Genomic DNA, 112,768 nt, shown 5'->3' with positions numbered 1-112,768 from the left:
TGGGCGCCGACCTCAGCCCGGCACCCACGAGCACGCCCACCGAGACACCCACCGACGCCGTCGGGCTGCCCCGGTCGGTCACCGACTACGCCGACGCCATGATCCGGGCCTGGGGCAAGGACGACCCGAGCGCCTGGGACTACTCGACCGACGAGGTCATGCGCACCCTGTACGACGACTGGGGCACCGGCGGCCCGCGCTGGGCTCGAGTCTCGAGCACCGCGTCGACGGTCACCTACCGCAACAAGGGCGGGGGCACCCTGGTGCTCACGCTCGACGGCGGTCGGGTCGCCGACGGGCTGACCGACGCGATCACCGGTGCCGCCTTCTCCTGACCTCCGCAGGGGATGGCGAAGGGGGTGGCACCGGCCGGTGCCACCCCCTTCGCCATCACGTCCGGTGGATCACAGACGCCAGCAGGAGTTGACCTGGTTGCGCCCGGCGAAGCGGTCCTCGAAGAAGAGCATGGACTTCGCCACGTGCGGCACCATCCCGCCGACGTGGGTCGGGGTCAGGCCGGCGTTGAAGGTCACGCGGGTGCCCTTGTCGCACCAGTCGCTACCGAGTTGCTTGCCCACCGCGTAGGGGATCGTGTCGTCCAGGATGGCGTGGTTGATCTGCACCGGCGCGTTGGGCTTGAGGCGACCGATGCGCTGACGCTCCACGGCAGCCCGGAAGGGCTGATCGTCGAGCAAGGCAGAGAGCTTCTTGCCACTCGTCGTGTACGTGCCCGAGTCCTTGAAGGCGTAGTTGAAGAGGTCGAAGACGCAGTCGTTCTCGACCTGCGAGGCCAACTCCTTGCCCGCGGCGTTGAGGTGCGGGTTGGGGTCGATCCCCTCGGACTGGGCCACCCCGAGGAGGGCGAAGGTCGCGAAGGCGAAGTAGAGCGAGCCGTCGATGTTCTTGCCGACCTTGCCCAGGTCGGCCGGGGGCGCACCGATGGCCGAGCCCTTGATGTTCAGCTCGGGTGCGTAGCTGCCGGCCAGCTCCGCGGCCGCACCGGCCGCGCCGCCACCCTGCGAGTAGCCCATGAGGCCGATCGGGTTGCTGGCCGTGATGCCGCTGCCCTTGAGGTTCTTGGTGGCGCGCGCCATGTCGAGCACGGCGCGGCCCTGGGCCTCACGGACCATGTAGGTGTGGGTGCCGGCGGTGCCGAGCCCCTGGTAGTCGGTGATCGAGACGGCGTACCCGCGGGCGACCGCGGGGGTGATCTCGATGCCCTCGTAGTCGACGAGGCTCTCCATCTGCCGCGACGGGGCGCAGGAGTCGCCCATGCCCTGCGTCCCGGGGGCGTAGGAGATCAGCGGGCGGGCGGAGGAGGAGCCGCGGTAGGTGGTCTTGGGCACGAAGACGGTGCCGGTCACCGCGATCGGGCGGCCCTGGCCGTCGGTCGAGGAGTACATGACCCGCGTGGCGGTGACCACGCTCGAGGACAGCCCCAGCGGGTCGAGCAGGAGCGGGGCGGGCTCGCTGCGGATGAGCGTCCCGGGCGTCGAGGGGATGGTGGCGGGCGGCTCGTAGAAGGCCGGGCGCGTCGGCTCCGGCGTGTTGGTGAGGGTGCGCGCGCCCAGGGTGCCCGGGACGTCCCGGTGGTCGGCGGAGGCGGTCCCGGCCAGCGGAAGGGTGACGGCGACGGCGAGGGCCGCGGCCGCGACGGCGCGCTTGGTCATGGAGGTCATGCAGGTCCTGTCTGTCAGGGAGGGTGCGGTCCTCCGGACAGGTGTGGTGCCCCCTGGCGGACGACGTCGTCGGTGTGGCGGTGGGTCTCTTGGTTACCTACCGGTCAGTTACTGGCAAGGGGCGATGATGTGGCCATGACCTCCGTCGTCCTCGCCTCCGCCTCACCCGCTCGTCTGGCACTGCTGCGTGCGTGCGGGCTCGACCCGCAGGTCGTCGTGAGCCACGTCGACGAGCCGGCCGTCGAGGCGGCAGCCCGCCAACGCGACCCCCACGTCTCCCCCGGCACGCTGGCGCAGCTGCTGGCCGAGGCGAAGGGAGAGTCCGTCGCCTCTCGCGTGCCCGCCGGGACCGACCTCGTCATCGCCTGCGACTCCGTCCTCGAGCTCGACGGGCGGGTCCACGGCAAGCCCGGCACGGCCGAGGTCGCCCGCGAGCGCTGGTCGGCGATGCGCGGCCGGACCGGTGTGCTGCACACCGGTCACCACGTGGTCCACCTGCCCACCGGCAGGAGCGCCGGCGCCCCGGCGAGTGCACGGGTGCACTTCGCCGGGGCGTCGGATGCGGAGATCGACGGCTACGTCGCGACCGGTGAGCCGCTGCACGTCGCGGGCGGCTTCACGCTCGACGGACTGGGCGCCCCCTTCGTCGACGGGATCGAGGGGCACCCGAGCACGGTCATCGGGCTGTGCCTGCCGCTGCTGCGCCGCCTGCTCGCCGACCTCGGGGTCGACTGGTGGACGGTGGCGTCGGCTCAGTCGCGCGGGTAGGCGACCGCCGCCCGGGCGTCGACGATGCCGCGACCGTAGAGCGCGCTGAAGCCGCCGCGGGTGCCGAAGAGCGGGTGCCGCGAGGTCGAGAGGATCGCCTGCTCGACGTTGTCGAGGCTGCGGCCCTGGCCGAAGAGGATCGCGGCCACACCGGCGACGTGCGGCGTCGCCATCGACGTGCCGGCGAAGGCGGCGTAGTCCTTGCCCTCGCCGCACTCGTCGGTGCCGGTGCCCCGCGGGACGGTGGAGATGATGTCGTCGGAGCAGGGCCCGCCGAGGAGTCGCCCGGAGCCACCGGGACCCGCGACGCCCTTGCCCCGGAAGGTGACCGGCAGCTCGGAGAAGTAGGACTTCAGCTCGTTGCGGTCCGTGGCACCGACGCAGATCGAGTCGCTGCTGAAGGCGGGGTCGTTGCACAGCAGCGTCGAGGTGTTGCCGGCAGCGGCGACCGTGAGCGTGCCCTTGTCGCGGGCGTACTGGATCGCGTCCTTCATCGTCGTGTCGAGACCGAAGATGGAGAAGATCTGGGTGCCGGGCAGGCCGCCGAGGCTGAGGTTGATGACGTCGGCGCCGTGGTCGGCGGCGTAGCGGATGCCCTCGGCGATGTCCTCGTTGGTCCCGGAGCCGTCCTCGAGGACCTTGATCGGCATGACCTTGGCGTCGGGGGCCACGCCGGCGACCCCGATGCCGTTGTCGGCGCTGCCGACGATGGTCCCGGCGACGTGGGTGCCGTGGACGTCGGGCTCCTGGCCCACACCGTCCTGGCCCTTCCAACCACCGTCGCCGCAGGAACCCTTGACCTCGCCGCACACGAAGTCGGCACCGGGCACGAGGCGGCCGGCGAGGTCGGGGTGACCGAGGTCGACACCGGTGTCGACGACCGCGACGACGACGCCCTCACCGCGGTTCGAGGACCAGGCCTGCTCGGCCCTGACCTGGTCGAGACCCCACAGGTCGGAGCGGAGCGGGTCGTTGGTGGCGGCTCCGGCGGAGCCGGCCGAGGCGACGAGGCCGATCGCGCAGGCGACGGCCGCGACGGATGAGGTCCAGCACTTCTTCATGGGGCGTCCTTCGTCAGGGGGAACGCTGGTTACCCAACGGTAACGACGAAGTCGGGATCGTGCAGCGCGTGCACGGTGGGACGACCGTCACGCACACCTCGCCCACCCCGCGTTTTCCGGGTGACCCGGAAAACCTCCCCTTCGCAAGAGTTTGAAACCCTTGCGAAGGGGAGGTTTCTCGGGTGACCCGAGAATCGTCGCGGGTCAGACGGGCGGGATCCCGCGCCGGCGCTCCGAGAAGGTCCGGTCGCGGCCGCGGGCGTGCCGCAGGCGCGCGAGCAGCTCGTCGCGCAGCTGCTCGGGCTCGATGACCTGGTCGAGCACCAGGTCGGCGGCCAGTCGCTCGAGGTCGACGTCCTCCTCGTACTCGGCCCGACGGGCGGCGATGAAGTCGTCGCGGGCGGCCTCCCCTTCGTCGGCCTCGATCTGCGCGATCTTGTTGGCGTACACCGCGTTGACCGCTGCCTCGGGGCCCATGACGGCGATGCGGGCGGTGGGCAGCGCGATCGTCGCGTCGGGGGCGAAGCCCGGCCCGCCCATCGCGTAGAGGCCGGCACCGTAGGCCTTGCGGACGATGACGCAGAACTGCGGGACGGTGGCCGACGCCACGGCCGAGACCATCTTGGCGCCGTGCCGGATGATGCCGCCGCGCTCGACCTCGGAGCCGATCATGAAGCCGGGGACGTCGGCGAGGTAGATCAGCGGGATCGAGTAGGCGTCGCACAGCCAGATGAAGCGCGCCGCCTTGTCGGCGCTGTCGGTGAAGAGCACGCCGCCCTTGGCCATCGAGTTGTTGGCGACGATGCCGATGGTCTCGCCGGCCATGCGGCCGAGGCCGACGACCAGCTCCGGCGCGAAGAGCTCCTTGACCTCGAAGAAGGAGTCGTCGTCGACGAGGCCGTCGATGACGTCGTGGATGTCGAAGGGCTGCGACTCGCGCTCGGGGATCGTCGCGGCCGTCAGGGGTGCCGCGGGCGCCTCCGGCTCGTACGAAGGGAGGTCACCGCGCCAGTTGAGCGGGAGGTAGCTCAGCCACAGGCGAGCGGCCTCGATCGCCTCCGCGTCGTCGGCGACGAGCACGTCGCCGACACCACTCACGGTGCAGTGCATGCGCGCACCGCCCATCTCCTCGAGGGAGACCCGCTCGCCGACGACCATCTCGGCCATGCGCGGGCTGCCGAGGTACATCGACGCATTGCCCTCGACCATGATGACGAGGTCGGTGAAGGAGGGGATGTAGGCGCCGCCCGCGGCGCTCGGGCCGAAGAGGCAGCAGATCTGCGGGACCTTGCCCGACAGGGCGACCTGGTTGTGGAAGATGTGGCCGGCCCCGCGACGGCCGGGGAACATCTCGACCTGATCGGTGATCCGCGCGCCCGCGGAGTCGACGAGCCAGAAGACCGGCAGCTCCTCGCGCAGCGCGGTCTCGGTGGCGCGCACGATCTTTTCCACCGTGCGGGCACCCCACGAGCCCGCCTTGACGGTCGGGTCGTTGGCGATGACGATGACCGGCCGCTCGTCGACGAGGCCGCGGCCGGTGACGACGCCGTCGGCCGGCAGACCGGCGGCCAGCGCGTTGGCATAGCGCCCGTCCTCGACGAAGGAGCCCTCGTCGACGAGCAGCGCGATGCGGTCGCGGACATAGAGCTTGCCCTGGGCCTCGAGCTTGGCCGCGGCCTTGTCGGTGGGCCGCTCGGAGGCGTCGTGCGCGGCGCGGATGCGGCGACGGACGTCCTGGACCTTGGGGTCGGTGGGGTAGCTGCTCACGGGGTGACTCCCTCCGTCCGGGCCGGATCAGACCGGCAGGCCGAGGTGGCGGGCGATGACCATGCGCTGCACCTCGGAGGTGCCCTCCCCGATCTCGAGGATCTTGGCGTCGCGGTAGAAGCGGGCGACGGGGTACTCCTCCATGAAACCGTTGCCGCCGAAGACCTGCGTCGCGATGCGCGTGGCGCTCACCGCGGCCTCCGACGTGTAGAGCTTGGCGATCGAGGCGGCGCGGGCGACCTCCTTGACCGAGCGGCGACCGCGGTCGGCCTCGTCCTTGAGCCAGGCCGCCTTGTACGTGAGCAAGCGCGAGGTCTCGGCCATGACGGCGAGGTCGGAGATCTGGAAGCTCACGCCCTGGTTGGCGCCGATCGGCCGGCCGAAGGAGGTGCGGGTCCGGGCGTAGTCGGTGGCCAGCTCGAGCATCCGCTGGGTCAGTCCGGTGGCGAGCGCGGAGATGGCGATCCGGCCGTCGTCGAGGGTCTTGAGGAACTGCCGGAAGCCCTGTCCCTCCTCCCCGACGAGGTGGTCGGCGGGCACGCGGCACCCGTCGAAGCTCAGCCCGTGGGTGTCGGAGATGTGCCAGCCGAGCTTGTCGTAGGGCTCCTCGACGGTGAAGCCGGGGGTGCCGCTCGGGACGATGATCGCCGAGATCTGGGCACGCCCCTCGGCGGTCGTGCCGGTGCGCGCGGTGACGGTGACGAGGGAGGTGATGTCGGTGCCGGAGTTGGTGATGAAGGACTTGGCACCGTTGATGACCCACTCGTCACCGTCGCGGGTGGCCGTGGTGCGGGTGCCACCGGCGTCGGAGCCGGCGTCGGGCTCGGTGAGGCCGAAGCCGGCCAGGGCGCGGCCGGCGACGAGCTCGGGGAGCCAGTGGTCACGCTGCTCGTCGGTGCCGTAGGTGAGGATCGGGTTGATGCCCAGGCCCACTCCGGCGGAGAGCGTGATGCCGATGGACTGGTCGACGCGGCCGAGCTCCTCGATCGCGACGCACAGCGCGGTGAAGTCGGACTGGACGACGCCGTCGACGGTCTCGGCGGAGCCACCCCAGCGCTCCGGGACGACGAGGCCGAAGAGACCGAGGTCGCCCATGCGCTGCACGACCTCGAGGGGCAGGTGGTGGTCCTTGTCCCACTGGGCCACGTGCGGCTCCACCTCGCGCTCGGCGAAGTCGCGCACGCTCGCGCGGAAGTCCTCGTGGTCCTGCGACAGCTCGAACATGCCCGACCTCTCCCGGCACCCCGGGGTCACCGGCAGCACCATTGCTTGACGTTGACGTCAACGTAAAGCATCATCTCGGGTCATGACAAGCCGGACGAAGGGGGCCACTCCCCCGGGCGCGGATGCTCCCGACGAGCACGCGCGGACCTGGACGATCCGCGAGGTCGCCGACGAGTTCGGCATCACCACGCGCACGGTCCGGCACTACGAGGACATCGGCCTCGTCTCGCCCGAGCGGCAGGGCACGACCCGCCTCTTTCACCGACGCGACCGCACGCGGTTGGGCCTGGTGCTGCGCGGCAAGCGGCTGGGCTTCCCCCTCGACGAGATCGCCAAGATCATCGACCTCTACGACGCCCCCCGCGGGCGCCGCAGCCAGCTCGAGTACGTGCTCGGCCAGATCGACGAGCGCCGCGCGGACCTGGAGCAGCGGCGGCGGGACCTCGACGACGCACTCGCCGAGCTCGACACCTTCGAGCAGCGCTGCCGCACCGAGCTCGACGCCCGCTGAGGCAGGGTCGAGGTCAGGAGCGAGCGGCGAGATAGGCGTCGATCTCCGCGGCCGTCGGCGCGGACGTCGGCCCCTTGCGGGTCACCTTGATGGCCCCGGCCACGTTGGCGCGCCGGCACGCATCGGGCCAGGACACCCCCTTCGCCACCTCGGCCAGCAGGACACCCGTGTGGGTGTCACCGGCGCCGTTGGTGTCGACCGGCTTCTCCGGGTAGCCGGGCACGATGCTCGTCACGCCGTCGGCGTGCACCGCGCAGCCCCGGGCCCCGTCACGGACGACGGCCACGGCACCGGGCTTGAGCAGGGCGACGACGGCCTCCGCGGCAGGGCCCATCCCCTGCGCCTCGCCGAAGTCCTCCGACTCCTCGGCGTTGCCGGTCCACACGTCGGTGAGCGCGATGACCCGGGCGCGAAGGGAGGGCTCCAGCTCCGCGAAGACCGCTCCGGGGTCGAGGACGACGAGGACGTCGTCTGGCAGGGACTCCAGCCAGGTCACCAGCGGGTCGCAGGTGCGGCCGACGAGGCTGTAGCCGCTGACGCACACAAGGTCCCCCGCGACCGGCGCACTCGTCGCGAGCGACTCGACGCTGATGTGCCGCTCGGCCTCCTGCGTCGTGACGAAGGTCCGCTCCGCGGAGGGCTCGACCATGACGATGCAGACACCGGTGTCGAGGTCCTCGACGACGGGAGCCGAGAGCGTGACGCCGTCGGCAGTGAGGGTCTCGCGGACGAGGTCGCCGTTCGGGCCGCGACCGTGGGCCCCTGCGTGGACGGCCGCGGCGCCGGAGCGCACGGCGGCGAGCAGGATGGTCGTGGCTCCCCCGGCGTAGCGCGCCACGGAGGTGGCCATCGAGTTGCCGCCGCGACGGGGCAGGTCGGGCACCTCGACGACGACGTCGACGAGGGCCTGTGCGGTGTGGATCACCCTCGGGCTCATGGGGGCACACGCTACCGACGGGCGCGGTCGGGCAGACTGCGAGCATGACGCACACCCCCCGCTTCGCCTCGGTCGACGACGTCACGGCGCGTCTGGCCGAGCACGGCTACCTCGCCTCCGACGAGATCGCGACGACCGTCTACCTCGCCGACCAGCTCGGCAAACCGCTGCTCATCGAGGGGCCTGCCGGTGTCGGCAAGACCGCGCTGTCCGCGGCCGTGTCCGCGGCGACGGACGGCGAGCTCGTGCGCCTGCAGTGCTACGAGGGCGTCGACGAGGCGCGCGCCCTCTACGAGTGGAACCACGCCAAGCAGCTGCTGCGCATCACCGCAGCCGGCGCCCACCACGACTCCGCCGGGGCCGACGAGGCGGACTGGACCTCGGTCAAGGAGGACATCTTCACCGACGAGTTCCTCCTCTCCCGCCCGCTGCTCACCGCGATCCGCAACGAGCACCCGACGGTCCTGCTCATCGACGAGCTCGACAAGGCCGACGTCGAGATCGAGGGTCTCCTGCTCGAGGTGCTCTCCGACTTCCAGGTGACCGTGCCCGAGCTCGGCACGATCAGGGCGAGCCAGACCCCCTTCGTCGTCCTGACCTCCAACGCGACCCGTGAGCTGTCCGAGGCCCTGCGCCGCCGCTGCCTCTACCTGCACATCGACTACCCCGAGGCCGACCTCGAGCTGCGGATCGTGCGTCTGACGGTGCCCGACCTCGACGAGACGCTCGCTGCCTCCGTCGTGCGGCTCGTCGGCGCGCTGCGCGATATGCGGCTGCGCAAGTCGCCCTCGGTCGCCGAGACCATCGACTGGGCCCGCACGCTCGTCAGCCTGGGCACCGACGGCGAGCTGCAGCCGGAGCTCGTGCGCTCGACCCTCGGCGTCGTCCTCAAGCACCGCGAGGACATCGAGCTCGCGGTGCAGACCCTGGACCTGGACCGTGCCCTCGCCTGACCCGCTCGGCGAGCGGCTCGTCGACCTCGCCCGGGCGCTGCGCCGGCACGGCGTGACGGTCGGGACCTCAGAGGTGGCCGACGCCGCCTCTGCCGCAAGGGCGCTCGGCCTCGACGACCGCGAGCGCCTGCGCACCGGACTCGCCGCGACGATGATGCGCCGCTCGGCCGACCGGACGGTCTTCGACCAGCTCTTCGACATCCACTTCCCCCCCGCCGTGGGTCACCGCACCGGTGACGCGGCCGACCTCGCGCCGACCGACACCGCGGGCGCCCGCGAGCGCGCGGCCGCGATCCGCGAGGAGCTCGTCGAGGCCCTGGCCCGCGGCGACGAGCGTGAGCTCGATCGGCTCGCGGCCCGTGCCGTGGCCGAGCTGGGCCGACTGGCCAACGAGTCGTCGACCGGCGGCTGGTCGGCCAACCAGACGATCGAGCGGCTCGCCCCGCAGACCGCGATCGCGGCGGCCCTGCAGCGGGCCCGCGACGCCGGCGACGTCACCGGCGGGTCCGGCGAGGGCTCGGGCGGATCGGGCGAAGGGAGCGGCGGCGCCACCGGCAGCGGCGGCGGGGGCGCGGGCAGCGCCTGGCGGCCCGAGCAACTGAGCGACCGCTACGACCGCGACGAGATCCGCCACCGCGTCGGCGCCTTCCGGCGCAAGGTCGAGACCGAGTCGGCCCGGCGCAACGCCGAGGTCCGCGGACGCGACCGCATCTCGCGCTACGGCGTGCGAGACCCCTTGGAGCGCAAGGACTTCCTGCTCACCGGCAAGACCGAGGCGGCCGAGCTGCACGCGGTCATCGCGCCCCTGTCGCGCAAGCTCGCGGCCAAGCTCGCCGCCCGCCAGCGGCGGCAGTCGCGGGGCACCATCGACATCCGGCGCACGCTGCGCGCGGCGATGTCGACCGGTGGGGTGCCGGTGCGCCCGGCCTACAAGCGCCGCACCCGCAGCCGGGCCGACATCGTCCTGCTGTGCGACATGTCCGGGTCGGTGGCGGGCTTCTCGCGCTTCACGATGCTGCTCCTGCAGTCACTCGCCGGAGTCTTCCGCCGGGTGCGGTTCATCGGCTTCGTCAACACGTGCGACGACATCACCGAGCTGGTCCGCGAGGCGCAGGTCGGCGAGGACATCAGCGAGCGGGTGGCCCGCGAGGCACAGATGACCCGCTGGCACGGGTCGAGCGACTACGGCGCGGCCTTCGAGGACGCCGTCGAGCACCACCTCGACGCCATCGGGCCGCGCTCGACGGTGCTGATCCTGGGTGACGCGCGGACCAACGGCACCGACCCGCGCATCGACCGCCTGCGCATCCTCGTCTCCCAGGCCCGCTACGCCGCCTGGCTCAACCCGGAGGCGGAGCGCATGTGGGACACGGGCGACTCCGTGGCCAGTCGCTACGCCGAGGTCGTCGACATGCACGAGGTGCGCAACATCGAGCAGCTGCGGCAGTTCGTCTCCCGCCTGCCGGTGGGCTGATTCCCCCTTCGTCCACCGCATCTCCCTAGGGAAATCACCACCCCTGCCGTCATCTCCCTAGGGAAATCCGCACTCTCCACCGCATCTCCCTAGGGAAATCACCACCCCTGCCGTCATCTCCCTAGGGAAATCCGCACTCTCCACCGCATCTCCCTAGGGAAATCACCACCCCTGCCGTCATTTCCCTAGGGAAATGCGGGTCCGGGGGCGGGCGGATCTGCAGAGGATCTCCAGATCTCGTCCCGGGGATCCACCGGTGCGGCTGCCTAGCCTGATCCCATGACCGCTCCCGCACCGTGCGTGCTCGTCGTCGAGGACGACCCGACGATCAACCAGACCCTGGCCGACCGCTTCACGGCGGAGGGTTTCGAGGTGGTGCGGGCGCACGACGGCCCGGGGGCGGTCGCCGCCCACGCCGAGCACGACCCCGCGGTCGTCGTGCTCGACCTCATGCTGCCCGGGTTCGACGGACTCGAGGTGTGCCGCCGGATCCAGGCCGACCGCCCCGTGCCGGTGCTCATGCTCACCGCCCGCGACGACGAGAGCGACATCATCGTCGGGCTCGGGGTCGGCGCCGACGACTACCTCACCAAGCCATTTCGCATGCGCGAGGTCGTCGCCCGGGTCCGGGCCCTGCTGCGCCGCGTCGAGCGCGCCGCCGAGCTCGGGCGCCCCGACGAGACGATCACCCACCACGCCGGGCTCACCCTCGACGAGCGCACCCGGCGGTGCACCGTCGACGGCCACGCCGTGCACCTCACGCCGACGGAGTTCGACCTGCTCGCCCTGCTCGCCCGCGAGCCCGGCGCGGTGCTGCGCCGCGAGCGGATCGTCGCCGACCTGTGGGGCTGGGACGACGGCCTGGGTCGCGGCAGCCTCGACAGCCACGTCAAGTCGCTGCGGGCCAAGGTCGGCAGCCACCGCATCCGCACGGTCCACGGCGTCGGCTACGCCCTCGACGACGGGATCGACCGATGAACCGCTCCGCTCCCCTGCTCGAGCTCACCTCGATCCGCACCCGGCTCGCCGTCCTCGTCGGCGTGAGTGTTGTCGTCGCGGCCGTCGTCGGCACGGTCGGCACCGATGCCGGGGTCCCCCTGTGGATCGGCCTGCCCGCGACGATCGGCCTCGCCCTCGTCGTCACCCGCTGGCTGGCGACCGGCATGACGACCCCGCTCACCCAGATGACCGATGCCGCACGGCGGATGGCGAAGGGGGACTACGGCGCCCGGATCACGACGTCGAGCCAGGACGAGATCGGCGAGCTGGCGCGTGCCTTCGCGAGCATGGCCGCCGAGCTGGAGCAGGGCGAGGAGCACCGGCGGCGTCTCGTCGCCACCGTCGCCCACGAGCTGCGCACGCCCTTGTCGGCCCAGCAGGCCCTGCTCGAAAATCTCGCCGACGGCGTCACCACCCCCGACGAGGCGACCCTGCGCGCCGCCCTCGCCCAGTCAGAGCGCCTCGGCTCGCTCGTCACCGACCTGCTCGACCTCTCCCGGCCCGACGGCAGGGGAATCCCCCTCTCCCCCAGCCGGATCCGCGTCGGTGACCTGCTCGACGACGCCATCGGCGAGACCACCCTCCAGGGCCGGGACGTCGCGCTCGTCGCCGACGTCGAGCCCGGCGACCTCGTCGTCACCGGCGACCGTGCCCGCCTCGCCCAGGTCACCGCCAACCTCCTCGACAACGCGGTGCGGCACAGCCCGAGCGGCGGCACCGTCACCCTCAAGGCCCGCGCCGCCGGCGACGCGTGGACCCTCACCGTCGCCGACGACGGCCCAGGCCTGACCCCGGAGCGGGCGGAGCGGCTCTTCCACCGCTTCGGTCCCGGAGGGGACGAAGGGGGTGGCACCGGCCTCGGCCTGGCCATCGCCGCGTGGGTCGCCTCGATGCACGGCGGCACGATCCGCGCCCTGGGCGCCGACGCGGGGGCCCGGCTCGAGCTCCACCTCCCGCTCACCCCGCCGGCCTTCCCTTCGCCGGCACCGCTCACCACGACCACCACTCAGGAGCCCACGATGACTGCAGGATCCGCGCCCTCCCTTCGAGGCTCGGCCGCGAACGGCCTCGCGCCGGGTCCTGAGGAGGCGCGCCAGCGCCGTCTCGAAGGGCAGGGAACGGGGCTCTCGTTGTTGCGGTGGTGGCCCGAGCGGGTCACGCAGGGGCAGCCGCGGCTGCTGCTCGCCGCCCTCGCCGTCGGCCTGCTCGCCGCTGTCCTGCTGCCGGGCAATGCGATCGGGCTCGGGCTGCTCGTCGTGCTCACCGCCGGTGGTGCCGCCTTGTGGCTCGCCTCGCCCCGCCGGGCGAAGCCGTGGTCGTGGGTCACGGCAGCGCTGGCCCTCCCCCTCGGCCTGACGACGATCCTGCGCGACGACCCGGTGATGAGCTTCTTCGCCGTCGCCGTCGCCGGGGTGCTCGCCGCGACCGCGTGCACCGATGCGCGCACGGTCGGCGGGATCGCCGCGTCGGTCATCGCCTGGCCGCTCTCCGCGCTGCGCGGGCTCCCCCTGCTCGACAGGACGATCCGCGTCCTCGCCCGCCGGGGCAGCGCCTGGTCCATCCTGCGCACGGCCGTCGTGAGCCTCGCCCTGCTGCTCGTCTTCGGCGGGCTGCTCGCCTCCGCCGACGCCGTCCTCGGCTCGTGGACCTCGGCCCTCGTGCCCGACATCAACGACATGGCGATCTTCCGGGTCTTCGTGCTCGTCTTCTTCGCCGGCGTCACGCTCGCCGGTCTCTACCTCGCGATCAACCCGCCGACCGTCGACGGGGCACGCCAGTCGCCGCGCATCCCGGAGCGCGAGTGGCAGGTCCCGCTCGGCGTCGTCATCGCCATCTTCGTCGCCTTCGTCATCGCACAGGCCGCGGCGGTCGTCGGCGGGCACGACTACGTCGTGCGCACCGCGGGCGTGACCTATGCCGAGTCGGCCCGGCAGGGCTTCGGACAGCTCACCGTCGCCACCGCGCTCGCCCTGCTGCTCGTCGCCGGGGTTCGAGCGCTCGGCCGCGCGAGCACCCAGCGCGACCGTCGGGTCATGACCGCCATGAACGCGACCCTGTGCGTCCTCACCCTGCTCGTCGTCGCCTCCGCGCTGCGCCGCATGGCGCTCTACCAGGACGCCTACGGCTACACGACGCTGAGGATCAACGCCGACCTCTTCGAGATCTGGCTCGGGCTCGTCGTCCTCGCGGTGCTCGTCTCCCTCTTCACCCCGACGCGGCGCTGGCTCGGCCGCACGGGCCTCGTCGCGGCCGCCGTGCTCACCATCGTCGGCACCGTCGGCAACACGAATGCCTGGGTCGCCGACCGCAACATCGAGCGGTGGCAGGCCACGGGCAAGATCGACACCTGGTACCTCAGCAGCCTGCCCGCCGACGCCGTGCCGACCATCGAGTCGAGCGCCCTGCCCCCGCACATCAAGCAGTGCGCGCTGTCGATGCACCAGGTGTACGGCGCGGGCGACGAGGACACCCTCGCCGGATGGAACCTCGCCCGGTCCCGCGCCGAGGAGATCCTGCAGCGCTACGACGACCCGACCCAGTGCACCGACTCCCGCGGCTGGTCGAGGTGACGGGCGCCCCCTTCGCCTCCGCAGGGGGTGGGCGAAGGGGGTGTGCGGCGCCACGATGCGGGCGACCCGCCGGGGGTGGCAGGCACGCAGTAGTCTGCGGCCCATGGCCATCAGCAAAGTCCTCATCGCGAACCGCGGCGAGATCGCCGTCCGCATCGCCCGTGCCTGCGCCGACGCCGGCATCGGCTCCGTCGCCGTCTACGCCGAGCCCGACCGTGACGCCCTGCACGTCAAGGTCGCCGACGAGGCGTACGCCCTCGGCGGTCAGACGCCCGCCGACAGCTACCTGCTCCAGGACAAGCTCCTGCAGGTCGCCCGGGACGCCGGCGCCGACGCGGTCCACCCCGGCTACGGCTTCCTCGCGGAGAACGCCGACTTCGCCCAGGCCGTCCTCGACGCCGGCCTGATCTGGATCGGCCCGAGCCCGCAGGCCATCGACGCGCTCGGTGACAAGGCCAAGGCCAAGCACATCGCGGTCAAGGCCAACGCGCCCCTGGCCCCCGGCACCAATGACCCGGTCAAGGACGCCGACGAGGTCGTCGCCCTCGCCGAGGAGTTCGGCCTGCCGATCGCCATCAAGGCCGTCTACGGCGGTGGCGGTCGCGGGCTCAAGGTCGCCTACACGATGGAGGAGATCCCCGAGCTGTACGAGTCGGCCGTCCGCGAGGCCGTCACGGCCTTCGGCCGGGGCGAGTGCCTCGTCGAGAAGTTCCTCGACAAGCCGCGCCACGTCGAGACCCAGTGCCTCGCCGACCAGCACGGCAACGTCGTCGTCGTCTCGACCCGCGACTGCTCGCTCCAGCGCCGCAACCAGAAGCTCGTCGAGGAGGCCCCCGCGCCCTTCCTCACCGAGGAGCAGCACGCCGAGCTCGTCCGCGCCTCCAAGGCGATCCTCAAGGAGGCCGGCTACGTCGGCGCCGGCACCTGCGAGTACCTCGTCGCCCAGGACGGCACGATCTCCTTCCTCGAGGTCAACACCCGCCTGCAGGTCGAGCACCCCGTGACCGAGGAGGTCACCGGCATCGACCTCGTCCGCGAGATGCTGCGCATCGCCGACGGCGAGGAGCTCGGCTACGACGACCCGGTCGCCCGCGGCCACTCCTTCGAGTTCCGCATCAACGGCGAGGACGCCGGGCGCAACTTCATGCCGGCCCCCGGCACCGTGACCAAGATGCGCGTCCCCCAGGGCCCCGGTGTCCGCTGGGACGCCGGCATCGAGGAGGGCGACACCGTCGCCGGTGCCTTCGACTCGATGATCGCCAAGCTCATCGTCACCGGCGCCACCCGCCAGCAGGCGCTCGAGCGCTCCCGCCGCGCCCTCGACGAGCTCGTCGTCGACGGCATGCCGACGGTCGTGCCCTTCCACCAGGCCATCGTCCGCGACCCGGCCTTCGCGCCGGAGGGTGACGCGCCCTTCTCCGTCTACACCCGCTGGATCGAGACCGAGTTCGACAACCAGATCGCGCCCTACGGCGGCGAGGTCGGCGAGGCGGCCGAGGACGACGGCGAGCGGCAGAAGATCACCGTCGAGGTCGGCGGCAAGCGCCTCGAGGTCGTCCTGCCCGGCGGCCTCTCCCTCGGTGGCGGTGGCGGCGCCGCCAAGAAGAAGGCGCCCAAGCGCTCCGGCGGCAGCAGCGGCGGCGCGGCGGCGTCCGGTGACAGCCTCACCGCCCCGATGCAGGGCACGATCGTCAAGGTCGCCGTCGAGGAGGGCCAGGAGGTCGCCGAGGGTGACCTCGTCGTCGTCCTCGAGGCGATGAAGATGGAGCAGCCCATCAACGCGCACAAGGCCGGCACGATCACCGGCCTGCAGGCCGAGGTCGGTGCCACGGTGAGCAACGGCGCGGTCCTCGCCGAGATCAAGGACTGATGACGACTCCTCCCGCGAGCACCGACGCCGCCCCCGGCACGCCCTCCCGGCGTGCCGGGGGCGGCGTCGTCATCGCCGTGCTCGCCCTGTGCGGCACCGTCGTCTCGCTCCAGCAGACGATGGTCCTGCCGCTCGTCCCCGACCTGCCCGACCTCATCGGGACCACCCCCGGCAATGCCTCGTGGATGGTGACCGCGACCCTCGTGGCCGGCGCCGTCGCCACCCCCGTCATCTCCCGCATGGCCGACATGTACGGCAAGCGGCGGATGATCCTCGTGACCCTGGCGATCGTCGCGCTCGGCGCCGCCATCGGGGGTATCGCCCCCTCCCTGCCCTTCCTCATCGTCGCCCGCGCGCTCCAGGGCATGGGCATGGCCCTCGTCCCCGTCGGCATCGCGACGATGCGCGACGAGCTCGACCCGGACCAGGTGCCGCTGGCCGTCGCCCTGATGAGCGCGACCCTGGCCATCGGCGCCGGCGTCGGGCTGCCCCTCGGCGGCTTCCTCGCCCAGACCTACGACTGGCACGTCGTGCTGTGGCTCCCCGGGGTGCTCGCCCTGCTCATGGTCCTGCTCGTGCGCGCGACGGTCGCCGAGTCCACCGTCCGCTCCCCCGGTGCCTTCGACGTGCGCGGGGCGGTCCTGCTGAGCGTCGCCCTCGTCCTGCTGCTCCTCGCCGTGTCGAAGGGAGCGGAGTGGGGCTGGCTCGACACCCGCACCCTCGCCGCCTTCGGCGTCGGCATCGCCCTGCTCGCGGTCTTCGTGCCGCTCGAGCTGCGCATCCCCAACCCGCTCGTCGACATCCGCACCGCCGCCCAGCCGATCGTCGTCTCGGCCAACACGATCTCGCTCTTCATGGGCTTCGGGCTCTTCGTCAACATGCTCGTGTCGACCCAGCTCCTGCAGACACCGGAGGACTCCGGCTACGGCATGGGGCTGGACGGCCTGCACGCCGGTCTGTGGATGGCCCCGTCAGCGGTCGCCTTCGGTCTGCTCGCCCCCTTCGCCGGGTGGGTGACGCGACGCTTCGGCCCGGAGCTGGCGATCGCCGTCGGCGGCTCGATCATGGCCGCGTCGTACCTCGTCCGCGTGCCCCTGAGCGGCTCGATCGGCGCCATCGTCGTCGGCTCCGTCGTCGTCACGGTCGGCACGGCCCTGGCCTACTCCGCGCTGCCGACGCTCATCATGCGCTCGGTGCCCGTGACCGAGACGGCCGCGGCCAACGGGCTCAACACCCTGCTGCGCTCGGTCGGGACCTCGACCGCGAGCGCGGTCACCGCGGCGATCTTCGCCGCCGGGGCCTCCACCGCGACGGGCGGCCACGCCGGCTACGGCTCGATCGCCCTCGTCTATGTCCTCGCCGCGATCGCCTCGGCGATCAGCGCGGCCCTCATCATGCCCTTCCTGCGCCAGCGGGCTGCCGAGGTCGAGGCCCGGCCCCACGTCGAGGAGCAGCGCGCCGACCACGTCGTGCACGGCCGGGTCACCGACGTCGCCGGCGACGCCGTCGGCGGCGCGGTCGTCACCGTCCTCGGCGGCCAGGGGTCCCACGTCGACTGGGCGCACACCGACTCCGCGGGCGACTACTCCGTGGCGACGGGCGGCCCGATCCGGCACCTCTTCGTCGTCACGGCGCCCGGGTGGGCGCCGGCGAGCGGCTACGTCGACCTGGCAGAAGGGCGGCGGGTCCCTCCCTTCGTCCTGCGGGAGCGCACGAGCGTCACGGGCACGGTGACCGCCGTCGACGGCGGACCGGCCGCGGACGTGTCCGTCGTCCTCACCCGTCGCACGGGCGGGTCGGTCGACTGGATGCGCACCGACGCCGACGGACGCTACGACCTCCCGGTGCCCAAGGAGGGCACCTACGTGCTCACGGCCCTGGACCGCGGCACCGGCGACATCACGACCCGCATGCTCACGGTGGGTGGCGGGACGGTCCGCGCCGACCTGCAGCTCACCGCGGGGGCGAGCCCGACCTCAGCCGGGCAGGGCCCCGCCGTCGGTTGACCCCTCCGGCTTCGGCTCGGCCGGGGTCTGGCTCCTCGGCGACTCGGCGGGCGCCTCGTCCTCGGGCTGGGCGTCGCCCTTCGGCTCGGCCTTGTCCTCAGGCAGACCGAGCTTGTCCTCGACGAAGTCGCCCGCCTTGTCGATGATCGACGTGAACTTGCCGCCGGTGCGCTTGTCGACGGCCTCCTGGACCTTGTCGATCGCACCGCGCGCCTGGTCCGGGTGGTCCCGGGCCGCGTCGCGCGCCTTGTCGACGTACTCGCCACCGTTGAACTGCTGCGGGCTGTTGCTCATCCTCGGCTCCTTCGTCGCGGGCCGCGGATCGGCCCCCTGCGACCCTAGCGGCGGGACCGCACCCGCGCGCCCGCCGAGCTCACTCCCCGTGGAGGGGGTGCAGCCGACGAGCCGCCTCCGCGAGAGTGCCCGTCAGCGAGGGGTACACGGTGAAGGTCGAGGCGACCTGGTCGACCGACAGCCGGTTGGTGACTGCGAGGGCCACCGGGAAGATCAGCTCGGAGGCCCGGGGCGCGACGATGACGCCGCCGAGCACCGTGCCCGTCCCGCGGTAGGCGAAGAGCTTGACGAAGCCCTCGGTGATGCCGAGCATCTTGGCCCGCGGGTTGCGCGAGAGCGGCATCATCACGGCCTCGACGTCCGCATTGTCCGCCGCCTCGGCGGCGCTGATGCCGACCGTCGCGATCTCGGGGTCGGTGAAGACGTTGGCGGAGACGCCCGACAGCCGAAGGGGGGTCACCGCGTCTCCCAGAGCGTGCGCCATCGCGGTGCGACCCTGCATCGCGGCCACCGAGGCGAGCGCGAAGACCCCGGTGCAGTCGCCCGCGGCGTAGATGCCGCGCACCGACGTCCGCGAGACGCGGTCGGTGACGATGTGCCCCGACTCGCTGAGCTCGACCCCGACCTCCTCGAGCCCGAGGTCGCGCGTGTTGGGCACCGCACCCACGGCGATGAGCACGTGGCTGCCCTCGACCTCGCGACCGTCTTCGAGCGTGACGACGACGCCGTCGCCGCGGCGCTCGGCCGAGGCCATGCGGGAGCGGTTGAGCACCGTCATGCCCCGGCGACGGAAGACGTCCTCGATGACGGCGGCGGCGTCCTGGTCCTCGCCCGGCAGGACGAGCTCGCGGGAGGAGACGAGGGTGACGTCGGCGCCCAGGCCGAGGTAGGCCTGGGCGAGCTCGGCGCCGGTGACACCCGAGCCGACGACGACGAGCCGCTCCGGCACGTCGGGCAGGGCGTAGATCTGCTGCCAGGTGAGGATCCGCTCGCCGTCGGGCTGCGCGGTCGGCAGCACCCGCGGGGTCGCACCCGTGCTGACGAGCACGACATCGGCCTCGATGTCCTCGCTGCCGGCGTCGGTCTCGACGGTCACCGTGCTCGGCGAGGTGAGCCGCCCCGTGCCGGAGACGACCCGCACCCCGACCTCCTCGAGGCGGGCGGTAATGTCCGCGGACTGCGCCGCCGCGAGGTTGAGCACGCGCGCGTTGATCGCCGCCAGCTCCGCGACGGTCTCGGTCGCGACGTCACCCTCGTGGTCCTCGAGGTGCACCCCGAGCTCGGAGGCCGTCTCGATGCCACCGAGGTAGTCGGCCGTCGCGATGAGGGTCTTGCTCGGGACGCAGTCGGTGAGCACCGCGGCGCCGCCGATGCCGTCCCGGTCGACGACGGTGACCGACGCCCCCAGGTGCGCGGCCACGAGGGCCGCCTCGTAGCCGCCCGGGCCGCCGCCGAGGATCACAACAGAGTTCGTTCGAGTCACGCCTCCCATCCAACCACCCTTGTAGATTGCGCCTGTGACCCAGACCGCTGACACCCAGGCCCCCTTCGCCCTCGCCCGCGACGCGGCGGCCGTCATCGCCGAGCACACCGGCGTCGCGACCCACGACGTCGCCCTCGTCCTCGGCTCCGGCTGGGGACAGACCGCCGACCTCGTCGGCGAGACGCTCGCGACGATCGACCAGGCCGAGGTGCCGGGCTTCACCGCCGCGGCCGTCGCCGGCCACTCCGGGCGGCTGCGCTCCGTCGAGATCGCCGACACCGGCCGGCGGGCGCTGGTCTTCGGCACCCGCACGCACTTCTACGAGGGCCGCGGCGTGCGCGCCGTCGTCCACGCGGTGCGCACCGCGGCCGCGGCCGGGTGCCGCGCGATCGTGCTGACCAACGGCTGCGGCGGGCTGCGGCCCGAGTGGGGCCCGGGCACCCCCGTGCTCATCAGCGACCACATCAACCTCACCGCGACCTCGCCGATCGAGGGCGCCAACTTCGTCGACCTCACCGACCTCTACTCCCCCCGGCTGCGAGAGCTGGCCCGCGAGGTCGACCCCGACCTCGACGAGGGCGTCTACGCGCAGTTCCGCGGCCCGCACTACGAGACCCCCGCGGAGGTGCGCATGGCCGGGGTCCTCGGCGCCGACCTCGTCGGCATGTCGACGACGCTCGAGGCGATCGCCGCGCGCGAGGCCGGCCTCGAGGTCCTCGGGGTCTCGCTCGTCACCAATGCCGCCGCCGGCATCAGCGAGACTCCCCTGGCGCACGACGAGGTCGTCGCCGCCGGCCAGGCCGCCGCCGAGCGCTGCGGCACGCTCCTGGCCAGCATCGTCGCCCGGATCTGAGGCCCCCCATGAGCTACACCTCCCGCCACGCCGCCGACGTCCCCGATGACCTGCTCGTCGCAGCGCGCGAGTGGGCCGCCGACGACCCCGACCGCGTGGCCCGCGACGAGCTGCTGGCGATCGTGGCCGCTGCCGAAGGCGCCGTCCTGAGGCGCGACGAAGGAGCCACGAAGGGGGGTGACCCGGCCGCCATCGCCGACCTCGCCGACCGCTTCACCGGGTTGCTCCAGTTCGGCACCGCCGGCCTGCGCGGCGCCCTCGGCGCCGGCCCCCACCGGATGAACCGCGCCGTCGTCATCCGCGCCGCCGCGGGCCTCGTGGCCCACCTGCAGGAGGCGATCGCTGCTCCCTTCGTCGTCATCGGGCGCGACGCGAGGTACAACTCCGATGCCTTCGCCATCGACACGGCCGCGGTCGTCACCGCCGCCGGCGGGCGGGCGGCGCTGCTGCCGGAGCCGCTGCCGACGCCGGTGCTCGCCTTCGCCATCCGGCACCTCGGCGCCGACGCGGGCGTCATGGTCACCGCGAGCCACAACCCGCCGCAGGACAACGGCTACAAGGTCTACCTCGGCGACGGCAGCCAGATCGTGCCGCCGAGCGACGCCCAGATCGCTGCCCAGATCGACCGGGTCCCGAGCGTCGCATCGGTGCCGCGGGCCGAGTCGGGCTGGGAGGTGCTCGGTGACGAGCTGCTCGAGGCCTACCTCGACGCCGTCTCCGGGGTCGTCGGCCTCGACACGCATCGCGACCTGCGGGTGCTGCACACCTCACTCCACGGCGTCGGCGACACGACGGTGCGCCGGGCCTTCGAGCGGGCCGGCTTCGCTGCCCCCGAGACGGTCGGCTCGCAGGCCGAGCCCGACCCCGACTTCCCGACGGTGACCTTCCCCAACCCCGAGGAGGACGGCGCCCTCGACGCGGCCCTGGCCGCGGCCCGCGAGAGCGGCCCGGACCTCGTCATCGCCAACGACCCCGACGCCGACCGCTGCGCCGTCGCCGTGCCCGACGGCGACGTCGACGGCGGCTGGCGCCTCCTGCGCGGCGACGAGCTCGGCGCGCTCCTCGCCTCGCACCTGATCATGCGCGGCGTGCCCGAAGGCCGCCGGATGGCCAACTCCATCGTCAGCTCGCGGCTACTCGCCGCGATGTGCCGTCTGTCGGGGGTGGCGCACGAGGAAACCCTCACTGGCTTCAAGTGGATCGCCCGCGTCGACGACCTGCACTACGGCTACGAGGAGGCGCTCGGCTACTGCGTCGCCCCCGACCTCGTGCGTGACAAGGACGGCGTCTCCGCGGCGCTGCTCATCGCCGAGCTCGCCGCGATCCTCAAGGCCGAGGGCCGGACCCTGCTCGACGTGCTCGACGACCTGCACCGCCAGCTCGGCGTGCACGCCACCGACGCCTTCTCCATCCGGGTCGAGGACCTCGCCGACATCGGGCGGATCATGGCCCGGCTGCGCGAGACACCGCCCGCCGAGGTCGCCGGCTCTCCCGTCGCGAGCGCCGAGGACCTCTCGGCCGGCGCCGGTGGACTGCCGCCGACCGACGGGCTGCGCTACCTGCTCGACGACGACTCGCGGATCATCGTGCGCCCCTCCGGCACCGAGCCCAAGCTCAAGGTCTACCTCGAGGCGATCGAGCCGGTCGCCGACGACGACCTGGGTCCGGCACGGGACCGGGCCGCGGAGCGGCTCGGTCGGCTGCGCGCGTCGATGCAGTCGCTGACGGCGCTCTAGGGCCTCGAGGCTCGTTCCTCGCACCTCGACCCACGTATTGTTGGCTCTCGTGCCGACGCCAGCCCAGCCCCCTTCGACCGGACGTGTCGTCGTCCTCGCCGGGCCGAGTGGCTCCGGCAAGTCCCGTCTCGCCGCCCGCCTGCACCGTGACCACGGGTGGCCGGTCGTGCGGCTCGACGACTTCTACAAGGACCTCGACGCCCCCGACCTCCCCCGCAGCGAGGAGCTCGGCATGGTCGACTGGGACCACCCCGACAGCTGGGACGAGCCGGCGGCCGTCGCCGCGATGAGCACCCTCCTGGCGACCGGGACGGCGGTGATGCCGATCTACGACATCAGCGTCTCGCGGGCCACGGGCGAGCACACCGTGACGGCGCGACCCGACGACCTCGTCGTCGCGGAGGGCATCTTCGCGGCCGAGGCGATCCCCGCCCTACGCGAGGCCGGGCTGCTCCACTCCGCCTGGTGCATACGCCACCACCGGCTCAAGAACTTCGTGCTGCGGCTGGCCCGCGACCTCAAGGAGCGCCGCAAGCCGCCGCTCACCCTCGTCCGCCGCGGTCTGGTCCTCATGCGGGACGAGCCGCGCGTCGTCGCCCGGCACGTCGAGCTCGGCGCCCGCTGCGCCACCCCCACGCAGGCCGAGCGCCAGCTCGCCGGCGCCTGAGTGCCGTGGGCCCGACGTCGTACCGCACCATCGCCCGTGACGGCGAGGTCGAGCTCGAGGTCAAGCGGTCACGCTTCCGGTGCACCCTCGAGCGAGTCGAGGACGAAGGGAGTGCCCGAGCCGTCGTCGAGCGCCTGCGCAAGCAGCACTGGGACGCCCGGCACCACTGCTCCGCCTTCGTCCTGGGTCCCGACGCGGGGGTGGCCCGCTCCTCCGACGACGGCGAGCCCTCTGGCACGGCCGGAGCCCCGATGCTCGAGGTCCTCACCGGGCACGAGGTGAGCGATGTCGTCGCGGTCGTCACCCGGTGGTTCGGCGGGGTGCTCCTCGGCACCGGCGGTCTCGTGCGCGCCTACGGCGACGCGGTGCGGGCCGGGCTCGACGAGGTCGGTGTGCTGCGCCGTGAGCTCGTCGTCGAGCACGCGCTGACCGTCTCGCACGTCGAGGCCGGGCGGGTCGACAACGAGCTGCGCTCACGAGGCGTGCACGTCGTCGACGCCGACTACGCCGCCGAGGTCACCCTGACGCTCGGGGTCCCGGCCGCAGAAGTCGCCGCCCTCGGCCCCCTCGTGGCCGAGCTGACCGCTGGCTCCGGGCGGCTGCGCGAGGTGGGGTCGCGCTGGGTCGACGCCCTAGGCTGAGGGCATGACCCGCCGTCCCCCCTTCGCCCCCGGCACGACCCTGACCGTCCAGGACGTCGCCGACCTCATCGACCACGCCCTGCTCAAGCCCGAGCTGACGCCCGACGAGGTGGCCACCTCGGTCCGCGAGCTCGCCGCCCAGCGCATCTGGAGCGTGTGCGTGAGGCCGAGCGACGTCGCGCTGGCTGCGCAGGCCATCGCCTCCGGCGAGGGCAGCCCGACCCGGGTGTGCACGGTCATCGGCTTCCCCCACGGCACGACGTCGACCGCGGCCAAGGTCGCCGAGTCCCGCCAGGCCCTCGCCGACGGGGCGACCGAGCTCGACATGGTGCTCAACATCGGCCGACTGCGCGGCGGCGACGTCGCGGCGGTGCGCGACGACATCGCCGCGGTCGTCGAGGTGGGCCACGAGGCCGGAGTCATCGTCAAGGTGATCTTCGAGACCGCGCTGCTCGACGAGCGGGCCAAGATCGACGCCTGCCGGGCGAGCGCCGACGCGGGGGCCGACTTCACCAAGACGTCGACCGGCTTCGCCGGGGGCGGCGCGACCCTGACCGACGTCGCGCTCATGCGGGCCAACACCCCCGACTCCATGGAGGTCAAGGCCTCCGGCGGCGTCCGCGACATCCCCACCCTCCTGGCGATGCTCGCCGAGGGCGTCACCCGCATCGGCACCTCGAGCACCGCGGCGCTGCTCGCCGAGGCAGAGCAGGTCGGCGCGGCCGGTCGGCTCGTCCCGGAGCCGGGTCAGACCGCCGACGCGGGCTCGAGCGGCACCTACTGAGCGGCCGCACCCGGTGAGTCAAAGGCTCACGATCTCGTCCAGACGCTCCCAGAACCGCTCAGGGGTGAGCGATTCAGTGGCCTCGCGTCGGGCACCGTGGCCCAGTCGCCCCCGCAGCATGGGGTCGGCTGAGACGCGCATGAGCGCCGCAGCCATGGCCTGTGGGTCCCCCGGCGGCACCAGGAGGCCCGTCACCCCGTCCACGATGTAGTCGCGCACGCCGTTGACGTCCGACGCGACGACCGCCTTGCCCATCGCCATCGCGTCCAGCAGCACCAGAGGCCCGGCCGGAAGATGCGTGTCCTCCATCGCGACCGCGACACACATGGCGCCCGCGGCGAGCGCCCGGCCCTCGTCCGGCGGAGGCATGTCGATGACTCTCACCCGGCGTGGGACGGCACCCAACGACCGCCCGCCCGGGGCGACAACCGCCGGCAGGTCAGAGATGCCGAGCGCTGCCACGAGAGTCGTCCAGTCACGATGCGCCCACCCGGCCGAGTAGACGTACTCCCCGTGGCGCGCCGACGGCAGAGTCTGCGCCGCCACCGGAAAGTGGACGAACGAGCACACCGACTCCCGAACCCCGTGGCGGGCGGCCAGGGTGTCGACGTCCCCCCGCCTGATGACAGCGAAGCGGTCGATCGCACGGAACATCGACGTGGCCAGCGGGCGCGGGAAGTTCCGCGCGGGCATGAGGACGTCAAAGGCGACGATCGCCACGCGTGGCCTCAGGACCCGCAAAGCCCACGCGAAGAGCGCCAAGTCGCTCCCCATCGTGGCGAGGACGACCACAGCGGCTCCCCGGCTTGCCCGCACGACATCCGCAACGTCCAGAAGTCGCAGCAGAAGGACACGCCATCGCGGCAACCCCCAGTCGCTCCGTCGCTTGTGGACACGGAAGCGCGACACGGCTGGTGGGTCGTGGTGCCAGTTGAAGGACGCCACGACGAGAACGTCCTCGTCGGGTCCGGCGGCCTTTGTCCTACTTGCAGCAGCCACGCTCACCTCAGTGCCGCGTAGGCGGGCTTGATCCGGCCCTCGATGAGCTCCAGACGCTCGTCGAAGGGGAGGAAGGCCGACTTCATCGCATTGGTCGTCACCCAGCGCAGGTCGTCGAGGTCCCAGCCCGCCTCGGTGACCAGGGCGTGCATCTCGCGGGTCATCGACGTGTCGGACATCAGCCGGTTGTCGGTGTTGAGCGTGATCCGGTAGCGCAGCTTGGCCAGCAGGGTGATCGGGTGCGCCGCGATGGACGGCGCAGCCCCGGTCTGGACATTGCTGTGCGGGCACATCTCGAGCGGCACCCGGGTGTCACGGACGAAGGCGGCCAGACGCCCGAGCCGCAGCTGCGAGGGGTCCTCGCGCGCTGCTTCGTTGGCCGCCAGGGGGTCGTCGGTCACCGTCGCGCCGCGGAAGCCGATGTCGTCGACGATGCGCACGCCGTGCCCGAGACGGTCGGCGCCGCACCACTGCAGCGCCTCCCAGATGCTCGGGAGGCCGAAGGCCTCCCCGGCGTGGATCGTGAAGTGCGCATTCTCCCGGCGTAGGTACTCGAAGGCGTCGAGGTGCCGGCTCGGCGGGTACCCGGCCTCGGCGCCCGCGATGTCGAAGCCCGCGACGCCCCGGTCGCGGTAGCGCACGGCCAGCTCGGCGATCTCCCGCGACTTCGCGGCGTGGCGCATCGCGGTGAGCAACGACCGGACGACGATCGGACGGCCCTCGGCGGCGGCCAGCTCCTCCCCTTCGCGGAAGCCGGCGTCGACCTCCTCGACGACCTGCTCGAGCCTCAGCCCACCCTCCAGATGCTGCTCGGGGGCGTAGCGGGACTCGGCGTAGACGACGCCGTCGCGGGCGAGGTCGAGCACCGACTCGCGGGCCACGCGCCGCAGCGCGGGCGCGGTCTGCATGACGCCGACCGTGTGCGCGAAGGTCTCGAGGTAGCGCTCCAGCGACCCGGAGTCCGCGGACTCGCGGAACCACCGCGCCAGCCCCTCGGCGGTCCGGTCGGCACCGCTCACCGGCAGCTCGTGGCCGACCTCGTCGGCGATCTCCAGGACCGTGGCCGGTCGCAGGCCCCCGTCGAGGTGGTCGTGCAGCACGACCTTGGGCAGGGCCCGGATCACCGCCTCGTCCAGACCCGCGGCCGGTCCCGCCTGGTCAGCAGTGCCGGGCATGTCAGGCCTCCCGGGCGGTGATTCGGTCGAGGACGACCTCGCGGGTGGCCGGGGCCTGCTCGCTGATCCGCCAGGCACGCTCGAGGGACTGCTGCGCCCGCGCGAAGCGCTCCGGGGTGTCGGTGTGCAGCGTCATCAGCGGCTGGCCAGCGCTCACCCGCTCGCCCGGGCGGACGTGCAGCTCGACGCCGGCGCCGGCCTGCACCGGGTCCTCCTTGCGCGCCCGCCCGGCACCCAGGCGCCAGGCGGCGACACCGACGGCGAGGGCGTCGACGTGCTCGAGGTAGCCGTCGCTGTCGGCGGTGACCGTCTCGGTCTCGGCGGCGGTCGGCAGGTCGGCATCGGGGTCGCCGCCCTGCGCCGAGATCATCCGGCGCCACACGTCCATCGCCCGCCCGTCGGCCAGCGCGGCGCGCAGCTCGTCGGCACCGACCTCCTGGCCCGCGGCGCGGGTCATCTCGTCGGCCAAGGCCACGGTGAGGTCGACGACGTCCTGCGGGCCGCCGCCGGAGAGGACGTCGACGGACTCGCGCACCTCGAGGGCGTTGCCGGCGGTCAGACCGAGCGGCACGGACATGTCGGTGATGAGCGCGACGGTGTTGACCCCCGCGTCGGTGCCGAGGTCGACCATCGTGCGTGCGAGCTCGCTCGCGTCCTCGCGGGTCTTCATGAAGGCCCCCGACCCGACCTTGACGTCGAGCACGAGGGCCCCGGTGCCCTCGGCGATCTTCTTGCTCATGATCGAGCTGGCGATGAGCGGGATCGCCTCGACGGTGCCGGTGACGTCGCGCAGGGCGTAGAGCTTCTTGTCGGCGGGGGCCAGCCCGGCACCCGCGGCGCAGATGACCGCGCCGACGTCCTCGAGCTGGGCGAGCATCGCGTCGTTGGTCAGGTCGGCCTGCCAGCCGGGGATCGACTCGAGCTTGTCGAGGGTGCCGCCGGTGTGGCCCAGACCGCGGCCCGACAGCTGCGGCACCGCGACGTCGAAGACCGCGACGAGGGGCGCGAGCGGCAGGGTGATCTTGTCGCCGACCCCGCCGGTCGAGTGCTTGTCGGAGGTCGGCCGGCTCAGGCCGGAGAAGTCCATCCGCTCGCCGCTGGCGATCATCGCCGCGGTCCACCGGGCGATCTCGGGGCGGGTCATGCCGTTGAGCAGGATCGCCATCGCGAGCGAGGACATCTGCTCGTCGGCGACGACTCCTCGGGTGTAGGCGTCGATGACCCAGTCGATCTGCTCCGGGGTGAGCTCACCCCGGTCCCGCTTGGTCCGGATGACGTCGACGGCGTCGTGCTGCTCGGTCACGGTGCTCCCTTCGTCAGGTCATCGGCACCGAAGGCCTGGGGCAGGATCTCGGCGAGGCCCCGCTCGCCCTCCGGCGTCTGGATGCGGCACTGCGGGCCGCCGTGCTCCCACAGCAGCTGGCGACAACGACCGCACGGCATGAGCGTCTCACCTCGCGCATCGACGCACCACACGGCGACGAGCCGGCCGCCCCCGGTGCGCACGAGGTCGCTGATCAGCCCGCACTCGGCGCACAGGCCGACGGCGTACGACGCATTTTCGACATTGCACCCGCTCAGCAGGCGCCCGTCGTCGGCGTAGCCGGCCACGCCCACGGGGAAGTTGGAGTAGGGCGCGTAGGCCCGCTCCATCGCCTCGACCGCGGCCTCGCGCAGTCGCTGCCAGTCCGTCGTGGCGGGGCCGGCCACGTCAGTGGCCCTCTCCGCGGCGGTAGACCTTGCCGTTGGCCGCCGGCATGCGCAGACGTTGGCTGGCGAAGGCGAGGACGAGCAGGGTCGTCAGGTGCGGCGCAAACCGGGTGACGTCGCCTGGGACGGTCTCGGTGATCACGAAGATCACGCCGACGGCGACACCGATGGCGACGGCGATGGTGCCCTGGACGTAGCGCTGGCGGCGCAGCACCTGCCACAGGCCGAGACCGACGAGCAGCACCGCGATGAGCAGCAGCAGCGCGTGGATCGCGTCGCCACCACCGCGCAGCTGCAGGGCGTCCATGAAGCCGAAGAGCCCGGAGCCCATGAGCACCCCGCCGGGGCGCCAGTTGCCGAAGATCATCGCCGCGAGACCGATGTAGCCGCGGCCGTCGGTCTGGCTCTCGCGGTAGGCGTTGGACGCGACCATGGCGAGGAAGCCGCCGCCGAGACCGGCGAGTGCGCCGGAGGCCGTCACCGCGACGTACTTGTAGAGGTAGACGTTGACGCCGAGGGTCTCGGCGGCGACCGGCGACTCACCGCACGAGCGGACCCGCAGGCCGAAGGGGGTGCGCCACAGCAGCCACCACGTGCCCACGATGAGCAGCAGGGCGATGACGGTGAGGATCGACAGGTTGGTCGTGGCGGCGCGCAGCAGCGCGGCGAGCTCGGAGACGAAGAACCACCCCTTGTCCTCGACGGACTTCAGCGGGTCGGAGATGCCGGGGATGCCCACCCGCGGGAGCGAAGGGAGTGGCGGCGACTGCACGTCGCTGCCGCCCTCGAGCTCGCCGAAGAAGCGGGCGGCGAGGTAGCTCGCGACGCCCAGGGCGACGATGTTGAGCGCGACACCGGAGACGATGTGGTCGACGCCGAAGGTCACGGTAGCCAGGGCGTGGACGAGCCCGCCGACCGCGCCGCAGACCATGGCACCGACGATGCCCATCCACGGGCCGCCGTGGATCGCGCCGAAGGCGGCCCCCCACGTACCGAGGATCATCATGCCCTCGAGGCCGATGTTGATGACCCCGGCCCGCTCGGACCACAGGCCACCGAGACCCGCGAGGGCGAGGGGCATGGCGAGCGCCAGGGTGGCACCGAGGGTGCCGGAGGAGGAGATGTCGCTGATCCCCGTGACCAGACGGATCGCGGAGAGCGCGACGAGCACGCCGGCGAGGGCGAGCGGCCAGGCCCAGAAGGGAATGCGGCGGGCAGGCGTGGACGGAGCGATCTCGGTCTCGGTGCCGACACTCAGGCTCATGCCGTGGCTCCTTCCGTGGTGACGCTGGCATCGAGCTGGCGGGTGACCTGCTTCTGCTCGAGGCGCCGCTCGAACCGGGCGACGACCTCGTAGGCGATGACGACGGCCAGCAGGATGACGCCCTGGATGATGTAGACGAGCGCCGGGGAGACGCCGGCCTGCAGCTGCAGGCCGTCGCTCGCCTTTTCCAGCCACGACCACAGGAGCGCGGCGAAGGCGATGCCGACCGGGTGGTTGCGACCCAGCAGGGCGATGCCGATGCCGATGAAGCCGACGCCCTCCTGGAAGTTCAGCCCGTAGCTGTGGTCGGCCCCGAAGAAGGCCGGCATGCTGATGAGGCCGGCGACGGCGCCGGAGGCGATCATCGCGATGAGCACCATGCGCGGCACCTTGACACCGCTCGCGACGGCGGCCGACTCGGACTCACCCGTGGCCCGCACGTCGAAGCCGAACCGGGTGCGGTTGATGACGAACCAGTAGGCGATGCCGATCGCGATCGCGAGCACGAGCAGCGTGTAGACCCGGTTGGGTGCGTCGGCGAAGACCGCGAAGCCCTCGAGCTGGCTCGACTCGGGGATCTCCTGCGTGTTGCGGGTGTTGCTCCCCTCGGCGCGCTGGCCCCAGGTCCGCAGCCCCCATCCGACGAGACCGGCGGAGATGGTGTTGAGCATGATCGTCGAGATGACCTCGGAGACTCCGCGGCGGACCTTGAGCCAGCCGGCGATGCCCGCCCAGAAGCCACCGACGAGCATCGCGACGAGCATCGCGAGCACGATGTTGAGCGCCCCGGGCAGCCAGCCCTGACCGGCGATGAGCGCCGCGGCGAAGGCGGCGATCCGGTACTGACCGTCGACGCCGATGTTGAAGAGCTTCATCTTGAAGCCGACGGCGACGGCGACGGCCGCGATGTAGTACGTGATCCCGCTGTTGATGATGTTGACCATCGTGCGCGGGCGCGGCTCGGACAGGAGCGTCGACCACACCTTGCCGACGGGGTCACCGACGAGCACGAGGACGAGCGAGGTCACGACGAAGGCGACGACGATGGCGAGCACGGGTGCGGCCAGCGTCAGCAGGAGGCGACGGAGGCTGAGCTTCATGAGGCGTCCTTCCCGGCGCCGGTCATGGCGCTGCCGAGCTCCTGGCTCGTGACCTTGTCGGGGTCGAACTCCCCGGTGATGCGTCCGCGCAGGATGACCTTGATCGTGTCGGAGAGGCCGATGAGCTCCTCGAGGTCGGCGCTGATGAGCAGCACCGCCAGGCCCTCGCGACGGGCCTCCCGGATGAGGTCCCAGATCGCGGCCTGGGCGCCGACGTCGACGCCACGGGTCGGGTGCGAGGCGATGAGCACCTTGGGTGCATGGCTCATCTCGCGCCCGATGATGAGCTTTTGCTGGTTGCCGCCGGACAGCGAGCCGACGGTGACGTGGATGCCGGGTGTGCGCACGTCGTACTCGGCGACGATCCGCTCGGTGTCCGCGCGCGCGTCCGCCGGGGTGAGGATCCCGCGGCGGGAGGCGGGGGCCTGGGTCTGGTGACCGAGCATCCGGTTTTCCCACAGCGGGGCGTCGAGCAGCAGGCCCTGACGGTGGCGGTCCTCGGGGATGTAGCCGACGCCCGCCTCGCGGATGCGGCGCACGTCCCAGTCGGAGATGTCGGTGCCCTCGAGCTCGATGCGGCCGCTGACCGGCTCGCGCATGCCCATGAGCACCTCGACGAGCTCGGCCTGGCCGTTGCCCTCGACGCCCGCGATGCCGACGACCTCGCCGGCGTGGATGTCGAGCGTGACGTCCTCGAGGGCATTGCGCCCGGTGCCGGCGAGGGTGATCTCCCGGACGGAGAGCACGACGCGGTCGGTGACCGTCGACTCCTCGGTCTCCGGGGTGGGCAGCTCGGACCCGACCATGAGCTCGGCGAGCTGGCGGGCCGTGACATCCTGGGGCAGGACGGTGTCGACGGTGGTGCCACGGCGGATGACGGTGACCCGGTCGGCGACGGACAGCACCTCGTCGAGCTTGTGCGAGATGAAGAGCACCGTGATGCCCTCGCGCTTGAGCTCACGCAGGTTGCCGAAGAGCTCGTCGACCTCCTGCGGCACGAGCACCGCGGTGGGCTCGTCGAGGATGATCGTGCGCGCACCCCGGTAGAGCACCTTGAGGATCTCGACGCGCTGCCGGGCTCCGACGCCGAGATCGGCGACGAGCTCGCGGGGGTCGATCCCGAGGCCGTACTCGTCGGAGATCCGGGTGATCTCGGCGCGGGCCGCGGCACCGATGCCGTGCAGCTTTTCGGCGCCGAGCACGACGTTTTCGGCGACGGTGAGGTTGTCGGCGAGCATGAAGTGCTGGAAGACCATGCCGATGCCGTGCTTGATCGCGTCGGCCGGGCTGTGCAGGGTGACCGGCTCGCCACCGACGGAGATGGTCCCCTCGTCCGGCCGCTGGACCCCGTAGAGGATCTTCATCAGCGTCGACTTGCCGGCACCGTTCTCACCGACGATCGCGTGGACCGTGCCCCGCTCGACGCCGAAGGAGATGTCGCGGTTGGCGACGACGCCCGGGAAGCGCTTGGTGATGCCCTCGACCGCGACCGCGAGGTCACCGGTGGGTGGGCTCGGGGCCGACGGGGGGTCTGGGACGGTCGTGCTCATGGTGCCTCCGTGGGACGTCCGCGGGATGGTGCCGCAGGCGAAGGGTAGCGCTCCCGGACGGGCCGGGGCCCGGTCACACGCAGTGCGTGCGAACGGGCCCCGGGGTGCCGGTCGGCGTCACTTGGACGGGACGGTGATCTTCCCGTCGACGATCTGCTGCTTGTAGTCGTCGAGGTCCTTGGTGATGTCGTCGATCTTGCCGCCGGTGGTGGCGTACGAGACACCGCCGTCCTTGAGGTCGAACTCCTGGAGGCCGGTGAGCGGCTCACCCTCGGTCGAGGCCTTGATGTAGTCGAAGACCGCGACGTTCACGTTCTTGACCATCGAGGTGATGATGACGTCCTGGACGTCCTTCTCCGCGGTCTTGGCCTGGTCGGAGTCGACGCCGATGGCCATCTTCTTGTTGGCCTTGGCCGCCTCGAAGAGACCCGAGCCGGAGCCACCGGCCGCGTGGTAGATGACGTCGGCGCCCTTGTCGTACATGCCCTCGGCGGCGGTCTTGCCCTTCGCCGGGTCGGCGAAGCCCGAGCCGTCCTCGGCCAGGTACTTGGTCTGGATGTCGATCTTGGGGTCGACGGCCTGGGCGCCGGCCTTGAAGCCCGCCTCGAACTTGTTGATCAGGGGCACGTCGGTGCCACCGATGAAGCCGACCTTGCCGCTCTTGGACTTCAGCGCCGCGGCCGCGCCCACGAGGAAGGAGCCCTCGTGCTCGGCGAAGACGAGCTGGGCGACGTTCTTGCCCTCGGAGTCGGCCGAGGCGTCGTCGATGATCGCGAAGGAGACGTCCGGGTTGTCCTTGGCCGCGCCGCCGATCGCCTTGGCGTAGATGTAGCCGACACCGATGATGTTGGTGCAGCCGGCGTCGACGAGCTGGTTGAGGCGGTCCTCGCGGGCCGCGTCGTTCTCGCCCTGGCTGGCCTCGACCTCATCGACCTCGACGCCGAGCTCCTCCTTGGCCTGGTCCAGGCCCTTGGCCGCCGAGTCGTTGAACGACTGGTCGCCGCGGCCACCCACGTCGTACGCGAGGCAGGCCTTGACGTCGGAGCCCTCCCCGGAGGTGGCGTCGCCGCCGGAATCGCTGCCGCCACATGCGGTCAGGGCCAGCGCGGCCACGGACATGATCGATGCGGCCTTCACGGTGTGACGCAAGGCGCTCTCCTTCTCGAGCAGGGGTACTCGGCAGACGTCGGCGCCTACCATCCGAGGGATGCTACGTCCCGGTATGCGATGTGGAGCAGGCCCGTGTGGCCCGTGGGACCAACTGTTATGAGACCGCGACCAGACCGCCACGACGTGGCCGAGGACGCAGGGAGAACCCTCGGTCGATCAGTCGCGCTCGACGCGCGTCCACTCCCCCGCCGCAGCGAGGGTGAGCAGGGTGGCGCCGTTGCGGACCGCGCCCTCGTCGACGACGAGATCACCCTGGTGCAGGTCGAAGGTACGACCGCCGTGGGTGCGCGTGCCGAGGCGGGCCATGGCGCCCTCGGCCTCGTGGAGCATCCACGCGAAGTCCTCTCCCCCGAGGCTGTGCGGGGTGGGGACCGGCCGCATGCCGGCCGCCATCGTCGCGCGGCCGAGCGCCGCCACCGCACCGGGGTCGTTGACGACTGGGGGCACGCCCCGGATGTGCTCGATCGCCGCGTCGACGCCGTAGGGGCGCACGACGTCGTCGACCACTTCGTGCAGGAGCGGGCCGATCTTTTCCCACAGCTCGATGTCGAGCATCCGCAGGGTGCCCTGGGCGACCCCCGTCGACGGGATGACGTTGATCGCCTCGCCGGCGGACACCCGGCCCCAGACGACGACGAGCCCCGACCGTGGGTCGACCCGGCGGCTGAGCACGGCCGGGACGTCGGTGACGACCTTGGCGAGCGCATAGGTGAGGTCCTCGGTGAGGAAGGGCCGCGACGTGTGGCCGCCGCGCCCGCGCAGGGTCACCGTCACCTGGTCGGCCGCCGCGGTGAGCGGCCCCTCGCGCAGACCGATCTCGCCCACGTCGAGCGAGGGGTCGCAGTGCACCGCGTAGACGGTGTCGACCCCCTGCATGACCCCCTCCCTGACGAACTTGAGCGCTCCACCGGGCATCTGCTCCTCGGCGGGCTGGAAGAGCAGGCGGACGGCGACGTGGCGGGCGGCCAGATCGTCGGCGACCTCGGCGAGGGCCAGGCCCGCCCCGAGCAGCGCAGTGGCGTGGACGTCGTGACCGCACGCGTGGCAGGCACCGTCGACGGTGGAGCTCCAGTCGAGGCCGGTGCGCTCGCGCACCGGCAGCGCGTCGATGTCGCCGCGCAGGGCGACCCGACGCCGGGGCTCGCTCGCCCCGAGGTCGACGACGAGCCCGGTCTCGCTCACCGACCGTGGCTCCAGACCCGCTGCCTCGAGACGCTCCCGGAGCCGGGCGGTCGTGCGGTGCTCCTGGAAGGAGAGCTCGGGGTGGGCGTGCAGGTCCCGCCGGAAGGCGACGAGCTCGGGCACGAGTCCGTCGATGACGCGCAGGAGCGTCGGGGCGAGAGGAGCAGTCATGGCGTGGTGACTCTACCGACGCCGCGGTCGGCAGCGGTGCAGGCGCCACGTCGTGAGCGCGCGTGCCTCAGACGAGGTCGGTGCGTCCGGAGGCCTTGAGGGCCTCGACGACGAGCTTGACGTCCTGGGCGCGCTCGCGGCTGGCGACGAGCAGGGCGTCGTCGGTCTCGACGACGACGACGTCCTCGAGGCCGACGACGGCGACCATGCGTCCCGACTCGGAGACCACCAGGCCGCCGGAGTCGACGGCCTGCACCTGCGCCGGGTCACCGACGACGGTCATCGCGCCCTCCCCCTGCGGCAGCAGCCCGGTCAACGACTTGAAGTCGCCGACGTCGTCCCAGTCGAAGTCGCCGGGCACGACGGCCACGAGACCCTCGTCGGCGGCGGGCTCGGCCACGGCGTGGTCGATGGCGATCTTTTCCAGGCCCTCCCAGCGCTCCTCGAGCAGCGCGGGGTCGGCCGCGATCTCGCGCAGCCCGTCGGCCAGCTCGGGGTGCCAGCGGCCCAGCAGGTCCAGCAGGGTCGTGGCCCGCACGACGAACATGCCAGCATTCCACCGGAACTCGCCGGTGGCCAGGTACGACGCGGCCCGGCGGGCGTCGGGCTTCTCGACGAACTGACGCACCCGCGCCGCGCTCGGGTGGGCCCGCAGCCGCGGACCCATCTGGATGTACCCGAAGCCGGTCGAGGGGAAGGTCGGCTCGATGCCGATGGTCACGAGCCGGTCGTCGCGCTGGGCGACGCCGACGGCCTCGGTCACGGCCCGGTCGAAGGCGGCCTGGTCACCGATGACGTGGTCGGCCGCGAAGGACCCGATGATCGCCTCGGGGTCCCGCAGCTCGAGCACGGCCGCGGCCAGCCCGATCGCGGCCATCGAGTCCCGCGGGGAGGGCTCGGCGATGAGCAGGTCCGACGGGAGGTCAGGCACCTGCTCGCGCACCGCGTCGGCGTGCGCGGCCCCGGTGACCACGAGCACCCGCTCGCCGGCCAGGACCCGCAGGCGGTCGACGGTCGCCTGGATGAGGGTGCGGCCGCTGCCGGTCAGGTCGTGCAGGAACTTCGGCGACGAGGCCCGCGAGACCGGCCACAGGCGCGTACCCGCGCCTCCCGCCGGCACCACGGCCCAGAAGCGATCGAGATCAGGCGTCGTCGTCACGGAGGTCCCCCCTCTGGTCGCCGAAGCGCAGGAGGCGCAGCTGCTCGAGCGTCTCCTCCGTGAGCACCCGGTTGGTGCGCTGCAGGTCGGCGATGATGAGCAGAGCGTACGAGAAGAGCGCGCCGACGAGCAGGGCGGTGCCGAAGATCAACGACTGGACGTGCCCGCCGCCGTCACCCATCGCGAGCAGGACGAGGAAGCGCACGAAGGGGATGAGTCCCAGGAGCAGCAGGACCGTCCCGAGCAGGCCGAAGAAGGCGTGCGGCTTGAACATGATGAAGGAGCGCATGATCGCCGAGCCGGACTTGGCCATGTGCTGCCAGATGCTCGTGAAGAGGCGTGACTCGCGCGTCTTCTCGTTGGTGGTCACGGGGATGGAGACGATCGACATCCGCTTGTGCCCCGCCTGGATGATCGTCTCCATGCAGTAGGAGAACTCGGTGACGATGTTCAGCCGCATGAGGGACGCGGCCGAGTAGGCCCGGAAGCCGCTCGCCGCGTCGGGCAGGTCGGTGGCCGCGGCCCGGTTGACCACCGCCGACCCGACGGCCTGCATCCGCCGCTTGAAGGGCGAGAAGTGTGCGATGGTCTGCGTCTGCCGGTCGGCGACGACGACATCGGCCTCGCCGCGCAGGATGGGCTGGACGAGGTCGCCGATGCGCTCCTGGGGGTACTGGTTGTCGCCGTCGGTGTTGACGAGGATGTCGGCGCCGTGGGCGAGGGCGAAGTCGGCGCCGTCACGGAAGGACCGGGCCAGCCCACGGGGGCTGGTGTGCCGGATGATGTGCGTGACGCCGAGCTTGCGCGCGACCTCCGAGGTGCGGTCGCTCGACCCGTCGTCGATGACGAGTGTCTCGATGACGTCGACACCGGGGATCTGCTCGGGGATGGTCGCCAGCACGAGAGGAAGGGTCGTCTCCTCGTTGAGGCAGGGGATCTGGACGATCACCTTCATGGGTCAGGAGCCTTCCGGGACAGCAGGTGGACGAGCAGCCTCAGGCTAGTCGGCGGCGAAGGGAGGTGCCGCACGCCCCGCGGAGCGCGAGCACGACGGGCGAGGTCAAGTCGTCACCTGATGCTCACCGGACACCCACCTCACGGTCACCGGCGAAGGGTGGCGCCGCGCCACATTGGTCAACGTGCGAGTTGCCATTGCGACCGAGTCCTTCCTGCCCAGCCTCAACGGCGTGACCACGAGCGTCTGCCGGGTGGCCGAAAACCTGCGGGAGCAGGGCCACAAGGCGATGATCATCGCCCCGGGTCCGGCACCCTCGACGTACGCCGGGCACGTCGTGCGCACGCTCCCGGCCGTCCCCGTCCGCGGCTTCCGCGCGGGGCTGCCCACGGGTGCCGTCCGCCGGGCGCTGCGCGACTTCCGCCCCGACGTCGTCCACCTCGCCTCCCCCTTCCTCGTCGGAGCCCGGGGGCTGCACAATGCGGCGGCCTTCGACCTGCCGACCGTCGCGATCTACCAGACCGACATGCCCAACTACGTCAAGCAGCACGGGCCCGGGGCCATCGGTCGCGGCGCCTCGTCCCTGACGTGGGAGTGGGTCCGAAGGATCCACGAGCGGGCCGACCTGACGCTCGCCCCGAGCCGGCCGACGCTCGAGGAGCTGCGGGCCCACCGCATCCCGCGCACGGGGCTGTGGGGGCGTGGGGTCGACACCCGGCTCTTCACGCCGGCGTGGAAGGAGGACCCGGAGACCCTCGCGCTCAAGCAGGCGCTGGCGCCGGGCGGCGAGGTCCTGCTCGGGTACGTGGGGCGCCTCGCCCCGGAGAAGGAGCTGCACCGCCTGGCCGAGGTGGCCCAGATCCCCGGGACGCGCCTCGTGCTCGTCGGCGAGGGCCCGAGCCGCAACGAGCTCGGCGCCCGGCTCGCCGAGGCGGTCTCGACGAGCCCCGGCCGCCCCAACCTGCCCCCCGCCTTCCTCGGCCCGCGCACCGGCGAGGACCTCGCCCGCGCCTACGCGACCTTCGACGTCTTCGTGCACACGGGCACCAAGGAGACCTTCGGCCAGACCCTCCAGGAGGCCGCGGCCGCGGGTCTGCCCGTCGTCGCACCCGCGGTGGGCGGCCCCCTCGACCTCGTCGACCACGGTCGCTCCGGCTACCTCTTCGCCCCCGACGTGCGCGGTGATCTGGCCCGCTGGGTCGCCGAGCTCGTCGACTCGCCCGCACTGCGCGAGGCCATGGGCGACCACGGCCCCGCGATGGTGGCGGACCGCTCGTGGAGCAGCCTCACCGAGCAGCTCGTCGGCCACTACGAGGCCGCTGCCTCGGCGCACGCCGCCTGACCGCCGCACCACCCGGGTGGGCCGCACCACCCGGGCGGGCCGGGCTGTCTGGGATGATCACCGGCATGGAACCTCGCTGGCTCGACGACGACGAGATGCGCACCTGGCTGCAGGTCGTGGCCCTGGCCGAGGTCCTGCCGTCGCGTCTTGACACGCAGGTGCGTCAGGACTCGGGCCTGACGCACTTCGAGTACCAGGTGCTCGCGATGCTCTCGGAGGCGCCCGAGCGGACGCTGCGCATGTCGTGGCTGGCCCGACGGACCAATGCGACGCTGCCCCGTCTCTCCCACGTGGTCCGCCGGCTCGAGGAGCGCGGGCTCGTGGCGCGCGAGCGCAGCGGGACCGACGCCCGGGCCACCGACGCGGTCCTGACCGACGCCGGCTGGGAGCAGATCGTGGCCGCAGCCCCGGCTCACGTCACCTATGTCCGCGAGCGGATCCTCGACCGGCTGAGCCGCGACCAGGTGCAGGCGCTCGGCGAGATCGCCGGGGCCCTGCTCGAGAGCCTCGACCCCTCGGGGGACCTCACGATGCGGGCTGCAGACGCTCCCCGCTGAGGATGAACTCGGCCATCGGCCGCCAGACCCCGTCGGCCCCGTGCTCGTACAGGTGGAAGGCGTCGACCTGGTAGACCGCGTCGAGGTCGGAGGCCTCGTCGAAGGCCCGGTCGAGACCGTCGTCGTCGATGGCGTGGGCCACGGTCACGTGGGGGTGGTACGGGAACTCCAGGTCACGGCTGACCGGCCCCCGGCGCACGGCCTGCTCGAGCCGTTCGCACATCGGGATGCCCTGGGCCACCTGGACGAAGACGACCGGGCTCACGGGGCGGAAGGTGCCGGTACCGCGCAGACGCATGGCGAAGGGTCCGTGCTGACGTGCCACCGACGTCAGGTGGGCGGTGAAGCCCTCGAGCTGGGCCGGCGAGATCTCGGTCGGCGGCATGAGGGTGACGTGAGGCGGGATCGCCCGGGCGAAGGGGTCACCGACGTCCTCGCGCAGCTGCTGCAGGCGGGAACTCCACGGCTCGGGCACCGCGATCGACACCCCGTGCACGGCCACCGTCAGCCCCTCGCCGCCAGCAGGCCGACCCGGTCGTAGACGCGGTCACGGGTCGCCGAGGCGACCTCGGCGGCGCGGGCCGCACCCTTGGCGAGGATGCTGTCGAGCTCGGCCGGGTCGGACATCAGCTCGTCCATGCGGCGCTGATAGGGCTTGATGGCGCTGACCACGACGTCGGCGACCTCCTGCTTGAGGGCGCCGTAGCCCTGACCGGCGAAGTGGGTCTCCAGGTCGGCGATCGACGTGCCCGACAGGGCCGAGTGGATCGACAGCAGGTTGGACACCCCCGGCTTGGCGTCGACGTCGTAGCGGATCTCGCCGTCGACGTCGGTGACGGCCGAGCGGATCTTCTTGGCGATGCGCTTGGGGTCGTCGAGCAGGGAGATCAGGCCCTTATCCGTCGACGAGGACTTGCTCATCTTGGCCGTCGGCTCCTGCAGATCCATGATCCGCGCCGACTCCTTGAGGATGTGCGGCTCGGGGACGACGAGCGTGTCGCCGAAGCGCGCGTTGAAGCGCTCGGCGAGGTCGCGGGTGATCTCGAGGTGCTGCCGCTGGTCTTCGCCGACGGGCACCCGGGCCGCGTCGTAGACGAGGATGTCGGCGGCCATGAGGATCGGGTAGGTGAAGAGGCCGACGTTGGCGCCCAGCCCCTTGGCCGTCTTGTCCTTGAACTGCGTCATGCGGCTCGCCTCGCCGAATGCGGTCTGGCAGGACAGCACCCACATCAGCTCGGTGTGCTCGCGCACGTGGCTCTGGCAGAAGATCGCCGAGCGCTCGGGGTCGACGCCGCCGGCGATGTACTGGGCGGCGGTGACGCGGCTGCGACGGGTGACGTCGGCCGGGTCGGTCGGCACGGTGAGCGCGTGCAGGTCGGCGACGAAGTAGTAGGCGTCGAAGTCCTCCTGCAGGCCGACCCAGTTGACGAGCGCCCCGAGGTAGTTGCCGAGGTGGAGGGAGTCGCTCGTGGGCTGCATCCCGGAGAGGATGCGGGGCCGGTCAGGTGCAGGGCTGGTCATGGGGGTCATGATGCCAGCCGGTCCGCGGCGGCTCGCACGCGCTCGACGAATCGCTTGGGAGAGAAGGCCTCCACATGGGCGCGGATGGCCGCGGGGTCCCACGTGCGGCCCCGGTCGGCGACGACGGCGGCCCGGATCGCGGCGGCGGTCGGCTCGTCGAAGAAGGCGCCGTTGACCCCTTCGGCGATGGTGTCGAGGTAGCCGCCGGCACGCAGCGCGAGCGTCGGCCGGCCGAAGGCACCCGCCTCGAGCGGCGTGAGGCCGAAGTCCTCGTGGCTGGCGGCGACGAGCGCCGTGGCGCGCGCATAGGCCCACCGCATCTGGGCGTCGGTGAGGTCGGTCGCGATGCGCACGTTGTCCGGAGCGGTGGCCCGCAGCTCCTCGAGGAGCGGACCTGCCCCGATGACGAGCAGCTTCTCCGGTAGGCCCCGGAAGGCCTCGATGATGCGATCGACGTTCTTGTACGGCAGCAGCCGCGAGACGACGAGGTGGAAGGCGTCCCAGTCGGCGGCCTCGGGCACCGCCTCCTGTTCCCCGGTCGTGTCGACGGCGAAGGGGGGTGGCAGCACCTCGGCATCGATGCCGTAGGCCTCACCGATGCGCTCGCGCACGACGTGGCTGTTGGCGAGGTAGGCGTCGCCGCGGGCAGCGGCGCGGCGGTCCCAGCGGCGAAGGGGGGCACGCAGAGCGAGCAGGGCCAACCCGGTCGGCGAGCGACTCGGGTCGCCGCCGAGATAGCGCTCGCTCTGGTAGAGCCAGCGGGCGGGCGCGTGGCAGTAGACGAGGGTGCGGCCGGTCGCGGGGAACCCGTGGGCCCAGCCGCTGCTGCTCGCGACCACGAGGTCGGCGTCGATGCGCAGTGCGCTCGAGGCGAAGGGCAGGAAGGGCAGCGCCGCGCGGTGGTGGCGTCGCAGCAGGCCGACGCGGTTGAGCGGGCTGACCCTGATGTCGACGTCGCGGAACTCGGGGAAGGTGCTCTCGGGGTCGTAGAGCGTCGTGTGGACGGTCGCGTCGGGGAAGGCCTGCAGCAGGGCGAGGACGACCCGCTCCGCTCCCCCGCGCTGGGTGAGGTAGTCGTGGGCGATCGCGACCCGTGGCCGTTTGTTCCCTGAGGACCCCGTTCCCTCAGGGGGCCGTTCGCGGCCGTCTCGAAGGGCACCCGCCACCTCGCGCCACACGCCCACGATGGTGTCGGTGCTCGGGCCGATACCGAGGTCGGTCCGGGCGCGCTCCCAGCCCGCGGCGCCGCGGCGCTCGGCCTCGTCGGGGTCGTCGAGGGCCGCGCTGATGGCGGCGGCCAGGGCGTCGACGTCACCGGGCGGGACGAGCCAGCCGACGGACGCCGGGCCACCGGTGACGATCTCGGGCACTCCCCCGGCGTCGGTCGCGACGACCGGCACACCGCGGGCCATCGCCTCGGCGACGACCTGGCCGTAGGGCTCGGGCACCGGCGACGCATGGACTGCCACGGTCATCGCGTCGAGCTCGGCGGCCGGGTCGTCGGTGAAGCCGACGAGCTCGACGTGGTCGTCGAGAACCAGCCGGGCGATCTCGCGACGGACCTGCCCTTCGTGCTCCTCGTGGCCGAACATCGGCGAGCCGATGATGCGGAAGGTCACCTCCGGGTGGCGGCGCACGACCTGGGCGGCGGCGCGGACGAGCTCCAGCTGGCCCTTCGTCGGGCTGATCCGGCCGAGGAGGCCGACGACCGGCCGCGCCGGCAGAGGGCGCGGCGTGACCCCGATCTGCGCGGGTACGAGGCCGGGGTGGGCGACGGTGACGTCGACCCCCGGCAGCGTCGCGGCCGTGGCGCGGGAGTTGGCGACGACCCGCTGCGGGCCCCAGGTCGCGACCTGGCGCATGAGCCGCACGATCGGCGCGGGCAGGTAGTCGGGGCTGAGCCGGTCGTGGACGTGCCACACGAGCGGCCGACGGGTGAGGCGGGCTGCCGGTACGCCGAGGAGGTCTGCCTTGAGCGAGGTGGTGTGCACGACGTCGACGTCGAGCTCCCGCAGTCGCGCGGCCAACCGCCGGACGAAGGGGACGGCCCCCACCGCGGAGCGCGCCGCCGTGCGCAACCCCGCTGCCTGCTCACGAGTAGTCGTGCCGATGCCCTCGTCGAGCAGCAGCACCTCGACCGCGTGCCCGCGCTCGCGCAGCCGACCGACCAAGGGGCCGTCGGCGAAGAGGATGACCCTCGCGTCGACGTCGTCACGCTCGGCGAGCGTGTCCATGAGGCGCACGACCGCCAGCTCGACCCCGCCGAGCTGGGCGGTGTGGTCGAGGATCGCGACGTGGACCGGTCGGTGCTTCTCCCCCATGCGGTGGAGTCTATGGACCGGCTCGGACAACCGGAGCGGTCAGGCGCCCCAGGGGAAGAGGCCCGGGTCCGGCGGAAGCGCCGACACCCGGTAGACCAGCCACGACGCCAGCAGCAGGCAGCCCAGGAGCACCACGAGCAGGGCCGCCTGCATGGGCCGGGTCCGCGAGGACCGGGCCACCAGGGCGAGCGCCATGGGGGCCGCGACGGCGACGAGCCGGGGGGCGATCGCCTGCATCGTCCACGCGGCCACGGCATAGACCACCACGACGACGAGGACGCTGGTCAGCGTGAAGACCACCGCCGGGTCCTGTGCACCCCGCTTCCCCTTCGCCCTGCGCGCCAGCGCCGTCACCGCGAGGACGAGACCGCACACCGTGAGCACGAGCGCCGCGGCCTTGACCGAGACCGGTGCTTCGAAGGCATTGCGGTAGTACTCGGTCGGGACGAATGCGTAGGAGACGATGGACCGCCCCCACCCGAGGACCGACCCGATGCCCTCGTAGGCCAGTGGGTCGAAGGAGACCCCGGTCAGCTCGACCGCTGCGGCGCCGGTGAGATCGCCGTAGAGGACCAGATTCCGCACGAACCACCACCCACTCACCACGGCTGTCCCGACTGCGGCGGCCACGGCGTCCAGCACCCGTGGGCGAAGGGAGCGTCGCCGATCCAGCAGCACTGCCACCACGAACCCGACCAGCAGCGCGCCCGCGAAGACCTTGACGAGGACCGCGAGCCCCACCAGCGCTCCCACGACGAGCGACCTGCGGGTCCCGCCCCGGCGGAGCGCAGGCAGTGCCACGAGCGCAGCGACCGCGGCAACGACGAGGCAGAGGTAGTCGTTCTGCACGGAAGCCGCGACCGCCAGCAAGGTGGGATTGAGGACAAGCAGTCCCGAGGCCAGCGCGGCCGAGCCGTCACGCGCCCCCAGATCGCGAGCCAATCGGTAGGTCAGCCACCCGAGCACGGGCACGAGGGCGAGCCCGGCCAGGCGCAGCAACTCGAGTGCGGCGAAGGGGGCGTCTCCAGTCCCCGTCAGCCGGAGCAGGAGTGCCCCGATGACGTAGTAGACGGGGCCCATCTGGGCCTCGTACTCGACTCCGGGTTGCCCGAGCACGGGCAACCGACCTTCAGCGGCGTAGAACGCCACGTTGTCATGGTGCGCGGGCTCGTCATAGGGCAGCCCCGGCGGGACCACTACTGCCAGCGTCCACGCAAGAAGGAGGGCTGCGGCGCAGAGGACGCCGCACCACAAGGAAGGATTGCGAAGACGCACAGGTGGAGTGTGGCATGCGCAGCGCATTGGACGGGGCCCACCAGTCGTCGGGTGCCCTCGGATCGGTCAACGTGAGTTCCTGACCATTTGCATAACGACATCCGGAATGGAAGGGGTTATGACCTCCAGCCCGCTGTGATAGTAGGCATGGGCTATGCTCCACGTGGCACTTCGCCGACACCTTGCCTGGGAGAATGAGCAATGTCGCAGAACTCGTCGAGCACCACCCGCCGTACCGTCGTCAAGGGCGCAGCCTGGGCGGTGCCGACCATCAGCGTCGGGACCTTGGCCCCACGTCTGGCCGCGTCCTTGCGGATCGACCCGGGCATCAATGGCTGGGTCCTCAACAGCCCCCGATCCCAGGGCGGCTGCTCCTACACGCTCGAGGTGAACTCCAACCCCAGCAATGCCGGCAGCACGCCGGATGGGGCTCCCTGGGGGCTCTACCTCTACGACGTCCAGCCCCGTGCGGTCATCACCAACCCCCAGATCACCTACTGGATCATCGGCAACCAGACGGCGACTTGGACCAACCTCACCCCCGGTCACGGCAGCTGCTGGGGCAACCCGACGCGCGGCACCCCGCAGACCAAGAGCGACGGACTGCTGTACACCCCCTACACGTGGATCTACAGCAACTCCCCGTCCTGCGCGCTCAACCCCGCCAACGTCGACGGCAACGGCCGACTGTGGCTCCAGCACTTCCGCTCACGTGCGTCGTTCACCCAGCCGTCGGACCGCTGCAACGACGTGACCTACTGGACGCAGCGGCGGATCACCATCGACCCCTACGGTGCCGGCAACCCGCAGGTGCTCACCTTCGAGCGCCGCAACGGCACCCAGGGGCCCTACTCGGGCAGCGGGGCTCGGATGGCACCGCAGACCGAGCAGAGCACGGGCGCGCCTGCCGTCGCCGTCAGCTGAGCGTCCCTCCTCGCCCTGCGGAGATGCGACCCGGAGCGCCGGGCACTTGGCTCGGTCGCTACTGTGACGCCATGGCGGGGAACCATGCCGGAGGGGCGCGATCGGGAACGCGGGGGCGCAGGCACGGCGGGTGCACTGGCTGACGCTGCCCGCGCGGGTCCCCATGGGCCTGACACGTGTGACTCGACCCCCACACCACAGAGCTGTGGGGGGGGGCGTGGTCCACAATCGCGACACTCCCTCGTGCGAGGAAGACAGTCAGCCCCTTGGTGATGCCCATGCAGCGGCGCGCCGCTCCAGCCACGCAGGTGCCCGACCATAGAGTCGGAGCGCGTTCCCGAGGATCGCCGCGGCCACAACAACGCCACGCCGCACCGCGGCGCGGTGGTCCCCCTTGCGCCACGTCGCGGTTAGGACGGGCAGGACGTGATGTCGCACGAAGCGATATCTCTGCCGCGGCGTCGTACCCACCCGCTCACGTCCGAAGAGGAGTCCGTTGCGTGCGTAATAGAAGAGCCCCAGGTACGAGTAGGCCCCAGCGAAGGAGGCAGACACACGGTGCTGGATCGTGACGCTGGTGTCGACGACCAGCGTGACGCCGCCGGCCGACGCCCGCAAGCTCCAGTCCGAGTCCTCGAAGTTCAGGAAGAAGCGCTCGTCGAAGAGTCCGACGGACCGCCAGGTCTCCTTGGATGCGGTCACGCAACATCCAGCCAGCGTGGTGGTGGGCCTCAGCCCATCGTCACCAGGCGGAAGTGCTGCCAGCTCCGGTTCAGACAGGTGGCGCGCAAGCCCCGTTAGGGGATCGACGGTCCCGCCGGCAAACCAGACGCGACCGGAACCGTCGGCATACACGACGGCGGGACTCACGGCGTTTCCCCGTCGGGCAACATCAGCGAGCTTGCGAAGTGCGCCCGAAGGGGTGATCGTGTCGTTGTTGAGGACCGTGACAGTAGAGGCGCCTCGATCCAAGGCCCATCTCAAGCCGGTATTCATTCCGCCGGCAAAGCCGAGATTCTCCCGATTTTGAAGCGTCTGCACCTGCGGCCAGCGTCGCGACACTGCCTCAAGACACCCGTCGTACGAGCCGTTGTCCACTACGACGACGAGGGCCTCCGGTGAGCCCTCAACCAGCGACTCGACGCATTTCTCGGTGTCCGAGCGACCGTGGAAGTTGAGAACCACAACAGCGTCTTCACTGTCTCCGTCGACAGGCCCGTGTTCCTCCGCCACGGTGACACCTTAGAGGAGACCCGCCCACCCCGTGAGGACCCTTTATGACCCTCAAGGCCACGCTGAAGCGCCATGCACCTGCCCCTGTTCTCCGGGCGGCGGCGTGGCGTCGTGATGTCTGGGGCGACCTTCGGCTTCGATTGCTGACCAGCGTGGGCCGCATCCCCTCGCACCGTGCTCACAAGATCATCTATCGCAGGTACGGAATGCGCCTGCCGACGTCCTCTGCAATTCACTGGCGAGCGGAGTTCTACGCACCGGAGCGCATCGTCATCGGTGAGAACGTGACTATCGGCGACACCTGCTTCCTCGATGGTCGCTCAGGTCCGACGATCGGGGACAGCGTCAATCTCGGAAGCCGAGTGCACATCTACACCCGAGAGCACGACGTCCACTCCCCCACCTTCGCGGAAACAGGCGGGCCAGTGGCCATCGGGGATCACGCATGGGTGGCTAGCCACGCCATCGTCCTGCCCGGCGTCACCATTGGTCAGGGCGCCGTGGTCGCGGCGGGCGCCGTCGTCACCAAGGACGTCGAGCCGTTCACCGTTGTCGGTGGCAACCCCGCGCGACCGATCCGCAAGCGCACCGACGACCTGCGTTACCGATTGGGCTACGCCAAGAGATTCGTCTGACCGGGATCGTCAATCCTGGGGGTCCAGCAACTCGGCCGGCACCGAGACCTTGACCAGCCGGGGCCACAGCCCGTCGGCGAAGGGATGCAGGTTGCGCTGCCACCGCCACGTCCATCGCGACGGCCACCAGCGAGTCACGACGTACACGAGGCCCCTCGCGCCAGAGGCATGGCCCCAAGTGCGCGTCTTCTGCATGATCTGAGCAGGGGTCCGCCCCCACGAGTTGTGGAGAATGACCTGTTCGACGGCGAGACCCTCGACGCGCAGCTCCTCTGGTCCGGGTGGGCGGGCGATCTGCAGTGACTGTTTGTCGCCCTTCACGACATGTCTGATGATCTTGCCCTCGCCGGGGCGCCGAGCGTCGACGAGCGTCGCGTTTGGCCTGACAACCGTGGTTCCGGGGTACTCGACAACAGGTTCACCGGTTGCTCCGCCCACAGCCACGAAGGTCCGGTCGGACAGACGCCGGTAGAGCACCCGAAGCGGCCACTCGATGCCGACCACGTCGTCGGCGACCGTCTGCAGCGAGTCGACGAGAAAGCCAGGATCCGGCACCACCTCGTCATTGTCGATCTGGAGCACCCAGTCGACGCGCCCGCGGAGGGCGTCAAGTCCGGCCTGCCGCTGAGCTGTGTCGGCTCGCATCGGCTGGTCGAGGTCCTCCCAATGTCCATCCACCCGACGTGCAATCCCGCGGACATCTACCTCGGAAATGATGTCCAGACACTGATCCACCGGCAAGGGTCGGCCAGTCCACCCAGTCGCAGGCACCGGGACAACCACCACGAGGTCGTCGAGAAACTCGTAGTAGCGCCGCAGGCTGGAACGCAGCCACACAGGGTCGCCTGGCAACAGGTATGCCCCCAGCCTCGGTCTCATGAGCGGCATCCTGCCAGTTCCGCGTCATACTGACCGGTGGCTCCAGGAGCCCAGCGAGGAGATGACGCATGACGGAGCCGACAGAATCGGTAGGCACGGGCCTCAACAGCGCTCAGCTGCAGGACCGGGCGGTCAAGGGCGTTGCCTGGACGATGATCCACACCATCGTCTCCCTACCCGTTGCCTTCGCGGTCAACCTTCTTCTCGCGCGAGTGCTGGCCCCGGCGGGCTACGGACGTCTGGCCTTCCTCACCACGCTGATCAGCATCGCCAGCAGCATCGTCGCACTAGGCCTTTCCTCAGCGATGATCCAGTTCGGCGCTCGGGCCCATGCCGCTGGCAGAACCAGCGAAGTCCGACACATCCTGTCGGCGTCCCAGGGCTTTCGGCTCCTCGTCGTCGCCCCGATCCTCACGGCCCTCGTCGTCCTCATCGTGGATGTCCCTCTCCCGCTCTTGGTGCTGTCCGTGATCTTCGGCGTCTGGGTACCAGCGGCACTGGACGGCGCGACGATCACGCTCTCGATTGAGAGCAAGAGCGCCGAGGCGGCGAGGATTGCCATGGTCTCCAACGTCCTCGTCCAGGCCGGTGTCGTCAGCGCCGTGCTGTGGGTGGGGACCGCAGACTCTGTCTGGGCGGCGCGCGTGGTGCTGTCCGCAGGCGTGATCGCCATGGCCTTCGTGGCCATCTCGTCTGTCTACCGACACGCCGTCCTGCGCCCACGCCTCCCCAAGGGATTCCCGGCGGGCTTTTGGCGATTCGCCATCCCCACGGGCGTCGCGGCCCTGATCGGCGACCTGGCCCTCTCCCGCACCGAAGTGGTCTTCCTCACCTGGCTCTCCTCCCCTGAGCAGGTGGGGCTCTTCGCCCTCGCCTTCGGCGTCAGCTCACACATCTTCGGCCCCGCTCACGCATTGACAGGACCGTTGATCCCAGCCGTTTCGGGGTTGAAGGAGGTGGGCTCCGCTCAGGTCGCCGAGGCATTCGAGCGTGCACTCCGCTCCGTCTCCGTGGTCATCGCTGTTCTCATGGCCATCGCTCTGCCGGCGCTCGCTGTCCTGGTGCCCCTTCTGTACGGGAGCGAGTACGCGGGTGCCTCTCCCGCCCTTCTAGCGCTCGGACTCGTCGGTGGCGTCGGCGTTCTCACCGGGCCCATCTCGGCCTTTGTCATGGCACGGCTGTCCGCGCGACGCCTGTTGATCGCCAACGCAGCAGCCCTGTGCGTGGACGTCATGTTGGCCATCGCACTGATTCCCTTCTTGGGCATGTGGGGTGCCGTCATGGCAAATGCCGGTGCCGTGCTGGTCCAATTGGGTGTCGTCCTGGAGAGTGAGCGTCGGGAGTTGGACCTCTCACCACGAGAAGTGACCCGCATGCTGGCCCCCGTCCTGACCGCGCCCGTAGCCTGCGGAGTGGCCTGGTTCATAGTCGATTGGCTGCACCTTGGGCCGCTGGTGACAGCCACTCTTGCCAGCTGCGTGTCCGCGCTCGTCCTGTGGATCGGCCTCAAGGTGACCAAGGCAGGACTGCGGCCGCAAGACCGTGAAGCCGTCCTCCGCAGTCTCCCTGGTCGCCTGGTGCCCGCAGCATCCAAAGCTCTGGCCCCGCTGGTGCGGCACGATGATGTCCGCCGTTAACTCAGCGGCGCATCGTCCGGTCCGTAGTGAGCGAACCTCGGGTCAGCAGGGAATGTCCTAGCCAACCACGCTCCCACTCGCTCCTGGACCCTCCGCCGCAACCGCTGTCGAACCGCCGACGTCGGATACCGCGTGCCGACCGGGCCCTTGTGCTCGATGGACGCCGGCAGGTATGTAGCCCGCAACAAGCGCTCGCGTCTCATCCACGAGTCTACGCGCTGCTCGAAGACGGGCACGACGTGCGCCAGTGGGTACCGCCACGACGCTGGGACGGCCCTGCGGTACCCCTGATGCGTAAATCTGCTGCGGCGACACAGGAAAGCCCAGTCGCTGAACCCATACCCGAGGACGAAGTCCTCAAGCTCGTGGGCGGACTGAGCACGAGTTTCGAAACTGTCCCAACTAGGGTTGGCGACAGGGTCACGACCCGGCGAAGAGAGCACAGAAGGGCTGGGGCCCGAAGGACTTCAGTGGTCACGTCGGACGATGCGATCAGGCCTCGCCCCCGAAAGCCGACGCCTCACGACGTCCGAGCGCGTCACCCCGAGCACTCGAACCGGGCGCGTTCATGTTGACTGGACCCATGCGGATCTGGCTCGCCCCGAGTGCTTTCCACCCGTCGCGCGGCGGAGTGGAAGAGCTCACGCTCCAACTGGCACGGGAGTATCAAGGCAGAGGTCACGACGTGACCGTCGTCGTCCACCGTCACCCCGACTCATTGCCTGTCCACGACGAGGTGGAAGGCGTCACCGTCCGCCGCATCCGCATGGACCTACCCGGTCGGCACCCGCTACCTCTCCTCCGATACCCCATCGAGCTCTCTCGCCAACTACGCGAGCTGGACTCGATCGGCCCCAGGCCAGACGTGGTACACGTGCAGTGTCCCGCGAACCAAGTCCTGCCGCTCACCCTCTGGTGTCGCCGCCGCACTCCCCTAGTCGTCACTACGCAGGGCGAGGTGACGATGGACGCAGACGCGGTGTACCAGCACAGCGCGCTGATGCGACTGTCCCTGAGGTTGGGTGGCCGAGCGGCTGCGGCCATCACCGCGTGCTCACGGCGCGCGGGCGACGACGCCGCGTCGGTCTCCCAACGTTTCGTCGGGTGCCCGGTCGTGCCCAACGGTGTGGACCTCGACCAGTGGGAGGTCACGCCCCTGCCCGATGCGCCCGTCTTCGCTGCGTGGGGTCGACACGTGCCGCAGAAGGGTCTCGATCTGCTCATCGAGGCCTTCGCGCGCGTGCGCCACGATCTGCCCGAGGCCACGCTGCGCATCGGGGGCGAGGGCGACGAGACTCCGCGGTTGCGGGCGATGGCCGGCAAGGGCGTCGAGTTCGTAGGCCCTCTGGACCGTGCGGGAGTCCAGGAGCTGCTGGCCGGCGCCCGAGTGGCCGTGGTACCGAGCCGACTCGAGCCCTTCGGCATCGTCGCGGTGGAGGCCATGGCAACCGGTCGGACCGTTGTGTGGAGCACCAACGGCGGACTCGCCGATGCAACGGGGGGCCTGGGGATCGGCGTCGACCCCACCGACGTGGACGCCCTAGCTGCGGCCCTCCGCGCTGCCCACAAGGCGCCGCTGACACCGGACGTGGCCCGGGCACACGCCGAGACGCTGGGGTGGGCTTCCATCGCCGACCAGTACCTCGCTCTGTACTCGGAGGTGACTCGATGAGGCGAGAGGTGACTCTGGCGCGCACCGCGTCCGAGACGGTCATGGGGATGCAGGTCTACGAGCACGCCATCGACAGCCGTGCCGACGTGGCTCTGGCAGCCCTCCCCCGACCGACGCGCCTGCACCGCACCGTCGTCCGCTCGCTGCGGTCTCCCCTCGCGGGCACGCGCCGGCTCCCCTCGGGAGTTCTGCAGAGGATGGGGCCGCGGACACGCCCCGAGGTGGGTCGCTGGCTCTACCCCGGTCGGGGTCCGGTGCACCGCATGGACCTCGCCCTGCCCCCTTCGCCACGCGGGGACATCGTCACCGTGCATGACATCGCCCCCCTGCGCTACCCCGACGAGGGCACCTTCCCACCTGCCGCGCGGGCCGAGCTCCTCCGTGCCGCGGCTGTCATCACCGTCTCGCAGTTCAGCGCGGACGAGATCGCCGAGCACTTCGGCGTCGTCCCCATCGTCATCCCCAACGGCGTCGACCACGCGCGGTTCGCCAACGCACGTCGGCTCTCGTGTGACGAGCTCGACGCGCTTGGCGTGAAGGGGCCGTACGTTCTCGCCGCAGGCGGGGCCTCCCAGCGCAAGAACCTCGAGGGACTTGCGCGAGCCTGGCCGATGATCCGGTCGAGCCGACCGGATCTCACGCTGGTCCTGACGGGCCCGCCCCATCCCAGACGAGACGGACTGTTCGCTCCTCTGGAGGGCGCCATCAGGGTCGGGCGGGTCGCCGACGAGACCCTGCCACGCCTGCTTGCCGGAGCCTCGGCGCTGGTAATGCCCTCCCTCTACGAGGGCTACGGCCTTCCGGCGGTCGAGGGCATGGCCGCCGGGGTACCAGTCGTCGCCACGGACGCCAGCGCGCTGCCCGAGGTCCTCGGCGAGACGGGCGTGCTCGTCGGCCGCGCACCGGAGTCGCTCGCCGAGGGTGTCATCTGGGCGGTCGACGGCGGGCCCGAGATCCGGGCGAAGGTACAGGCCGCCAGAGCTCGCTCACTCGGGATGTCGTGGGAGCGTGCCGCGGCACGCCACGCACAGGTGTGGGACGACGTCATCTCGAGAACCACTGCCCAGCGGTAGTTCTCTGACCTTTCGCGCGGCTCACATCGGGTGCCACGAACCGCTGCATGCCCGCCGACCAGGTCACCGGAGAGCGAACCCAGTAGCCACGCGGGATGGCCTGCCCCGGTGTCTATGCCGAACCGCCGGGCAGTCCGGCGAAGTAATCGATCGTGCGCTCCAGGCCGTCCCGCAGCTGGTGTCGCGGCGCCCAGCCGAGCAGGTCGTTGGCTCGGGTGATGTCCGGCCGACGGCGCGCCGGGTCGTCGTGGGGCAGGGGACGATGCTCGATCGCCGAGGAGCTCCCGGTGAGCTCGAGGACGAGCTCGGCGAGCTCGATCATCGTGAACTCGACGGGGTTGCCGATGTTGATCGGTCCGCTGACCTCGTGGTCGGTCGCCATCAGCGCCAGGAGGCCGTCGACCATGTCGTCGACGTAGCAGAAGGAGCGGGTCTGGCTGCCGTCGCCGTAGATCGTGAGCGGCTCACCGGCGAGGGCCTGGACGATGAAGTTGGAGACCACGCGGCCGTCGTCCGGCTGCATGCGCGGGCCATAGGTGTTGAAGATGCGCGCGACCTTGATCGCGAGGTCGTGCTGGCGGCGGTAGTCGAAGAAGAGCGTCTCCGCGCAGCGCTTGCCCTCGTCGTAGCAGGAGCGGATGCCGACGGGGTTGACGTTGCCCCAGTAGTCCTCGGTCTGCGGGTGCACCTGCGGGTCGCCGTAGACCTCCGAGGTCGACGACAGCAGGATCTTCGCCTTGGTCCGCTTGGCCAGGCCGAGCATATTGATCGAGCCGTGCACGCTCGTCTTCGTGGTCTGGACAGGGTCGCGCTGGTAGAAGATCGGGCTCGCCGGGCAGGCGAGGTGGTAGATCTCGTCGACCTCGACGTAGAGCGGGAAGGTCACGTCGTGCCGCATGACCTCGATGTTGGGGTGGTCGAGCAGGTGCGTGAGGTTGCGGCGGGTGCTCGAGTAGTAGTTGTCGACGACGAGCACCTCGTGCCCCTGGTCGAGGAGCCGCTCGGTGATGTGCGAGCCGATGAACCCCGCACCGCCCGTCACCATCATCCGCCGAGGCGCCCGGCTCTCCCCATGTGGTGCCTTCACGCGCAGCCATCCTTCCCAGTGAGCCCCGCCCTGCCCTCGGTGGACCGGTCGTGGGCGTCGTCAGAGTATCCGCTGGCCCGCCGGCTCGTGGCCGCTCGAAGCGTGTTGGCCACGACACCCACGAGGAGCGCCGAGCCAAGCACGTCGCTGGGTCGGTGGGCATGACCGACGACGTTGCCGAGCGCGGCGACGCCGACCGCCGCGCACAGCAGCCGGGGCAGCCACACCGGGCGTGGCAGCCAGAGCCACCACACGGCCACCAGCAGAGCGAACGTCGCGGACGCATGGGTCGACGGGAAGGTGTTGGTGAGGTAGCCGAGCTCGCGCCCGTGGAGCGGGCGGGGCAGGGCCTGCTTCAGCAGCAGACTCAGACCGGTGCTCGCGCCGACGAGCACGCCGACCCGCAGCACCTGCCACGGGTCACAACGCACCCGCAGTGTGCCGAGGACCAGCACCAGCACGACGAGCCCGACGGGCAGAACTCGCCTCCCCAGGAGATGCCAGGGCTGCGCCAGAGGCCCGGGCCCCAGCAGCTGGACGAGGCCCAGCAACCACTCGTCGAACTCCTGGCCGGTCGGGCTGACGACGAGCAGGAGGTACAGCGCCGCCCATGCGGATGCCCACCACAGCGGTCGCCGCACCGCGCTGACGGTCGACGCCCGCAGGGGCGCCGGTGGGTCAGATCTGGGCGTACGACCAGGTCCCGTCCGAGTCCTCATCCGCAGACGTATCGCCCTGTTCCTCCTGCGAGGCATCGGGAGCATCGGCGTCCGGCGTGGTCGTGGGCCGGGTGGCGTCTGCCGAAGGGGAGGTCACGGGCTCGGTGGGCACGGTCCCCGGCTCAGGGTCAGGCGTCGGGACAGGTGCGTCGGTCATGATAGGGCCTTTCAGTCGGGACTCGCGCGCGGCGTAGGCTGTCAGAGCGAGATCGGGCCGCGCGTGAAGGAGATCGTCTGACCGTCGACCTGCACGGTGCGCCAGGAGTACACCTGGATGTTGGGACAGGAGGACACGTTGATCGTCGCGGTGAAGTTGGGTCGGTCGACGGCCCGGTGATGGTCGTCGATGACACCGTTAAGGTCGTAGAACTCCCAGTTGCCCGTGTAGAAGGTCGAATACGCGGTGTAGCCGGAGCGCGCAGGCGCGGTCGAGTCCACGGCCGGGATCGACCACGTGGTGCCCCCGCTGCCGACCCGGCTGAAGGCGATGGTCCCGAGAGAGTTCGGGTAGTAGATCGTCACGCGCGCATTGGCGATGCTCGTGGAGCTATTGGTGTTGTAGACCCACAGCCCGCGGGAGTTGCTGTCCGGCGGGTTGGCAGTGCCCCCACCCGTGCCGTTGATTGTCAGGGTGAGTCGGCTGTTCTCGCAGCCCTTGCCGACGGTGACCCAGCCCTGCAGGCCCGGAGGCCTGGAGGCGGCCATCGCCGGCGCCGCACTGCCGATGGCGATCGTCGGCGCCGCCCACGCGGCTCCCGCCACGACCGACCGACGACGCACTTAGTTGTTGCTCTGCCTCATGTTCACTTCCCGCTTGTCACAGGGCATCCACACCGACCCCATCGACTTCGCCCTTGTTGGTCTGGATGCTAGCGCACTTCATCCTGCAGACTTTTCGTGGGATGATCCCGCGCCCTAACCGTCAGCGGTCCGAGGCTCAGGCCCGGGCCCGCTCCGAGGCCCGACGTTCCTTGGCCCGGCGGCGCCCCCGGCGCTTGTCCTGGGCGATCGCCTGCTCGTAGGTGTGGTAGCCGTAGCGGTACTCACCGCCCTTGCCCTGGACGAAGTTGCGCGCGAATCCAGAGACCCTCGCGCCGACGGTGTCCAGCTGCTTGAGAGCCGCGACGAGGTCCTTCTTCTTCGTCCGGTCGATGCCCACGACCATGAGCAGGCCGCCGGTGAGCCGCTCGATGACGACGGCGTCGATGACCGGGACCACCGGAGGTGAGTCGATGAGGACGAAGTCGTACTCGTCGACGAGGGAGGTGAGCAGCGCCTCCATCGGCGCCGAACCGAGCAGCTCGCTCGGATTGGGGGGCACCTGGCCGGCCGGCAGCACGTCCATGCCCGCGCTCCCCCACGATTGGATGACATCCTGCACCCGGGCATCACCCAGCAGCACGGTCGTCAGGCCGACGCTGCCCTCCATGCCCAGGGCCTTGGCCACCGACGGGCTGCGCAGGTCGGCGTCGACGAGCAGGGTGCGCCGGCCGGAGTCGGCCATCGCCAGGGCCAGGTTGACCGCCGTCGTCGTCTTGCCCTCGCCCGGCATGGCCGAGGTGACGACGAAGGAGTGGCGCCCGGTCGTGACGTCGACGAACATCAGGTTGGTCCGCAGACGCCGGATCGCCTCGGCGTGACGCCCGTGCGGGTCGTCTTCGACGCTCACCAGACTCTTCGACGACCGCTCCAACGGCAGGCCGGCCAGCATTGGCGCGGTGGAGTGCGGGCGAATGTCCTCTTCGCCGCGCACCTTGGTGTCGAGGGCGTGCCTGACGAAGGCGAGGCCGAGACCGAGGACGAGACCGGCGAGCAGCCCCAGACCGATGTTGCGGACCGGGTCGGGAGACACGGGCCGGGACGGAGCGGACGCCGGCTGGATCGGGGTCGAGACGACCTCCTGCCCCGAGGACTTGAGCAGGGTGGAGAACTCCCCCGCCACCTTGCCGAGCTGCGGACCGACCTCGTTGGCCACGGCCGCCGCCTCCTCACCGTCAGCGGCACGGGCCGTGATGTTGAGGATCGAGGTCGCGCCGCTGGTCTCCGCGCTCACGGTGATCGGGTGCCCTGGCTCGAGCCCGAGCTCCTCGCGCAGTGGGTCGAGAACGGCCGGCGTGTCGAGGATGGACACATAGGTGTCGAGGTCCTCGGCAGTCAGGACGAAGACACCACCCTCGGACTTGCCGCTCGTCTGCTCCGCGCTCAGGTAGATGCGCGCCCGGGCCTCGTAGACGGGGGTCGTCGTGAGGGTCACGGCGATCGCCGCGACGACGGCCAGCCCGACACACACGAGGATGAGCCGCCATCTCTGCCGGATGACACCCAACAACTCGCTCAGCTGCACAGCCAACTCCCGCCCGACGTCCGTCGCGGCACCCCCGTGATGCCCCGGAGGTAGGGTCCGTGTGACGCCCCCACCACTGCGAGGAGTGTATAAGGTGCGCATCCTGCGGATCTCCCACAGCGGTGTCGTGGATGCGTGGCGCGAGCGTGAGCGGGTCGCCCGCCGCATGGGTCACGACGTCACCTCGGTGACCGCCGCCGTCTGGGACGAAGGGGGGCGCGACGTCCCCCTCGAGCCCCGTCCGGACGAGGACGTGATCGGCGTGCGCACCCTGGGCCGCCACCCGGCTCTCTTCGTCTACGACCCGCTACCCCTGTGGCGGCTGCTGGGGCAGCGCTGGGACGTCATCGACCTCCACGAGGAGCCCTTCGCCCTCGCGACGGCAGAGGTGCTCCTGCTGCGTGCGCTGCGGCGGGTCGCCACTCCCTTCTGCCTCTACTCGGCGCAAAACATCGACAAGCGCTACCCGCCCCCCTTCCGCTGGCTGGAGCGGTGGGCCCTGCGCCACGCCACGGCCGTGAGCGTGTGCAATGCCGAAGCCGGCGAGATCGTCGCCCGCAAGGGGCTCACCGGCAGGGCCGTCCTCATCGGGCTCGGCGTCGACCCCGAGCACTTCGCCCCGGGGCCGGAGCGCCCCCCTTCGTCCGACGGCGCCGTCACGGTGGGCTACGTCGGCCGGCTGGCCCCGCACAAGGGGGTAGACGTGCTGCTCGAGGCCGTGGCCGCCGAGCCTCGCCTCCACCTCGTCGTCGCCGGCGCCGGGCCGCAGACGTCGCAGCTGCAGGCTCGGGCGCGGCAGCCCGACCTGGCGGCCCGGGTCGAACTCATCGGCTCCGTGGACAAGGTCGACCTACCCGACCTCTACCGCAGCCTCGACGTCCTCGCGGTGCCGTCCCTCACGACCGCTGGTTGGGTGGAGCAGTTCGGGCGGGTGGCCGTCGAGGCGATGGCCTGCGGCACACCCGTCGTGGCCAGCGACAGCGGCGCGCTGCCCGACGTGGTCCGCGGTGCCGGACTGCTCGTGCCGCCGGGCGACGTGACCGCCCTCGCCGAGGCGCTGGCGCGTGCTGGCACCGACGAGCGCCTTTCGGCCACAATGCGATGCGAGGGGATCGCGCGAGCGCGCGAGTTCAGCTGGGATCGCATCGGGGAGACCTACGTGGAGCTGTACGAGAGCATGGGCACACGCGGCCCGTCCACGCCCACGTCGCCGCCAGAGGTCGTCGTCGTCGCCTACCACCACGCGCAGCTGCTCCGGCGGAGCCTGGCGCCACTCACCCACCTGCCGGTCACCGTCGTCGACAACTCCTCCCACCCTCAGGTGCGGGCCGTCTGCGCCGAGCTCGGCGTGCGCTACCTCGACCCCGGGCGCAACGGCGGCTTCGCCGCCGGCGTCAACCACGCACTGGCCGACCGGCTCGCACCCGACGCCGACGTCCTCCTCCTCAACCCCGACGCCGTCATCGACGCCGACGGGGTGCGCCGCCTGCACCGAGCGCTGCGGACCGAGCCGGACCTGGCGAGCGTCGGCCCGCGACAGGTCGACGGCCACGGGCGTGCCGCACGCGCCGCGTGGCCCTTCCCCACTCCCTGGGGCGCGGTGGTCGAGGCGCTCGGGCTCGGACGGCTACGCCGCTCCGAGGACTTCGTCATCGGGTCCGTGCTGCTGCTCCGCCACGAGGCGCTCGCCCAGGTCGGCGGACTCGACGAATCCTTCTTCCTCTACGCGGAGGAGACCGACTGGGCGCTGCGCGCCACGCGCCTCGGCTGGCGCCACGCCCTCGTCCCCGAGGTGACCGCGCTGCACCTCGGCGGCGCCACGAGCAGCGACTCGACACTGCGCGAGACCTACTTCCACGCCTCGCAGGAGCGCTACCACCGCAAGCACTTCGGTGCACTCGGGTGGCAGGTGACCCGAGCCGCCGTGGTGGTCGGGTCCGCGGCACGGTCCGTGCTCCTGCGTGGCTCGCGCGCCGACGCCGCACGCGAGCGAGCCCGCCGCTACCTGCGCGGCCCCCTTCGCCTCGAGGCTGCGGTGCGCCCGGCTGTCGAGCGCGACTCGGTGCGCCGCCCGTGAGGTCGATGACGTCCGACCTGCCAGCGGCCCTGATCGTCACGGCGGGGGCCGTGATGGCCGTCGGCGTCGGCTACCTCGCCCCCCGGCAGCCGGTGCTCGCGGTCGCTGCTGCCTCGCTGGTGCTCGTCATGGGCCTCTCCGCGCTGCAGCGAGCCGCCCTGCCCCTCGCCTGCCTCCCCCTGCTCTACGTCGCCGAGCGGTTGGGTTATGGCGGCACCGACCTGTCCGTGTCCGACCTGGCCCTCACCCTCGGGGCTGGTGTATCCCTGTGCTTCGCGCAGCGGCCCTTCAGCCCGGCACTGCGCAACCTGCTCTGGCTCGTCGTCACCTACCAGGTCGCCACCCTCTTCACCGTCGTCGCCAACCTCTACGCGGCCAACCTCCTCGAGTGGCTGCACGCCGGTGTCCTCATCGCCGGCGCCCTCCTCGTCGGGTGGAGCATCGGCCGGGACGGACTCGGCCGGGCCGGGCTCCTGCTCATGCTCGTGACCGGGCTGGTCCTCGCCACATGGGTCATCGGTGACGGCCTGGTCAACTACCTCGCCGGCAACTTCGAGCCGATCTACCTCCCCTTTGGCATGCACAAGAACTTCCTCGGGACGGTCCTGGCGACCACGGCCACGATCGCGTACGTGCGCCCCGACTGGTTGCGACTGCGCCCCGGTCCGGCGCTGATGATCTTCACCTGGCTCGTCCTGGCGATCATCGCCACCCAGTCGCGACAGGCGATCGTCGGGCTGGCCGTCGTCCTCGTCGTCCTCGTGCTGCGCCGGCGCACCGACCGACGGCGCTCGCAGCTCATCCTGCTCGCGGTCGTCCCCGCGGTCATCGTGGTCCTCACACTGGTGCGCGACCAGATCTCCAGCGGCAACCAGCACAACTCCTTCTTCTCCCGACTCACGTGGTTCCAGGAGGCCCTGGAGATCTGGTCGACCCAGCCGCTCACCGGCGTCGGGCTGCGCTGGTGGTACACCGACCGCTTCCCCGGAGGGATCCAGCCACCGAATGCGCTGCTCGAGGTGATCACCGCTTCCGGCCTGCTGGGACTCATCGGCTTCCTCGCGTTGATGATCGGCTCGCTCCTCGTCCTGTGGCGCATCCCCCCTGAGTACGGCATGCTCGCCGTCCTCGTGGTGCTCGGGCGCTTCGTCCAGGGCCAGCTCGACGCCTTCTGGGTCGCGGCACAGACCTCGATCCCCTTCGTCGTCGCGGGCATCTGCCTCGGGATGCACGCCCGGAGCACGGACGAGGCGCAGCCGGCTGCGGAACCGGCTGCCACCCTCCCGGCCGTCCCGCCCGGCGCCACCGCGGACGGCCGCGCCGGATGAGGATCACGCACGTCGTCTGCACGGACAACTTCGCGGGTGTCGAGCGGCACGTCGCCCTCCTCGCGGCCGCACAGCACGACCTCGGCCACACGGTCACCGTCCTCGGTGGTCGGCAGGAGCACATGAGCGCTGCCATCGACCGGCCGGGAGTGCGCCTCGTTCCAGCCGTCGACCGCCGGACCGCAGCGAGTCTCCTCCTGGGGCCCGCTGGCCGGGGCGCCGACCTCGTCGCCACGCACATGACCGACGCCGACGTCGTGGCCCTCACCAGCCCCGCGCTGGTGCGCACTCCGATCGTCAGCACACGGCACTTCGCCGCGCGACGCGGGGCCACCCCCGCGCACCGCTCGCTCGTGGAGCGCCTGCAGCCCCGGCTCGCGGCCGAGATCGCCGTGAGCGACTACATCGCCGGAGCGGTCGACGTCGACGCAACCGTGGTGCTGCCGGGCGTGCCCGACCGACCGGACCTTCCGCCCCCTTCGCATCGCGATCGCACGGTCCTCGTCGCGCAGCGCCTGGAGCGGGAGAAGTCGACCGAGGTCGCCATCGCCGCCTTCGCCGCGTCCGGGCTCCCTGACCGGGGATGGCGGCTACGCATCGCCGGCGACGGCTCCCACGCGGCGGCGCTGAAGCACCAGGCCGACCTGTTGGGCGTCTCAGACGCCACCGAGTTCCTCGGACACCGTCACGACGTCGAGGACCTCATGGCCACCGCTGCGGTACTCCTCGCGCCGTGCGCGATCGAGGGCATCGGCCTGTCCGTCATCGAGGCGATGGCCTCCGGTCTGCCCGTCGTGGCCGCAGCGGCGGGCGGTCACCTCGAGAGCGTGGGCGGCGTCCCCATCCCGGCTCTCTTCGCCCCGGGCGACCACGAAGCCGCGGCACACCACCTCGTGCGGCTGGTGGACGACCCCACCACCCTCGACGCCTACGGCACCGCGCTGCGCGAGCGCCAACGTCGCGCCCTGACGGTCGCCGAGCAGGCACGCGCCACGGACGAGGTCTACCGGCACGCCCTCGTGTCCCGCTCGCCCACACCTCGTGCCGAGGCCCGACACGGACGGGGCCTCGTCGTCGTCTCCCTGGAGCCCTGGGACCGCGTGTGGCGCCGCAACCAGCACCTCGTCCACGGCCTGCTGCGCGAGGACCCCGACCTGCGCGTCCTCTTCGTCGAGCCGGGCACTGACCCGCTCCACGCCGCACGCCGCGGATCCCGCCCCGTCCCCGGCCGGGGCCTGCGACGCGGGCCCCACCTCGCGGACATCGACCCCGACGCCCTGTGGCTGCTCGAGCCGACCAAGCTCCTCCCCCGTCGGGTCGACCCGCACCAGGACGAGCGGTGGGCGGAGACGGTCCGCCGCGCAGCCGAGCGGGTCGGCCTGACGGACCCGACGCTCTGGGTCAACGACCCCCTGGGCGCCCTGGTGATGCAGCGCAACGGCTGGCCGACCCTCTACGACATCACCGACGACTGGCTCCTCGCCGACCGCGACCCGGCGACGCAACAGCGGATCAGCGACATGGAGAGACGGCTGCTCACATCCGCATCCGAGGTCGTCGTCTGCTCGCCGTCACTGGCCGCGACCAAGTCGGCGCAACGCCCCGTGACGCTGATCCGCAATGCCGTCGACGTCGCCGCGGTGACCCGCCCCACCGGGCGGCCCACCGACCTTCCCGACGGTCCCGTCGCCGTCTACGTCGGCACCCTGCACGCCGACCGACTCGACATCGCCCTCTGCGAAAGCACCGCCCGAGCGCTGCACGACACCGGGCACCTCGTGCTCGTCGGGCCCGTCGCACTGACCAGCGACGAGCGCAGCCGTCTGGAGACGGCCGGCGTGCACCTGCTGGGCGCCAAGGACCACCGGTCCGTCCCGGCCTACCTCCAGCACGCGGACCTGCTCGTCGTGCCACACGTCGTCGACGACTTCACCGACAGTCTCGACCCGATCAAGCTCTACGAGTACCGAGCCGTCGGCCGACCTGTCGTCAGCACACCGGTCGCCGGGTTCCGTGAGGCTGCGGACGCACGCCTGACCGTGGTGGACCGCGAGCGCCTCCCCGACGTTGTCGCTGCCGGCCTCCCCGCGACCGACCGCTTCCCCGTCGGCGCCGACCCGCAGGTGCCGACCTGGGCAGACCGGGTCGGCGAGATGAGCCAGGCCCTGAGGCGCGTGTCTACAGGTCCCGGTCCCGGGCGCGCGGACGTCCCGCTGCAGGTGCGCACCCGCTTCGGCCACGCTGCGGTCCAACGGCTGGCCGACGAGCACGGCGTCGACCTGCTCCACATCAAGGGCGATGCCCTCGACCCCACCGTCGCCAGTCCCGGCAGAATCGCCACCGACGCCGACGTCCTCGTCCGACCGGCGCACCTCGACGCCCTCCTCGCGGCGTGCGCTGCCGCCGGCTACCAGTCATCGGGCCGCTTCACGACGGCCTCGCCCTTCGAGCACTCGCTCACGCTCTGGCACGACCTGTGGGGCCACCTCGACGTCCACCGGCACTACCCCGGCATCGGGCGGTCACCCGCAGACGCCTTCGAGCGCCTGTGGGCCGATCGACTCACCACGGACATCGCCGGCGTGAGCTGCCCGGCCCCCAGCCTGCCCGCCCAGGTCGCGATCCTCGTCATGCACGCGGCCCGCAACCCCGCCGGGGGTCAGGCCAGCGCCGACGTCGCCCACGCTTGGCACGGCGCCAGCCGGGACCAGCGTCAGCAGGTGCGCGCGTGGGTCGAGGAGATGCAGGCAGAGATCGCCTTCGCCGTCGGGGTCGGGGACGTCGACTCACTGCCGCCCTCCGCGGAGCGGGAGCTGTGGCAGGCCGTCACCGAAGGGGGACGAGTCCACGAGTGGCGGGCCCGCATCGCCGCCGCCCCCGACCTGCGCAGCCGGATCGCCTTGGTGCTGCGCGCTCCGCTCGTCAACACCGACCACCTCGCCCACGAGCTCGGGCACCGCCCCTCCAGCCTCGATGTGGTGCGGGCCTTCGTCGACCGCTCCCGTCGCGGCATCGCGGAGATCGTCCGAGCAGGTGGTCGCTGATGACCCGGCAGACCCACTGGACCGTGCCTCGCGGCGTGGGGTGGACCCAGGCAGCCGATGACCGGGGCCGGACAATCGTCTACGTGGCGCCCCTGCCGAACGGCCCGGTCTCGGTCCTGCCCGACCAGTCGGCCGTCATCTGGCTCGCCGCTGTCGAGGGCGGTGGGGACGTCGTCGACATGGTGGCCGATGTTCTCGGGCACGACACAGACGACGTCCGCGCGGACGTCGAGGCCTTCGTCGCGGAGCTTGTCCAGCGCGGGCTGCTGCGCCGGGAGTGACGCCTCACGTCAGTAGGCGCCGTCCTTGGTGACGACCGCATGGAAGGTCCTCCAGAGGATGACGATGTCCTGGGCGACCGACCAGTTTTCTACGTAGTAGAGGTCGAAGCGCACCGACTCCTCCCAGGTGAGGTCGCTGCGGCCGTTGATCTGCCACAGCCCCGTCATGCCGGGTTTGACGAGAAGACGCCGATGGACGTCGTGCTCGTACTTCGCCACCTCTGCCGGCAGCGGCGGACGAGGGCCGACCAGACTCATCCGGCCGGTGAGGACGTTGAAGAGCTGGGGCAGCTCGTCGATCGAGTAGCGGCGGATGAAGCGGCCGATCGGGGTGACACGAGGGTCGTCCCTGACCTTGAAGAGCACCCCGCGGTCGACGCCGTCCGACGCCTGCTCCCGCAGTGCTTCGAGACGGGCCTCGGCATCGACGGCCATCGAGCGGAACTTCGTCATGCGGAAGATTTCGCCGTCGAGCCCGACGCGCTCCTGCCGGAAGAAGACCGGACCGCCGTCCGAGAGCTTGACCAGGACGGCGACGACGACCAGCACCGGCGAGAAGAGCACCGTGAGGACGAGCGCCCCGATCCAGTCGAGGGCGGCCTTGACAGCCAGTCGGGGCCCCGAGAAGGTCGGGGCCTCGACGTGCAGGAGGGGCAGCCCGGCCACCGGGCGGGTGAGCACCCGCGGGCCGGCGACCTCCGTGAGGCCCGGCGACACGACGAGCTCGATGCCGCTGCCCTCCAGCGCCCACCCCAGTCGGCGGAGGCCACCCGGGCCGAGGGCATGCGTGTCTGCGCAGGCGACCACGTCGACCCCGAGCTCGATCGCCACGCGCGCCCCCTCGCGCTCGGTGCCCAGCACAGGCATGTCGGCGAGGCCATCGGGGGCCGCCGTCGTGCACACCCCGATGACGCGGTATCCGGCCTCGGGCACGGTCGCGAAGGTGTCGACGAGGTGGCGCACCGTGCTCGGGTCACCGACGACGAGGACGTCGTGGTTGAGGTCACCCGCCGACCGGCGGTGACCCAGCCAGGTGCGCCACACCCGACGAGCGGCCCACAGGCCGATGATCCCTGCGGGGAGAGCCAGCAGGATGTAGCCGCGTGCCACCTGCACCTGGAGGGCGAAGGCAGCCATGGCCACGACAGCGAAGATCCGCAGCGTGGCCGTCGCGATGAGCCGGTATTCCACAGTCCCGTGCCCGAGGATGTGCATGTCGTATGCACCGTGGAAGCGCAGGGCCAGCCACCACGCAAGAACGAGCAGGAAGCTGAACCACGTGTAGCTGATGGTGATGTCGCCACTCGTCGCCGCGACGTCGGTCCGGCCGTCGACGCCGAATCGGACGATCTGCGCACCGAAGGTGGCCCAGGTGATGACGAGGAGGTCGGTCAGAGCAAGCAGTCCCTGGAGCGGCCGAAGCGCCGCCCGACCCGCGCCGACGTCGGGAGCCAGACGTGGCAGGCCGACCACGGTCAGTCTCGCGGGCTGGTCAGGGACGCGGCGACCGGCCCGTCGGCCAGCAGCATGGCCTCGGCCATCCGCCCCCGAGTCGTGCCTCCTTCGACAGGACGGCGGCGCAACTCCTCGAGCCGGGCCGACGCGTCACCACCACCTCTGGGCGCCGTCTTGCGGCCTCGGAGACGCAGGAACGACATGCCTGCGCCATAGGCCACGACCGGGACGGACGCCCAGCCCACGAGCAACAGAGTCTCCACGTGCACGATCTCGCCTCCCCAGCGAAGTGTTGAGGGTACGGACGTCCCACCCCGAGATCGTGGACCTCCCCGGCCGCGATACTCGAAGGAGAGCGTAGCGTTCGCTTACCATTCTTGCCATACCTTGACCAAAATCTCGTGTGGGGCTCCTCACGGACCGCAAATCGTCCGTGACTCCCCGCTCCGCCGCACGACCCGATTGGCGGCACCGCAGCCGGGGTTGAGATGCTGCGGGCACCACAAACGACGTCGGCGGAGGCCCTGACCATGAAGGTGATCGTCCAGATCCCCTGCCTCGACGAAGAGGCGACCCTTCCCCTGGTCTTCGCGACGATCCCGACGCACATCTCCGGCGTCGACACCATCGAGACCCTCGTCATCGACGACGGCTCCAGCGACCGTACCGCAGACGTCGCCCGCGAGCTCGGCGTCACGCACCTCATCCGGCCCAGCCGACCGCTCGGACTGGCCCGCTCCTTCCGCGACGGCGCCGACTTCGCCCTCCGCCACGGCGCCGACATCCTCGTCAACACCGACGGCGACAACCAGTACCCCCAGGAGCGCATCGGCGACCTCGTCGAGCCGATCATCGCCGGTCGCGCCGACATCGTCGTCGCCGACCGGCAGACGGCGACGATCGCCCACTTCTCCCCCTTCAAGCGCCGGATGCAGGCCTTCGGCTCGGCCGTGGTCAACCGGGCCGCGAGCACCGACCTGCCCGACGCCGCGAGCGGCTTCCGCGCCTACTCCGCGGCCTCGCTCATGCGGCTGAACATCGTCACCGAGTTCAGCTACTGCATGGAGACGATCATCCAGGCCGGCCACAAGCGCCTGGCGATCGAGTCGATCCCCGTCGTGACCAATGCCAAGACCCGCGAGTCCCGCCTCTTCTCGAGCATCTGGCAGCACATGGCGAAGTCGGCGTCGGCGATCATCCGCTCCTTCATCATGTTCAAGCCGCACGCCTTCTTCGGCCTGGTCGGCGCCGTGCTCATGGTCCTGGGGCTCATCCCCTTCGTCCGCTTCCTCGTCCTCGCGGCGATGGGCGACTCCAGCGGGCACGTCCAGTCCCTGATCTTCGGCACGGCGCTACTCGTCGGCGCCCTCTTCTCCTTCGCCCTGCTGATCATCGCCGACCTCCAGCGGACCAACCGGGTCCTGCTCGAGGAGACGATCGAGCAGTTGCGCCTCGTCCGCTTCGGCCCACCCCGGATCCCGCCGGTCCACGACGACGAAGGGAGGTGACCCCCCTTCGTCGGACCGAAGACCGGGACCAGCCGCACCCGTGGGAGGATCTGGGGAGACCCACCCCACACCCCACGGAGGGACACACATGACCGCGAAGATCATCTGGACCAAGATCGACGAGGCGCCGGCACTCGCCACCTACTCGCTGCTGCCGATCGTCCAGGCCTTCACCTCGGGCACCGGGGTGGAGCTCGAGACCAGCGACATCTCGCTCGCCGGCCGCATCCTCGCCCAGTTCCCCGACCGTCTCACCGCCGAGCAGCGGGTCGACGACAACCTCGCCGGTCTCGGCCGCCTCGCGACCACCCCCGAGGCCAACATCATCAAGCTGCCCAACATCTCGGCCTCCGTGCCGCAGCTCAAGGCGGCCATCGCCGAGCTGCAGAGCCAGGGCTACGACCTGCCGGCCTACCCCGACTCCCCCGAGACCGACGAGGAGCGCGAGGTCGCCGCGGCCTACGCCAACGTCCTCGGCTCGGCCGTCAACCCCGTCCTGCGCGAGGGCAACTCCGACCGGCGCGCCCCGCTCGCCGTCAAGAACTTCACGAAGAAGCACCCGCACAAGCTCGGCCCCTGGACCGCCGACAACACGGCCCGCGTCGCCTCGATGACCGAGGGCGACTTCTACGGCAACGAGAAGTCCATCGTCTCCCCCGCCGACGACACCCTGAAGATCACCCTGACGCCCACGGACGGCACCGAGACCGTCCTCAAGGACGCCGTGCCGGTGACGAAGGGGGAGATCGTCGACGCGACCTTCATGTCGGCCGCGGCGCTGCGCGCCTTCTACGCCGAGCAGATCGAGACCGCCCGCGCCGAGGGCCTGCTCCTCTCGCTGCACCTCAAGGCCACGATGATGAAGGTCTCGGACCCGATCCTCTTCGGCCACGCCGTCGCCGCCTGGCTCGGCGACCTCGTCGACAGGCACGCCGAGGCCTTCGCCGAGGCCGAGGTCGACCTGCGCTACGGCCTCGCCTCGCTCTACACGCAGCTCGACACGCTGCCGGCGCAGACCCGTGACGCGATCCGCGCCGACATCGACGCCCTCGCCGAGCAGCGCCCCGCGCTGGCGATGGTCGACTCCGACAAGGGCATCACCAACCTCCACGTCCCGAGCGACGTCATCATCGACGCCTCGATGCCGGTCGTCATCCGCGACTCCGGTCAGATGTGGAACGCCGAGGGCGGCCAGTCCGAGACCCTCGCGCTCATCCCCGACCGCTCGTACGGCCCGATGTACGCCGCCGTCTTCGAGGAGCACAAGCGCAACGGCGCCCTCGACCCGGCGACGATCGGCACCGTCCCCAACGTCGGCCTCATGGCGCAGAAGGCCGAGGAGTACGGCTCGCACCCGACGACCTTCGAGATCCCGGCCGACGGCACCGTCCGCGTCACCACCTCCGCCGGTGACGTCGTCCTCGAGCACACCGTCGAGGCCGGCGACATCTGGCGGATGAGCCGGGTCAAGGACATCCCGATCCAGGACTGGGTCAAGCTCGCCGTCACCCGCGCCCGCGCGACCGGCGCCCCGGCCGTCTTCTTCCTCGACGAGCAGCGCGCCCACGACGCGCAGATCATCGCGAAGGTCAATGAGTACCTGCCGCAGCACGACACCGAGGGCCTGGAGATCAAGATCCTCCCGCCCGTCGAGGCCATCACCTACTGCCTCGAGCAGATCCGCGCCGGCAAGGACGCGATCTCGGTGACGGGCAACGTCCTGCGCGACTACCTCACCGACCTCTTCCCGATCCTCGAGCTCGGCACGAGCGCCAAGATGCTCTCGATCGTGCCGCTGCTCGCTGGCGGTGGCCTCTTCGAGACCGGCGCGGGTGGCTCGGCCCCCAAGCACGTCCAGCAGTTCGTCAAGGAAAACTACCTGCGCTGGGACTCTCTCGGTGAGTTCTCCGCGCTCGGCGCCTCGCTCGAGCACCTCGCGACGAACTTCGACAACGCCAAGGCCCAGGTCCTCGCGGACACCCTCGACACGGCCATCGCGACCTTCCTCGAGGAAAACAAGAGCCCGGCACGCAAGCTCGGCTCGATCGACAACCGCGGCAGCCACTTCTACCTCGCCCTCTACTGGGCGCAGGCCCTGGCGGCCCAGGACACCGACGCCGAGCTCAAGGAGCGCTTCACCCAGGTCGCTGCCGACCTCGGCGACAACGAGGCGAAGATCAACGAGGAGCTCATCGGCGCGCAGGGCTCGCCGGTCGACCTCGGTGGCTACTACAAGCCGGACGCCGACAAGGCCGCGGCCGCGATGCGCCCGAGCGCGACGCTCAACGCCATCATCGACGCGCTCTGACCGAGCCCGTCCCCACGAAGGGGGGGCCGCACCGACACCGGTGCGGCCTCCCCTTCTTCGTCGTGCAAACTCCCTAGGCTCGTCGGTAACGGCCACGGGGGCCGTCACCCGACATCAGGAGCACTGGTCATGCAGCACTCACTCGTCCACCGACTCGGCGCCGAGTTCCTCGGCACCTTCTGGCTCGTCCTCGGCGGCTGCGGCTCGGCGATCTTCGCAGCCCAGCACGTCGTCGGCGGCAAGGACTCCGGGCTGGGCATCGGCTTCGTCGGTGTCGCCCTCGCCTTCGGCCTGACCGTGCTCACGATGGCCTACGCCGTCGGGCACGTCTCCGGCGGCCACTTCAACCCCGCGGTGACCATCGGTCTGGCGACCGGACGGCGCTTCGACTGGAAGGACGTGCCGGCCTACGTCATCACGCAGGTCGTCGCCGGTCTCGTCGCCGGTGGCGTCCTCTATGCCGTCGCCAGCGGCAAGGAGGGCTTCGACGCCGGCGCCGGGTTCGCTGCCAACGGCTACGCCGACCACTCCCCCGGCGGCTACACCCTCGCCGCGGTCCTCGTCGCCGAGGTCGTGCTCACCGCCTTCTTCCTCTACATCATCCTCGGGGCCACCGACGAGCGCGCGCCCGTGGGCTTCGCGCCGATCGCCATCGGTCTCGGGCTGACCCTCATCCACCTCATCTCGATCCCGATCAGCAACACCTCGGTCAACCCCGCGCGCTCGACGGCCGTGGCCTTCTTCCAGGACGGCGCCGCGGGTCAGCTGTGGGCCTTCTGGGTCGCACCGATCGTCGGGGCCGCGATCGCCGGCGCGACGTATGCCGTCATCACCGGGGTCAACCGCGCCGACGTTGACGTCGAGGGCGTCTGACGCCCGACCCATCCGCCACCCCGGGCAGCGCCGAACCCCGTCCATGAGCTCTCGGACCGCACTCCCCGCCGTCTGCGGTGTCGTCGCGACCGCGCTCGGCACCGCCGCCGCGCACCTCGTGGCCGCCCTGACCGACCCGGCCGCCTCCCCCGTGCTCGCCGTCGGCAGCCAAGTCATCGACGCGACGCCGACACCGGTCAAGGAGTGGGCGGTCGGCACCTTCGGCAGCGCGGACAAGCCGATCCTCATCGGGTCGGTCGCGGTCGCCACCCTGCTGCTGGCCGCCCTCGCCGGGGCGGTCCGGCCGCGGTCACGGCTCGTCTCGACGGGGCTGCTCCTGCTGCTCACCGCACTCGCTGGCGCCGCCGCCGTGCTGCGCCCCACGGCCGGCGGCCTCGCCTGGCTGCCCGCCCTCGTCGCCGCCGTCGTCGGGGTACTCGCCCTCGACACCCTCGTCGACCGACTCGTCCCCACCGGCACCCGCGGCCGACCCGACCGGCCGACCCGACGACGGGTCCTCGCCCTCGGCGGCACCGGTGCCGTGGCCGCCGCGCTCGGCGGGACCGGCCAGACGCTCATCGCCCGGTCGCGACCACCGACCCTCGAGCTGCCGACCGCGGCCAACCCGCTGCCGCCCCTGGCGAAGGGGGTGGACCTCGGGCGACCGGGGATCTCCCCCTTCGTCACACCCACCCGCGACTTCTACCGGATCGACACCGCGCTGCTCGCCCCGCGCGTCGACCCCGGCGACTGGTCGCTGACGATCGACGGCGACGTGCCCGAGGAGCTGACGCTCGACATCGACGAGCTGCTCGCCCTGACCATGGTCGAGCGCGACATCACCCTCAACTGCGTCTCCAACGAGGTCGGCGGCCCCTACATCGGCCATGCACGCTGGCTCGGCGTGCCCACTCGCGAGCTGCTCGCCCGCGCCGGACTCGACACCGACCCACGCGACCCCGACCTGCAGGTGCTCTCAACCTCGACCGACGGCATGACGATCTCGACGCCGCTGTCCGCCCTGCTCGACGGCCGTGACGCCCTCGTGGCCGTCGGGATGAACGGCGCTCCGCTCCCCCGCGAGCACGGGTTCCCCGCCCGCCTCGTCACGCCCGGGCTCTACGGATTCGTCGGCGCGACGAAGTGGCTGACCCGGATGACCGTCACCCGCTACGACGCGGCGAGTGCGTACTGGACAGACCGCGACTGGGCGACCGACGGGCGGGTGCGCACCCAGGCCCGGATCGACACCCCGCGTGCGCTGCGCCGCATCCCGCCCGGGCGCACCGTCATCGGGGGCGTCGCCTGGGCGCAGCGTCGCGGCATCGAGCGGGTCGAGGTGCGCGTCGACGACGGCGAGTGGCGCCGGGCGACGCTCGGCACCGAGGCGGGCGTCGACTGCTGGCGGCAGTGGTTCCTCCCGTGGGACGCGACGCCGGGTCGTCACGACCTCACGGTCCGGGCGACCGACGGCGACGGCGAGCTGCAGACGCAGCAGGAGGCCACCCCCTTCCCCGCCGGCGCCACGGGCTGGCACTCGGTCGCGGTGACCGTCACCGACTGACCGACCCATCCGGATGCGCGCGCGCTCCGAACCCTTCCTGCACGGCCCCCCACGACGCCCCTGGAGGCAGACATGTACCGCAGGACCACCCCCCGCACCGTCGCCGCGATCGCGGCCCTCACCCTCCCCTTCGCCCTCGCCGCGTGCGGTAGCGACAACGACAGCACCTCGAGCGGCTCGTCGAGCACGTCCGACGCGATGTCCTCCTCCTCGTCGAAGGCGACGGAGGCCGCGGCCCCCTTCGGGGACGGCTGTGCCGACGTCCCCACGGACGGCAAGGGCTCCTTCGACGGCATGTCGACCGACCCGGTCGCGACCGCCGCGAGCAACAACCCGCTCCTCAAGACCCTCGTCAAGGCGGTGACCGAGGCCGACCTGGCCAAGACACTCAACTCCTCCGAGGACATCACCGTCTTCGCCCCGACCGACGACGCCTTCGCCGCCATGGACCAGGCCACACTCGACAAGGCGATGGGTGACCCCAAGGGCCTGCTGACGACCGTGCTCACCCACCACGTCGTCGAAGGCCGCCTCGCTCCCGAGGACCTCGCCGGCACCCACGAGACCCTCGCCGGAGACAAGATCACCGTCAAGGGTTCGGGCGAGGACTTCACCGTCGGCGACGCCACCGTCGTCTGCGGCGACGTGCAGACCGCCAACGCCACGGTCTACATCGTCGACTCGGTCCTCATGCCGACCGCCAAGAAGTGACCTGATCCGTCACCATGGACCTCGTGCCCCCTCCCCGTGAGCAGGACCCGCCGGATGCCCCCACGGGCTCCGAGCGGGAGCCTGCCCACGGGGGCCACGACCGGCTCGCCCACCGCCTCAAGCAGGTGGCGAAGGGGGACGAGGTGGCCTTCGCCGCCGTCTACGACGAGACGGCTCCCCGACTGCACGGTCTCGTGCTGCGGGTGCTGCGCAACCCGGCGCAGTCCGAGGAGGTGACCCAGGAGGTCTACCTCGAGGTGTGGCGCCGGGCCAGCCACTTCGACCCGCGGCGCGGGTCGGCGATCGGCTGGCTGCTCACGATGGCCCACCGCCGCGCCATCGACCGGGTGCGCTCGAGCCAGGCCGCCGCGGTCCGCGACGACGGCTGGCACGCCCGCTCCCGGGAGGTCGACTTCGACACCACCGCGGAGACGGCCACGGCCCGCATCGAGGCCGCACGGGTGCGCTCGGCCCTCGACGGCCTGACCTCCAACCAGCGCGAGGCCGTGAGCCTGGCCTACCTGGGCGGTTACACCCACACGGAGGTCGCCAGCCTCCTCGACCTACCACTCGGCACCGCCAAGACACGCATCCGCGACGGACTCATCCGTCTGAGGGACCAGCTGGGAGTGACCCCATGAGCGACGACCTGCACAGCCTCTCCGGGGCCTATGCCCTCGACGCCCTCGACGACGACGAGCGCGCCGACTTCGAGGAGCACCTCGCGCGCTGTGCGACCTGCCGCGACGAGGTCGACTCCTTCGGCGCGGTCACCCCGCTGCTCGCCGAGACGGTCGCGGTCACCCCGCCGCCCTCGCTGCGGGACGACATCCTGGCCCGCGCCGCCCAGACCCGTCAGGACCCGCCGCCCGCCGCGCACCCCACGCCCACCCACGCCGAGGACGAGGCGGAGGTGCTCCCCCTTCGCCGGCGGGCGCGGCGCCGCTGGGTCGCCCTCGCCGCGGCCGCCGGTCTCGTCGTCGGTGGCGGTGTCACCTGGCAGGTCGTCGACCGCGCCACCACGAGCATCTCCGAGGAGGTCGTGGCGGCACCGGACGCCCGGACCCAGGAGGTCACCACCGCCGACGGCGGCACGGTCCGGGTCGTGCGCTCCGAGCGCATGGGCAAGGCCGTGCTGCGCGTCGAGGGGCTCGCCGACCCCGGCGACGGGCACGCCTACCAGGCCTGGCTGCAGGACCCATCCGGCGCCATGACCTCCGCCGGGATGGTGCCCGGCACCGACGGCGAGATGGTGCTCGAGGGTGATGTCACCGCAGCCGAGGGCGTCGGTCTGAGCGTCGAGCCCACTGGAGGGTCCCGGCAGCCGACGACCGACCCCGTGGCACTCGTTGCGCTGGGCTGACGGACGCCGGTGACACCGGCACCCCGCCTCGGAGTAGGGTCGAGACCGTATCTGCTCCCCAATCACCGCACGAAGGGGTACGACTTCTCGTGAGCACCACTCCCGTCAAGGTCGCCGTCACCGGCGCCGCCGGCCAGATCGGCTACAGCCTTCTCTTCCGCATCGCCAGCGGGTCGCTCTTCGGCCCCGACACCCCGGTCGAGCTGCGACTGCTCGAGATCACCCCGGCACTGAAGGCCCTCGAGGGTGTCGTCATGGAGCTCGACGACTGCGCCTTCCCGACCCTCGCCGGTGTCGAGATCGGCGACGACCCCGAAAAGGTCTTCGACGGCGTCAACCACGCCCTGCTCGTCGGTGCCCGCCCCCGCGGCCCGGGCATGGAGCGCGGTGACCTCCTCGAGGCCAACGGCGGCATCTTCGCCCCCCAGGGCGCGGCGCTCAACAAGGTGGCCGCCGACGACGTCCGCGTGACGATCACCGGCAACCCGGCCAACACCAACGCGCTCATCGCGATGAACAACGCGCCCGACATCCCCAACGAGCGCTTCTCCGCGCTGACCCGCCTGGACCACAACCGCGCCATCAGCCAGCTGTCGGCCAAGCTCGGCGTGCCGGTCACCGAGATCAAGAAGATGACGATCTGGGGCAACCACTCCGCCACCCAGTACCCCGACCTCTTCCACGCCGAGGTCTCCGGCAAGAACGCCGCCGAGGCCGTCGGTGACCAGGAGTGGCTGGAGAGCACCTTCATCCCGACCGTCGCCAAGCGCGGCGCAGCGATCATCGAGGCCCGTGGCGCCTCCTCGGCCGCCTCCGCGGCGTCCGCGACCGTCGACCACGCGCGTGACTGGGCGCTCGGCACCCCCGAGGGCGACTGGGTCTCGATGTCGGTCTGCTCCGACGGCTCCTACGGCGTCCCCGAAGGCCTCATCTCCTCCTTCCCCGTCACCGTCAAGGACGGCACGTGGGAGATCGTCCAGGGCCTCGAGATCGACGACTTCTCCCGCGCCAAGATCGACGCTTCGGTCGCCGAGCTCGCCGAGGAGCGCGAGGCCGTCACCAAGCTCGGACTCATCAAGGCCTGACGCCCCCGCCCCGGCAGCGCGAAGGGGGCCGACCGCACGTCGTGCGGTCGGCCCCCTTCGTCGTGCTCAGCGGGCGGTGAGGTCGAGGGTGAAGCCGGTGACGAGCACCGCGACGCCGAGCCCGACGAGGATGACGAGGTCGACGAGCGGGCCACGCACGGCGATGCCGCCCGCCTTGGACCCGGGCAGGGTCACCCGCAGGACCGCAGCCAGCAGGAGCGACCCGCCGAAGCACAGGGTCGCCCGCAGGACGTGGTCGGTGAGGATGAAGAGCAGCGCGGTGACGATGCCCGCAAAGATCAGCCACCAGGCGGCGAGCGGACGGACGTCGAGGGCAGGGCGCCCGGTCGCCGACGTCTCGTCGGGCGGGCCACCCGCCGTGCTGCCCCCCGCCTCGCTCATGCCAGCCCGCGCTCCGCGGCCTCGACGACATTGGTCAGCAGCATCGCCCGGGTCATCGGGCCGACCCCGCCGGGGTTGGGGCTGACCCAGCCGGCGACCTCCGCGACGTCGGCCGCGACGTCACCGGCCACCTTGGAGGTGCCGTCCTCGGCGACGATCCGGCTCACGCCGACGTCGAGCACGGCCGCGCCGGGCTTGACCATGTCAGCCGTGATGATGCCGGGCACTCCGGCCGCGGCGACGACGATGTCGGCCTGCCGCACCTCCGCCGCGAGGTCACGCGTGCCGGTGTGGCACGAGACCGTCGTCGCGTTTTCGCTTCGCCGGGTGAGGATGAGGCTGAGGGGCCGCCCGACGGTGATGCCGCGGCCGACGATCGCCACGTGGGCACCCTCGATCGGGACGTCGTGCCGGCGGAGCAGCTCGATGCAGCCCATCGGCGTGCACGGCAGCGGAGCCGGCTCGCCCAGGACGAGCCACCCGAGGTTGACCGGGTGCAGCCCGTCGACGTCCTTGGCCGGGTCGACGGCGGAGAGGATCGCGTTTTCGTCCAGCCCGGTCGGCTGCTGCACGAGGAAGCCGGTGCACGTCGGGTCCTCGTTGAGCTCGCGCACGACGGCGAGGGCCTCGTCGAGCGTGGAGCTGCCCGGCAGGTCGCGCCGGATGCTCGTGATACCGATCTCCGCGCAGTCCTTGTGCTTGGCGCCGACGTACCAGCGGCTGCCGGGGTCGTCGCCGACGAGGACCGTGCCCAGGCCGGGGGTGATGCCCGCCTCCTTGAGCGCGGCCACCCGCACCCTGAGCTCGTCCTTGATCGACGCGAGCGCCGCCTTGCCGTCGAGGATCTGTGCCGTCACGTGGTCATCCTTCCGTATCGTCGTCGGCGATCAGTGGGCGAAGTGCCGCGTGCCGGTGAAGTACATGGTGATGCCGGCCGCCTCGGCGGCCGCGACGACCTCGTCGTCGCGGACGGAGCCGCCGGGGGCGACGACCGCGCTGACGCCGGCGTCAAGCAGCACCTGCAGCCCGTCGGCGAAGGGGAAGAAGGCGTCCGAGGCCGCGACGGCCCCCTTCGCCCGCTCCTTGCCGGCCCGGCTCACCGCGAGGTGGCAGGAGTCGACGCGGTTGACCTGGCCCATGCCGATGCCGACCGAGCCCTGGTCCTTGGCGAGGAGGATCGCGTTGGACTTCGTCGCGCGGACCGCTCGCCAGGCGAAGGCGAGGTCGGCGAGTGTCGCCGCGTCGGCCGCCTCGCCGGTCACCAGCGCCCAGGCGCTCGGGTCGTCGCCGTGGCCCTGAGTGGGCTTGTCGTCCCCCGTCGCCTCGACGACGCCGTCGATCGCATCGCGCTGCTGGACGAGCAGGCCGCCGGAGACCGGCCGGGTCTCGACGCCGCCCGTGGCGGGCTCCGCGACCTTGAGCAGGCGGCGGTTCTTCTTCTCCTTGAGGATCTCCAGGGCGTCCGGCTCGAAGTCGGGCGCGACGACGACCTCGGAGAAGGTGTCGTTGAGGGCCGTGGCCATCGCCGCGGTCACCGGGCGGTTGGTCGCGACGATGCCGCCGTAGGCGGAGACGGGGTCGCACGCGTGGGCGCGCTCGTAGGCGGCCTCGATGCTCTCGCCCACCGCGATGCCGCAGGGGTTGGCGTGCTTGATGATCGCGACGGTCGGCAGGCCGGCGTGGTCGTGGGCGGCGCGCAGCGCGGCGTCACCGTCGATGTAGTTGTTGTACGACATCTCCTTGCCGTGCAGCTGCTCGGCCCCGGCGATGCCGCCACCGCCGTCGGTGACGTAGAGCGCGGCGGCCTGGTGCGGGTTCTCGCCGTACCGCAGGCCGGACTTCTTGGCGTAGGTGCCACCGATCCAGCCGGGGAAGGGAGTCTCGTCGCTCGGGCTGACGACCGAGCTCATCCACGAGGCGACGGCGACGTCGTAGGTCGCGGTGTGGACGAAGGCGTCGGTCGCGAGGCGCTGCCGCTGCCCGAGGGTGAAGCCGCCGCCGCGCACGGCCTCGAGGACGTCACCGTAGGTCGTGGGGTCGGTGACGATGGCGACGGAGGCGTGGTTCTTGGCCGCGGCGCGCACCATCGTCGGGCCGCCGATGTCGATCTTCTCGATGCAGTCCTGCACGCCCGCGCCGGAGGCGACGGTGTCGGCGAAGGGGTAGAGGTTGACGACGACGAGGTCGAAGGGGGCGACCTCCAGCTCGTCGAGCTGCCGCACGTGGTCCTCGAGCCGGGTGTCGGCGAGGATGCCCGCGTGGACCCGCGGGTGCAGGGTCTTGACCCGGCCGTCGAGGCACTCGGGGAAGCCGGTGAGGTCCTCGACCTTGGTCACCGGCAGGCCGAGCCCGGCGATCGTCGCGGCGGAGCCGCCGGTCGAGACCAGCTCGACCCCGGCGTCGGCGAGCCCGCGCACGAGGTCCTCGAGGCCGGTCTTGTCGTAGACGGAGACGAGGGCACGGCGGACGGGACGACGGTCTGACACGAGTACTCCTGGAGGGTCGCTGCGGTGCGGTGGGTGCACCCAGGCGGGCGATGCACCTCGACTTGTCTCACTCCCCGGTGGTGATCCACCTTCGCCAGTCGTGTGCCCCCGAGTCTAGATGCTCAGCCGACGTGGACCCGACGTCCCTCGACCCGCCACCCACCGGTGGCCATCGCCGTGACGACGTCGACGAGCATCTCGCGCTCGACGACCTTGATCCGCTCGTGGAGGCTCGCCTCGGTGTCGTCGGGCGCGATCGGGACGGTGCGCTGCTCGATGATCGGCCCGGTGTCGACACCGGAGTCGACGAGGTGGGCGGTGGAGCCGGTGACGGTCACGCCGTACGCGAGGGCATCGCGCACCCCGTGGGCGCCGGGGAAGGCGGGCAGCAGCGCGGGGTGGGTGTTGACGAAGGTGGCGGCGGCCAGGGCCTGCGGCCCGAGGATCTTCATGAAGCCCGCGGTGACGACGAGGCCCGGCGCCTGCTCGGCGATGCGGGCAGCCAGTGCCGCGTCCCACGCGGCCCGGTCGGCGTGGTCACCGACCGCCTCGACGAAGGTCGCCACCCCCGCGGCCTCCGCGCGCTCCAGACCGGTGCAGGCCCGGTCCGCCCCGACGGCGACGACCTGTGCGGGCAGCGTGCCCGCTGCCTGTGCGTCGAGCAACGCCTGCAGGAGGGAGCCGGAGCCGGAGACGAGGACGACGAGACGAAGGGGGGCGCTCACCCCGCGAGTCTAGGAGGCGGTCACCACGTGGTGTACGCCGTGTCGTTGATCGTGAAGCCGTGCTCCCCGACCCGGCAGGTCATGCCGGTGATCCGGCTCTCGCAACCGACGCCGTCGCCGACGTCGAGGGCACGGGAGTACGGCAGCACCGCCTCGCCGAGGCTGCCCTCGCCGAAGTCCTCGCGCCACCAGCCCGCGGCCCGGGCCTTGGTCGTCGACTGCCCCTGCACGGCGTCGCTGACGCACCCCGGCCGGGCTCCGTCACCGTCGACGACCATGCTCGTGCCGCTGTCGTGGATGCACTCGCCGCGGACCTCCGGGGGTACCGGCAGGTTGCCGGAGCGCAGGTCGCAGCGGGCGAAGGGGGTCTCCCCGCCGACAGCGTGCAGACGATCTTGCCGCTCGGCGAGACGAAGCCGGCGGTCGACGTCGACGCCCGCAGCCGCCCTGAGGCGGGGATGGTCGCCGGCCCGGAGCGGGCCGTCGTCGTGTCGGTCGTGGAGCTCGTCGTCACCGTCTCGGTGGGGGTGGTCGTCGGGTCGGTCGTGGGACTCGCCGTCACCGTCTCGGTGCGGGCGGGGGGCTCGTGCCAGTCCGTGCGGGTGCAGCCGGCGAGCACGAGAGCCGTCAGGGCGAGGGCCAGCGCTGGATGGACCACGAGCCCACCTCCCCGGCGACCGACGACGTGCTGATCACGCTACCGCTCGGTGGGTGGTGCTCAGCGCCGCAGGAGCCACCAGTCGCGGGCGAGCACGACGAGCGCACCGGCAGCGAGCTCGAGGGTGAGCACCAGGGCGAGGCTGACGGCCGGCGCGCCGAGGTGGGCCAGCCGCATCGCGCCGAGCGACCCTCCGGCGAGCCCGTCGAGCAGAGCGACACCCAGTGCCGCCACGACCACGGCCGCGAGGACTGCCGCCAGCTTGGACTGCGTGGGCGCCAGGCGCGGGACCCGCGAGAGGGTCTCGCGACCGATCCAGGCTCCGGCGACGAGCGGGAGCAGGACGAGCAGGTGGGTGACCCACGGCATGGGTCCGGGCTGCGGCTGGGCGGCGAGCACCGGCACCATGGGCAGCAGCCCGGCCTCCGCGCTCGACCACGTCGTCATGGCCCCGCCCGCCGTCGAGAAGCCCGGGCCGGCAGCGAGCGAGAGCGCCCAGATGCCGAGGTTGGGCAGCAGCATCACCTGGAGCAGCACGAGGGCGAGCCCGCCGAGGAGCCCGGTCTCGAGCTCGGCGTGGATGTGGGTGACCCGGCCGATGTGGACGAGGGTCGCGACGACGACGAGGAGCGAGCCCAGCCCGAGGAGGAGGGCCGCTCCCTTAGCGCCGGGCAGCAGGCCGCGCCGCACGGATACCGGCGCGCGGTCCCACAGCTCCCCGACCCTCGAGGGGGCGCCTTGCGCCAGGAGGAGGCCGAGCGCGGGGACGGCGAGCACGGGCAGCACGAGGCTGACGAGGACGGGCCCGGCGGGCGACAGCAGCCCGAGGAGTGCCGTGAGCACCCCGACCCCGGCGTAGCCGGCCAGCCAGCTGGCCTGCTCCACGGCGTCGGCGTCGTCGGCCAGGCCACGTCGGGCGCCGGCGCGTGCGAGCAGGACGAGCAGCAACGGCCCGAGGAGAGGGGTGAGCGCGAGCGTGCCCTCCCCCAGGTGGAGGCGGGCGCCACCGAGCACGAGCCAGAGCAGGCTGCCCGAGCCGAGCGCGTCACCGATGCCGGCGGAGGCACGGGGCACGGCGAGGGCACCGAGCAGGACGACGATGACGACGACGAACCATCCGGCGAGGGCGGTGAGCGCACCAGCGGCTGCTGCCCGCAGGTCAGGTCGTCTGCGGGTAGCGTCGTCCCCGGTCGTGGCCGACCGGATGAGTTCCATCACCGTCACACCCCCATCGTCACCGACGGGGCCGGGTGTGTGGTGGAGGCCGGCCGTGGGTCACGAAAAGATTTCTTCCGGGGGGCAACCGAGGTGCCCCGACGTGCGTCTGGAGGGGTGATGAAGGGAGGCGATGCTTCGGCGGAGGCCGAGTTCGACGACTTCTACCGCTCCACGGCGCAACGCGTCGTCCATCTCGTGTACGCCTCCACGGGCGACCTCGAGCTGGCGCGGGACTCCACCCAGGAGGCCTTCGCCCGGGCATGGCAGCGGTGGGACCAGGTACGTGCCGCGGACGAGCCGGGCGCCTGGGTGCGGACCGTGGCCCGACGCATAGCGATCTCCGCATGGCGCAAGGACACCAACCGGACCACCGCGATGGAGCGGCACGGCGAGCCGAGCACCCCCCGCGAGCCCAGCGAGGACCGGGTCGCGATCGTCGCGGCCCTGCGCACCCTCGGCCCGGAGGTGCGCGAGACCCTCGCCCTGCACTACCTCGCCGACCTGTCCGTCGACGAGATCTCCCGACAGACCGGGTCACCACCCGGCACGATCAAGGCCCGCCTGCACCGTGGTCGGGCCCAGTTGGCCACCGCACTCGGCGACAAGGAGGAGCCCGATGAGTGACGCGCACGACGACACCCCGTGGGGCCCCGAGGACGACGCGCGCGTGCGCGGCGCCCTCATGTCGCTCATGGACGACGTGGCGGCCGAGCCGCTGCCCGAGCCCGCCTTCGTCCGGGCTCGGTCGACGGCGGGCGGAGCACCCCGCGACCTGCGCCGGCGGCGTCGCCGGTCCTTCACCGTCATCGCGGGGCTCGCGGCCTCGGCCCTCGTCGCCACCGGCGCCACCCTCCTCGTCCGCGAGGGCGTCGGCAGCACCCCGCCGGCTGCGACCTCGACGGCGACCGGGGACCCGGCCCTGCAGATGCTCGACTCCGACGAGTGGTCCGCCGCCCTCGGCCTGCCGGTCGCGAGCACCCAGGGCAGCGCCGAGCCCGACGGGCAGTGCTTCCAGACCCCGCAGTCGAACTCCTGGGACCGTCGCGTCTCGACGCTCGACGACGGCAGGGTCGTCTCCGGGCAGTGGATCGGGACGACGACCTCCGGCGCCTCGACGCCGCCCACCGAGGCGATCGATCAGGCCGTGGCCCTGTGCGAGGAGAGCTACTCGGTGACCCAGCGGGTCACCGAGGACCTGCCCGGAGGGGCGACCTTCCGCTCGTGGCACGCCCGTGGGGAGGACGGCGCGACCTACTGGTGGCTCGAGGCGACGCGGGGCAGCTCGACCTCGTACCTCACGGTGGCCGAGCTCGACGGCAAGAGCTACACGTCGGAGGAGATGCGCCAGGTCGCGCAGTCGGCGCTCGGCGACGTCGACCTGCTCGCGACGAGCAACGCCTCCTGACCGTCGGCAGGCGCGGACAGCGCCGACCCGGGAGCAGGGGGATCGACCGGGTCGGCGCTGCAGCGCAAGGCTAGCCCCGCGGTGTGTGCGCCGTCAGCACCTGCACCGACGTGGCATGCGTCACGCCCGGAGGCGGCGCAGCGTCACCGCGGTCGCCAGCGCGGCCTCGGCCGCCTCGCGCCCCTTGTCCTCCGTGGACCCCGGCAGACCGGCCCGATCGAGTGCCTGCTGGTCGTCGTCGCAGGTGAGCAGCCCGAAGCCGACCGGGGTCCCGCTGTCGAGAGCCACCCGCGAGAGCCCGTCGGTCGCAGCCCGGCAGACGTAGTCGAAGTGCGGGGTCCCGCCCCGGATGATCACCCCGAGGGCCACGACCAGGTCGTGGGTGCGGGCGAGCTGGGCCGCGACGACGGGCAGCTCGAAGCTCCCCGCGACCCGGACGACCTCCGCCTCGATGCCCGCCTCGGCGAGGGTGGTGACCGCCCCCGCGAGCAGCCCGTCCATCACCTCGGTGTGCCAGCTCGACGCGACGACGGCTGCCCGCAGCCCGTCCGCGCCCTCGATCGCCATCGTCGGTGCTCCGTGCCCGCTCATCGCGTGCTCCCTTCGTCGTGGTGGTCCGGCAGCCACGGCAGGTCGTGTCCCATCCGGTCGCGCTTGGTGCGCAGGTAGTGCAGGTTGTCGCTCGTGACGCTCGGCGGCAGCGGCACCCGCTCGACGACCTCGACCCCGAGCGCGGTGAGCGCCGCGACCTTCGCCGGGTTGTTGCTCAGCAGGCGCGCGCGCGTGATGCCCAGGTCGCGCAGGACCTGCGCGGCGTGCGTGTAGTCACGGGCGTCGACCGGCAGACCCAGGTCGGCATTGGCGTCGACGGTGTCGGCCCCCTCGTCCTGGGCGGCGTAGGCCCGCAGCTTGTCGACGAGGCCGATGCCGCGCCCTTCGTGCCCGCGGACGTAGACGACGACCCCCGCGCCGGCCTTGACGACGGCCGCCTGGGCCGCCTCGAGCTGCGGCCCGCAGTCGCACCGCAGCGATCCGAAGACGTCCCCCGTCAGGCACTCGCTGTGCACCCGCACGAGCGGGACGTCCGCGGAGACGTCGCCGTGGACGAGGGCGACGTGCTCGCTGCCGTCGACCTGGCTGCGGTAGCCGTGCGCGGTGAACTCGCCTGCGGCCGTGGGCAGTCGGGTCGAGACGACCCGGTCGACGAGGGCCTCCGAGCGGCGCCGCAGGTCGACGAGGTCGGCGATGCTCACGAGGGGCCAGCCCCGCTCGTCGGCGAGGCGGCGCAGCTGCGGCAGGCGCGACATCGAGCCGTCCTCCTCGACGACTTCGCAGATGACGCCGGCCGGGGTCCGACCGGCCAGCCGGCACAGGTCGACCGCCGCCTCTGTGTGGCCGCGCCGCACGAGGACGCCGCCGTCCCGGGCACGCAGGGGGAAGACGTGCCCCGGACGGGCGAGGTCCTCCCGCCCCGTCGCCGGGTCGGCGAGCAGGCGGGCGGTCAGCGCGCGGTCGGCGGCGCTGATGCCCGTCGTCACTCCCTCGCGGGCGTCGACCGAGACGGAGTAGGCGGTGCCCTTGGCGTCCTCGTTGATGGCCGTCATCGGGGGCAGCGCGAGCCGGTCGAGGTCACCGCCGGTCATCGCCACGCAGATGACCCCGCTGCCCAGGTGCACCGTCAGGCCCATGAGCTCGTCGGTGGCCGCGTCGGCGGCGAAGATGATGTCGCCCTCGTTTTCCCGGTCGGCGTCGTCGACGACGAGCACGGGCCGACCGTCGGCGATCGCCTCGATCGCGCTCTCGATCGGGTCGAGCAGGGTCTCGTCGTGGGTCATCGCGGGTCCTGGGTGTCGAGGGTGAGCAGGCGCTGCACGTACTTGCCGAGGACGTCGACCTCGACGTTGACCCGGTCACCGACGCCCTTGCGCCCCAGGGTGGTCAGCTGCAGCGTCGTGGGGATGAGGGCGACCTCGACGTGGTCGTCGCCGACCCGGGTCAGGGTCAGGCTCACCCCGTCGAGGCAGATCGAGCCCTTGTCCACGACGAAGGGAGCCAGCTCCGGCGCGAGGGAGAGGCGCACCTCCTCCCAGGCATCGCCCGGCCGCCGCTCGAGGATCGTCGCCGTGCCGTCGACGTGCCCCTGCACGAGGTGCCCGTCCAGACGGGCCCCGAGGACCATGGCGCGCTCGAGGTTGACCGCGTCGCCGACGACCAGATCGCCCAGGGCGGAGCGCCGCAGGCTCTCCGCCATGACGTCGAAGGTGACCTCTCCCCCCTGCGGCTCGTGGTCGGTGACGGTGAGGCACGCGCCGTTGACGGCGATCGACGCCCCGTGGGCGGCCTCGGTGGTGGTGACGGCGCCGCGCACCGTGATCCGGCTGGACTCCTCCCCCGGCGCGATGGCGACCACCTCCCCGAGCTCTTCGACGATCCCGGTGAACATCAGTGCTCCCTCCTCACGGCGGCCGTGACGGCGATGTCGTCGCCGAGCCGCGTGACGTCGGTGGTGGTGAGGCGCAGCGCCTCGGTCATGGTGGTGATGCCGGCGTCCCCGAGGACCGGCGCGCCGGCCCCGAGCAGTGCCGGCGCGAAGTGGGCGACGACCTCGTCGACGAGGTCGGCCGCGACGAAGGAGGCCGCGAGACGGGCGCCGCCCTCGAGCAGCACGGAGCGCACGCCCCGCGCGTGGAGCCCGCCGAGGAGCGCCGCGGGGTCGATGCCGCGCTCCCCCACGGGTAGAGCGAGCACGTCGACCCCCGCGTCGGTCAGTCGCGCCGTGTCGGCTCCCTCGGCGACCGCGACGAGGGTCGGGGCCGCGTCGTCGAGGACACGGGCGGTCGGCTCGATCTCGGCGCGGGTGTCGGCGACGACCCGCAGCGGCTGGGTCGCGCCCTCGACCCCGCGCACGGCCAGGTGCGGGTCGTCGGCACGCAGGGTGCCGGCCCCCACGAGGACCGCGTCACGCTCCGCGCGCAGCCGGTGCACCGCCTCGCGGGCCGTGGGCCCGGTGATCCAGCGACTCGTCCCGTCGGTGGCGGCGGTGCGCCCGTCGAGGGTGCTCGCGAGTTTCCACGTGACGTACGGACGTCCGGTCCTCACGGCGTGCAGCCAGGCCCGGTTGACGTGGGTGGCGGCCTCTCGCCCGACACCTTCGACGACCTCGATCCCGTGGTCCCGCAGCAGGTCCGCTCCCCCACCAGCAGCTGCGGTGGGGTCCGGCGCCGCGACGACCACCCGGGCGATGCCGGCGTCGAGCAGGGCTGCGGTGCACGGGCCGGTCCGGCCGGTGTGGCGGCAGGGCTCGAGGGTGACGACCGCCGTGCCCCCGCGCGCGGCCTCTCCCGCGGCGGCCAGCGCGACGACCTCGGCGTGGGGGCCGCCGGCCCGGGCGTGCCACCCTTCGCCGACCGGTGCGCCGCCGGCGTCGAGCACGACGCACCCGACGACGGGGTTGGGGGCCGTGTGTCCCAGACCGCGGGCCGCCAGGTCGACGGCACGCGCCATCGCCTGCTCGGTGGTCATCGGTCCCTGCATCTGCCTCTCCGTGGTCCGACGCGGACCACGGGGTGCAGGGAGGCACGCCAAGGGCGTGACGGCGTGCGCGAAGCACCGGGAGACCCGGTGACGTCGGCCGCGATGAGTCACCACGCGCGGCACGACCGCGCCGCCGCGTGCTGCCTCCCATCCGGACTTTCACCGTCGGTGCTGGAGTTCCACCAGCTCAACCCGGCCTCGAGAGGACGGGCTCGCGGACTGTCACCGCCGGCTCGGAATTACACCGACCCCGGAGCACGCGTACGACTGACTCGTACGACACCGAGCGTACTCGCACGCAAGCGGGGCGGCACCGTGCGTCTCGCCACACGGCACCGCCCCGCCCGTCGGTGATCAGTTCGCGGCGAAGTACCGCAGGCGCTCGAGGGTGCCGTTCCACACGTTCTGGTCGATCGGGGTGTCGCTGTACTGCCAGAAGGTGTGCGTGGGCCAACCGGTCGGCAGGGTGCCCCGCGTCGACGAGTAGCGAGCGATCCACAGCGGTGACTTCGTCGGGATCGTCGTGTCGCTGCCGACGCACTGCGTCCACCAGCTCGTCGCCGTGTAGATGACCGGGTAGCGGCCCGTGCGCGACCTGTACTGGGTGAGGAAGTCGTTGATCCAGGTGCGCATCTGCGTCTGCGTCTTGCCGTAGCAGGTGGCGCCGTAGGGGTTCCACTCCATGTCGAGGGCGCCGGGCAGGGTCTTGCCGTCGGCGCTCCAGCCGCCACCGTGGTCGACGAAGTGGTTGGCCTGGGTCGTCCCGCTCGAGCTGTCGGGCAGCGCGAAGTGGTAGGCGCCGCGGATGAAGCCCTGGGCGTAGGAGCCGGTGTACTGGTGGCCGAAGGAGGGGCTCGTGTACGTCGTGCCCTCCGTCGCCTTGACGTAGGCGAAGCGCTTGCCGGCACCCCACTGACCGGCCCAGTCGACCTGGCCCTGCCAGTTGGAGACGTCGATGCCGGGGACCCCGGCGGGCACGGCGGCCGTGACCTGGGAGCGGGTCCGGACGTCGCGCTGCCGCCAGCCCATCGCCGCCTCGCCCGGCTCGGTGATGCCGGCCGCCTCGGCCTGCGGGGTGGGCTCGGGCGTGGCGGGCGCCGCCTGGGCACCTGTCGACATGAGCAGGCCGGCGGCGGCGAGCGCACCGGCGGCCAGCATCGTGGTCCGGGACATGCGAGATCTCCTCGTGCAGGGGTGGTGGCCCCTGGGCAGGGCCTTTGGCACGCTAGGACGTCAAGATGACGAGGACCCCACGGGCGTCTCCCGACTTCGTCAGGTCTTCGTCAGGACATGGCGAAGGGGGACGACGACCCGTGGTCGTCGTCCCCCTTCACGCGTGGGATGTCCGGGACTACTTGGACAGGCCCTGCATGATCTCGCGCATGAGGTCGGCCGTCTCGGACGGCGTCTTGCCGACCTTGACGCCAGCGGCCTCGAGGGCCTCCTTCTTGGCCGCGGCCGTACCGGAGGAGCCGGAGACGATGGCGCCGGCGTGGCCCATGGTCTTGCCCTCCGGGGCGGTGAAGCCCGCGACGTAGCCGACGACCGGCTTGGTGACGTGCTCCTTGATGTAGGCCGCCGCACGCTCCTCTGCGTCGCCACCGATCTCGCCGATCATGACGATCGCGTCGGTCTCGGGGTCGGCCTCGAAGGCCTCGAGGCAGTCGATGTGCGTCGTCCCGATGATCGGGTCGCCGCCGATGCCGACACCGGTGGAGAAGCCGAACTCACGCAGCTCGTACATCATCTGGTAGGTCAGCGTGCCCGACTTGGACACGAGACCGATCCGGCCGGAACCGGCGATGTCGGCCGGGATGATGCCGGCATTGGACTTGCCGGGGCTGATGAGGCCGGGGCAGTTGGGGCCGATGATCCGCGTGGCCTTGCCGACGGAGTAGTTGTAGAACTCCGCGGTGTCCTTGACGGGGATGCCCTCGGTGATGACGACGGCGAGACCGATCTCGGCGTCGATGGCCTCGATGACGGCGGACTTGGCGAAGGCCGGCGGCACGAAGACGACGGACACGTCGGCGCCCGTCTCCTTGATCGCGTCGGCGACGGAGCCGAAGACGGGGACGGACTGGCCGTCGGGGAAGTCGACGCTCTGGCCGGCCTTCTTGGGGTTGACGCCGCCCACGACGTTGGTGCCCGAGGCGAGCATGCGCGTCGTGTGCTTCATGCCCTCCGAGCCGGTCATGCCCTGGACGATGACCTTGGAGTCAGCGGTGAGGAAGATTGCCATGTCTGTTTCAGTCGTCCTTTACTTCGCGGCCAGCTCGGCGGCCTTGCGGGCGGCGCCGTCCATGGTGGCCTCGACGGTCACGAGCGGGTGGTTGAACTCGGCGAGGATGCGACGGCCCTCGTCGACGTTGTTGCCGTCCAGGCGCACGACCAGCGGCTTGCTCGCCGAGTCGCCGAGGGTCTTCAGGGCGCCGACGATGCCGTCCGCGACCGCGTCGCACGCGGTGATGCCACCGAAGACGTTGACGAAGACGGACTTGACCTGCTCGTCGCCGAGGATGACGTCGAGGCCGTTGGCCATGACCTCGGCCGAGGCGCCACCACCGATGTCGAGGAAGTTGGCCGGCTTGGCCGCGCCACCGGTGAAGTCCTCACCGGCGTAGGCGACGACGTCGAGGGTGCTCATGACGAGTCCGGCGCCGTTGCCGATGATGCCGACGTTGCCGTCGAGCTTGACGTAGTTGAGGCCCAGGCCCTTGGCCTTGGCCTCGAGCGGGTCGGCCGCGGCCTTGTCCTCGAGCTCGGCGTGACCGGGCTGGCGGAAGTCCGCGTTGCCGTCGAGGGTCACCTTGCCGTCGAGGGCGACGATGTCGCCCTGCTCGGTCTTGACGAGCGGGTTGACCTCGACGAGCGTGGCGTCCTCGTCGCGGTAGACGACCCAGAGGGTCTTGAGGACGTCGGCGATCTTGGCCTGGTCGGCCTCGTCGAAGCCAGCAGCCTGGACGATCTCGGTGGCCTTGGCATCGTCGATGCCGACATTGGGGTCGACCGCGATGCGGGCGAGGGCCTCGGGGCGCTCGACGGCGAGCTGCTCGATGTCCATGCCGCCCTCCTTGGAGCACATGGCGAGGTAGGTCCGGTTGGCCCGGTCGAGCAGGATGGAGAAGTAGTACTCCTCGGCGATCTGGGCGCCCTGGGCGATCATGACCTGGTGGACCGTGTGGCCCTTGATGTCCATGCCCAGGATGGCCTCGGCGTGCGCCTCGGCCTCCTCCGGGGTCTTGGCGACCTTGACGCCGCCGGCCTTGCCGCGGCCACCCGTCTTGACCTGGGCCTTGACGACGGTGACACCGCCGCTCTTCTGGCCGATGGTCTCGGCGGCTGCTCGAGCCTCCTGCGGGGTGGTGGCGACGGCGCCGGCAAGAACCGGGACACCATGCTTCTCGAACACGTCGCGTGCTTGGTACTCGAAGAGATCCACGAGGTTGATTCCGTCCTCTGCTGTGGTAACGGGGTGCGGGTCGAGACTATCCCCCGCGCCGGCACCGAGCACGTCCGGTCCACCGGGGGGCTCGCCGGCCGCGTCATCACAGTGTCGTCACGGCCCTTCCCCCACGCTCCCCCTTCGGAGTTACTCTCGGGTCACCATGTCTCCCCAGACCAGCTCCGCGGCGACGAGCGCCCCGGCCGAGGCTCCGGCCACGGTGGCGCCGAGCCTGCGTGCCGGAGTCTGCGACCACGTGCGCAGCATGGCCTCCGTCCAGGCGGCGGTCTTCGCCGCGGTCGAGGTCGTCTGGGCGACGACACACATCTCGCTCTACCCCTTCGGTGCCCGGGCCCCGCGGCGTGGCAGCCCCCGGCACGGCTATCGCGTCGAGCACCTCAACCCCGTGCAGCGGGGCATGCTCGTCAACGCCGTCACGGAGGTCGGGACGCCGATCCTGCTGCTGCACGGCCTGGCCGACAACCACTCGATCTTCACGCTCATGCGACGCGGACTGCTGCGGCGCGGCTTCAGCCGCGTCTTCGCCATGAACTACTCGGTGCGCACCCGCGACGTGCGGACCGCCGCGGCCCAGCTCGCCGAGGAGGTCGAGGCGATCGTCGAGGAGACGGGCTACGAGCGGATCCACATCGTCGCCCACAGCCTCGGTGGCGTCGTCGCCCGCTACTACGTCACCCGCCTCGGTGGTGACGAGCGGGTCCACACGCTCGCGACGCTCGGCTCGCCGCACACCGGCACCCTCGCCGCCTACCTGCTGCCGACGTCGCTCACCCGACAGCTGCGGCCCGGCAGCGGGCTGATGCAGGAGCTCAACCAGCCCGCGCCCGGCTGCCGCACCCGGGTCATCGCCATCTGGTCGGACACCGACGAGGCGGTCGTGCCCGCGGTCAACGCCTCGCTCCACCAGGATGGGGTGGCGACGACCAACATCCGCATGCACGGCGTGGGCCACCTGTCCCTGCCGATCCTGCCGAGCGTCGTGCACGAGATCGCGACCCGCCTGACGCAGATCGACAGCGAGGGCGCACCGACCGCCTCGGTGACCGACATCACCTCGCGTCAGGCCTGACCTCCCCACGGCCCGCCGGTCGTGCCGCCGCCGGATGCCACCTCGGTTTTGCATAACGAAACGGTCACGCTAGGGTTTCGGGGATTTGTCCGCGATCCCCTGCGAGGACGTCCCCTTCATGAGTGACTACACCGGGCGGCACCGGCCGCCCACGCGCGCCGAGCGACGCGCTCTCGAGCGCCGCTCCCGACTCCCCAAGAGCTTCAGCCCGGCCTACGCGCTGCCCACCGCAGCCGCGGCGACGCTGGTGCTGACTGCTGCCGGGGCGACGGCTGCGCAGTCGTCCCCCTTCACCGCAGAGGCCGCCTCCCAGGCCAACGCCGCCTTCATCACCCCCGCGGCGGACCGCGAGGCCGGCGACCTGCTCGCCGACCCGCAGCTCGGCGAGAGCGCCCGCACCGAGGTCGCCGCCTCCGCCCAGGAGACGAGCGGGCTCGCCACCCGCCGCCAGGCCGCGTCGACCTCCGTCGCCGAGGACCAGGCCCGCACCCAGGAGCGCAAGCGCGCCGCCCGCGCCGAGGCCCGCAAGGACCTCGCCGCCAAGAAGCGCGAGCAGGCCCGTGCCGCCCGCAGCAGCGCCGGCACCACCGGCACCGACGCTGCGGGGACGAGCGAGACCAGCGACAGCACGTCCGGCGCGACGGCGCCCGCCGGTGCGCAGAGCTGGGTCAAGCCGCTCGACAACGCCGTCTTCACCTCCCCCTTCGGCCACCGCTGGGGTCGCCTCCACGCGGGCCAGGACTACGCCGCCGCGGTCGGCACCCCGCTCAAGGCGATGAGCAGCGGCACCGTCGTCGGAGCCGGCCCGATGAGCGGCTACGGCAACTACATCGACATCAAGTACTGGGACGGCACCGTCTCCCGTTACGGCCACCTGAGCTCGATCAGCGCCACCGTCGGCCAGCAGGTCGCCCCCGGTGACGTCGTCGCCCTCTCCGGCAACACGGGCCGCTCGACCGGCCCGCATCTGCACATGGAGATCCACCCCGGTGGCGGATCGCCGATCGACCCGGCCGGATGGCTCGCGGAGCGCGGCATCAACTGACACCGCCCAGCCAACCCGAAGGGGGCCGACGACCAGTGGTCGTCGGCCCCCTTCGGTCGTCCTCAGAGCTTTTCGAGCGGGGCGTAGCGCAGCAGGAGCCGCTTGACGCCGTCCTCTCCCCCGAAGTCGACGTGCGCCATCGCCTTGTCCCCCTCGCCCTCGACCCGGATCACCGTGCCGAGACCGAAGCTGTCGTGCGTGACCTTGTCACCGTCGGAGAGCGAGATGACCGGCCGGTTGCCCGGTGAGCGCACGCCCGGTCGGGCGGCGAGCCGGGCGACCGCGGGCTCCCGCCCGGAGCCACGCCCCAGCCCGACGGGCGGGCCGGTGCGCTCCCAGCGCACGAGGTGCTCGGGGATCTCGTCGAGGAACCGGGATGCGGGGTTGTACTGCGGCGCCCCGAAGGCACTGCGCACCGCCGCGCGCGAGAGGTGCAGCCGCTCACGGGCCCGCGTGATGCCGACATAGGCCAGCCGCCGCTCCTCCTCGAGCTCGGTGGCATTGCCCAGGCTGCGCTGGTGGGGGAAGGTCCCGTCCTCCATGCCCGTGAGGAAGACGACCGGGAACTCCAGGCCCTTGGCCGTGTGCAGCGTCATGAGGGTGACGACCCCTTGGTCGGCTGCCTCACCGCCCTCGCCCGGGTCGTCGGGGATCTCGTCGGCGTCTGCGACGAGACTCACCTGCTCGAGGAAGTCGTCGAGGCTGATGACCTCGCCCGTCGCCTCACGGGTGGCGTCGAACTCGCGCGCGACGCCGACGAGCTCGGCGAGGTTTTCGAGCCGGGTCTCGTCCTGCGGGTCACGGCTGGCCTGGAGCTCGGCGGTGTACCCGGTGCGCTCGAGGACCGCCTCGAGCAGCTCGCCGACCCCGGCACCGCTGTCGCGCTGCTCGCGCAACGACTCCAGCAGCGCGGTGAAGCCCTGCACCGCCTTGAGCGAGCGGGTGGCGATGCCCGGCGCGTCCTCGGCCCGGCCCAGCGCCGCGACGAAGGGGATCCGCTCCCGCTCCGCGAGCTGCGCCACGGCCAGCTGAGCCCGGTCGCCGATGCCCCGCTTGGGCACGTTGATGATCCGCCGCAGGTTGACCGTGTCGGCGGGGTTGGCGACGACCCGCAGGTAGGCCAGGGCGTCCTTGACCTCGCGCCGCTCGTAGAAGCGGGTACCACCGACGACCTTGTAGGGCAGGCCGACGCGGACGAAGACCTCCTCGATCGCGCGGGACTGGGCATTGGTCCGGTAGAAGACGGCCACGTCGCCGGGCCGAACCCCCTGCTCGTCGTGCAGCTCGTCGATGGTCTTGGCGATGAAGGAGGCCTCGTCGTGCTCGTTGTCGCCGACGTATCCCACGATCTGCTCGCCGGCACCGGCCTGCGTCCACAGGTTCTTCTTGCGCCGGGACTCGTTGCGCTCGATGACCGCGTTGGCCGCGGTGAGGATCGTCTGCGTGGAGCGGTAGTTCTGCTCGAGGAGGATGGAGCGGGCGTCCGGGTAGTCCTCCTCGAACTCGACGATGTTGCGGATCGAGGCGCCGCGGAAGGCGTAGATCGACTGGTCGGCGTCACCGACGACGACCAGCTCGCTCGGCTCGACGGCGTGCTCGCCCTGCGTCGCGTCCTTGTCACCACCCACGAGCTCCTTGACGAGCATGTACTGCGCGTGGTTGGTGTCCTGGTACTCGTCGACGAGCACGTGACGGAAGCGGCGACGGTAGTGCTCGGCCACGTCGGGGAAGGCCTGGAGGATGTGCACCGTCGTCATGATGATGTCGTCGAAGTCGAGCGCATTGGCCTGGCGCAGCCGCCGCTGGTACTCGGTGTAGACCTGCGCCAGCGTCTGCTCCTGGTGCGTGCCCCCGGGCCGCTCGGCGTCCTCGTCAGCCGAGACCCGCCGGGCGAACTCCTCCTCGTCGACGAGCTCGTTCTTGAGGTTGCTGATCCGGTGCCCCATGCCGCGCGGGGGGAATCGCTTGGGGTCGAGGTCGAGGTCGCGCATGACGAGCGCGATGAGCCGCTGGCTGTCGGCCGCGTCGTAGATCGAGAAGCTGCTCTTCATCCCGACCTTGGTCGCCTCGCGGCGCAGGATGCGCACGCACGCGGAGTGGAAGGTCATGACCCACATCGCCCGGGCGCGGGGTCCGACGAGCTCCTCGACCCGCTCGCGCATCTCGGCGGCGGCCTTGTTGGTGAAGGTGATGGCCAGGATCTGCCCCGGCTGGGCCCCTCGGGCGGCGAGCAGGTGCGCGATGCGGTGGGTGAGCACCCTCGTCTTGCCCGACCCGGCGCCGGCGATGATGAGCAGGGGGCCACCGTGGTGCAGGACTGCCTCGCGCTGGGCGGGGTTGAGGCCGGCGACGAGCTCCTCGGGGTCCTGCTGCTGCCGGGCCGGGTGCGCGCTGTGGACGGCCCGCGTGGGCCCCTCCTCGGACATCGCCCACGCCGGTACCCCGGCATCGGTCACGTCCGCGGTCCAGTCACCGGGCAGGGCATCAGGGAGGTCGTCGAAGAGGCTGCTCATCTCGCCCTCCAGCCTACGTCGCCGCGGTGACAGGCCCCGCGGACGGGCAGGTCGGGTGACGCGGAGTATCTTGCGCCGGTGAGCGGGATGCGCGAGGACCTGAGCCTGCTACGGGAGCGGCGCTTCGCGGCGCTCTTCGCCGCGCGCACCCTGTCGATGCTCGGGCTGGCCTTCGCCCCTGTGGCGCTGGCCTTCGGGGTGCTGCGGCTGCCGGGCGCGGACGCCGGGACCCTCTCGCTCGTCGTCGCGGCCGAGGCGATCCCCCACGTGCTCGGGCTGCTGCTCGGCGGTGTCGTCGCCGACCGCTACCCGCGCCGGTTCGTGATGTTCACCGGCGAGTGCCTCTCGCTCGTGGCCTGGCTCGGCATCGGGACGATGCTGCTGCTCGGGTGGGCACCGATCCCGCTCGTGTGTGCCTTCGCCGTCCTCACCGGTCTCGCGGGCGCCGTCGTCTGGCCGGTCCTGTCGGGGATCATCCCCGAGGTCGCGCCCCCGGACCGGCTGCAGCCGGCCAATGCGCTGCTCGCGGTGGGGGCCAACGTCGCCCGCATCGGCGGGCTCATCGCGGCCGGTGCGGTCGTCGTCCTCATGGGGCCGGGGTGGGCCCTCGTCACCGCCGCGGGCGTGTACGCCGCTGCCGCCACCTTCGCCTGGCGCATCGGCTCGACCCCACGTCCCGGTGGCGAAGGGGGGACCTCCGTCCTCGCCGAGCTGCGCGAGGGCTGGGTCGAGTTCGCCTCACGGCAGTGGCTCTGGGTCGTCGTCGCGCAGTTCGCCCTGCTGATCCTCGCCTGGCAGGGCGCGCACACGGTGCTGGGCCCGGTGGTCGCCGAGGCCGAGCTCGGCGGGGCGGGCGCGTGGTCGGCGATCCTCACGGGCGAGGCGGTCGGGATGCTCGTGGGTGTCGTCATCGCGCTGCGCATCCGCCCCCGGCGCCCGATCCTCCTCGGCGTGCTGCTCACCTCGCTCACCGCCCTGCCGTACCTGCTGCTCGGGCTCGGGGCGCCGCTGGCGCTCATCGTCCTCGGGGGTTTCGTCATGGGTCTGGGCATGGACACCTTCACCGTCCTGTGGCAGACGACGATGCAGCGCGAGGTGCCGCCGCACGCCCTGTCGCGGGTCGCGTCGTACGACGCCTTCGGGTCGATGCTCTTCGGCCCCGTCGGGGTGCTGCTCGCCGGTCCGGCAGCGGTCCACCTCGGCGCGCACACCGCGCTGCTCGTCTGCGCCGCCATCATCGTCAGCTCCGCCGTGCTCGCCCTGCTCTCCCCGCAGGTGCGCACCCTGCGGGCACCGGAGGTGGCCGCCCCGGTGCCCGAGGGCTCGTACCCGACGCCGGTCGACCCGGCGGCGCCCTGACCGTCGTCAGGCCGCGCGGAGGCGGGCGACCGGCAGGCCGAGCTCACGCCACGCGGCGAAGCCGCCGACGACGTCGGTCGCCCGCTCGATGCCGATGGAGCGCAGGGAGTCCGCCGCGAGCGAAGAGGTGTAGCCCTCCTGGCAGAGGACGATGACGCGGTCGCCGAGTGCGACGCCGGGCAGTGCGGCGCCCTGCCGCGGGTCGAGCCGCCACTCGAGGACATTGCGCTCGATGACCCAGGGGTCGAGGACACCGGCGACCTCCCCTTCGGCGGCCCGCTGCGCTGCCGGGCGGATGTCGACGAGGCGGGCCGTGCCGTCGCGCACCTCCCGCCAGGCCTGCACCGGCGTGACGCGGCTCAGCCGGGAGCGGGCGTCGGCGAGGAGTGCGTCGACGCCGTCGTGGTGGCCGGTCACGCGGCTCACCACGCCTGCCGCTGCTCGACGCCCGAGGGGTGCAGCACGCCGTCGGCGAGGTCGTAGTGGGTCATCTGCGCGAGCGTCGGGCTGTAGGCGTGGACCGACACGGCGGCCTCGCGACCGAGGTTGACGACGTCGTGGAGGTGGCTGCCCCCGAAGGCACGGCCCTCCCCTTCGTCGAGCTCGGTCGCGACGACGGACCGCTCGCGGGTGCGCTCGGTCAGGGTGCCGCGCACGACGGTGAAGCCGCCGCGCGCACCGCCGTGGTCGTGCCAGCCGGTGCTCGTGCCGACGGGCCAGCGGATGAGCCAGACCTGCAGCCGGGGGCTGTCGGCGAGCAGCCGCCAGCTGCGCTCCCCCGGTCGGTCGGGGTCGGGGCCGAGGGTGTCGGCCAGTGCCGGGTCGCTCGCGAAGAGCTGAGTCAGGCGCAGCAGCTGGACGGGGGTGAATGCCTCGACGCCGGGTGTCGATCGGGCGAGGGCAGGTGTGGACGAGGTCGTGTACATGGGTGGGCTCCTGTGCGGTGGGGTCTGCGGGCTGCGGTCAGGCGCAGCGACGACAGAGGGCACCGAGGTGGAGCGCGAGGTCCAGGTGCAGACGACGCACCCCGGCGAAGGGGGTCCCGGCGCGCGTCGTGTGGTCCATGCGAGCAGCCCACCACAGGTGACACCACCCGAGCAAATTCCTATTCACATGGTGGGATATGAGCGACATAGGGTGCCGCCATGGCCCAGATCGTGCGACCCGACGCCCGCTACCAGCACTCCTACCTCGAGGCGCTCGACGAGTTCGCCCGGGCGCACCGTGACGGGGACGGCGAGCTGCAGCTGGCGGCCGACCCGACGACGGGCTTCGCCGGGCTGGACTTCACCCGCGAGGGGCTCGAGGACCCCGACACCTTCCGGCGCCTGGTGCAGGCTCGCCGCGCCGACGAGTTGCCCGAGACGCCGCGGCCGGCGCACTTCGTCCCGTGCACCTACCTGTGGATCGTCGAGGGCGACACCTACCTCGGCTCGATCGCCTTCCGACACGAGCTGACCGACGTCCTCCTCGAGCAGGGCGGGCACATCGGCTACTCGATCCGGCCCTCGGCGAGGCGGCAGGGGCACGCGAGCACCGCCCTTCGCCAGGTGCTCGAGCTCGCCGCCGAGATGGGCCACGAGCGGGTGCTCGTCACCTGCGACGAGGACAACGCCGCGTCACGGGCGGTCATCGAGGGCGCCGGTGGGGCCTACGAGGACTCGCGCGTGGGCAAGCGGCGCTACTGGGTGCCCACGGTCGTCACGGATCGGCCGAAGGGGGCTCGGCTGGCCTAGTCTCGAGGGCATGGCCCGCGGCGAGCACGGCGACGACGTCCACCTCGACGTCGGGGGGCGCGACGTGCGCATCTCCTCCCCCGACCGGGTCTACTTCCCCGAGCGCGGCGAGACCAAGCTCGACCTCGCGCGGTACTACCTCGCCGTCGGCGATGGGATCCTGCGCGCGCTGCGGGAGCGCCCGACGATGCTGCACCGATTCCCCAAGGGCGTGGCCGGGGCCAAGGTCCACCAGAAGCGCCTGCCGAAGGGTGCGCCCGACTGGGTCGAGACGGTGCGGCTGCACTTCCCCCGCTACGCCCTGCACGCCGACGAGCTGTGCCCCACCGAGCTCGGCGCGATCATCTGGGCGGTGCAGATGAGCACCGTCGAGCTGCACCCGTGGAATGTCCGCCGCGCCGACGTCGACCGGCCCGACGAGTGGCGGATCGACCTCGACCCCATGCCGGACGCTCCCTTCGACCGGGTGCGGCGGGTGGCCGACGTCTGCCGCGAGGTGCTCGACGAGCTCGGGGTCGTCGGCTTCCCCAAGACGAGCGGTGGGTCCGGGCTCCACGTGTACGTCCGGATCGAGCCCCGGTGGGAGTTCGGCGACATGCGCAGGGCGGCGCTCGCCTTCGCCCGCGAGGTCGAGCGGCGTGCACCGCAGGACGTGACGACGACGTGGTGGCGCAAGGACCGCGACCCGGCGGCGGTCTTCGTCGACTACAACCAAAATGCCCGCGACCACACGATCGCGGCCGCCTACTCGGTGCGGGGCAATGCCCGCGGGACCGTGTCGACGCCGATCACCTGGGACGAGATCGCCGACGTCGAGCCGCAGGACTGCACGATCGCCACGGTGCCGCAGCGCTTCGCCGAGATCGGCGACCTGCACGCGGGCATCGACGACGTCGCGCACGACCTGACGCCGCTGCTCGAGTGGGCCGAGCGCGACGAGGCCGCCGGGCACGAGGGGCCGGCCGAGCCCGACGAATGATCTCGGCGGGGCGGCTTCTCCCCGCGCCGCATCGGCATGATTTCCTCATACCAGGAGGTTGGGCATGGTGCGCAGAGTTGCCGTGACATTGCCGGAGGAGCTCTACGACCTGATCGAACGAGCGCACGCCGTCGAGCACCGGAGCCGCTCGGAAGTGGTCCAGGAGGCATTGCGGACCCACGTCGGTGAAGCCGTCTGCCACCCCACCGAGCTGGAACGCCGGCAACTGGTCGAGGGCCTCGATGCCACCCACCCCGCCTCCACGCTCGACTGGGGTGACGTGCGCCGGCAACTCCGCTCTCGCGCGTGACCATCCGCCTCACCCGCTTGGCTGCAGAGGACCTGGGACCGCGCATGCCCACTACGACAGCGCTGCCCAGCTGACGCGCGGCCGGGTCAGCGGCGCAGGCAGGCGTCGAGCCAGTGCGTCAGGCCCGCGTCGTCGGCGACCGCGTCGGGGTGCACGTCCAACCAGCTCGGGCCCATGTCCTTGCCGCCCATGTCGGCGACCTGCGCGTCGAGCGGGCCGGCGACGGCGAGCAGGTCCGCGCTCTCGACGGGGTCGACCCGCGCCAGCAGACCGCCCCCACCGCGCACGCCGACGAGGATCGAGCCGCCGACCATGAAGATGAGCGCGCCGAACATCCGCCGCTCCTCCCACTCGATGCCGCGCTCGGAGAGGTCGGTGCGGACGCGGTCGGCGAGGGCTTCGTCGATGGCCATGGGTCGAGTCTGTCGGATGGTGAGCGGTGCGCCCCTTCGAGACGCTCGGCCGCGGGCGACCTCGCTCCTCAGGGAGCGGTCACCGATCTATGGTGAATCGATGAACGAGCTGCTGCCGCACCCGGTGACGGGCGCTCCTTTCGCCTCGCCGGTGGAGCCGGGGACGGGGTGGCCCGATGACGCGGCGACCGCCGAGACGCCCGTGGCCCGGACGGCCGCCCAGGTGCGGCGGCTGGCGAAGGGGGCCGCCGGCCGGGCCGAGCTCGACGCCCGGATCTCCGTGTGCCGCGCCTGCCCGCGCCTCGTCGCCTGGCGCGAGGAGGTGGCCGTGACGAAGCGGGCCGCCTTCGCCGACCAGCCCTACTGGGGGCGGCCGGTCCCGGCCCTCGGGCCGCCCGACGCGCCGGTCGTCGTCGTCGGGCTCGCTCCCGCGGCGCACGGGGCCAACCGGACGGGGCGCAACTTCACCGGTGACCGCTCGGGTGACTGGCTCTTCGCCGCCCTGCACCGAGCCGGCTACGCGAGCCAGCCGGAGTCGTGGGCGGCCGGCGACGGGCTGGTCCTCGACGGCGTGCGGATCACCGCACCGGTGCGCTGCGCTCCCCCGCAGAACAAGCCCACGACCGACGAGAAGCGCACCTGTGCGCCGTGGCTCGATGCCGACCTCGCGCGGAGCGCTCCCTTTGTCCGGTCGATCATGTGCTTGGGGGCGATCGGCTGGGACGCGACGATCGCCGGGGTGCGGCATGCAGGGTGGGAGGTGCCGCGACCGAAGCCGAAGTTCGGCCACGGCGCCCGCGCGGTGCTTCGCACACCCGAGGGACGCGAGGTGGAGCTCGTCGGCTGCTACCACGTGAGCCAGCACAACACCCAGACCGGCCGGCTCACCGAGGCGATGCTCGACGAGGTCATCGCCTCGCTGTAGTCCCTAGGCTGGCGTCATGGCCACCATGCGCGCACTCGTCGTCACCCGCCACGGAGGATCGCAGGTCCTCGCCGTCGAGGAGCGGGAGGTACCCGACCCCGGCCCGGGCGAGGCGCTCGTGGAGGTGGCCGCCGGCGGGGTCAACTTCATCGACGTCTACCAGCGCGAGGGCATCTACCCGACGGAGCCTCCCTACGTGCAGGGCGTCGAGGCCGCGGGCACGGTGCGGGCCGTGGGCGAGGGAGCCGTCGTCGCGGTGGGTGACCGCGTCGCCTGGTCGATGGCCGCGGGACTGCACGCGGAGCTCGTCATCGCCGACTCGACCCGCCTGCTGCCGGTGCCCGACGACGTCGACCTCGAGACCGCCTGCGCCGCGACGCTGCAGGGCATGACCGCGCACGCGCTCGTCACCGACTGCGTGCGCGTCGGGGAGGGCACCGTCGCCCTCGTGCACGCCGCGGCCGGTGGCGTCGGCCAGCTGCTGACGCAGATGATCACCAGCCGGGGCGGCACCGTCATCGCCACGGCCGGCTCGCAGTCCAAGCTCGATATCGCCCGGTCACGCGGCGCCGCCGAGCTCGTCGACTACTCGCGCACCGACGACCTCGCGGCCGACATCGCCGCCGCCGCCGACCGTGTCGGCGCCTCGCGCGGCGTCGACGTCGTCTACGACGGGGTGGGCCGGGCGACCTTCGACGCGTCGCTGGCGTCGCTACGACCCCGGGGCACCCTCGTGCTCTTCGGTGGGGCGTCGGGGCAGGTACCCCCCTTCGACCTGCAGCGTCTCAACAGCGGCGGCTCGCTCTTCGTCACCCGCCCCACGCTCGCCCACTACATCCAGGACCGCGACGAGCTGCTCATGCGGGGGCGCGAGGTCTTCGCGGACATCTCCGCCGGGCGACTCGACATCGCGATCCACCACCGCTACCCCTTCGCCGAGGCAGCGGCCGCCTACGACGCGCTCGAGGGGCGGGAGACGACGGGCAAGCTGCTGCTCGTGCCCTGAGACCCGGCGTGTCGTAATCGCCGGTGGGTCGTGCTCCGCTCCGCGTGGGAGCACGTGATGTACAACCCCGACTGGGTGCGCGAGGTCATCGCGCGGGTCGTGCGACAGCGCGCCCGGGTGTCGGACTGCAGTTCGCTCATCGCCTGACGACAGCACGCGGGTGGCGCGCTCCCGTCAGGACCGACTGCAGTCCGACACGCAGGTCAGATCACCAGAGGAAGGCGATGGCCGCGTTGACGACCGCCAGGCCGGCGGCGGCCCAGGCGAGCGTCGTGCCGCTTTCGCCGCGCTTGGCCTTGGCGTTGCCGATCTCGGCGCAGGCGAGCACTGCGATCATGATGAGCAGCTTGGTGCCGATCTTCGCGTGGTTGACCGGGTCGTCGCCCGCCTCGGCGAGACCGGTGAGCAGCAGGCCGATGACCAGCTGGGCGCGCGCAGCCCACACCTGCACCAGGTGACCGCTGCCGGGGATGGGCGGGCTGACGACGATGGCGATCAGCGCGATCATGTGGAGGATGTAGAGGATGAGGTGCAGGGCGTCCATGGGGCCAAGGGTAGGCGACGCCCGCCTCGTCTCCTACAGAGGGTAGGAGACGGCTCCGGGGACGTGCGGCCACGCCAGCCGGACCATGTCGGCGACGGGCAGCGCCCGCACCTCGGCAAGGGGCACCCAGGCGGCCGCCGCGGTGGACCCGTCGACCTCGACGACCCGTGCGGGCCCCGGCTCCGGGCACGTCGCCCGGTGGATCAGCCGGACCGCGTGGAAGTCCTCGGGTGACTCGCCCGCCGCGACGTCACCGATCCAGTGCCGGGACTGGACCTGGACGAGCTCGTCGACGACGACCACCTGCCCGGCCTCCTCGTGCACCTCTCGCACCGCCCCGTCGACGGGGGCCTCACCGGGGTCGACGCCGCCACCGGGCAGGGTCCAGCGACCGGCCCCGCCCGCGACCCGCTCCGACAGCTGGGTGAGCAGCAGGTGCCCGGCGTCGACGACCAACGCATAGGCCGCGAGCCGCTGCAGCCGACGTGCTCCCTGCGGGGCGAGCGGCACCTCGGGCGCGGTGATCGGTGGGCACGCCGTGACCTCGTAGTCGATCACGACATCCGGCCCCATCAGACGCGTCCCCGTCGGCGCCCCGCCCCACCCGTGCGCAGCGAGCAGCCAAGCCGGGTCCTCGCCGTGACCGAGGCGCCAGCGTCCGACCTCGACACCCTCCGACACCGCGGCGACGACGATCGTCATGCGCCGGCCCGCCGGTACTCGGCCGCGACCTGTTCGACGACCCGCGCCCAGGTCTGCGCCGGCGGTGTGGTCCGGTTGTGCTGCGCGAGGCGGGCCCGCAGGCTGTCGTCGGCGACCAGGCGCACGAGAGCGTCGGCGAGCCCGGCGTCGTCGGCGGCGAGCAGGCCGGACACCCCGTCGGTCACGACCTCGCGGACCCCCGAGTCGCCGCGGGCGATGACCGGGAGCCCGGCCGTGCGCGCCTCGAGCGCCGCGATGCCGAAGGCCTCCAGGCGCGTCGGCGACAGGTAGACGTCGGCACCGGCCCACGCGGCGGCCAACTCGGCGCGGCTCACCCGGCCGGGTAGCCGCACGACCTCCTCGAGCCCGAGGGCGCGGGTGCGCGCCTCGAGCCACGGGCGCAACGAACCCTCGCCGAAGACCTCGAGCGTCAGCGCCCCCGGCCCGAGCCTCTCGTGGGCGCGCGCCGCCACGGACAGCAGGGCCCCGACCCGCTTGCGGGGGGCCAGGCGCGAGGCGGTGACGACGCGGACCGGGCGGGCGGGGGGGGCTTCGGCAGCCATCGGTGGTGCGGTACCGCGCCAGAGGCTCGGGTCGATGCCGTTGGGGAGCACGGCGACGGGCTCTCCCTTCGCCGCGGTGCGCACGCCCCGGGCTGCGAAGCCGGAGACCGCCGACAGCACCGCGCCCCGCTCCACCCACCGGCGCACCACCGGCCCGAGCGGGCGGGCCGCGCGGTCGAGCACGCAGTGCCAGGTGAGGGCCGTCGGCAGGCCGAGCCGCGTGGTCACGCCGGCCATGTCCCAGGCGAAGGGAGAGACGACCCCCATGTGCACGTGGGCGACGTCGAAGCCCCCCGCGGAGAGCCGGCGGGCGACCTCGGGCGGGGCGAAGGGGTTGACCGGCAGCCCGCCCGCCCACGGGGTGTCCATCCGGTGCACCCGCACGCCGCGCTCCCCCGCGCCGCCGGCCGTCGCGGTGAAGACCTCGACCTCGTGACCGGCCGTGACGAGCTGTGCGGCGAGGTCGCCCACCTGCGACTCGATCCCGCCGGTGCGCGGCGGGTAGCAGTCGGAGAGCAGGGCCACCTTCACGGGTCCAAGGGTGCCACGGGCTGGTGTGGCAGGGTTTCACCCGATGGACTCCGCAGCCCGCACCCTCGTGGTCTTCCACGCGCACCCCGACGACGAGGCCCTGCTCACGGCGGGGACGATGGCCCGCGCCGCGGCCGAGGGGCACCGCGTGGTCCTCGTCGTCGCGACCGACGGGGCGCTCGGCGAGACCGACGAGACCGCCTACGGCGCGAAGGGAGATGCCCTCGCCTCCACCCGCAGCCGCGAGCTCGCCGCGAGTGCGCGCGCGCTCGGTGTCGCCCGCACCGTGGAGCTCGGGCACGCCGACAGCGGCAGCGGCCCCGAGGTGTGGCCGGACCCGCCCGGCGGACGCCGCTTCGTCCGGGTGCCGATCGACGAGGCGGCCAGCGCGCTGGCCGACGTGCTCGTCGAGGAGCGGGGCGACGTCCTGACGACCTACGACCCCAACGGCGGGTACGGGCACCGCGACCACGTGCGCGTGCACGAGGTCGGGTCGCGGGCCGCCGAGCTGGCGCGCGAGCGCGGGCTCGACGTGCGGGTCCTGTGGGCGACCGTGCCCCGCGATCTCATCTGCCGGGCGATCGACCTGGTGGCCAAGGTCTACCGCTTCCCGCCCGAGTTCGACCGCAGCAGCTTCGACCGGGCCTTCGCCGCGAAGACGGAGATCACCCACCGCATCCCGGTGCGGCGCCACGCGGCTGCCAAGCGCGCGTCGATGCGCGCCCACGCGAGCCAGGCCGCCGCCGACGGCGGGGGCGGGGGCGACCGCACGCTCGGGATGCTCGTGCGCATCCCCCGGCCGCTCTACGACCTCGTCTTCGGCCGCGAATGGTTCGTCGACCCGGACGCGGCCCCGGGCACGGCGGCCACCGACATCTTCGAGGGCTTGGCATGACGGGCGCGAGCCCGCCGGAGGGCGAGGCCGACCCGCAGCAGCGGCGGAGCTCCCACGTCGTCCGGGTGCTGCAGGTGACGGTCGGTCTCGGGCTGGCCGTCGGGATGCTGTGGTGGGGCCTGCCGCACTTCGCCAAGACGTCGTGGAGCGAGGTCTGGCACGTGCTCGGCACCGTGCCGCTCTGGAAGGCCGCGCTCTTCGCAGGCCTCGTCGTCGGGGGGCTGTACTGCTACACCTTCGTCATGACGGGTGCCATGCAGGGGCTGGGGCACGTGCGGGCGCTGATCCTCAACGTCTGCGGGTCTTCCGTCTCCAACCTGCTGCCGGGCGGTGGCGCCATCGGCCTGGCCGCGACCTACTCGATCGCGAAGTCCTGGGGATTTTCGGCAGCGAGCGTGACGACGATGGCGGTCGTCACCGGGGTGTGGAATGTCCTGGCCCGCGTCGCCCTCCCGATCATCGCCGTGGTCGGCCTGGCCTGGGGTGCCACCGATCTGCCCCCCGCCATGCGCGAGGCCGCCTGGGCGGCGGTGCTGTCGGGCGCGGCGATCGTCGTCCTCTTCGCGCTGGCCATCGGCACCGACCGTGGCGCCCGGCAGCTGGGGCGCGGTCTCGACCGGCTCGTGCGGCTCGTGCGCCGCGGGCACGGCGACAGCATCGAGCGCGGCCTGACGGACCTGCGGGGGCGGATCGCCGAGACCGTCCGCACCGGGTGGCTGCAGATGTCGCTCGGCATGCTCGGCTTCTTCGGCCTCTACTACGTCCTCTTCCTGCTGTGCACGCAGACGACGGGCATCGAGCTGCCCTTCGGCCAGCTCTTCGCGGCCTATGCGATCGGGCGGCTGCTCACGGCGGTCGGCGTGACGCCGGGCGGCCTCGGCGTCACCGAGACCGGCACGGCAGCCGCGCTCGTCGCCTGGGGCGCGGACCCGGCATCGGCGATGGCCGGGGTCGTGCTCTTCTCGATCTTCACGCACTTCCTCGAGATCCCCCTGGGGGCGCTCGGGTGGGTCGCGTGGAGCCTCATGCCGCGCGCCACGAGCGACGAGCTGGCCGACGCCGACACCTGACGCCGGTCCGTCAGCCGACGAGCCGACGCACCTGACGGGTGTGCGCCTGGCGCGCGACCTCGTCGTCGAGCTGCTCCGGCTCGAAGGGCCGCCCCGTCGCCCGCTCCGCCGCCCACCCGATGAGGGTGTCGGCGAGCCGCGGGTTGGCCGGCAGGATCGGGCCGTGCAGGTAGGAGCCGATGACGTGCCCGGTGACCGCGCCCTCGGTGCCGTCGGTGCCGTTGTTGCCCATGCCGTGCCGCACCCGGCCGAAGGGGGCCTGCCCCGCCCCGAGCGTGGTGGAGCCCGAGTGGTTTTCGTAGCCGACGACGTCGCCGTGGTCGGTGCTCAGCACGATCGGGCCGATCATCCGCTTTTCGTTGCCCTGGGTGGTCACGTCGAGGATGCCCAGGCCCGGCAGCCGCTCCCCCTGCACGGTGACGAAGGCCTTGCCGAAGAGCTGGTACATGCCGCAGATCATGAGCATCGGGGTGCCGTCGGCCGCGAGGTCGCGCAGCCGGTCCGCCTGGCGCTCGAGGTCGTCCTCGACCTTGGACTGCCCCGAGTCCTGCCCCCCGCCGCCGACGACGAGGTGGACCTGCTCGGGCAGCTCCTGTCCGGGGTGGTGCTGGTGGACGACCGGCACGTAGCCGTGACGGCGGATGCGCGCGGCGAGGCAGCGGGTGTTGCCGAGGTCGCCGTAGATGCTCATCTCGCGGGGGTAGAGGTGGACGAGGTGGATCTCGCCCTTGCCCTCGTGGCCGGGGTCCGCGGGCAGTGCCGAGCCGGTGGGCTCACCGAGGATGGGGATGTCGCGGGTCATGTCAGGCTCCCTGGGTCTCGGGGGCGTCCACGCCCATCTCGGGCAGGTCGTACCGCTCGCCGAGCATGCGGCGCAGCGCGAGCATCGCGGTGTAGGTGCAGAAGATCCGCTTGGGCTCCCCGGCGTGGTCGGCGAGGAAGGCGTCGAGGGCCCGGCCGAGGTCGACCTCCGTCGAGGCCACCGGCACGTCGTCGTACTGGAGGCGCAGCGCCATGTCCCAGCCCCGCACACCGCTGGTGATCGCGACCCCCTTGTCCCGCAGCGACTCGAAGCTCACGTCGTAGAGCCAGGAGACGTCGCGGCCGTCGGCGTAGTCGTCGTTGATCGCGACCATCGTGGCGACGGGGGTCGAGCCGTAGGTGCCGAGTGCGACGGTGAAGCCGGCCGGGTTCTTGACGAGGACGAGCTCGAGCGGGGTCCCGTCGACGTCGACGACCTCGCCACGGCCGAAGGGAGGGGCCACCGTCCGCAGCGCCTGCTCCGCGGCCGCGGGGTCGAAGGCCTCGCCGAGCAGGGTCCGCGCCGTGGCCGTGGCCGCGGTCGCGTTGATCATCGCGGCGAGCCCGCGCTGACGCAGCTCGACGGGGCCGAGCCGCCCCCCTTCGCCGGCCTCGCCGAAGAGCACGCTGAGCCGCTGCTCGTCCTGGGGCTGGAGCAGGGAGTCGCGGGCGCGGGCGGCGGGCGGCGACCAGGCGTCGTGGCCGCGGGCGTCGTGCTCCTGCAGCTCGCCGAGACGGTCGGCGATCGAGGCGTCGAGGCCGAACCACGTGACGTCGACGTCGGCGCCGACCGTCGTCGCGATGCGGTTGACGAAGGGGTCGTCGCGGTTGAGCACGACCCCGGTCGTCGTCACGCCGGCGAGCTGGGTCAGCAGGCCCGCGGTGTGGTCGATCTCGGCGAAGCGGTCGAGCTGGTCGCGGGCGACGTTGAGCAGCAGCGCGTACGTCGGGGCGACGGCGCGGGCGAAGTGCAGGGCGTGCGCCTCGTCGAGCTCGAGGACGGCGATGTCGGCCTGCAGCCGGCCCCGGTGGAGTCGCTCGCTGAGCATGGCGGAGATGACGCCGCGGGTGAAGTTGCTGCCCGTGGGGTTGGTGAAGACCGTCCGGCCGTGGGCCCGCAGGAGCGCGACGAGCATCTTGGTCGTCGTCGTCTTGCCGTTGGTGCCGGAGACGACGACGATCCCTCCGGGGACGTCGGCGAGCGCGTGGGCGAGGAAGCCCGGGTCGATCTTCTCCGCGACGAGGCCGGGGAGTGCAGAGCCTCCGGTGCCACCGCCCCGGAGACGGGCGGCGCGGCGGGCGGCCTTGCCGGCGAGGGCGGCGATCGTCGTCTTCAGCACCGCGCCATCGTACTGAGCCGGCCGCGCCGGTCGGCGGGGGCGCGCGCGGTCAGGCGACGTCGGGTCGGTCGGCGTAGCCGTCGGAGCGCTGCTGCGGCGACCGCTGCGCAATGGCGTCCATGACCTCGTCGGTGACGGCGCGCAGGAGCGCGCCCTTGACGTGCCGCTGCTCGAGGGCGGCGACGTCGACGGGCGGGGCGAAGCGCACGGTGACCCGGTGCGGCCGGATGCCGCGGGCATCGACGGGCTGCGCCTTGTCGGTGCCGATGAGGGCGCAGGGCACCACGGGTGCGCCGGAGGCGATGGCGAGCCGGCCGACGCCGGTGCGCCCCTTGTGCAGGCGGCCGTCCCGGCTGCGGGTGCCCTCGGGGTAGATGCCGAAGGCTCCCCCACCGGCCAGGTGCTCCTGCGCGAGCTTGAGGGAGCGGGCAGCAGCGCGGGCATCGGACCGGTCGACGGGGATCATCCCGCCGAACTCGCCGAACCACAGTCGCCCGAGCCACCCGGAGACGCCGGTGCCGGTGACGTACTCGGCCTTGCCGAGGAAGCCCACCTTGCGCCCTGCGGCGAGCGGGATGACCATCGAGTCGAGGAAGCTCAGGTGGTTGCTCGCGATGATCACCGGGCCGGTGGCGGGCACGTGCTCGGCCCCTTCCACCTCGAGCCGGAGGTAGGCGCGAAGGGGAGGCCCCACGAGCACTCGCCGCAGGAGCCACTCCATGACGCGCATCGTCGGGTGGGTGCTCACGCGGCCAGAGTAGTCAGTAGCGTCGGGGCCATGATCAGCACGGGTCGGGTCCGGGTCGTCGTCGCCGGGAGGGCGTCGATGGTCCGCCTCCGCGTCGACGGTCAGCCGTACCCGGTGGCCGGCGAGACCACGCTCGTCGACCTGTCGCCGGGTCGCCACCGCGTGGACGTCGAGTCGAGCGACGGGACGACCACCTACGGGGAGGCCACGAGCGAGGTCGACGTCCACCCCGGGCAGCAGGTCGACCTGCACTACGCGCAGCCGCGGTGGCTGTGGGGCCGTGGGCACCTCGGCCCGGCCCCGACGACACGCAGCTGGGCACCCGACTGGCGGCACATCGCCATCAGCTGCGGTGGCGCGGTCGCCCTCATCTGCTGCTGCGGCTCCGCCGGGGTGCTCTGGGAGCGGCTCGCCGGCTGATGCCGCTCAGCTCACTCCCACTCGATGGTGCCCGGCGGCTTGCTCGTCACGTCGAGCACGACCCGGTTGACCTCTTCGATCTCGTTGGTGATGCGGGTGGAGATCTGCGCGAGGACGTCGCCGGGCACGCGCGTCCAGTCGGCGGTCATCGCGTCCTCGGAGGAGACGGGGCGCAGGACGATCGGGTGGCCGTAGGTGCGGCCGTCGCCCTGGACCCCGACGGAGCGCACGTCGGCGAGCAGGACGACCGGGCACTGCCAGATCTCCTTGTCGAGGCCGGCGGCGGTCAGCTCCTCGCGGGCGATGGCGTCGGCCCGGCGGAGGATGTCGAGGTTGGTCTCGGTGACCTCGCCGATGATCCGGATGCCCAGGCCCGGGCCGGGGAAGGGCTGGCGGTCGACGATCGGGTCGGGGACGCCGAGCTCACGGCCGACCTGACGCACTTCGTCCTTGAAGAGGGCGCGCAGCGGTTCGATGAGCTGGAACTGCAGGTCGTCGGGCAGGCCTCCGACGTTGTGGTGGCTCTTGATGTTGGCCGCGCCGGTGCCGCCGCCGGACTCGACGACGTCCGGGTAGAGCGTGCCCTGGACGAGCCACTTGACGGGGTGACCGGACTCGTCGCCCTCGCCGACGACGTCGCGCGCCGCCTGCTCGAAGACGCGGATGAACTCGCGGCCGATGATCTTGCGCTTCTCCTCGGGGTCGGTGACCCCGGCCAGCGCGCCGAGGAAGCGCTCCTTGGCGTCGACGACGACGAGCTTGACGCCCGTGGCCGCGACGAACTCCTGCTCGACCTGCTCGGCCTCGCCCTGCCGCAGCAGGCCGTGGTCGACGAAGACGCAGGTCAGCTGCTCGCCGACGGCGCGCTGCACGAGCGCCGCCGCGACGGAGGAGTCGACGCCCCCGGAGAGGGCGCACAGGACCCGGTCATCGCCGACGGTCTCGCGGATGAGGTCGACCTGCTCGTCGATGACGTTGTCCGCGGTCCAGTCGGGGCTGAGCCCGGCGCCGCGCAGCAGGAAGTTTTCCAGCACCGGCTGGCCGAAGGTCGAGTGCAGCACCTCGGGGTGCCACTGGACGCCGTACAGGCGACGCTCGTCGTCCTCGAAGGCCGCGACGGGTGCGCCGGAGGTGCTCGCGGTGACCCGCATGCCCTCGGGGGCCTCGGTCACCGAGTCGCCGTGGCTCATCCACACCGACTGCTCGGCGGGCTGGCCGTTGAAGAGGGTGGACTCGCGGTCGCTCACCTGCGCGCGGGTCGATCCGTACTCCCGCAGGCCGGTGCGCTCGACGGTGCCGCCGAGCGCCTGGGCCATCGCCTGGAAGCCGTAGCACATGCCGAAGACGGGGACCCCGGCCTCGAGGAGCGTGACGTCGAGGGAGGGCGCCTCGTCGGCGTAGACCGATGACGGCCCACCGGAGAGGATCACCGCGGCCGGCTGCTTCGCGAGGATCTCGGCGACCGGCATCGTGTGCGGCACGACCTCGCTGTAGATCTTCGCCTCACGCACACGACGCGCGATGAGCTGGGCGTACTGGGCGCCGTAGTCGACGACGAGCACCGGGCGGGTCTTGAGGGATTCCGTCACCCGGACAGGTTACCGGGCGGCGGGGACTCTCCCTTCGCCACGTCAGGAGATGAGCGGGCTGACCTCGCGGACGACCCGACGCTCCTCGACGAAGGCGACGAAGGGGATGCAGGCGAGCAGCAGCGTGAGGAGCATGCGGCCCACGGACCAGCCGACCTTGAAGCCCAGGTTGGCGGTCGCGACGGCGAAGACCATGAAGATCAGGCCGTGCACCGGCGACCACCAGGCGAGCACGTCATTGCTCATGCCGTACTTGAGGACCATCTCGACGATGAGGACAAACATGGCCAGACCGGCGATGACCGCGGTGATGCGGAAGAAGGTCAGCGCACTGGCGATGGCCCTCGGGTCGGCGGCCTGGCCGCCCTGCGTCTCGTTGCTCACGTCGACTCCTCCACCTCTCGAGCGGGCTCCCCCGCCTCGTCCTGGCGCGCCGCCTGGCGCACGACCTTCAACCACATCCACACCGCGAAGGCGGCGAACATCCACCACTGGACGGCGTACATGACGTTGCGAAACTGCAGCGAGGTGTCCGGCAGCGGCGGCGGGACCCGCTGCGGCGCCGCCGTCACACCGTCCTCGCTGACGGCGAAGACGAAGCCGTTGTAGATGTCACCCTCCCAGAGGTTGACCAGCTGGGCGATGTCCACCGACGTCAGCTCGCCGTCGTCGATGCCCCCGGTCTCGTCGGGGGCCTCCGGAGGGGCCAACGAGCCGACGATCTCGAGGGTTCCCCCAGGCGGCGAAGGGGGGTCCTCCCCCGCGGGCACGTAGCCGCGGACGACGGCCAGGTTGGCGCCCGTCTCCTCGACGACGAAGCGGTCGAGGACCCAGCTGACGGGCTGCCCCTCGAAGCGCCGGTCGACGACGAGGAGCGGCTCACCCGCGTACCTGCCGCGCATGCTGATCCGCTGCCCCGACCCGTCGTCGGGGAAGCCCTCGTGCGGGGCGATGGCGTCGGCGACGGGCCGCACCGGGCGCTCCTGGATCTCGCGGACGGCCTCGGCACGGGCGACGTCGTGGGCGACCGACCACTGCCAGCGACCGGCGATGATGCCGAGCGCGACGAGCGCGAGCGCCACGACGAGCAACCCGAGGTATCGGGGTCGACAGGCGGTCCGCAGCACCGGCTCAGGCTACGTGAGCGCTCTGGGTGCTCCGCTCACGCACCCCGCACGGCCGGCATCGGCAGCGACACCTTCGAGCTGGTGTGGGTGAACTCACGGACCGCCGGCGTCCTCGGCGCGATCGGGTCGAGCCGGCGGTAGGCATCACCCTGGGCGGGACGCACGTCGGCGTCACCGACGTTGGGCCAGAGCGAGAAGGCCCGCTCGGCCTGCGCGGTGATCGTCAGCGAAGGATTGACGCCGAGGTTGGCCGAGACGGCCGAGCCGTCGACGACGCTGATACCCGGGTGGCCCCACAGGCGGTGGTACGGGTCGATGACGCCGGTGGCCGGCGAGTCGCTGATGGGGGCCCCACCGAGGAAGTGCGCGGTGAGCGGGATGTCGAAGGCCTCGCTCCACGTGCCACCGGGGTAGACGGGTTGACCGAGCCGTGCCGAGAGCTTGTCCGCGAGGACCCGGATGCCCTCGTGCCCGGCCTCGATGTAGGTCGGGTTCTCCTCGCCGTGGCCCTGCTTCGAGGTCAGCCGCCGGCGCCCACCCGGCCCGGTCGTCAGGTAGGTCGTCAGCGAGTTGTCGAGCGACTGCATGACCAGGCCGATGACCGTGCTGTCGGCGAAGTGCGTACCCGGGGGGAACCACGCGATGAGCGCCGGGATGTTCTTCGGCAGGTCCGCGATGAGCTTGAGGAAGCGCGGGGTGCGCCCTGTCCGCGGCGGCGCGAGCAGCGTGGTGAGCATGCCCATCGCGTCCGACCCGCGCCCGTACCGGACGTTTTCGATGTGGGTCGACTCGTCCGGGTGGAAGGAGGAGGTGATGGCCACCCCCTTCGTCAGGTCGTGCTCGCCCTCCGGCGGCGACGATGCGAGGGCACCGACGAGGGCCTCCGAGTTGGTCCGCGTCAGCTCGCCGAGGCGGTCGCTGATCGCCGGCAGCTCCCCGTCCGCCTTCATCTCGTGGAGCAGGTGCTGGGTCCCCCACGTGCCCGCGGCGACGACGACCTTGCGCGCCGTCGTGACACGAGCGGTCTTGTCCCCCAAGGCATCCGTCGCCTCGTGACGCACCCGGTAGACCTCGTCGGGGCCGTCGGTGCCGGGGACGACCCCGACCCGGGTGACCGTGCGCATCGGCACGATCTGCACGCCCAGGCCCTCGGCGAGCGCGAGGTAGTTCTTCACGAGCGTGTTCTTGGCGCCCACCCGGCAGCCGACCATGCAGTTGCCGCACTCGGTGCACGTCGTGCGCGTGGGACCCGCCCCACCGAAGTAGGGGTCGGCGACCGTGCGGCCCTGCTGCTCCGGGGAGTCGTCGTCGCCGAAGAGCACCCCGACGGGGGTCTTGCGGAAGGTGTCGGCCACACCCATCTCGTCGGCAGCCTCGCGCATGGCCTGCTCGACGACGGACTCGCACCGGTTGGTGACGACACCGAGCATCGTGCTCGCCATGTCGTAGTGCGGCAGCAGCTCGGCCTGCCAGTCGGTGATGTGGCCCCACTGGCGGTCCCGGAAGAAGACCTCCGGCGGCACGTAGAGGGTGTTGGCGTAGTTGAGCGAGCCACCGCCGACACCTGCGCCGGCGAGGATCATCACGTCCTTGAGCATGTGGATGCGCTGGATGCCGTACATCCCCACCTTGGGCGCCCAGAGGAAGTTCTTCAGGTCCCAGCTGGTCTCGGCGAAGTCCTCGTCGGCGAAGCGCCGACCGGCCTCGAGGACCGTCACGCGATAACCCTTCTCCGCCAGGCGAAGGGCGGCGACCGAGCCCCCGAAGCCGGAGCCGATGACGAGGACGTCGGTGTCGACCGTGGTGTCGACGTCAGCCGGGGTCACCGCATGCCCGCCGTCTTCATCGCGCGCAGCCCGAGGGTGAGCACCTTGGCGTGGAGCGCGTCGCTCATGCCGAAGGCGGGGGCGATCGGGACCAGGTGCTGCACGGCGACCGTCTGGGCCTCCGTGTACTTGAGGATGCCCTCCGCGCCGTGGCGGCGACCCATGCCGGAGTCCTTCATCCCACCCATCGGGGCACCCATCGAGGCCCACGCCGCGGCGTAGGCCTCGTTGATGTTGACCGTCCCCGTCTCGAACCGGGCAGCCAGACGCCGGCCGCGAGCGATGTCGCGGGTCCATACCGAGGAATTGAGCCCGTACTCGGTGTCGTTGACGAGCGCGATCGCGGCAGCGTCGTCGGCGACCCGGTAGATCGACACGAGCGGACCGAATGTCTCCTCGTCGCGACAGGTCATCGCCGAGGTGACGCCCTCGAGCACCGTCGGCTCGAAGACGTAGGGCCCGAGGTCGGGGCGGTGCCTGCCACCGGTGAGGACCTTCGCCCCCTTCGCCGTGGCGTCCTCGATGTGGGCGGTGACCGTGTCGAGCTGCGCTTGGTTGACCAGCGAGCCCATGTCGTAGCCGTACTCGAGGGCGGTGCCGATCGTCATGGCGTCGACGGCGGCGACGAAGCGGGCGATGAAGTCATCGGCGATCGCCTCGTGCACGACGACCCGCTCGGTCGAGATGCACAGCTGGCCGGCGCTGGAGAAGCACGCACGGACCGCACCCTCGACGGCGCGGTCGAGGTCGGCGTCGTCGGCGACGTACACCGAGTTCTTGCCACCGAGCTCCATGCTGAAGGAGACCAGTCGCGATGCCGCGGACTGGGCGACGCGGCGGCCGGTCGCGGTCGAGCCGGTGTAGCAGACGTAGTCCGTCGAGTCGACGACCGCCTGCCCCGTCTCGGAGCCGGGGCCCAGCACCACCTGGAGGACGCCCTCGGGCAGACCGGCCTCGTGGAGCAGCTCGACGCCCGCGAGGGCCGTGACCGAGCCCTGCTGGTCGGGGCGCAGCACGACGGCATTGCCGGCCATGAGCGCGGGCAGCGCGTCGGTGATGGCCAGGCTCAGCGGGTAGTTCCACGGCGAGACGATGCCGACGACGCCCTTGGGCCGGTGGTGGACGCGGGTCTGGGTGAGGAGCGGGTAGGCGCCGGCCACCTTGCGCGGCCGCAGGTGCGACTCGGCCGTGCGGCCGTAGTAGCGCGCCGCGAGGGCGGTGTCGAGCACCTCCTCGAAGGCCTGCTTGCGCACCTTGCCCGACTCGATCTGGACCAGGTCGAGCAGCTCGACCTGGTGGGAGAGAACGAGGTCGTGGAAGCGCAGGAGCACCCGACGGCGCTCGTCGAAGGAGGTCGCGGCCCAGCGCGCCTGGGCGGCGCGGGCTCCGGCCACGGCACGACGCACGTCGCCCTCCCCGGAGAGCGGCAGGGCGGCGATCGGGCCGCCCGTGAGCGGCGAGGTGCACGTGAAGGTCTGCGCCGTCGGCGAGGCGACGACACGGCCGGCGTAACGCCGGGCACGAGCGGGGTCGACCGCGTAGGTCGCCGTGGGGTCCAGCTCTGGGTCAGCGATGATCTCCGAGGTCATTACCTCACGGTAACCGGGGGTCCCCCGACGCGCCAGAGGACGTCCGTGAATCGGCCCATGAAGGCGGCCCCTCCCCCTTCGCCCCGGGCCCTCCACCCGCATTTCCCTAGGGCGTGTCTGGCAAAGATTTGGGTTTGGGTGGGGCAGCGTGGACGACATGACGCGATTTCAGGTGCTGTCGGATGCGCAGTGGCGGCTGATCGAGCCGTTGCTTCCTGCTCGCACGGGGCGTCGTGGTCGCCCCTT

At 71.9% G+C, this 112,768-nt stretch carries 104 protein-coding genes and 2 riboswitches (1 of these 106 cut by a window edge); of the genes, 47 read left to right on the top strand and 57 right to left on the bottom strand.

Translation table 11 applies throughout. The features are described 5' to 3' along the window. Positions 1–335, top strand: the end of a protein-coding gene (locus AB4Y78_RS11875) for a hypothetical protein (RefSeq protein WP_441715580.1). 547 nt of this gene lie to the left of the window's left edge; only the last 335 of its 882 coding nucleotides appear in the window; its start codon lies off the left edge, out of view; it ends in the stop codon at positions 333–335. A 69-nt stretch (positions 336–404) separates the two neighbouring features. Here the strand turns inward: AB4Y78_RS11875 and AB4Y78_RS11870 are convergent, their stop codons facing one another. Continuing rightward, entirely contained in the window at positions 405–1,679 is a 1,275-nt protein-coding gene (locus tag AB4Y78_RS11870) for a lipase family protein (protein WP_441737162.1), read from the bottom strand. Positions 1,680–1,814: 135 nt separating this feature from the next. Between AB4Y78_RS11870 and AB4Y78_RS11865 the strand changes: the two genes are divergently transcribed. Further along, positions 1,815–2,447 (top strand): Maf family protein, encoded by a 633-nt coding sequence (locus AB4Y78_RS11865; RefSeq protein WP_259921712.1) that lies wholly within the window; start codon positions 1,815–1,817, stop codon positions 2,445–2,447. On the opposite strand, the gene AB4Y78_RS11860 is transcribed toward AB4Y78_RS11865, so the two are convergent. From AB4Y78_RS11860 to AB4Y78_RS11850, 3 genes are all read right to left on the bottom strand, one after another. Then, complete coding sequence (locus AB4Y78_RS11860) at positions 2,432–3,508, bottom strand: S8 family serine peptidase (protein ID WP_441737159.1); 1,077 nt, start codon at positions 3,506–3,508, stop codon at positions 2,432–2,434. The genes AB4Y78_RS11865 and AB4Y78_RS11860 overlap by 16 nt on opposite strands. Positions 3,509–3,712: 204 nt before the next feature. Then, a complete protein-coding gene (locus AB4Y78_RS11855; RefSeq protein ID WP_387355211.1) occupies positions 3,713–5,275 on the bottom strand; it encodes an acyl-CoA carboxylase subunit beta in 1,563 nt (520 codons plus the stop codon). 27 nt (positions 5,276–5,302) lie between these two features. Further along, the gene (locus AB4Y78_RS11850; RefSeq protein ID WP_387355212.1) at positions 5,303–6,499 is read right to left on the bottom strand and encodes an acyl-CoA dehydrogenase family protein; all 1,197 of its coding nucleotides are present in this window, start codon (positions 6,497–6,499) and stop codon (positions 5,303–5,305) included. Between the two features lie 82 nt (positions 6,500–6,581). On the opposite strand from AB4Y78_RS11850, the gene AB4Y78_RS11845 reads away from it, so the two are divergent. Beyond that, positions 6,582–7,010: a MerR family transcriptional regulator gene (locus AB4Y78_RS11845; RefSeq protein ID WP_259921666.1), complete on the top strand. Its 429-nt coding sequence runs from the start codon at positions 6,582–6,584 to the stop codon at positions 7,008–7,010. 13 nt (positions 7,011–7,023) lie between these two features. Here the strand turns inward: AB4Y78_RS11845 and AB4Y78_RS11840 are convergent, their stop codons facing one another. Then, positions 7,024–7,947, bottom strand: a complete 924-nt coding sequence (locus AB4Y78_RS11840) for a PfkB family carbohydrate kinase (protein WP_441715574.1) — start codon at positions 7,945–7,947, stop codon at positions 7,024–7,026. 44 nt (positions 7,948–7,991) lie between these two features. Between AB4Y78_RS11840 and AB4Y78_RS11835 the strand changes: the two genes are divergently transcribed. From AB4Y78_RS11835 to AB4Y78_RS11810, 6 genes are all read left to right on the top strand, one after another. Then, entirely contained in the window at positions 7,992–8,900 is a 909-nt protein-coding gene (locus tag AB4Y78_RS11835; RefSeq protein WP_259912186.1) for an AAA family ATPase, read from the top strand. Next, positions 8,887–10,374, top strand: coding sequence for a VWA domain-containing protein (locus AB4Y78_RS11830; RefSeq protein WP_259912185.1), 1,488 nt, complete (start codon positions 8,887–8,889; stop codon positions 10,372–10,374). The genes AB4Y78_RS11835 and AB4Y78_RS11830 overlap by 14 nt, the downstream gene beginning before the upstream one ends. Positions 10,375–10,653: 279 nt before the next feature. After that, entirely contained in the window at positions 10,654–11,352 is a 699-nt protein-coding gene (locus tag AB4Y78_RS11825; RefSeq protein WP_265229897.1) for a response regulator transcription factor, read from the top strand. Continuing rightward, positions 11,349–13,943 (top strand): DUF4153 domain-containing protein, encoded by a 2,595-nt coding sequence (locus tag AB4Y78_RS11820; protein WP_441714645.1) that lies wholly within the window; start codon positions 11,349–11,351, stop codon positions 13,941–13,943. Before AB4Y78_RS11825 ends, AB4Y78_RS11820 begins: the two co-directional genes overlap by 4 nt. Positions 13,944–14,046: 103 nt before the next feature. Then, a complete protein-coding gene (locus tag AB4Y78_RS11815; protein WP_441714644.1) occupies positions 14,047–15,813 on the top strand; it encodes an acetyl/propionyl/methylcrotonyl-CoA carboxylase subunit alpha in 1,767 nt (588 codons plus the stop codon). Next, positions 15,813–17,819 carry an MFS transporter gene (locus AB4Y78_RS11810; protein WP_441714643.1) on the top strand — a complete coding sequence of 669 codons (2,007 nt, stop codon included), beginning with the start codon at positions 15,813–15,815 and terminating at the stop codon, positions 17,817–17,819. Before AB4Y78_RS11815 ends, AB4Y78_RS11810 begins: the two co-directional genes overlap by 1 nt. Here AB4Y78_RS11810 and AB4Y78_RS11805 read toward each other — a convergent pair. Next, positions 17,790–18,113, bottom strand: a complete 324-nt coding sequence (locus tag AB4Y78_RS11805; RefSeq protein ID WP_306512297.1) for an antitoxin — start codon at positions 18,111–18,113, stop codon at positions 17,790–17,792. The two genes, AB4Y78_RS11810 and AB4Y78_RS11805, sit on opposite strands and share 30 nt — an antisense overlap. Positions 18,114–18,192: 79 nt before the next feature. Beyond that, positions 18,193–19,605 carry an NAD(P)H-quinone dehydrogenase gene (locus AB4Y78_RS11800; RefSeq protein ID WP_441714641.1) on the bottom strand — a complete coding sequence of 471 codons (1,413 nt, stop codon included), beginning with the start codon at positions 19,603–19,605 and terminating at the stop codon, positions 18,193–18,195. 25 nt (positions 19,606–19,630) lie between these two features. Here AB4Y78_RS11800 and AB4Y78_RS11795 point away from each other — a divergent pair, with 25 nt between their 5' ends. From AB4Y78_RS11795 to deoC, 5 genes are read left to right on the top strand one after another with little or no spacing between them, the layout of a single operon-like run. Beyond that, complete coding sequence (locus AB4Y78_RS11795) at positions 19,631–20,449, top strand: purine-nucleoside phosphorylase (protein WP_441737156.1); 819 nt, start codon at positions 19,631–19,633, stop codon at positions 20,447–20,449. Between the two features lie 8 nt (positions 20,450–20,457). Then, positions 20,458–22,185 carry a phospho-sugar mutase gene (locus AB4Y78_RS11790; protein ID WP_441714637.1) on the top strand — a complete coding sequence of 576 codons (1,728 nt, stop codon included), beginning with the start codon at positions 20,458–20,460 and terminating at the stop codon, positions 22,183–22,185. Positions 22,186–22,234: 49 nt separating this feature from the next. Continuing rightward, a complete protein-coding gene (locus tag AB4Y78_RS11785; RefSeq protein WP_441714635.1) occupies positions 22,235–22,852 on the top strand; it encodes a uridine kinase family protein in 618 nt (205 codons plus the stop codon). A 5-nt stretch (positions 22,853–22,857) separates the two neighbouring features. After that, positions 22,858–23,493: a YigZ family protein gene (locus AB4Y78_RS11780; RefSeq protein WP_259909956.1), complete on the top strand. Its 636-nt coding sequence runs from the start codon at positions 22,858–22,860 to the stop codon at positions 23,491–23,493. Positions 23,494–23,497: 4 nt separating this feature from the next. Continuing rightward, positions 23,498–24,277 (top strand): deoxyribose-phosphate aldolase, encoded by a 780-nt coding sequence (deoC, locus tag AB4Y78_RS11775; protein ID WP_441714633.1) that lies wholly within the window; start codon positions 23,498–23,500, stop codon positions 24,275–24,277. Positions 24,278–24,295: 18 nt separating this feature from the next. Here deoC and AB4Y78_RS11770 read toward each other — a convergent pair whose 3' ends face one another. From AB4Y78_RS11770 to AB4Y78_RS11720, 11 genes are all read right to left on the bottom strand, one after another. After that, positions 24,296–25,069, bottom strand: a complete 774-nt coding sequence (locus AB4Y78_RS11770) for a glycosyltransferase (RefSeq protein WP_441714631.1) — start codon at positions 25,067–25,069, stop codon at positions 24,296–24,298. 209 nt (positions 25,070–25,278) lie between these two features. Next, positions 25,279–26,451, bottom strand: a complete 1,173-nt coding sequence (locus AB4Y78_RS11765) for an adenosine deaminase (RefSeq protein ID WP_441737153.1) — start codon at positions 26,449–26,451, stop codon at positions 25,279–25,281. A gap of 1 nt (position 26,452) precedes the next feature. Continuing rightward, on the bottom strand, positions 26,453–27,754 hold the full coding sequence (locus AB4Y78_RS11760) for a thymidine phosphorylase (protein ID WP_441714628.1): 1,302 nt from the start codon (positions 27,752–27,754) through the stop codon (positions 26,453–26,455). Next, positions 27,751–28,161: a cytidine deaminase gene (locus AB4Y78_RS11755; protein WP_441714626.1), complete on the bottom strand. Its 411-nt coding sequence runs from the start codon at positions 28,159–28,161 to the stop codon at positions 27,751–27,753. Before AB4Y78_RS11755 ends, AB4Y78_RS11760 begins: the two co-directional genes overlap by 4 nt. Before the next feature lies 1 nt (position 28,162). Further along, entirely contained in the window at positions 28,163–29,425 is a 1,263-nt protein-coding gene (locus AB4Y78_RS11750) for an ABC transporter permease (protein WP_441714625.1), read from the bottom strand. Beyond that, on the bottom strand, positions 29,422–30,525 hold the full coding sequence (locus AB4Y78_RS11745; RefSeq protein ID WP_259909950.1) for an ABC transporter permease: 1,104 nt from the start codon (positions 30,523–30,525) through the stop codon (positions 29,422–29,424). Before AB4Y78_RS11745 ends, AB4Y78_RS11750 begins: the two co-directional genes overlap by 4 nt. Continuing rightward, entirely contained in the window at positions 30,522–32,075 is a 1,554-nt protein-coding gene (locus AB4Y78_RS11740; protein ID WP_441714623.1) for an ABC transporter ATP-binding protein, read from the bottom strand. Before AB4Y78_RS11740 ends, AB4Y78_RS11745 begins: the two co-directional genes overlap by 4 nt. Before the next feature lie 117 nt (positions 32,076–32,192). Continuing rightward, the gene (locus AB4Y78_RS11735; RefSeq protein ID WP_259909948.1) at positions 32,193–33,224 is read right to left on the bottom strand and encodes a BMP family lipoprotein; all 1,032 of its coding nucleotides are present in this window, start codon (positions 33,222–33,224) and stop codon (positions 32,193–32,195) included. Between the two features lie 177 nt (positions 33,225–33,401). Beyond that, positions 33,402–34,598 carry an amidohydrolase gene (locus AB4Y78_RS11730; RefSeq protein ID WP_259909947.1) on the bottom strand — a complete coding sequence of 399 codons (1,197 nt, stop codon included), beginning with the start codon at positions 34,596–34,598 and terminating at the stop codon, positions 33,402–33,404. Positions 34,599–34,665: 67 nt separating this feature from the next. Continuing rightward, positions 34,666–35,757, bottom strand: coding sequence for a mannose-1-phosphate guanylyltransferase (locus tag AB4Y78_RS11725; protein WP_259909946.1), 1,092 nt, complete (start codon positions 35,755–35,757; stop codon positions 34,666–34,668). After that, positions 35,741–36,712, bottom strand: coding sequence for a glycosyltransferase family 2 protein (locus AB4Y78_RS11720; RefSeq protein WP_259909945.1), 972 nt, complete (start codon positions 36,710–36,712; stop codon positions 35,741–35,743). Before AB4Y78_RS11720 ends, AB4Y78_RS11725 begins: the two co-directional genes overlap by 17 nt. A 184-nt stretch (positions 36,713–36,896) precedes the next feature. Here AB4Y78_RS11720 and AB4Y78_RS11715 point away from each other — a divergent pair, with 184 nt between their 5' ends. Then, positions 36,897–38,054: a glycosyltransferase family 4 protein gene (locus tag AB4Y78_RS11715; protein ID WP_259909944.1), complete on the top strand. Its 1,158-nt coding sequence runs from the start codon at positions 36,897–36,899 to the stop codon at positions 38,052–38,054. 65 nt (positions 38,055–38,119) lie between these two features. Beyond that, the gene (locus tag AB4Y78_RS11710) at positions 38,120–38,611 is read left to right on the top strand and encodes a MarR family winged helix-turn-helix transcriptional regulator (protein ID WP_259909943.1); all 492 of its coding nucleotides are present in this window, start codon (positions 38,120–38,122) and stop codon (positions 38,609–38,611) included. Here AB4Y78_RS11710 and AB4Y78_RS11705 read toward each other — a convergent pair. The 4 genes from AB4Y78_RS11705 to AB4Y78_RS11690 are packed head-to-tail and all read right to left on the bottom strand — an operon-like array spanning position 38,580 to position 43,602. Beyond that, complete coding sequence (locus AB4Y78_RS11705; protein ID WP_259909942.1) at positions 38,580–39,113, bottom strand: 2'-5' RNA ligase family protein; 534 nt, start codon at positions 39,111–39,113, stop codon at positions 38,580–38,582. The two genes, AB4Y78_RS11710 and AB4Y78_RS11705, sit on opposite strands and share 32 nt — an antisense overlap. Before the next feature lie 2 nt (positions 39,114–39,115). Then, positions 39,116–40,141, bottom strand: coding sequence for a tryptophan--tRNA ligase (gene trpS / locus AB4Y78_RS11700; RefSeq protein ID WP_441714620.1), 1,026 nt, complete (start codon positions 40,139–40,141; stop codon positions 39,116–39,118). Further along, a complete protein-coding gene (locus AB4Y78_RS11695) occupies positions 40,138–42,453 on the bottom strand; it encodes a glycosyltransferase (RefSeq protein WP_441714618.1) in 2,316 nt (771 codons plus the stop codon). Before AB4Y78_RS11695 ends, trpS begins: the two co-directional genes overlap by 4 nt. 39 nt (positions 42,454–42,492) lie before the next feature. Next, positions 42,493–43,602 (bottom strand): glycosyltransferase family 39 protein, encoded by a 1,110-nt coding sequence (locus tag AB4Y78_RS11690; RefSeq protein WP_259909940.1) that lies wholly within the window; start codon positions 43,600–43,602, stop codon positions 42,493–42,495. A gap of 327 nt (positions 43,603–43,929) precedes the next feature. On the opposite strand from AB4Y78_RS11690, the gene AB4Y78_RS11685 reads away from it, so the two are divergent. After that, positions 43,930–44,652, top strand: a complete 723-nt coding sequence (locus tag AB4Y78_RS11685; protein ID WP_441714617.1) for a hypothetical protein — start codon at positions 43,930–43,932, stop codon at positions 44,650–44,652. A 258-nt stretch (positions 44,653–44,910) separates the two neighbouring features. On the opposite strand, the gene AB4Y78_RS11680 is transcribed toward AB4Y78_RS11685, so the two are convergent. After that, complete coding sequence (locus AB4Y78_RS11680) at positions 44,911–45,885, bottom strand: glycosyltransferase family 2 protein (protein WP_259909938.1); 975 nt, start codon at positions 45,883–45,885, stop codon at positions 44,911–44,913. 44 nt (positions 45,886–45,929) lie between these two features. On the opposite strand from AB4Y78_RS11680, the gene AB4Y78_RS11675 reads away from it, so the two are divergent. Continuing rightward, on the top strand, positions 45,930–46,520 hold the full coding sequence (locus AB4Y78_RS11675) for an acyltransferase (RefSeq protein ID WP_259909937.1): 591 nt from the start codon (positions 45,930–45,932) through the stop codon (positions 46,518–46,520). 9 nt (positions 46,521–46,529) lie between these two features. Here the strand turns inward: AB4Y78_RS11675 and AB4Y78_RS11670 are convergent, their stop codons facing one another. After that, positions 46,530–47,399, bottom strand: coding sequence for a hypothetical protein (locus AB4Y78_RS11670; protein WP_259909936.1), 870 nt, complete (start codon positions 47,397–47,399; stop codon positions 46,530–46,532). Between the two features lie 68 nt (positions 47,400–47,467). Between AB4Y78_RS11670 and AB4Y78_RS11665 the strand changes: the two genes are divergently transcribed. The 3 genes from AB4Y78_RS11665 (at position 47,468) to AB4Y78_RS11655 (ending at position 51,781) form a co-directional block, all read left to right on the top strand. Further along, the gene (locus tag AB4Y78_RS11665; protein ID WP_259909935.1) at positions 47,468–49,036 is read left to right on the top strand and encodes an oligosaccharide flippase family protein; all 1,569 of its coding nucleotides are present in this window, start codon (positions 47,468–47,470) and stop codon (positions 49,034–49,036) included. A 568-nt stretch (positions 49,037–49,604) separates the two neighbouring features. Further along, positions 49,605–50,708 (top strand): glycosyltransferase family 4 protein, encoded by a 1,104-nt coding sequence (locus AB4Y78_RS11660; protein WP_441714614.1) that lies wholly within the window; start codon positions 49,605–49,607, stop codon positions 50,706–50,708. Further along, positions 50,705–51,781: a glycosyltransferase family 4 protein gene (locus AB4Y78_RS11655; RefSeq protein ID WP_441714612.1), complete on the top strand. Its 1,077-nt coding sequence runs from the start codon at positions 50,705–50,707 to the stop codon at positions 51,779–51,781. The genes AB4Y78_RS11660 and AB4Y78_RS11655 overlap by 4 nt, the downstream gene beginning before the upstream one ends. A gap of 112 nt (positions 51,782–51,893) precedes the next feature. Here the strand turns inward: AB4Y78_RS11655 and AB4Y78_RS11650 are convergent, their stop codons facing one another. From AB4Y78_RS11650 to AB4Y78_RS11635, 4 genes are all read right to left on the bottom strand, one after another. After that, positions 51,894–52,868, bottom strand: a complete 975-nt coding sequence (locus AB4Y78_RS11650) for a UDP-glucuronic acid decarboxylase family protein (RefSeq protein ID WP_259909932.1) — start codon at positions 52,866–52,868, stop codon at positions 51,894–51,896. Then, positions 52,865–53,509: a phosphatase PAP2 family protein gene (locus AB4Y78_RS11645; RefSeq protein ID WP_441714610.1), complete on the bottom strand. Its 645-nt coding sequence runs from the start codon at positions 53,507–53,509 to the stop codon at positions 52,865–52,867. The genes AB4Y78_RS11650 and AB4Y78_RS11645 overlap by 4 nt, the downstream gene beginning before the upstream one ends. A gap of 276 nt (positions 53,510–53,785) precedes the next feature. Next, positions 53,786–54,367, bottom strand: a complete 582-nt coding sequence (locus AB4Y78_RS11640; protein ID WP_259920970.1) for a hypothetical protein — start codon at positions 54,365–54,367, stop codon at positions 53,786–53,788. A gap of 157 nt (positions 54,368–54,524) precedes the next feature. Then, the gene (locus AB4Y78_RS11635; protein ID WP_441714607.1) at positions 54,525–55,931 is read right to left on the bottom strand and encodes a polysaccharide biosynthesis tyrosine autokinase; all 1,407 of its coding nucleotides are present in this window, start codon (positions 55,929–55,931) and stop codon (positions 54,525–54,527) included. 94 nt (positions 55,932–56,025) lie between these two features. Here AB4Y78_RS11635 and AB4Y78_RS11630 point away from each other — a divergent pair, with 94 nt between their 5' ends. From AB4Y78_RS11630 to AB4Y78_RS11615, 4 genes are all read left to right on the top strand, one after another. Beyond that, positions 56,026–58,008 carry a glycosyltransferase gene (locus tag AB4Y78_RS11630; RefSeq protein WP_441714606.1) on the top strand — a complete coding sequence of 661 codons (1,983 nt, stop codon included), beginning with the start codon at positions 56,026–56,028 and terminating at the stop codon, positions 58,006–58,008. 5 nt (positions 58,009–58,013) lie between these two features. After that, complete coding sequence (locus tag AB4Y78_RS11625; protein WP_259909926.1) at positions 58,014–59,336, top strand: O-antigen ligase family protein; 1,323 nt, start codon at positions 58,014–58,016, stop codon at positions 59,334–59,336. Then, positions 59,333–62,380, top strand: coding sequence for a glycosyltransferase family 4 protein (locus tag AB4Y78_RS11620; RefSeq protein ID WP_441737150.1), 3,048 nt, complete (start codon positions 59,333–59,335; stop codon positions 62,378–62,380). The genes AB4Y78_RS11625 and AB4Y78_RS11620 overlap by 4 nt, the downstream gene beginning before the upstream one ends. An 83-nt stretch (positions 62,381–62,463) precedes the next feature. Beyond that, complete coding sequence (locus tag AB4Y78_RS11615; protein WP_441714602.1) at positions 62,464–62,661, top strand: PqqD family protein; 198 nt, start codon at positions 62,464–62,466, stop codon at positions 62,659–62,661. Positions 62,662–62,670: 9 nt separating this feature from the next. Here the strand turns inward: AB4Y78_RS11615 and AB4Y78_RS11610 are convergent, their stop codons facing one another. Beyond that, a complete protein-coding gene (locus AB4Y78_RS11610) occupies positions 62,671–64,134 on the bottom strand; it encodes a sugar transferase (protein ID WP_265229919.1) in 1,464 nt (487 codons plus the stop codon). 512 nt (positions 64,135–64,646) lie between these two features. Here AB4Y78_RS11610 and AB4Y78_RS11605 point away from each other — a divergent pair. The 8 genes from AB4Y78_RS11605 to AB4Y78_RS11570 all read left to right on the top strand — a co-directional run bounded on the left by AB4Y78_RS11605 (position 64,647) and on the right by AB4Y78_RS11570 (position 73,528). Further along, entirely contained in the window at positions 64,647–65,624 is a 978-nt protein-coding gene (locus AB4Y78_RS11605) for a glycosyltransferase family 2 protein (protein ID WP_441714598.1), read from the top strand. Positions 65,625–65,712: 88 nt separating this feature from the next. Next, positions 65,713–67,932, top strand: coding sequence for an NADP-dependent isocitrate dehydrogenase (locus tag AB4Y78_RS11600; RefSeq protein ID WP_441714596.1), 2,220 nt, complete (start codon positions 65,713–65,715; stop codon positions 67,930–67,932). Positions 67,933–68,061: 129 nt separating this feature from the next. After that, positions 68,062–68,805 (top strand): aquaporin Z, encoded by a 744-nt coding sequence (aqpZ, locus tag AB4Y78_RS11595; protein WP_265229920.1) that lies wholly within the window; start codon positions 68,062–68,064, stop codon positions 68,803–68,805. A gap of 43 nt (positions 68,806–68,848) precedes the next feature. Beyond that, positions 68,849–70,369, top strand: coding sequence for a molybdopterin-dependent oxidoreductase (locus tag AB4Y78_RS11590; RefSeq protein WP_259909919.1), 1,521 nt, complete (start codon positions 68,849–68,851; stop codon positions 70,367–70,369). A 72-nt stretch (positions 70,370–70,441) separates the two neighbouring features. Continuing rightward, on the top strand, positions 70,442–71,080 hold the full coding sequence (locus tag AB4Y78_RS11585) for a fasciclin domain-containing protein (protein ID WP_259909917.1): 639 nt from the start codon (positions 70,442–70,444) through the stop codon (positions 71,078–71,080). 14 nt (positions 71,081–71,094) lie between these two features. Further along, positions 71,095–71,721: an ECF RNA polymerase sigma factor SigK gene (sigK, locus tag AB4Y78_RS11580; protein WP_441714593.1), complete on the top strand. Its 627-nt coding sequence runs from the start codon at positions 71,095–71,097 to the stop codon at positions 71,719–71,721. Further along, a complete protein-coding gene (locus AB4Y78_RS11575) occupies positions 71,718–72,443 on the top strand; it encodes an anti-sigma factor (RefSeq protein WP_441714591.1) in 726 nt (241 codons plus the stop codon). Before sigK ends, AB4Y78_RS11575 begins: the two co-directional genes overlap by 4 nt. 89 nt (positions 72,444–72,532) lie before the next feature. Continuing rightward, on the top strand, positions 72,533–73,528 hold the full coding sequence (locus tag AB4Y78_RS11570) for a malate dehydrogenase (RefSeq protein WP_259921411.1): 996 nt from the start codon (positions 72,533–72,535) through the stop codon (positions 73,526–73,528). 66 nt (positions 73,529–73,594) lie between these two features. Here AB4Y78_RS11570 and AB4Y78_RS11565 read toward each other — a convergent pair whose 3' ends face one another. The 5 genes from AB4Y78_RS11565 to AB4Y78_RS11545 all read right to left on the bottom strand — a co-directional run bounded on the left by AB4Y78_RS11565 (position 73,595) and on the right by AB4Y78_RS11545 (position 77,419). Further along, positions 73,595–73,930, bottom strand: a complete 336-nt coding sequence (locus tag AB4Y78_RS11565; RefSeq protein ID WP_441714589.1) for a DUF3017 domain-containing protein — start codon at positions 73,928–73,930, stop codon at positions 73,595–73,597. Then, entirely contained in the window at positions 73,927–74,787 is an 861-nt protein-coding gene (locus AB4Y78_RS11560) for a bifunctional methylenetetrahydrofolate dehydrogenase/methenyltetrahydrofolate cyclohydrolase (protein WP_441714587.1), read from the bottom strand. The genes AB4Y78_RS11565 and AB4Y78_RS11560 overlap by 4 nt, the downstream gene beginning before the upstream one ends. 30 nt (positions 74,788–74,817) lie before the next feature. Then, complete coding sequence (gene purH, locus AB4Y78_RS11555; RefSeq protein ID WP_441714585.1) at positions 74,818–76,416, bottom strand: bifunctional phosphoribosylaminoimidazolecarboxamide formyltransferase/IMP cyclohydrolase; 1,599 nt, start codon at positions 76,414–76,416, stop codon at positions 74,818–74,820. 30 nt (positions 76,417–76,446) lie between these two features. Further along, positions 76,447–76,528, bottom strand: a riboswitch (ZMP/ZTP riboswitch). A gap of 10 nt (positions 76,529–76,538) precedes the next feature. Then, a complete protein-coding gene (gene purN, locus AB4Y78_RS11550; protein ID WP_259912073.1) occupies positions 76,539–77,141 on the bottom strand; it encodes a phosphoribosylglycinamide formyltransferase in 603 nt (200 codons plus the stop codon). Positions 77,142–77,161: 20 nt separating this feature from the next. Then, positions 77,162–77,419 carry a hypothetical protein gene (locus AB4Y78_RS11545; protein ID WP_441714583.1) on the bottom strand — a complete coding sequence of 86 codons (258 nt, stop codon included), beginning with the start codon at positions 77,417–77,419 and terminating at the stop codon, positions 77,162–77,164. Positions 77,420–77,434: 15 nt separating this feature from the next. On the opposite strand from AB4Y78_RS11545, the gene AB4Y78_RS11540 reads away from it, so the two are divergent. Further along, positions 77,435–77,833: a hypothetical protein gene (locus AB4Y78_RS11540; RefSeq protein ID WP_441714581.1), complete on the top strand. Its 399-nt coding sequence runs from the start codon at positions 77,435–77,437 to the stop codon at positions 77,831–77,833. Between the two features lie 26 nt (positions 77,834–77,859). On the opposite strand, the gene AB4Y78_RS11535 is transcribed toward AB4Y78_RS11540, so the two are convergent. Beyond that, a complete protein-coding gene (locus AB4Y78_RS11535; RefSeq protein WP_259912078.1) occupies positions 77,860–79,014 on the bottom strand; it encodes a cell division protein PerM in 1,155 nt (384 codons plus the stop codon). A gap of 120 nt (positions 79,015–79,134) precedes the next feature. Here AB4Y78_RS11535 and AB4Y78_RS11530 point away from each other — a divergent pair, with 120 nt between their 5' ends. Together AB4Y78_RS11530 and AB4Y78_RS11525 are read left to right on the top strand one after the other, a co-directional pair. Continuing rightward, positions 79,135–79,641: an RNA polymerase sigma factor gene (locus AB4Y78_RS11530; protein WP_441714580.1), complete on the top strand. Its 507-nt coding sequence runs from the start codon at positions 79,135–79,137 to the stop codon at positions 79,639–79,641. After that, entirely contained in the window at positions 79,634–80,422 is a 789-nt protein-coding gene (locus AB4Y78_RS11525) for a hypothetical protein (RefSeq protein ID WP_441714578.1), read from the top strand. Before AB4Y78_RS11530 ends, AB4Y78_RS11525 begins: the two co-directional genes overlap by 8 nt. Positions 80,423–80,542: 120 nt before the next feature. On the opposite strand, the gene ribH is transcribed toward AB4Y78_RS11525, so the two are convergent. The 7 genes from ribH to sucC form a co-directional block, all read right to left on the bottom strand. Beyond that, positions 80,543–81,013: a 6,7-dimethyl-8-ribityllumazine synthase gene (gene ribH, locus AB4Y78_RS11520; RefSeq protein ID WP_259912065.1), complete on the bottom strand. Its 471-nt coding sequence runs from the start codon at positions 81,011–81,013 to the stop codon at positions 80,543–80,545. Further along, positions 81,010–82,257 carry a bifunctional 3,4-dihydroxy-2-butanone-4-phosphate synthase/GTP cyclohydrolase II gene (locus AB4Y78_RS11515; RefSeq protein ID WP_441714577.1) on the bottom strand — a complete coding sequence of 416 codons (1,248 nt, stop codon included), beginning with the start codon at positions 82,255–82,257 and terminating at the stop codon, positions 81,010–81,012. The genes ribH and AB4Y78_RS11515 overlap by 4 nt, the downstream gene beginning before the upstream one ends. Then, a complete protein-coding gene (locus AB4Y78_RS11510; RefSeq protein ID WP_441714575.1) occupies positions 82,254–82,865 on the bottom strand; it encodes a riboflavin synthase in 612 nt (203 codons plus the stop codon). The genes AB4Y78_RS11515 and AB4Y78_RS11510 overlap by 4 nt, the downstream gene beginning before the upstream one ends. Then, complete coding sequence (gene ribD / locus AB4Y78_RS11505) at positions 82,865–83,944, bottom strand: bifunctional diaminohydroxyphosphoribosylaminopyrimidine deaminase/5-amino-6-(5-phosphoribosylamino)uracil reductase RibD (RefSeq protein ID WP_441714573.1); 1,080 nt, start codon at positions 83,942–83,944, stop codon at positions 82,865–82,867. Before ribD ends, AB4Y78_RS11510 begins: the two co-directional genes overlap by 1 nt. A gap of 145 nt (positions 83,945–84,089) precedes the next feature. Next, a riboswitch (FMN riboswitch) is annotated at positions 84,090–84,219 on the bottom strand. A gap of 91 nt (positions 84,220–84,310) precedes the next feature. After that, entirely contained in the window at positions 84,311–85,129 is an 819-nt protein-coding gene (locus AB4Y78_RS11500; protein ID WP_265229931.1) for a lysozyme, read from the bottom strand. Between the two features lie 178 nt (positions 85,130–85,307). After that, positions 85,308–86,198, bottom strand: coding sequence for a succinate--CoA ligase subunit alpha (gene sucD, locus AB4Y78_RS11495; protein WP_259912057.1), 891 nt, complete (start codon positions 86,196–86,198; stop codon positions 85,308–85,310). Positions 86,199–86,216: 18 nt separating this feature from the next. Then, positions 86,217–87,398, bottom strand: a complete 1,182-nt coding sequence (gene sucC, locus AB4Y78_RS11490; RefSeq protein ID WP_265231973.1) for an ADP-forming succinate--CoA ligase subunit beta — start codon at positions 87,396–87,398, stop codon at positions 86,217–86,219. Between the two features lie 166 nt (positions 87,399–87,564). Between sucC and AB4Y78_RS11485 the strand changes: the two genes are divergently transcribed. Then, complete coding sequence (locus AB4Y78_RS11485) at positions 87,565–88,491, top strand: esterase/lipase family protein (RefSeq protein ID WP_441714570.1); 927 nt, start codon at positions 87,565–87,567, stop codon at positions 88,489–88,491. Positions 88,492–88,609: 118 nt separating this feature from the next. Further along, on the top strand, positions 88,610–89,536 hold the full coding sequence (locus AB4Y78_RS11480) for a M23 family metallopeptidase (RefSeq protein ID WP_259912051.1): 927 nt from the start codon (positions 88,610–88,612) through the stop codon (positions 89,534–89,536). 62 nt (positions 89,537–89,598) lie between these two features. On the opposite strand, the gene pcrA is transcribed toward AB4Y78_RS11480, so the two are convergent. After that, positions 89,599–92,049 carry a DNA helicase PcrA gene (gene pcrA, locus AB4Y78_RS11475; protein WP_441714568.1) on the bottom strand — a complete coding sequence of 817 codons (2,451 nt, stop codon included), beginning with the start codon at positions 92,047–92,049 and terminating at the stop codon, positions 89,599–89,601. 87 nt (positions 92,050–92,136) lie between these two features. On the opposite strand from pcrA, the gene AB4Y78_RS11470 reads away from it, so the two are divergent. After that, positions 92,137–93,408 (top strand): MFS transporter, encoded by a 1,272-nt coding sequence (locus AB4Y78_RS11470; protein ID WP_265231975.1) that lies wholly within the window; start codon positions 92,137–92,139, stop codon positions 93,406–93,408. A 6-nt stretch (positions 93,409–93,414) separates the two neighbouring features. Here the strand turns inward: AB4Y78_RS11470 and AB4Y78_RS11465 are convergent, their stop codons facing one another. Together AB4Y78_RS11465 and AB4Y78_RS11460 are read right to left on the bottom strand one after the other, a co-directional pair. After that, a complete protein-coding gene (locus AB4Y78_RS11465; protein WP_371417944.1) occupies positions 93,415–93,834 on the bottom strand; it encodes a rhodanese-like domain-containing protein in 420 nt (139 codons plus the stop codon). Beyond that, positions 93,831–94,334: a cysteine dioxygenase gene (locus tag AB4Y78_RS11460; protein WP_265229934.1), complete on the bottom strand. Its 504-nt coding sequence runs from the start codon at positions 94,332–94,334 to the stop codon at positions 93,831–93,833. Before AB4Y78_RS11460 ends, AB4Y78_RS11465 begins: the two co-directional genes overlap by 4 nt. Positions 94,335–94,553: 219 nt before the next feature. Between AB4Y78_RS11460 and AB4Y78_RS11455 the strand changes: the two genes are divergently transcribed. From AB4Y78_RS11455 to AB4Y78_RS11445, 3 genes are all read left to right on the top strand, one after another. Next, complete coding sequence (locus tag AB4Y78_RS11455) at positions 94,554–95,144, top strand: GNAT family N-acetyltransferase (protein ID WP_265229935.1); 591 nt, start codon at positions 94,554–94,556, stop codon at positions 95,142–95,144. A 10-nt stretch (positions 95,145–95,154) separates the two neighbouring features. Continuing rightward, the gene (ligD, locus tag AB4Y78_RS11450) at positions 95,155–96,123 is read left to right on the top strand and encodes a non-homologous end-joining DNA ligase (RefSeq protein ID WP_441714565.1); all 969 of its coding nucleotides are present in this window, start codon (positions 95,155–95,157) and stop codon (positions 96,121–96,123) included. A 64-nt stretch (positions 96,124–96,187) separates the two neighbouring features. Next, positions 96,188–96,433, top strand: a complete 246-nt coding sequence (locus tag AB4Y78_RS11445) for a ribbon-helix-helix domain-containing protein (protein ID WP_441714563.1) — start codon at positions 96,188–96,190, stop codon at positions 96,431–96,433. A gap of 86 nt (positions 96,434–96,519) precedes the next feature. Here the strand turns inward: AB4Y78_RS11445 and AB4Y78_RS11440 are convergent, their stop codons facing one another. Further along, positions 96,520–96,846, bottom strand: a complete 327-nt coding sequence (locus AB4Y78_RS11440) for a TfoX/Sxy family protein (protein WP_441714561.1) — start codon at positions 96,844–96,846, stop codon at positions 96,520–96,522. A 100-nt stretch (positions 96,847–96,946) separates the two neighbouring features. Here AB4Y78_RS11440 and AB4Y78_RS11435 point away from each other — a divergent pair, with 100 nt between their 5' ends. Together AB4Y78_RS11435 and AB4Y78_RS11430 are read left to right on the top strand one after the other, a co-directional pair. After that, a complete protein-coding gene (locus AB4Y78_RS11435; RefSeq protein ID WP_441714560.1) occupies positions 96,947–97,771 on the top strand; it encodes a uracil-DNA glycosylase in 825 nt (274 codons plus the stop codon). A gap of 16 nt (positions 97,772–97,787) precedes the next feature. After that, positions 97,788–98,777: a quinone oxidoreductase family protein gene (locus AB4Y78_RS11430; protein ID WP_441714558.1), complete on the top strand. Its 990-nt coding sequence runs from the start codon at positions 97,788–97,790 to the stop codon at positions 98,775–98,777. Positions 98,778–98,985: 208 nt separating this feature from the next. Here AB4Y78_RS11430 and AB4Y78_RS11425 read toward each other — a convergent pair whose 3' ends face one another. From AB4Y78_RS11425 to AB4Y78_RS11415, 3 genes are read right to left on the bottom strand one after another with little or no spacing between them, the layout of a single operon-like run. Continuing rightward, positions 98,986–99,321 (bottom strand): hypothetical protein, encoded by a 336-nt coding sequence (locus AB4Y78_RS11425; protein WP_441714556.1) that lies wholly within the window; start codon positions 99,319–99,321, stop codon positions 98,986–98,988. 33 nt (positions 99,322–99,354) lie between these two features. After that, positions 99,355–100,023, bottom strand: coding sequence for an NUDIX hydrolase (locus tag AB4Y78_RS11420; RefSeq protein ID WP_441714554.1), 669 nt, complete (start codon positions 100,021–100,023; stop codon positions 99,355–99,357). Next, positions 100,020–101,117: a glycosyltransferase family 4 protein gene (locus tag AB4Y78_RS11415; protein ID WP_441714552.1), complete on the bottom strand. Its 1,098-nt coding sequence runs from the start codon at positions 101,115–101,117 to the stop codon at positions 100,020–100,022. Before AB4Y78_RS11415 ends, AB4Y78_RS11420 begins: the two co-directional genes overlap by 4 nt. A gap of 43 nt (positions 101,118–101,160) precedes the next feature. On the opposite strand from AB4Y78_RS11415, the gene AB4Y78_RS11410 reads away from it, so the two are divergent. Both AB4Y78_RS11410 and AB4Y78_RS11405 read left to right on the top strand, forming a co-directional pair. Further along, positions 101,161–102,012 (top strand): PIG-L deacetylase family protein, encoded by an 852-nt coding sequence (locus AB4Y78_RS11410; RefSeq protein WP_441714550.1) that lies wholly within the window; start codon positions 101,161–101,163, stop codon positions 102,010–102,012. Beyond that, a complete protein-coding gene (locus tag AB4Y78_RS11405) occupies positions 102,009–103,082 on the top strand; it encodes a lysylphosphatidylglycerol synthase transmembrane domain-containing protein (RefSeq protein WP_441714548.1) in 1,074 nt (357 codons plus the stop codon). Before AB4Y78_RS11410 ends, AB4Y78_RS11405 begins: the two co-directional genes overlap by 4 nt. A gap of 10 nt (positions 103,083–103,092) precedes the next feature. Here the strand turns inward: AB4Y78_RS11405 and AB4Y78_RS11400 are convergent, their stop codons facing one another. Genes AB4Y78_RS11400 through AB4Y78_RS11390 form a run of 3 tightly spaced genes read right to left on the bottom strand, consistent with a single transcriptional unit; the run spans position 103,093 to position 105,971 of the window. Then, entirely contained in the window at positions 103,093–103,884 is a 792-nt protein-coding gene (locus tag AB4Y78_RS11400) for a type 1 glutamine amidotransferase (protein ID WP_259911371.1), read from the bottom strand. 1 nt (position 103,885) lies between these two features. Then, complete coding sequence (locus AB4Y78_RS11395) at positions 103,886–105,223, bottom strand: MurT ligase domain-containing protein (protein ID WP_441714546.1); 1,338 nt, start codon at positions 105,221–105,223, stop codon at positions 103,886–103,888. A gap of 49 nt (positions 105,224–105,272) precedes the next feature. After that, positions 105,273–105,971 (bottom strand): lysophospholipid acyltransferase family protein, encoded by a 699-nt coding sequence (locus AB4Y78_RS11390; RefSeq protein WP_441714544.1) that lies wholly within the window; start codon positions 105,969–105,971, stop codon positions 105,273–105,275. Positions 105,972–106,001: 30 nt separating this feature from the next. Here AB4Y78_RS11390 and AB4Y78_RS11385 point away from each other — a divergent pair, with 30 nt between their 5' ends. After that, positions 106,002–106,391, top strand: coding sequence for a hypothetical protein (locus tag AB4Y78_RS11385; RefSeq protein WP_441714542.1), 390 nt, complete (start codon positions 106,002–106,004; stop codon positions 106,389–106,391). Positions 106,392–106,402: 11 nt separating this feature from the next. Here the strand turns inward: AB4Y78_RS11385 and guaA are convergent, their stop codons facing one another. The 5 genes from guaA to AB4Y78_RS11360 are packed head-to-tail and all read right to left on the bottom strand — an operon-like array spanning position 106,403 to position 112,522. Next, positions 106,403–107,980, bottom strand: coding sequence for a glutamine-hydrolyzing GMP synthase (guaA, locus tag AB4Y78_RS11380; protein WP_441714540.1), 1,578 nt, complete (start codon positions 107,978–107,980; stop codon positions 106,403–106,405). A gap of 42 nt (positions 107,981–108,022) precedes the next feature. Continuing rightward, complete coding sequence (locus tag AB4Y78_RS11375) at positions 108,023–108,364, bottom strand: DUF3817 domain-containing protein (RefSeq protein WP_282071067.1); 342 nt, start codon at positions 108,362–108,364, stop codon at positions 108,023–108,025. Further along, positions 108,361–109,107 (bottom strand): SURF1 family protein, encoded by a 747-nt coding sequence (locus AB4Y78_RS11370; protein ID WP_441714538.1) that lies wholly within the window; start codon positions 109,105–109,107, stop codon positions 108,361–108,363. Before AB4Y78_RS11370 ends, AB4Y78_RS11375 begins: the two co-directional genes overlap by 4 nt. A 35-nt stretch (positions 109,108–109,142) precedes the next feature. Further along, entirely contained in the window at positions 109,143–110,933 is a 1,791-nt protein-coding gene (locus AB4Y78_RS11365; protein WP_441714537.1) for an FAD-dependent oxidoreductase, read from the bottom strand. Beyond that, positions 110,930–112,522, bottom strand: coding sequence for a succinic semialdehyde dehydrogenase (locus tag AB4Y78_RS11360; RefSeq protein WP_441714535.1), 1,593 nt, complete (start codon positions 112,520–112,522; stop codon positions 110,930–110,932). Before AB4Y78_RS11360 ends, AB4Y78_RS11365 begins: the two co-directional genes overlap by 4 nt. Positions 112,523–112,768: the final 246 nt, after the last annotated feature.

Source organism: Janibacter sp. RAF52 (assembly GCF_052114035.1).
GTDB classification, from domain to species: Bacteria; Actinomycetota; Actinomycetes; order Actinomycetales; family Dermatophilaceae; genus Janibacter; species Janibacter hoylei.
Note: the sequence above shows the minus strand (reverse complement) of the source record. Positions and strands in the feature narration are given on the sequence as shown.

Coding starts and splice junctions, on each gene's coding strand:
- AB4Y78_RS11870 (WP_441737162.1), bottom strand. CDS start 1,679: ATGACCTCCATGACCAAGCGCGCCGTCGCGGCCGCGGCCCTCGCCGTC.
- AB4Y78_RS11865 (WP_259921712.1), top strand. CDS start 1,815: ATGACCTCCGTCGTCCTCGCCTCCGCCTCACCCGCTCGTCTGGCACTG.
- AB4Y78_RS11860 (WP_441737159.1), bottom strand. CDS start 3,508: ATGAAGAAGTGCTGGACCTCATCCGTCGCGGCCGTCGCCTGCGCGATC.
- AB4Y78_RS11850 (WP_387355212.1), bottom strand. CDS start 6,499: ATGTTCGAGCTGTCGCAGGACCACGAGGACTTCCGCGCGAGCGTGCGC.
- AB4Y78_RS11845 (WP_259921666.1), top strand. CDS start 6,582: ATGACAAGCCGGACGAAGGGGGCCACTCCCCCGGGCGCGGATGCTCCC.
- AB4Y78_RS11840 (WP_441715574.1), bottom strand. CDS start 7,947: ATGAGCCCGAGGGTGATCCACACCGCACAGGCCCTCGTCGACGTCGTC.
- AB4Y78_RS11835 (WP_259912186.1), top strand. CDS start 7,992: ATGACGCACACCCCCCGCTTCGCCTCGGTCGACGACGTCACGGCGCGT.
- AB4Y78_RS11825 (WP_265229897.1), top strand. CDS start 10,654: ATGACCGCTCCCGCACCGTGCGTGCTCGTCGTCGAGGACGACCCGACG.
- AB4Y78_RS11820 (WP_441714645.1), top strand. CDS start 11,349: ATGAACCGCTCCGCTCCCCTGCTCGAGCTCACCTCGATCCGCACCCGG.
- AB4Y78_RS11815 (WP_441714644.1), top strand. CDS start 14,047: ATGGCCATCAGCAAAGTCCTCATCGCGAACCGCGGCGAGATCGCCGTC.
- AB4Y78_RS11810 (WP_441714643.1), top strand. CDS start 15,813: ATGACGACTCCTCCCGCGAGCACCGACGCCGCCCCCGGCACGCCCTCC.
- AB4Y78_RS11805 (WP_306512297.1), bottom strand. CDS start 18,113: ATGAGCAACAGCCCGCAGCAGTTCAACGGTGGCGAGTACGTCGACAAG.
- AB4Y78_RS11800 (WP_441714641.1), bottom strand. CDS start 19,605: ATGGGAGGCGTGACTCGAACGAACTCTGTTGTGATCCTCGGCGGCGGC.
- AB4Y78_RS11790 (WP_441714637.1), top strand. CDS start 20,458: ATGAGCTACACCTCCCGCCACGCCGCCGACGTCCCCGATGACCTGCTC.
- deoC (WP_441714633.1), top strand. CDS start 23,498: ATGACCCGCCGTCCCCCCTTCGCCCCCGGCACGACCCTGACCGTCCAG.
- AB4Y78_RS11765 (WP_441737153.1), bottom strand. CDS start 26,451: ATGCCCGGCACTGCTGACCAGGCGGGACCGGCCGCGGGTCTGGACGAG.
- AB4Y78_RS11750 (WP_441714625.1), bottom strand. CDS start 29,425: ATGAGCCTGAGTGTCGGCACCGAGACCGAGATCGCTCCGTCCACGCCT.
- AB4Y78_RS11745 (WP_259909950.1), bottom strand. CDS start 30,525: ATGAAGCTCAGCCTCCGTCGCCTCCTGCTGACGCTGGCCGCACCCGTG.
- AB4Y78_RS11740 (WP_441714623.1), bottom strand. CDS start 32,075: ATGAGCACGACCGTCCCAGACCCCCCGTCGGCCCCGAGCCCACCCACC.
- AB4Y78_RS11730 (WP_259909947.1), bottom strand. CDS start 34,598: ATGACTGCTCCTCTCGCCCCGACGCTCCTGCGCGTCATCGACGGACTC.
- AB4Y78_RS11720 (WP_259909945.1), bottom strand. CDS start 36,712: ATGAAGGTGATCGTCCAGATCCCCTGCCTCAACGAGGAGACGACCCTT.
- AB4Y78_RS11710 (WP_259909943.1), top strand. CDS start 38,120: ATGGAACCTCGCTGGCTCGACGACGACGAGATGCGCACCTGGCTGCAG.
- trpS (WP_441714620.1), bottom strand. CDS start 40,141: ATGACCCCCATGACCAGCCCTGCACCTGACCGGCCCCGCATCCTCTCC.
- AB4Y78_RS11695 (WP_441714618.1), bottom strand. CDS start 42,453: ATGGGGGAGAAGCACCGACCGGTCCACGTCGCGATCCTCGACCACACC.
- AB4Y78_RS11685 (WP_441714617.1), top strand. CDS start 43,930: ATGTCGCAGAACTCGTCGAGCACCACCCGCCGTACCGTCGTCAAGGGC.
- AB4Y78_RS11675 (WP_259909937.1), top strand. CDS start 45,930: ATGACCCTCAAGGCCACGCTGAAGCGCCATGCACCTGCCCCTGTTCTC.
- AB4Y78_RS11670 (WP_259909936.1), bottom strand. CDS start 47,399: ATGAGACCGAGGCTGGGGGCATACCTGTTGCCAGGCGACCCTGTGTGG.
- AB4Y78_RS11665 (WP_259909935.1), top strand. CDS start 47,468: ATGACGGAGCCGACAGAATCGGTAGGCACGGGCCTCAACAGCGCTCAG.
- AB4Y78_RS11660 (WP_441714614.1), top strand. CDS start 49,605: ATGTTGACTGGACCCATGCGGATCTGGCTCGCCCCGAGTGCTTTCCAC.
- AB4Y78_RS11655 (WP_441714612.1), top strand. CDS start 50,705: ATGAGGCGAGAGGTGACTCTGGCGCGCACCGCGTCCGAGACGGTCATG.
- AB4Y78_RS11625 (WP_259909926.1), top strand. CDS start 58,014: ATGACGTCCGACCTGCCAGCGGCCCTGATCGTCACGGCGGGGGCCGTG.
- AB4Y78_RS11620 (WP_441737150.1), top strand. CDS start 59,333: ATGAGGATCACGCACGTCGTCTGCACGGACAACTTCGCGGGTGTCGAG.
- AB4Y78_RS11605 (WP_441714598.1), top strand. CDS start 64,647: ATGAAGGTGATCGTCCAGATCCCCTGCCTCGACGAAGAGGCGACCCTT.
- AB4Y78_RS11600 (WP_441714596.1), top strand. CDS start 65,713: ATGACCGCGAAGATCATCTGGACCAAGATCGACGAGGCGCCGGCACTC.
- aqpZ (WP_265229920.1), top strand. CDS start 68,062: ATGCAGCACTCACTCGTCCACCGACTCGGCGCCGAGTTCCTCGGCACC.
- AB4Y78_RS11590 (WP_259909919.1), top strand. CDS start 68,849: ATGAGCTCTCGGACCGCACTCCCCGCCGTCTGCGGTGTCGTCGCGACC.
- AB4Y78_RS11585 (WP_259909917.1), top strand. CDS start 70,442: ATGTACCGCAGGACCACCCCCCGCACCGTCGCCGCGATCGCGGCCCTC.
- sigK (WP_441714593.1), top strand. CDS start 71,095: ATGGACCTCGTGCCCCCTCCCCGTGAGCAGGACCCGCCGGATGCCCCC.
- AB4Y78_RS11575 (WP_441714591.1), top strand. CDS start 71,718: ATGAGCGACGACCTGCACAGCCTCTCCGGGGCCTATGCCCTCGACGCC.
- AB4Y78_RS11565 (WP_441714589.1), bottom strand. CDS start 73,930: ATGAGCGAGGCGGGGGGCAGCACGGCGGGTGGCCCGCCCGACGAGACG.
- AB4Y78_RS11545 (WP_441714583.1), bottom strand. CDS start 77,419: ATGGTCGTCGACGGTGACGGAGCCCGGCCGGGGTGCGTCAGCGACGCC.
- AB4Y78_RS11535 (WP_259912078.1), bottom strand. CDS start 79,014: ATGGAACTCATCCGGTCGGCCACGACCGGGGACGACGCTACCCGCAGA.
- AB4Y78_RS11530 (WP_441714580.1), top strand. CDS start 79,135: ATGAAGGGAGGCGATGCTTCGGCGGAGGCCGAGTTCGACGACTTCTAC.
- AB4Y78_RS11525 (WP_441714578.1), top strand. CDS start 79,634: ATGAGTGACGCGCACGACGACACCCCGTGGGGCCCCGAGGACGACGCG.
- ribH (WP_259912065.1), bottom strand. CDS start 81,013: ATGAGCGGGCACGGAGCACCGACGATGGCGATCGAGGGCGCGGACGGG.
- AB4Y78_RS11515 (WP_441714577.1), bottom strand. CDS start 82,257: ATGACCCACGACGAGACCCTGCTCGACCCGATCGAGAGCGCGATCGAG.
- AB4Y78_RS11510 (WP_441714575.1), bottom strand. CDS start 82,865: ATGTTCACCGGGATCGTCGAAGAGCTCGGGGAGGTGGTCGCCATCGCG.
- ribD (WP_441714573.1), bottom strand. CDS start 83,944: ATGACCACCGAGCAGGCGATGGCGCGTGCCGTCGACCTGGCGGCCCGC.
- AB4Y78_RS11500 (WP_265229931.1), bottom strand. CDS start 85,129: ATGTCCCGGACCACGATGCTGGCCGCCGGTGCGCTCGCCGCCGCCGGC.
- sucD (WP_259912057.1), bottom strand. CDS start 86,198: ATGGCAATCTTCCTCACCGCTGACTCCAAGGTCATCGTCCAGGGCATG.
- AB4Y78_RS11485 (WP_441714570.1), top strand. CDS start 87,565: ATGTCTCCCCAGACCAGCTCCGCGGCGACGAGCGCCCCGGCCGAGGCT.
- AB4Y78_RS11480 (WP_259912051.1), top strand. CDS start 88,610: ATGAGTGACTACACCGGGCGGCACCGGCCGCCCACGCGCGCCGAGCGA.
- pcrA (WP_441714568.1), bottom strand. CDS start 92,049: ATGAGCAGCCTCTTCGACGACCTCCCTGATGCCCTGCCCGGTGACTGG.
- AB4Y78_RS11470 (WP_265231975.1), top strand. CDS start 92,137: ATGCGCGAGGACCTGAGCCTGCTACGGGAGCGGCGCTTCGCGGCGCTC.
- AB4Y78_RS11460 (WP_265229934.1), bottom strand. CDS start 94,334: ATGTACACGACCTCGTCCACACCTGCCCTCGCCCGATCGACACCCGGC.
- AB4Y78_RS11455 (WP_265229935.1), top strand. CDS start 94,554: ATGGCCCAGATCGTGCGACCCGACGCCCGCTACCAGCACTCCTACCTC.
- ligD (WP_441714565.1), top strand. CDS start 95,155: ATGGCCCGCGGCGAGCACGGCGACGACGTCCACCTCGACGTCGGGGGG.
- AB4Y78_RS11445 (WP_441714563.1), top strand. CDS start 96,188: ATGGTGCGCAGAGTTGCCGTGACATTGCCGGAGGAGCTCTACGACCTG.
- AB4Y78_RS11440 (WP_441714561.1), bottom strand. CDS start 96,846: ATGGCCATCGACGAAGCCCTCGCCGACCGCGTCCGCACCGACCTCTCC.
- AB4Y78_RS11435 (WP_441714560.1), top strand. CDS start 96,947: ATGAACGAGCTGCTGCCGCACCCGGTGACGGGCGCTCCTTTCGCCTCG.
- AB4Y78_RS11430 (WP_441714558.1), top strand. CDS start 97,788: ATGGCCACCATGCGCGCACTCGTCGTCACCCGCCACGGAGGATCGCAG.
- AB4Y78_RS11425 (WP_441714556.1), bottom strand. CDS start 99,321: ATGGACGCCCTGCACCTCATCCTCTACATCCTCCACATGATCGCGCTG.
- AB4Y78_RS11420 (WP_441714554.1), bottom strand. CDS start 100,023: ATGACGATCGTCGTCGCCGCGGTGTCGGAGGGTGTCGAGGTCGGACGC.
- AB4Y78_RS11410 (WP_441714550.1), top strand. CDS start 101,161: ATGGACTCCGCAGCCCGCACCCTCGTGGTCTTCCACGCGCACCCCGAC.
- AB4Y78_RS11405 (WP_441714548.1), top strand. CDS start 102,009: ATGACGGGCGCGAGCCCGCCGGAGGGCGAGGCCGACCCGCAGCAGCGG.
- AB4Y78_RS11400 (WP_259911371.1), bottom strand. CDS start 103,884: ATGACCCGCGACATCCCCATCCTCGGTGAGCCCACCGGCTCGGCACTG.
- AB4Y78_RS11385 (WP_441714542.1), top strand. CDS start 106,002: ATGATCAGCACGGGTCGGGTCCGGGTCGTCGTCGCCGGGAGGGCGTCG.
- AB4Y78_RS11360 (WP_441714535.1), bottom strand. CDS start 112,522: ATGACCTCGGAGATCATCGCTGACCCAGAGCTGGACCCCACGGCGACC.